The sequence below is a fragment of the Leptospira fletcheri genome, assembly GCF_004769195.1.
Classification (GTDB): Bacteria; Spirochaetota; Leptospiria; order Leptospirales; family Leptospiraceae; genus Leptospira_B; species Leptospira_B fletcheri.
The window spans coordinates 172,639-269,582 of sequence record NZ_RQET01000008.1 but is presented as its reverse complement, the minus strand read 5'-3'; the positions used below and the strand labels follow the sequence as shown (position 1 = coordinate 269,582).

Annotated in this window: 93 protein-coding genes (1 of these 93 running past the window's edge); 68 read left to right on the top strand and 25 right to left on the bottom strand. The window is 48.5% G+C overall.

Annotated features, from left to right (window positions below; translation table 11 throughout):
- Nucleotides 1-140: 140 nt before the first annotated feature.
- Nucleotides 141-977, bottom strand: coding sequence for a class I SAM-dependent methyltransferase (locus EHO60_RS12115; RefSeq protein WP_246028289.1), 837 nt, complete (start codon nt 975-977; stop codon nt 141-143).
- 716 nt (nt 978-1,693) lie between these two features.
- On the opposite strand from EHO60_RS12115, the gene EHO60_RS12110 reads away from it, so the two are divergent.
- The gene (locus tag EHO60_RS12110) at nt 1,694-2,800 is read left to right on the top strand and encodes an NHL repeat-containing protein (protein WP_246028288.1); all 1,107 of its coding nucleotides are present in this window, start codon (nt 1,694-1,696) and stop codon (nt 2,798-2,800) included.
- A 39-nt stretch (nt 2,801-2,839) separates the two neighbouring features.
- On the opposite strand, the gene EHO60_RS12105 is transcribed toward EHO60_RS12110, so the two are convergent.
- The gene (locus tag EHO60_RS12105; RefSeq protein ID WP_135768445.1) at nt 2,840-3,418 is read right to left on the bottom strand and encodes a class I SAM-dependent methyltransferase; all 579 of its coding nucleotides are present in this window, start codon (nt 3,416-3,418) and stop codon (nt 2,840-2,842) included.
- A gap of 58 nt (nt 3,419-3,476) precedes the next feature.
- On the opposite strand from EHO60_RS12105, the gene EHO60_RS12100 reads away from it, so the two are divergent.
- The 3 genes from EHO60_RS12100 to EHO60_RS12090 all read left to right on the top strand — a co-directional run bounded on the left by EHO60_RS12100 (nt 3,477) and on the right by EHO60_RS12090 (nt 6,591).
- On the top strand, nt 3,477-4,343 hold the full coding sequence (locus EHO60_RS12100; protein ID WP_135768444.1) for an alpha/beta hydrolase family protein: 867 nt from the start codon (nt 3,477-3,479) through the stop codon (nt 4,341-4,343).
- 197 nt (nt 4,344-4,540) lie between these two features.
- Nucleotides 4,541-5,017, top strand: a complete 477-nt coding sequence (locus EHO60_RS12095; RefSeq protein ID WP_135768443.1) for an SRPBCC family protein — start codon at nt 4,541-4,543, stop codon at nt 5,015-5,017.
- Nucleotides 5,018-5,172: 155 nt separating this feature from the next.
- Entirely contained in the window at nt 5,173-6,591 is a 1,419-nt protein-coding gene (locus EHO60_RS12090) for an SBBP repeat-containing protein (RefSeq protein WP_246028287.1), read from the top strand.
- Nucleotides 6,592-6,720: 129 nt separating this feature from the next.
- Here EHO60_RS12090 and EHO60_RS12085 read toward each other — a convergent pair whose 3' ends face one another.
- Nucleotides 6,721-7,137: a hypothetical protein gene (locus tag EHO60_RS12085; RefSeq protein ID WP_135768441.1), complete on the bottom strand. Its 417-nt coding sequence runs from the start codon at nt 7,135-7,137 to the stop codon at nt 6,721-6,723.
- Between the two features lie 360 nt (nt 7,138-7,497).
- On the opposite strand from EHO60_RS12085, the gene EHO60_RS12080 reads away from it, so the two are divergent.
- The 3 genes from EHO60_RS12080 (at nt 7,498) to EHO60_RS12070 (ending at nt 9,509) form a co-directional block, all read left to right on the top strand.
- Entirely contained in the window at nt 7,498-7,878 is a 381-nt protein-coding gene (locus tag EHO60_RS12080; RefSeq protein WP_135768440.1) for a TIGR04452 family lipoprotein, read from the top strand.
- Nucleotides 7,879-8,076: 198 nt separating this feature from the next.
- Entirely contained in the window at nt 8,077-8,307 is a 231-nt protein-coding gene (locus EHO60_RS12075) for a hypothetical protein (RefSeq protein WP_167880211.1), read from the top strand.
- Nucleotides 8,308-8,591: 284 nt separating this feature from the next.
- Complete coding sequence (locus EHO60_RS12070; RefSeq protein ID WP_135768438.1) at nt 8,592-9,509, top strand: hypothetical protein; 918 nt, start codon at nt 8,592-8,594, stop codon at nt 9,507-9,509.
- A 30-nt stretch (nt 9,510-9,539) separates the two neighbouring features.
- Here EHO60_RS12070 and EHO60_RS12065 read toward each other — a convergent pair whose 3' ends face one another.
- The 3 genes from EHO60_RS12065 to EHO60_RS12055 are packed head-to-tail and all read right to left on the bottom strand — an operon-like array spanning nt 9,540 to nt 12,345.
- On the bottom strand, nt 9,540-10,253 hold the full coding sequence (locus tag EHO60_RS12065; RefSeq protein WP_135768437.1) for an MgtC/SapB family protein: 714 nt from the start codon (nt 10,251-10,253) through the stop codon (nt 9,540-9,542).
- A 37-nt stretch (nt 10,254-10,290) separates the two neighbouring features.
- Nucleotides 10,291-11,661, bottom strand: a complete 1,371-nt coding sequence (locus EHO60_RS12060) for an ATP-binding protein (protein WP_135768436.1) — start codon at nt 11,659-11,661, stop codon at nt 10,291-10,293.
- Nucleotides 11,662-11,664: 3 nt separating this feature from the next.
- A complete protein-coding gene (locus EHO60_RS12055) occupies nt 11,665-12,345 on the bottom strand; it encodes a response regulator transcription factor (RefSeq protein ID WP_135768435.1) in 681 nt (226 codons plus the stop codon).
- 431 nt (nt 12,346-12,776) lie between these two features.
- Between EHO60_RS12055 and EHO60_RS12050 the strand changes: the two genes are divergently transcribed.
- The 6 genes from EHO60_RS12050 to EHO60_RS12025 all read left to right on the top strand — a co-directional run bounded on the left by EHO60_RS12050 (nt 12,777) and on the right by EHO60_RS12025 (nt 20,986).
- The gene (locus tag EHO60_RS12050; RefSeq protein ID WP_167880210.1) at nt 12,777-13,856 is read left to right on the top strand and encodes a hypothetical protein; all 1,080 of its coding nucleotides are present in this window, start codon (nt 12,777-12,779) and stop codon (nt 13,854-13,856) included.
- A gap of 8 nt (nt 13,857-13,864) precedes the next feature.
- Nucleotides 13,865-15,160, top strand: coding sequence for a TolC family protein (locus EHO60_RS12045; protein ID WP_135768433.1), 1,296 nt, complete (start codon nt 13,865-13,867; stop codon nt 15,158-15,160).
- Nucleotides 15,157-16,275, top strand: coding sequence for an efflux RND transporter periplasmic adaptor subunit (locus tag EHO60_RS12040; RefSeq protein ID WP_135768432.1), 1,119 nt, complete (start codon nt 15,157-15,159; stop codon nt 16,273-16,275). The genes EHO60_RS12045 and EHO60_RS12040 overlap by 4 nt, the downstream gene beginning before the upstream one ends.
- A 31-nt stretch (nt 16,276-16,306) precedes the next feature.
- A complete protein-coding gene (locus tag EHO60_RS12035) occupies nt 16,307-19,375 on the top strand; it encodes an efflux RND transporter permease subunit (RefSeq protein WP_135768431.1) in 3,069 nt (1,022 codons plus the stop codon).
- Between the two features lie 264 nt (nt 19,376-19,639).
- Nucleotides 19,640-20,140, top strand: a complete 501-nt coding sequence (locus tag EHO60_RS12030) for a tetratricopeptide repeat protein (protein ID WP_167880214.1) — start codon at nt 19,640-19,642, stop codon at nt 20,138-20,140.
- A 75-nt stretch (nt 20,141-20,215) separates the two neighbouring features.
- The gene (locus tag EHO60_RS12025) at nt 20,216-20,986 is read left to right on the top strand and encodes an enoyl-CoA hydratase/isomerase family protein (protein WP_246028286.1); all 771 of its coding nucleotides are present in this window, start codon (nt 20,216-20,218) and stop codon (nt 20,984-20,986) included.
- Nucleotides 20,987-20,988: 2 nt separating this feature from the next.
- Here the strand turns inward: EHO60_RS12025 and EHO60_RS12020 are convergent, their stop codons facing one another.
- Both EHO60_RS12020 and EHO60_RS12015 read right to left on the bottom strand, forming a co-directional pair.
- Entirely contained in the window at nt 20,989-21,441 is a 453-nt protein-coding gene (locus EHO60_RS12020) for a MarR family winged helix-turn-helix transcriptional regulator (RefSeq protein WP_135768429.1), read from the bottom strand.
- A gap of 43 nt (nt 21,442-21,484) precedes the next feature.
- On the bottom strand, nt 21,485-22,495 hold the full coding sequence (locus EHO60_RS12015; protein ID WP_135768428.1) for an MraY family glycosyltransferase: 1,011 nt from the start codon (nt 22,493-22,495) through the stop codon (nt 21,485-21,487).
- Between the two features lie 134 nt (nt 22,496-22,629).
- Between EHO60_RS12015 and dapA the strand changes: the two genes are divergently transcribed.
- The 22 genes from dapA (at nt 22,630) to EHO60_RS11905 (ending at nt 43,515) form a co-directional block, all read left to right on the top strand.
- Complete coding sequence (dapA, locus tag EHO60_RS12010) at nt 22,630-23,514, top strand: 4-hydroxy-tetrahydrodipicolinate synthase (RefSeq protein ID WP_135768427.1); 885 nt, start codon at nt 22,630-22,632, stop codon at nt 23,512-23,514.
- Nucleotides 23,515-23,524: 10 nt separating this feature from the next.
- Entirely contained in the window at nt 23,525-24,331 is an 807-nt protein-coding gene (dapB, locus tag EHO60_RS12005; protein WP_135768426.1) for a 4-hydroxy-tetrahydrodipicolinate reductase, read from the top strand.
- Between the two features lie 14 nt (nt 24,332-24,345).
- Nucleotides 24,346-25,170: a diadenylate cyclase CdaA gene (gene cdaA, locus EHO60_RS12000; RefSeq protein WP_135768425.1), complete on the top strand. Its 825-nt coding sequence runs from the start codon at nt 24,346-24,348 to the stop codon at nt 25,168-25,170.
- Nucleotides 25,166-26,212: a CdaR family protein gene (locus EHO60_RS11995; RefSeq protein WP_210409368.1), complete on the top strand. Its 1,047-nt coding sequence runs from the start codon at nt 25,166-25,168 to the stop codon at nt 26,210-26,212. Before cdaA ends, EHO60_RS11995 begins: the two co-directional genes overlap by 5 nt.
- On the top strand, nt 26,209-26,589 hold the full coding sequence (gene acpS, locus EHO60_RS11990; protein WP_135768423.1) for a holo-ACP synthase: 381 nt from the start codon (nt 26,209-26,211) through the stop codon (nt 26,587-26,589). The genes EHO60_RS11995 and acpS overlap by 4 nt, the downstream gene beginning before the upstream one ends.
- A gap of 4 nt (nt 26,590-26,593) precedes the next feature.
- On the top strand, nt 26,594-26,815 hold the full coding sequence (locus EHO60_RS11985) for a tetratricopeptide repeat protein (protein ID WP_135768422.1): 222 nt from the start codon (nt 26,594-26,596) through the stop codon (nt 26,813-26,815).
- A gap of 10 nt (nt 26,816-26,825) precedes the next feature.
- Complete coding sequence (locus EHO60_RS11980) at nt 26,826-27,209, top strand: bactofilin family protein (RefSeq protein WP_135768421.1); 384 nt, start codon at nt 26,826-26,828, stop codon at nt 27,207-27,209.
- A gap of 22 nt (nt 27,210-27,231) precedes the next feature.
- Complete coding sequence (locus EHO60_RS11975) at nt 27,232-27,492, top strand: hypothetical protein (protein ID WP_210409363.1); 261 nt, start codon at nt 27,232-27,234, stop codon at nt 27,490-27,492.
- A gap of 7 nt (nt 27,493-27,499) precedes the next feature.
- On the top strand, nt 27,500-28,405 hold the full coding sequence (gene rpsB, locus EHO60_RS11970) for a 30S ribosomal protein S2 (RefSeq protein WP_135768420.1): 906 nt from the start codon (nt 27,500-27,502) through the stop codon (nt 28,403-28,405).
- A gap of 13 nt (nt 28,406-28,418) precedes the next feature.
- Entirely contained in the window at nt 28,419-29,018 is a 600-nt protein-coding gene (tsf, locus tag EHO60_RS11965) for a translation elongation factor Ts (protein WP_135768419.1), read from the top strand.
- A gap of 3 nt (nt 29,019-29,021) precedes the next feature.
- Entirely contained in the window at nt 29,022-29,774 is a 753-nt protein-coding gene (gene pyrH / locus EHO60_RS11960; RefSeq protein ID WP_135768418.1) for a UMP kinase, read from the top strand.
- Nucleotides 29,764-30,318, top strand: coding sequence for a ribosome recycling factor (gene frr / locus EHO60_RS11955; protein WP_135768417.1), 555 nt, complete (start codon nt 29,764-29,766; stop codon nt 30,316-30,318). Before pyrH ends, frr begins: the two co-directional genes overlap by 11 nt.
- 1 nt (nt 30,319) lies before the next feature.
- The gene (locus tag EHO60_RS11950) at nt 30,320-31,045 is read left to right on the top strand and encodes an isoprenyl transferase (RefSeq protein WP_135768416.1); all 726 of its coding nucleotides are present in this window, start codon (nt 30,320-30,322) and stop codon (nt 31,043-31,045) included.
- A complete protein-coding gene (locus EHO60_RS11945) occupies nt 31,038-31,952 on the top strand; it encodes a phosphatidate cytidylyltransferase (RefSeq protein WP_135768415.1) in 915 nt (304 codons plus the stop codon). Before EHO60_RS11950 ends, EHO60_RS11945 begins: the two co-directional genes overlap by 8 nt.
- A gap of 7 nt (nt 31,953-31,959) precedes the next feature.
- The gene (dxr, locus tag EHO60_RS11940) at nt 31,960-33,129 is read left to right on the top strand and encodes a 1-deoxy-D-xylulose-5-phosphate reductoisomerase (RefSeq protein WP_135768414.1); all 1,170 of its coding nucleotides are present in this window, start codon (nt 31,960-31,962) and stop codon (nt 33,127-33,129) included.
- On the top strand, nt 33,123-34,808 hold the full coding sequence (locus EHO60_RS11935; RefSeq protein ID WP_135768413.1) for a site-2 protease family protein: 1,686 nt from the start codon (nt 33,123-33,125) through the stop codon (nt 34,806-34,808). Before dxr ends, EHO60_RS11935 begins: the two co-directional genes overlap by 7 nt.
- A 6-nt stretch (nt 34,809-34,814) precedes the next feature.
- Nucleotides 34,815-36,551: a proline--tRNA ligase gene (locus tag EHO60_RS11930; protein WP_135768412.1), complete on the top strand. Its 1,737-nt coding sequence runs from the start codon at nt 34,815-34,817 to the stop codon at nt 36,549-36,551.
- A gap of 20 nt (nt 36,552-36,571) precedes the next feature.
- Nucleotides 36,572-37,786, top strand: coding sequence for a tryptophan synthase subunit beta (gene trpB, locus EHO60_RS11925; protein ID WP_135768411.1), 1,215 nt, complete (start codon nt 36,572-36,574; stop codon nt 37,784-37,786).
- Nucleotides 37,783-38,595 carry a tryptophan synthase subunit alpha gene (trpA, locus tag EHO60_RS11920; protein ID WP_135768410.1) on the top strand — a complete coding sequence of 271 codons (813 nt, stop codon included), beginning with the start codon at nt 37,783-37,785 and terminating at the stop codon, nt 38,593-38,595. The genes trpB and trpA overlap by 4 nt, the downstream gene beginning before the upstream one ends.
- Before the next feature lie 139 nt (nt 38,596-38,734).
- Nucleotides 38,735-41,062: an adenylate/guanylate cyclase domain-containing protein gene (locus EHO60_RS11915; RefSeq protein ID WP_135768409.1), complete on the top strand. Its 2,328-nt coding sequence runs from the start codon at nt 38,735-38,737 to the stop codon at nt 41,060-41,062.
- Between the two features lie 22 nt (nt 41,063-41,084).
- Nucleotides 41,085-42,998: a 1-deoxy-D-xylulose-5-phosphate synthase gene (gene dxs, locus EHO60_RS11910; RefSeq protein ID WP_135768408.1), complete on the top strand. Its 1,914-nt coding sequence runs from the start codon at nt 41,085-41,087 to the stop codon at nt 42,996-42,998.
- 46 nt (nt 42,999-43,044) lie between these two features.
- A complete protein-coding gene (locus tag EHO60_RS11905) occupies nt 43,045-43,515 on the top strand; it encodes a tetratricopeptide repeat protein (protein ID WP_135768407.1) in 471 nt (156 codons plus the stop codon).
- Nucleotides 43,516-43,528: 13 nt separating this feature from the next.
- On the opposite strand, the gene EHO60_RS11900 is transcribed toward EHO60_RS11905, so the two are convergent.
- Nucleotides 43,529-44,023, bottom strand: a complete 495-nt coding sequence (locus EHO60_RS11900) for a hypothetical protein (RefSeq protein WP_135768406.1) — start codon at nt 44,021-44,023, stop codon at nt 43,529-43,531.
- Nucleotides 44,004-44,492, bottom strand: coding sequence for a hypothetical protein (locus tag EHO60_RS11895; RefSeq protein ID WP_135768405.1), 489 nt, complete (start codon nt 44,490-44,492; stop codon nt 44,004-44,006). The genes EHO60_RS11900 and EHO60_RS11895 overlap by 20 nt, the downstream gene beginning before the upstream one ends.
- 179 nt (nt 44,493-44,671) lie before the next feature.
- Here EHO60_RS11895 and EHO60_RS11890 point away from each other — a divergent pair, with 179 nt between their 5' ends.
- Complete coding sequence (locus EHO60_RS11890) at nt 44,672-45,358, top strand: Rossmann-fold NAD(P)-binding domain-containing protein (RefSeq protein ID WP_135768404.1); 687 nt, start codon at nt 44,672-44,674, stop codon at nt 45,356-45,358.
- A gap of 20 nt (nt 45,359-45,378) precedes the next feature.
- Here EHO60_RS11890 and EHO60_RS11885 read toward each other — a convergent pair whose 3' ends face one another.
- Nucleotides 45,379-47,904: a Crp/Fnr family transcriptional regulator gene (locus EHO60_RS11885; protein ID WP_135768403.1), complete on the bottom strand. Its 2,526-nt coding sequence runs from the start codon at nt 47,902-47,904 to the stop codon at nt 45,379-45,381.
- A gap of 201 nt (nt 47,905-48,105) precedes the next feature.
- Between EHO60_RS11885 and EHO60_RS11880 the strand changes: the two genes are divergently transcribed.
- Nucleotides 48,106-49,248 (top strand): DUF1343 domain-containing protein, encoded by a 1,143-nt coding sequence (locus EHO60_RS11880; RefSeq protein WP_135768471.1) that lies wholly within the window; start codon nt 48,106-48,108, stop codon nt 49,246-49,248.
- 4 nt (nt 49,249-49,252) lie between these two features.
- Here the strand turns inward: EHO60_RS11880 and EHO60_RS11875 are convergent, their stop codons facing one another.
- The 6 genes from EHO60_RS11875 to EHO60_RS11850 all read right to left on the bottom strand — a co-directional run bounded on the left by EHO60_RS11875 (nt 49,253) and on the right by EHO60_RS11850 (nt 55,361).
- Nucleotides 49,253-50,476, bottom strand: coding sequence for an RNA polymerase sigma factor (locus EHO60_RS11875; protein ID WP_135768402.1), 1,224 nt, complete (start codon nt 50,474-50,476; stop codon nt 49,253-49,255).
- Between the two features lie 31 nt (nt 50,477-50,507).
- Entirely contained in the window at nt 50,508-50,864 is a 357-nt protein-coding gene (locus tag EHO60_RS11870; RefSeq protein ID WP_135768401.1) for a YciI family protein, read from the bottom strand.
- Between the two features lie 15 nt (nt 50,865-50,879).
- The gene (locus tag EHO60_RS11865) at nt 50,880-51,836 is read right to left on the bottom strand and encodes an alpha/beta hydrolase (protein ID WP_135768400.1); all 957 of its coding nucleotides are present in this window, start codon (nt 51,834-51,836) and stop codon (nt 50,880-50,882) included.
- Nucleotides 51,837-52,156: 320 nt separating this feature from the next.
- The gene (locus EHO60_RS11860; RefSeq protein ID WP_135768399.1) at nt 52,157-52,753 is read right to left on the bottom strand and encodes a hypothetical protein; all 597 of its coding nucleotides are present in this window, start codon (nt 52,751-52,753) and stop codon (nt 52,157-52,159) included.
- Nucleotides 52,746-54,200, bottom strand: coding sequence for a bifunctional ADP-dependent NAD(P)H-hydrate dehydratase/NAD(P)H-hydrate epimerase (locus tag EHO60_RS11855; RefSeq protein WP_135768398.1), 1,455 nt, complete (start codon nt 54,198-54,200; stop codon nt 52,746-52,748). Before EHO60_RS11855 ends, EHO60_RS11860 begins: the two co-directional genes overlap by 8 nt.
- Nucleotides 54,201-54,206: 6 nt before the next feature.
- Entirely contained in the window at nt 54,207-55,361 is a 1,155-nt protein-coding gene (locus EHO60_RS11850; RefSeq protein ID WP_210409367.1) for an LIC_12708 family protein, read from the bottom strand.
- Between the two features lie 450 nt (nt 55,362-55,811).
- Here EHO60_RS11850 and rimP point away from each other — a divergent pair, with 450 nt between their 5' ends.
- From rimP to EHO60_RS11740, 22 genes are all read left to right on the top strand, one after another.
- Nucleotides 55,812-56,240 (top strand): ribosome maturation factor RimP, encoded by a 429-nt coding sequence (rimP, locus tag EHO60_RS11845; protein WP_246028295.1) that lies wholly within the window; start codon nt 55,812-55,814, stop codon nt 56,238-56,240.
- 2 nt (nt 56,241-56,242) lie between these two features.
- Entirely contained in the window at nt 56,243-57,604 is a 1,362-nt protein-coding gene (gene nusA / locus EHO60_RS11840) for a transcription termination factor NusA (protein WP_135768396.1), read from the top strand.
- 65 nt (nt 57,605-57,669) lie between these two features.
- Entirely contained in the window at nt 57,670-60,456 is a 2,787-nt protein-coding gene (infB, locus tag EHO60_RS11835) for a translation initiation factor IF-2 (protein WP_135768395.1), read from the top strand.
- 12 nt (nt 60,457-60,468) lie between these two features.
- Nucleotides 60,469-60,822: a 30S ribosome-binding factor RbfA gene (gene rbfA, locus EHO60_RS11830; RefSeq protein ID WP_135768394.1), complete on the top strand. Its 354-nt coding sequence runs from the start codon at nt 60,469-60,471 to the stop codon at nt 60,820-60,822.
- Entirely contained in the window at nt 60,779-61,705 is a 927-nt protein-coding gene (truB, locus tag EHO60_RS11825) for a tRNA pseudouridine(55) synthase TruB (RefSeq protein ID WP_135768393.1), read from the top strand. Before rbfA ends, truB begins: the two co-directional genes overlap by 44 nt.
- A 51-nt stretch (nt 61,706-61,756) precedes the next feature.
- On the top strand, nt 61,757-62,023 hold the full coding sequence (gene rpsO / locus EHO60_RS11820) for a 30S ribosomal protein S15 (protein ID WP_135768392.1): 267 nt from the start codon (nt 61,757-61,759) through the stop codon (nt 62,021-62,023).
- 11 nt (nt 62,024-62,034) lie between these two features.
- Entirely contained in the window at nt 62,035-64,122 is a 2,088-nt protein-coding gene (gene pnp / locus EHO60_RS11815) for a polyribonucleotide nucleotidyltransferase (protein WP_135768391.1), read from the top strand.
- A gap of 47 nt (nt 64,123-64,169) precedes the next feature.
- Complete coding sequence (locus EHO60_RS11810) at nt 64,170-65,465, top strand: M16 family metallopeptidase (protein ID WP_135768469.1); 1,296 nt, start codon at nt 64,170-64,172, stop codon at nt 65,463-65,465.
- Nucleotides 65,466-65,476: 11 nt separating this feature from the next.
- Nucleotides 65,477-65,911 carry a dUTP diphosphatase gene (gene dut, locus EHO60_RS11805; RefSeq protein WP_135768390.1) on the top strand — a complete coding sequence of 145 codons (435 nt, stop codon included), beginning with the start codon at nt 65,477-65,479 and terminating at the stop codon, nt 65,909-65,911.
- 320 nt (nt 65,912-66,231) lie between these two features.
- Nucleotides 66,232-69,072 carry a DNA translocase FtsK gene (locus tag EHO60_RS11800; RefSeq protein ID WP_135768389.1) on the top strand — a complete coding sequence of 947 codons (2,841 nt, stop codon included), beginning with the start codon at nt 66,232-66,234 and terminating at the stop codon, nt 69,070-69,072.
- A 107-nt stretch (nt 69,073-69,179) separates the two neighbouring features.
- A complete protein-coding gene (locus EHO60_RS11795) occupies nt 69,180-69,914 on the top strand; it encodes a LolA family protein (RefSeq protein WP_135768388.1) in 735 nt (244 codons plus the stop codon).
- A gap of 25 nt (nt 69,915-69,939) precedes the next feature.
- Nucleotides 69,940-71,076 (top strand): helix-turn-helix domain-containing protein, encoded by a 1,137-nt coding sequence (locus tag EHO60_RS11790; RefSeq protein WP_135768387.1) that lies wholly within the window; start codon nt 69,940-69,942, stop codon nt 71,074-71,076.
- A gap of 8 nt (nt 71,077-71,084) precedes the next feature.
- Nucleotides 71,085-72,410, top strand: a complete 1,326-nt coding sequence (rimO, locus tag EHO60_RS11785) for a 30S ribosomal protein S12 methylthiotransferase RimO (protein ID WP_135768386.1) — start codon at nt 71,085-71,087, stop codon at nt 72,408-72,410.
- Complete coding sequence (pgsA, locus tag EHO60_RS11780; RefSeq protein WP_135768385.1) at nt 72,407-73,141, top strand: CDP-diacylglycerol--glycerol-3-phosphate 3-phosphatidyltransferase; 735 nt, start codon at nt 72,407-72,409, stop codon at nt 73,139-73,141. Before rimO ends, pgsA begins: the two co-directional genes overlap by 4 nt.
- Nucleotides 73,131-74,141 (top strand): anthranilate phosphoribosyltransferase, encoded by a 1,011-nt coding sequence (gene trpD, locus EHO60_RS11775; protein WP_135768384.1) that lies wholly within the window; start codon nt 73,131-73,133, stop codon nt 74,139-74,141. The genes pgsA and trpD overlap by 11 nt, the downstream gene beginning before the upstream one ends.
- Nucleotides 74,142-74,199: 58 nt before the next feature.
- On the top strand, nt 74,200-74,550 hold the full coding sequence (yajC, locus tag EHO60_RS11770) for a preprotein translocase subunit YajC (protein WP_135768383.1): 351 nt from the start codon (nt 74,200-74,202) through the stop codon (nt 74,548-74,550).
- A 41-nt stretch (nt 74,551-74,591) separates the two neighbouring features.
- On the top strand, nt 74,592-75,287 hold the full coding sequence (locus EHO60_RS11765) for an SRP-less Sec system protein (protein ID WP_425460291.1): 696 nt from the start codon (nt 74,592-74,594) through the stop codon (nt 75,285-75,287).
- Nucleotides 75,288-75,296: 9 nt separating this feature from the next.
- The gene (secD, locus tag EHO60_RS11760) at nt 75,297-77,246 is read left to right on the top strand and encodes a protein translocase subunit SecD (protein ID WP_135768382.1); all 1,950 of its coding nucleotides are present in this window, start codon (nt 75,297-75,299) and stop codon (nt 77,244-77,246) included.
- Complete coding sequence (gene secF / locus EHO60_RS11755; protein WP_135768381.1) at nt 77,239-78,177, top strand: protein translocase subunit SecF; 939 nt, start codon at nt 77,239-77,241, stop codon at nt 78,175-78,177. Before secD ends, secF begins: the two co-directional genes overlap by 8 nt.
- The gene (locus EHO60_RS11750; RefSeq protein WP_135768380.1) at nt 78,174-79,439 is read left to right on the top strand and encodes a bifunctional diaminohydroxyphosphoribosylaminopyrimidine deaminase/5-amino-6-(5-phosphoribosylamino)uracil reductase RibD; all 1,266 of its coding nucleotides are present in this window, start codon (nt 78,174-78,176) and stop codon (nt 79,437-79,439) included. Before secF ends, EHO60_RS11750 begins: the two co-directional genes overlap by 4 nt.
- Nucleotides 79,424-80,041, top strand: coding sequence for a riboflavin synthase (locus EHO60_RS11745; protein ID WP_135768379.1), 618 nt, complete (start codon nt 79,424-79,426; stop codon nt 80,039-80,041). Before EHO60_RS11750 ends, EHO60_RS11745 begins: the two co-directional genes overlap by 16 nt.
- Before the next feature lie 155 nt (nt 80,042-80,196).
- Entirely contained in the window at nt 80,197-81,402 is a 1,206-nt protein-coding gene (locus EHO60_RS11740) for a bifunctional 3,4-dihydroxy-2-butanone-4-phosphate synthase/GTP cyclohydrolase II (protein WP_135768378.1), read from the top strand.
- Between the two features lie 5 nt (nt 81,403-81,407).
- Here the strand turns inward: EHO60_RS11740 and pdxH are convergent, their stop codons facing one another.
- Genes pdxH through EHO60_RS11725 form a run of 3 tightly spaced genes read right to left on the bottom strand, consistent with a single transcriptional unit; the run spans nt 81,408 to nt 84,045 of the window.
- The gene (pdxH, locus tag EHO60_RS11735) at nt 81,408-82,049 is read right to left on the bottom strand and encodes a pyridoxamine 5'-phosphate oxidase (RefSeq protein ID WP_135768377.1); all 642 of its coding nucleotides are present in this window, start codon (nt 82,047-82,049) and stop codon (nt 81,408-81,410) included.
- Between the two features lie 36 nt (nt 82,050-82,085).
- Nucleotides 82,086-82,919: a prepilin peptidase gene (locus EHO60_RS11730; RefSeq protein ID WP_246028283.1), complete on the bottom strand. Its 834-nt coding sequence runs from the start codon at nt 82,917-82,919 to the stop codon at nt 82,086-82,088.
- Nucleotides 82,920-82,926: 7 nt separating this feature from the next.
- Complete coding sequence (locus EHO60_RS11725; RefSeq protein WP_135768375.1) at nt 82,927-84,045, bottom strand: pyridoxal phosphate-dependent aminotransferase; 1,119 nt, start codon at nt 84,043-84,045, stop codon at nt 82,927-82,929.
- Between the two features lie 159 nt (nt 84,046-84,204).
- Between EHO60_RS11725 and EHO60_RS11720 the strand changes: the two genes are divergently transcribed.
- The 4 genes from EHO60_RS11720 to plsY are packed head-to-tail and all read left to right on the top strand — an operon-like array spanning nt 84,205 to nt 89,770.
- Entirely contained in the window at nt 84,205-87,237 is a 3,033-nt protein-coding gene (locus tag EHO60_RS11720; RefSeq protein WP_135768374.1) for an AAA family ATPase, read from the top strand.
- Nucleotides 87,238-87,273: 36 nt separating this feature from the next.
- Nucleotides 87,274-87,753: an SsrA-binding protein gene (gene smpB, locus EHO60_RS11715; protein ID WP_135768373.1), complete on the top strand. Its 480-nt coding sequence runs from the start codon at nt 87,274-87,276 to the stop codon at nt 87,751-87,753.
- A gap of 2 nt (nt 87,754-87,755) precedes the next feature.
- On the top strand, nt 87,756-89,135 hold the full coding sequence (gene der / locus EHO60_RS11710; RefSeq protein ID WP_135768372.1) for a ribosome biogenesis GTPase Der: 1,380 nt from the start codon (nt 87,756-87,758) through the stop codon (nt 89,133-89,135).
- A complete protein-coding gene (plsY, locus tag EHO60_RS11705; protein WP_135768371.1) occupies nt 89,132-89,770 on the top strand; it encodes a glycerol-3-phosphate 1-O-acyltransferase PlsY in 639 nt (212 codons plus the stop codon). The genes der and plsY overlap by 4 nt, the downstream gene beginning before the upstream one ends.
- Before the next feature lie 46 nt (nt 89,771-89,816).
- Here plsY and EHO60_RS11700 read toward each other — a convergent pair whose 3' ends face one another.
- Both EHO60_RS11700 and EHO60_RS11695 read right to left on the bottom strand, forming a co-directional pair.
- Nucleotides 89,817-90,233 carry an acyl-CoA thioesterase gene (locus tag EHO60_RS11700; protein WP_135768370.1) on the bottom strand — a complete coding sequence of 139 codons (417 nt, stop codon included), beginning with the start codon at nt 90,231-90,233 and terminating at the stop codon, nt 89,817-89,819.
- A 4-nt stretch (nt 90,234-90,237) separates the two neighbouring features.
- On the bottom strand, nt 90,238-90,843 hold the full coding sequence (locus EHO60_RS11695; protein ID WP_135768369.1) for a TetR/AcrR family transcriptional regulator: 606 nt from the start codon (nt 90,841-90,843) through the stop codon (nt 90,238-90,240).
- A gap of 115 nt (nt 90,844-90,958) precedes the next feature.
- Here EHO60_RS11695 and EHO60_RS11690 point away from each other — a divergent pair, with 115 nt between their 5' ends.
- From EHO60_RS11690 to EHO60_RS11670, 5 genes are all read left to right on the top strand, one after another.
- Entirely contained in the window at nt 90,959-91,651 is a 693-nt protein-coding gene (locus EHO60_RS11690) for a hypothetical protein (RefSeq protein ID WP_135768368.1), read from the top strand.
- Nucleotides 91,648-92,718, top strand: coding sequence for a bile acid:sodium symporter family protein (locus EHO60_RS11685; RefSeq protein ID WP_246028282.1), 1,071 nt, complete (start codon nt 91,648-91,650; stop codon nt 92,716-92,718). The genes EHO60_RS11690 and EHO60_RS11685 overlap by 4 nt, the downstream gene beginning before the upstream one ends.
- A gap of 56 nt (nt 92,719-92,774) precedes the next feature.
- Nucleotides 92,775-92,987, top strand: a complete 213-nt coding sequence (locus EHO60_RS11680) for a hypothetical protein (RefSeq protein ID WP_135768367.1) — start codon at nt 92,775-92,777, stop codon at nt 92,985-92,987.
- A 110-nt stretch (nt 92,988-93,097) separates the two neighbouring features.
- Nucleotides 93,098-93,790, top strand: a complete 693-nt coding sequence (locus tag EHO60_RS11675; protein WP_246028281.1) for a hypothetical protein — start codon at nt 93,098-93,100, stop codon at nt 93,788-93,790.
- Nucleotides 93,791-93,901: 111 nt separating this feature from the next.
- A complete protein-coding gene (locus EHO60_RS11670; RefSeq protein WP_135768366.1) occupies nt 93,902-94,810 on the top strand; it encodes a DMT family transporter in 909 nt (302 codons plus the stop codon).
- 20 nt (nt 94,811-94,830) lie between these two features.
- Here the strand turns inward: EHO60_RS11670 and EHO60_RS11665 are convergent, their stop codons facing one another.
- The 3 genes in view from EHO60_RS11665 to EHO60_RS11655 are tightly spaced (at most 1 nt apart) and all read right to left on the bottom strand, a layout consistent with a single transcriptional unit that may run on beyond the window.
- A complete protein-coding gene (locus tag EHO60_RS11665; RefSeq protein WP_135768365.1) occupies nt 94,831-95,052 on the bottom strand; it encodes a hypothetical protein in 222 nt (73 codons plus the stop codon).
- Nucleotides 95,052-96,098, bottom strand: a complete 1,047-nt coding sequence (locus EHO60_RS11660; RefSeq protein ID WP_135768364.1) for a serine/threonine protein kinase — start codon at nt 96,096-96,098, stop codon at nt 95,052-95,054. Before EHO60_RS11660 ends, EHO60_RS11665 begins: the two co-directional genes overlap by 1 nt.
- A 1-nt stretch (nt 96,099) precedes the next feature.
- A protein-coding gene (locus EHO60_RS11655) for a motility associated factor glycosyltransferase family protein (RefSeq protein WP_135768363.1) crosses the window boundary here: on the bottom strand, nt 96,100-96,944 show its 3' end. Its footprint extends 985 nt past the window's final position; 845 of the gene's 1,830 nt are visible here — the last part of the coding sequence; the start codon falls outside the window, past its right edge; the stop codon is at nt 96,100-96,102.

Here is a 96,944-nt window from a genome sequence, read left to right as displayed (position 1 = left end):
GAGCATTCGAATGGTACCTTAGCTCCTTAAGAATTCAGCGCAGTTGATTCCAGAGATTGCAGTTTTTTCGGACAGCGATCAGGGCAGGAGCTATATCTTGAGAAACCCGCGACTTCCACGGGATTTCTCTACAGACGTTTCTATTTCTTAACCTCGAATCGAGTACCGCCTTTCGATGCGACGGCGAATAGGGTAAGATTTATATTCCATTTTTTGAATGAAATGAAATGGACGAACCTGGACACGTAATAGATGCATTTCTTGGCGATCACGCCCAATTGGGACGGATTTCCTGAGACAAAGGAGATGGGCCTCAACATGGTAAAGGTGACATCGGAAAATCCGCAGTTTTTGGCCAAAAGGGTCAGTGTTTTTTCTTTGTAATTATTGATGTGATCCTTGGCTTCGAGGTAATGAGCTTTCGGATTCCTGCCTAAAAGAAAAACCTTCAACCTTGCTTTGATCAATTGTAACGGAAAATTCGGAGTTTCGATGAAAATGAACCCTCCGGGTTTGAGCAGAGAATGCAGATATTCTAGCAGACTTTGGGGGTTTGGAATGTGTTCGATAACATCCCAGAGTGTAATGATATCGAAACTTTCCTCGGGTAGGTCGCTTTCCTGGACCACACCGGAGAATACGTTCGTAAGATGGTTTTTTTCTCTGGCAAATCGAACCGCTTCTTCCGAAATTTCGTAGCCTACCGCTTTCCATCCGGGCCTTTCTTGTTCTATTTTACGGATAAAAAAGCCGAGACCGCAACCCACATCCAGGATTCTTCCGTTCGGAGAATGCAGGAATTGATCACAGAAGTCCTGGTATATTTCCCGGTGAGCGTTGTCCCACCAGCGCAAATCGTATTCTTTGCTGTCCCCTCCCCAGTATTCATCATAATGCTCCTTCTGGAGGTACGTGGAGTAAACATGCCCGCAATTGTGACACTCGACAATGGGGATGAGATTTTCTAGAAACACCATTTTTTTGCCGTCATTTCCGCACAAATAGCAATTAGAACGTAATCTAGATCCTGGATTTATTACAATTTCCGAAAGTGATTTCCTGTTGTCCCAAATCATAAAAGTTTTAACCGAGCTTCAGCTGTATTTTTTTAAGTGCTAACTTATTCAATCGAGAATAAGTTGCAACGGGAAAACCGGACAAAACTGACAAGACGTCGTGAATTTTGCGTTAAAATATAAGTGAAATATAAGTTATCTGAGCTGTCGGGATGAGAGCCGCATTCTTGCATCGTACGCAAATCGTACGTGCGTCGGAAAAAGTGGGAGGACAAGACGTTTCTCCCATTTTTTCCGCGAAAATTGTAAGCGAGTATATTACAATAGCTGAAACTAGATTCTTTTGTAGAGGAGTCTGGAGAAAAAAGAGGCTGGTAAGCCCATATTTTCCGAAAGTCTCGGGTAAAAACGACAAAAAGTAGCCGAAGTCCCCTGAGAGCTTCGAGTTTCACGGATTTTCAGTCTCAATTTTTAAATTTTACTCAATTTTTTTCCTTCCGATTGTTAAAATACAAAGGTGCTCCGTATCTGAAGGTATGAAGGAAATGATTTCTAATCTCAATTACGAAATTCTAAAGAGTTTCGGGAAAAAATGGCATAGATTTCGAGTTGTTATTTCGATTCTGCTGCTGCCTTTCCTCTTTTCATGCAATCGTGCCCTGCCTTTAAAAATGGATATGAGCCATGGAACTGGATTTTTGCTTTCCATTCTTCTGGAAAACAACCCGTCGTCCTCCGCTGCCTGCACCTCGAGTCCCACCCTTTCTTTGGGAGAAGGCGCGACCCGGGTGTTAGGACAATCGGATTTTGTGAGTAGCACCTCCGGCTCCGCTACAAATCGGCTTCATTCTGTGCAGGGGATCATTTCGGATTCCAGCGGAGGAATCTGGGTGGCAGATAGCTCCAATGCAAGAGTCTTACATTTTCCTGCGGGAGTCGCATCCGGCGGATCTGCGGATATTATTCTAGGAGGAACCGCTGGCACTGCATTGAATCAATTTCAAAGTCCTAGCGGTCTTGCGTTGGATTCCTCCGGCGGACTTTGGGTCGTGGATACTTCCAACGAAAGGGTACTTCATTTTCCGAAAGGAGTTTCGACAGGAGGAAGTGCGGACGCAATCATCGGCGTTACGGGAACTACCGGCACCACGAGTTCTCTTTTGTACACTCCGTCCGGCGTGGGCGTGGACAATGCAGGAGGGATTTGGGTGATCGATTACGCGAACTTTCGCGCTCTCCATTTTTCCGCTCCTTTCTCTAACGGGATGTCGGCAGATCTCGTACTGGGACAGCCCAACTTTACGACTGGTGCCACGGGAACCCCAAGCGCTTCGAATTTAGGAGGACCGAATGCCGTCAGAGTCGACTCGAGCGGAAATGTCTGGATTACGGATAATATTTCTTCTAGAGTGTTGCGCTATTCTCCCCCTTTCACCAACGGAATGAATGCGAATCTCGTAATCGGTGCGCCGAATTTCACTTCTACCATGAACGGTGTCACCGGCCAGAATACTCTTTGGGCTCCGAGCGGACTTTCCTTCGATTCCAAAGGGAATGTTTGGGTCACCGACAATTCCTACAGAAGAGTTACTCATTATTCCGCTCCCTTTAGCAACGGGATGAATGCGGACAATGTTTTGGGAGAACCTGACTATGCCTCTTTCAATGCGAATCTTACCGTCTCTGCATCCACATTCAACAACCCCTTCGATGTGACCGTTACGCCTTGTGGCCAGGTTTGGGTTGCCGACATCAACTTCAATCGCATCACGTATTTTCCATAAAAGATCGGGCGGATTTCTCTTTCGGTATTTCTACCGGAATCAAGCGCTTCTTTTGCGAGCTAGAATTCCGTAATGCCAAGGAGGAAGGCTCCTTACGGTCGGTTCCAGGATTTCGAATCCGCTTTCTTCCGCCCATAGTTTGATCTGATCCGGCTTGGGACGCATGTCCAGGCTCGGACCCCTGGGAGTTTTAGGATCGAAATTCCAATGAATGATTCCCGCTTTTCCTCCCGGCTTTAGGATTCGAAACGTTTCCGCAAGGATCTCTTCGGGAGACTCATGGTGAAGGATGTTAAACAGAGCCGTATAATCGACGGAGAGATCTACGAGGCCGGTTCCTTCGCTGATCAAATCGCGTCGTATGATTTCCACGTTGGTCAGACCGGCTTGCAGAACTCTCGATCCCGCCATGGAAATCATTTCAGGTTCGATGTCGAATGCGATGATCTTACCGGAAATCCGCTTCGCGACCGGGATCGTAAAGGTCCCGTAACCGGATCCGAATTCGACGAACGTCCCGATGTCGGAACCGATTTCCATTCTATCCAGTACCAACTCTACGTCGAATAAACTCTCCCAATAAGAGTATTCCGGCATCCCGCTGTCTCGAACCTTCATTCTCTTAGGAAAAGTTCTTGAACTCGAATGTCAATCGGATGTCAGATCCTAAAGTTGTATGGATCGTAATACGAAGACGTTTTTTATCGGCAGTGTGGAATTGAGGATCGAGGATCCGGAGCTAGGGATTTCCTTTCCCGTTTTAGTACAGTACCCCACGGAAACTCCCTCCGTTCCGACGTCCTTCGGTCCGTACATAATGGACGTCAGTTCGAATGCGGATCTTTCCGAGGGGCGATTCCCTTTGATCGTGATTTCGCACGGGAACGGAGGCTCTCATCTTCTGTACAGAACCATCAGCACCCATTTAGCGAAGAACGGTATGATCGTCGCGATGCTGGAACATTACGGAAATAATCGCAACAACAACGAATTGGAAAACACTCGAGCGAATTTGATCAATCGCCCCAAACACGTCAGCATGACGATAGACGGACTCCTTTCCTCGGAACGTTTCGGAAAAAGCGTTCGAACCGATCGCATTGCGATGATCGGACATTCTATGGGCGGATATACCGCCTTAGCCCTTGCCGGCGGAGTTCCTTGGACGAAAGAAGGGGAAAAAGTCGAAACTCCTACCGATTCCAGACTCCGGGCGATCGTGCTCATGGCTCCGGGAGCAGGTTGGTTTTTGAACTCTTTGAGTAAGGTGACGATCCCGATTCTTTTGTTTGCCGCGGAACACGATCCCATTACTCCCGGGTGGAATTCGGATATAGTATTGAACGGAGTTCCGGATCGATCCCAGGTTCTGCTCCGGACGGTTCCCAACGCAGGTCATTTTTCCTTTTTAAGTCCTTTCCCTCCCGCTTTAAAGAATCGTAATTTTCTACCCTCCGTAGATCCGGACGGATTCGATCGAGAAGAATTCCATCGCAGTTTACCGGGGGAAATTCTGAGATTCTTGGACGAAAAACTGACTTAATCCGACGAAGGATCGATTCTACTTTTCCCTTTCCGGTTCGGATGGCAGGAAAATCGTTTGCTTTATAGTTAAGTAAATACTTGACTATTGTTCCGTTTTAGAAAACTTAAGGCATTACTTAAGAATTTCGCAGGAGTCGGAACTCCTTGCGGATACGCCGCATCGCTGATGGACGCCGGACAAGAGGAGAACATAAAATGGATCCGCTAAAAATCGCGCACGAATCGTTCAGTATAGAAAAGATCTACAAGGCCGCTCCGAATTCGGTTTTTTCCGCCTGGGGCTCCCTTTCTTCGAAATCGAAATGGTTTATCGGACCGAAAGATTGGGTTCAGGTCAAAAGGGAACTGGATTTTCGAGTAGGGGGAAACGAAGTTCTGCAAGGTCGTTTTGGGGATCGCCTAAAAACGGTTTATACGGCGCGTTTTCACAGCATTCTTCCGGACCAAAGGATCGTATTCGTATACGATATGCATCTAAACGACGCGATCCATTCCGTTTCGCTTGCCTCGGTGGAAATCGAAGGTTTGTCCGGAGGAAGGACTCGTCTTACGTTTACCGAACAGGTCGCGTTTCTGGATGGAACTCCTGGGAATGAAGGAAACGTTTCCAGAAAGAACGGAACAGAAGCGCATTTGGATCGATTGGCTCTCTTCTTGGGAGAGGAAGAATGAAAACGCCTTACGTTGTACTATCTCTCTTTTCCGTCTGTCTTATCGTTTCTTGTGCTACTTTTGATGGACGCAATACGAAGGAAAATCCTTCCGATTTTCCGCTCTGAGATAAATTTAGGGCCATTTTTTGGAAAAAAATTGTTGGTTGTCGGTTAATGAAAAAAGAAAGTGCAAGATACAAATTTCCGATGAGAATTCCCAAATTTGCTTATTCCCTTTGTTTCCTATCGTTGGTTTTTCTGAACTGCTTGAAGACGGAATCCGGAAACTGCGACAATTCCGATGTCTTTACGGCTTCCTTTTTCCAAGGTCTCAATTCTCGGAGAGGTTCTTCCTTTTGCGGATATCTGAAATCTCCTCTGCCGACGACTCCTTGGACCCGCCTCTTGGGGGCAGCCGGCGCTTCCACCCAATCCGCAGGAGTGACTGCCGATAGTTCGGGAAACGTTTATGCTGCCGGAAATACGACGGGGAGTCTGGACGGAAACGCCCTGATCGGTTCTCAAGACGCGTTCGTAGTCAAATACGATACGAACGGAAACAAACAATGGACGAGAACGTTGGGGGTTGGGGGGTCCAGCTTGAGTATGAACGGAACCGCTTCCGATTCTCTCCAAAACGTGTACATTTTGGGTTCCACAAGTGTGAGCTTGGACGGGCAGGCTTTTTCGGGCACCACGGATTTGTTCCTTACGAAATACGATACGAACGGAAATAAACTTTGGACCCGTCTTTTAGGACCGTCCGGAAGCGCCGCGCTTCCAATGGGAATCACGACGGATCCCCTCAACTTTGTTTACGTGACGGGCTACACGAACGGGAACCTGGACGGAAACGTACTTGTCGGATTGTACGACTTATTTCTTACGAAATACGACCCGAACGGAGTCAGATTGTGGACACGCACCCTGGGAGTCTCGGGGGCACATACGCAATCGGATGCAATTACTTTAGATTCCTCTAATTCGGTTTACGTGACAGGTTATACGACCGGAAATTTGGACGGAAACGTCCTGGCCGGAGCTCAGGATCTGATCGTGGTCAAATACGATTCGAACGGGAACAAACAATGGACACGCCAATTGGGGTTATCGGCCGCTTCCGAAGTCGGAAACGGATTAACTACCGATATGTTTGGGAATATCTATGCGACGGGAAATACGAACGGAAACCTGGACGGTCAGACTCTTACCGGTACCTTCGCTTTCTTTGTCGTGAAATACGACAACCAAGGCACAAAACAATGGACGCGTCTTTTAGGTACCGGAGGAACTTTTACGTACGGATTGGGAATCACATACGATTCCTTTAACGACGTTTTCATAACAGGATATACGGGAGGAGGTTTGGACGGGAATACCCTGACCGGAACTCAGGATATCTACGTGACGAAATACGACTCGAATGGAGTAAAACAATCCACGCAACAAACGGGGGCCTCGGCTGCCAGCACCACCGCTTCGGGAATCGCTTCCGATTACTATGATAACATGTACAAGACGGGATACACCTCAGGCAGCCTGAACGGGCAGACCCTTGTCGGAACGAGCGCTTTATATATTATAAAAAATTAATTTATTTTTTCCGTACGGGATCGTGCCGGTCCCTTATCGAGCTAAAAACGGAGGATGTTGGATTCTTTTCGAAATTCGGTCGTTTCGCTTGGCAACCGCTCCGAATTCCGAAAGAACCGTTTTCCGGCTTTATGCCGTTTTTTTCATCCGGATTGCGCCGATAAGAAGCATTAGAATGGAGATGAACATTCCGAGAATTCCCGGAAGTCCTACTGGAGGAAAATTGACGGGGGCTCCCACTGCTCCTTTCGCAGCCAGACCCACCGGCAATAAGAGTCCCGCCACCGCCGCCCAAGATGCGATTGACTTCGCTCTATCCGAAAGAGCTACCTTATCGATCCAGAGTCCGACCAGCATATTATACATAGCGATCGGCATTCCGTGGGAGTGTCCCTCGCGGAGGTAAAAACGCACGATACTCAGTACGTGTTCTCCGTTTTTTACAGAATTGGCATCGAATGTGGCGCCAAGAGCGAATCCGCCCATTGCCGCCAAAAAAATCGCGGCCAAGCCTGCGACGAGGTTCGTTTTTCCATATCGAATCATGTGTTTCTCCATTCGGGTCTGTTGATTTTCAGGGGAGATATATGACATTTATACATTTGAATTCAAGAAATTTCGGACCCGATTCTGCATTTTTCTGCGGATGGACCGGGAAGATTCGAACGGGAGTTGATATACGATTAGATCCGCCTTTTCAGAGGCGCTCATCGTAATATATTCTGTATTAGAATATTTTAAATTTAGACGCGACCTCGGGGATTCTTTCAGGAGAAAGGAGGTCGTTCTTACATCTAATTTCGGTATACATATGTTTCGTCGATTGCGAGGATCTGAACGTAAAATTTTTTAATAAAATACTATTAAATGGTTGTATGTTAATTGGGGTGTTTTAGTTGCTAAATTATGGTGAAAAAAACAATATTCCCTCTGACGTTCCGCCTCTTCGCTTCGAACTGTACCGCATTGGACTCCACCGGCGCTACCAACTCCTACAAAGGATCCGTAGTGAAAAGCAAGATTCACGACGCAGCGTTCAGTTCCGATTTTCTTTATTATAATTCCGTTTTGTCCGACTCGTCGAGCGCGGCTGCAGTAGCGATGATAGATTCCTACTTGGCTGAAATTTTTGCGAATATAGACGATAGCAAATACTACGGTAAGACCTCGGTGGACAAATGCGTTCAGGATATACGGATCCTCGGGCTTTCGGTGATGAGCGCCTCCTTGACCGTCGCCACAAACAACGACTGCTCGAAATTGCAAGCGAATCCGGCCATATTATAAGCACCGAATTCGAACTAACCAACAATTGCTACGTTGCTTAAAGATAAGTATCAAAGATATCGAAGACGTTTCGGGGCTGAACGCCCCGTTTTTTTCGTCCTTTGAATATTATAAAAAATAAATGGAGTCGGATTGATTTTTATGGGTATTCGTATGAAGAAACAACAGAATTTGCGTTTCTCCGACAAGGAAATTGTAATGATTCAAAAAGTGGAAGAGTTCCGAAAACGGCACGAAAAATTGAGCGCGAGCGGAAGGATCAAACAGATCAAAGGGCTGTTTGCCAAATTGATTTCGTATCATAAAAAATTTGACCGGGTTTTTTCCGAAATGCAGAAGCTAGTCGAAGAGGTCGACGAGCTGGAGAGGAAGTTGAAAGCGGTGGGGGTTGGCGATCTATTGAGCAGATTGAAGAGCAAGAGGGTTTAACCTAGGTTTGGAGACCTTGGAGTTCGGATTTTCTACACTCGAGGAAGTGTGAAAGAATCGAACTACAGGGTTTTGTTTTTCGAATCCGAGCTCGTCGGGCAGAAACGAATCTCAGGGATTTTTTCTTTTTTCGTCCCGAAAGAAAACATGGCAGGAAAAGTCGGTTGACGCCAAAAAAACGCAGGAATTAAAAATTACTTTAGGCGTTCAAAGAAGGTGTCAGTTCGATGTCTGAATGGTTCCTTTTTCGATTCCGAATATTATTGATTTTTAGGTAGGCTGGAATGGGACTCATCATGTTCGGACTCATATTTGGGTCGGCGGTCTTTTTCTATAAATATTCCCATCGTACCAATTTAAGCAAAGCCTTTGCCTTGATGGCTTTCACCTTGTCCTTTTGGGGATTTTCCCTTTTTTGGAGTGATTACGATCTTTTTCCCGGATTCCGGTGGACGATGATCCAATGCATCACGGTTTTTCCTTTATTCGTACCTGTCTTACTTACCTATATCACTTACAATTATACCCGCCCGGTGGATCCGAAGAACCCTCCTTTGGTGCTTACGATCTTTCATACGATCGTCATCGTATATTTCCTTTGGCTGTCTTGGGAAGGGAGGCTTTCGCCTTTCATTGCCGAGAATGGGGAAAGCGTTTTCCGGGGAAATTTCCAGTATTACTTTCCCTATTGCGGATATATCATCGGAACGATTTTGGTTTCTCTTTTCGTGATGATCCGAAACATTCTTCGAGGGGAACATTTCGTCCGACTGCACTCGATTTATATGTTTACGGGCGTTTCTGTGGGGGGATTCGTTTCGGTCGTCTTTACTCTAGTTCTACCGTTATTGGGAATTCACTTAACGTTTTTTTCCATCTTCGGCCTCCTCATATTTCTCTGGGTCACCTGGATTCCGTTGGAAAAATATTCCCTGTTCAACGCGGACCTTCTGGATTTTAGAATAGAGATGAGACATCCGAAAATCTCGAGCGTGATTCTGGAAATAAACAGGTTTTTCTTAAGTAAACTGTACCCGAATCAGTTCGAAGTCGCGCGCAAGAAATTCGAAGATGAAATCGAAAAGGTGCTCCACAGTAGCGGATCGAAACTGGTTATCGATCATCGGAGGAATCCGGAAAATTTTCCCTCCTATCTGAAAGGTTATATTCAGGATATAAAAAAATCGTTTTTTAAATCCTAGAACTTTTCCGGACTTTCTTCACGGAACTTTTTACTCCATCGCGCTCGTCCAGAACGCTTGGGCGATGCTTTCCTGGGCAGAAAGATGTTCTATCAGCGAATCTAGCTCCTCGCTTTCGACGGAACTGGATACGAGCACGGCCTGGATTTCCACGGAATCGGACCCGAATGGGCGTATGATCAGATCGCGTATCGGAAAGCCTTTGGCCTCCAGAAGTTGTTCTAAAAATTCCAAGGCTTCCTTGTGTCTTTCCCGGACGGCGATGATCTTTACGATATTCGTCACTTCCACAAATCGTGTGTCCAGAGGTTGGCGGTTGATACGGTTTACGATCGGGCGCAATAAAGTGTTGGTCGCCAGAATGAATGCGGAACCTAAAAAAGCTTCCAGCAGAAGATCCGCTCCGGCGCAGGCGCCGACTGCAGCGGAGGTCCATAGAGTGGCGGCCGTATTCAATCCGCGCACGTTTCCTTCTCCCCTCATGATTACTCCGGCTCCCAAAAAGCCGATTCCCGAGACCACATAAGCGATGACGTGAATCGCTCCTTCGTGTCCGTGGAGACGATTCGCCGCGTCCACGAAGATGGCTGCTCCGACTGCTACAAGAACGTTCGTTCTCAGGCCGGCTGTGCGTTGTCGGTACTGTCTCTCTAATCCGATCAAGCCCCCCAATACGAAGGCGGCACCGAGACTTATGAGAGTATCTATCAAAGAAGCGAAATTGATTTTATGAAAGGCTTCCATTCTTATCTTCGATATCCTTTGTTCCGAATTTTATTTCTTATCTATGCGGAAGTTCCACGATAAAAGAAGAGCCCGAGCCTTCCTCGGATTTTACCGCGATCGTTCCTCCGTGCAATTGCACGATCCGACTCACTAAAGCCAATCCTATTCCGTTACCCGAAGCGAAATTGGAATTAAAGCCTCTATAAAACGAATCGAAGATTTTCGGAATCTCGGATTCTTTGATTCCGACCCCGTTGTCCGTAAAAGTAAGAATCGTTTTTTCCTTAAACCGGTTTATCGAAACCGTCGATTGTTTGTTTTCGGAGAATTTGCATCCGTTTTCCATTAGATTGGAAAAGGCCACTTTTAAAAGATACTCGTTTCCCAAAATGGATATGAAGTTCAGGTCGTCTCCGAAATCGCTCGCGAAATGTAGGTTCAAACTGTAATTGGCGTTTTGTTTGATCAATTCCTGTCGCGCGTCCAAGAGGATTTCGTCCAGGCGTAGGGATTTGAACCCGATTTCGGACGAATCGTAATTGGCCTTGGCCAAATCCAACAGTCCGTTGATTAAGCGAACGATCTTTTTGGCATCTTCCAGCGCCGAAGAGATCGTTTGCTTGTATTCTCTCACGCCTCTGTCCTTATTCTTGGATATTTCCAACTCGGTGATCAAAGCGGATAGCGGAGTCCTCAGCTCGTGCGATATATGAGAAACGAAATGTTTTTGCGATTCGAAGGATTTTTCCAATCGATCCAGCATCCTGTTCAATGTTCTTGCGAGTTTGGAAATCTCATCCTTTCCGTTTCCTTCGTTTACGCGGAGGTCCAAGTTTTTTGCGGTGATCTCTTCGGTTTTCGTGACTAGATCCGTAACCGGCCGAAGAGCCTGGATGGAGAATATCTTGCCCGCCAGGAAGGTGAGGGAGACGCAGATCAGGAATCCGAATGCGAGCTTGTATTTGAACTTTTTCAGGATGGCCAATCCGTATCCGTCCACCGCTGCTGCGGTGATTATATAGTCCGACCCGCTGTGATGGTATACGAATCCTACGGCCTGGATGGAATTCGTGTAAAAATGGATTTCCTTTTCCTTGAGAATCCGTTCGAACATTTCCTTGGACTCTTTGACTTTGTCGTTATCGGAAGAGTCGTGATAGAGAAGGTTGAAATCTTTGTCGTAGATCGCGACCTCGTCCTGAAAATAGGAGTTCGGAGCGCTCGCGTAGATCAACTGCAACGACTGCGGGTTGATCTTGGCCCCGATGAGCAGATCCGCCTTGGTCATTCCGAGTTGTTTTAGTCTTTTGTAAAATTCCTCCTCTCTATCTTCGGAATACGTGATATAGATGGAGACCGCGAAGCCGAGCAGAAGAACCGCCACTATGGAGGAGAAAATCAGGGTCAGTTTATTCCTAAGTTTCACGGATCAGCCTTCTTTGAAGATGAATCCCATTCCCGGTTTGGTATGTATGAGCTTCGCTTCAAAATCGTTATCTATCTTTTTTCTAAGATAGTTCACGTAAACGTCTATAAAATTCGTACCAGTATCGAAGGAGGTTTCCCAGACTTTTTCGGAAATTTCGGCTCGGGAAAGGACTCTATCCGGGTTCCTCATCAGAAATTCGAGAAATTTGAACTCCTTCGGGGTAAGATCTATCTCTTTGCCTCCCCGGCGGACGATTTTGGTTTTTAGGTCCATTTCCAGATCCGAATACTTCAATAGATCTCCCGGATATTTTAGGGGGGCTTGGTTTCTTTTTAGAAGCGCCTTGATTCTCGCCAGAAGTTCCCGAAAATCGAAGGGCTTTACCAGATAGTCATCCGCTCCGGCATCGAACCCTTCCACCTTGTCGTCCGTAGTTCCCAAAGCGGTGAGCATAATGATCGGAATCTCCGGCTTGGAATTTCGAATGATTTTGCATAACTCGATTCCGTTCATCTTCGGAAGTATGATGTCTGCGATGATCAGGTCGAAGTCGTTTTGTACGGCGATTTTGCTCGCCATCTCTCCGTCGTACGCCGTGGATATGGAGAAGCCTTCTTCTTCCAGTCCGCGTTTGATCAGTTCGGAGACTCGAACGTCGTCTTCTATTACCAATATATGCATTCGAATAACTCTAAGTTTTCCGCTTTTGCGACAAAATAAGATTACAGTAATACAATTTATCGACGTTGAAGAATCGTAAATTGAAATACTGTTTTTTGCGGGAGGTCCGTCGACTTCGAGCGATCGATTTTTCGATCCGTTTTTGATGGGATTTTCTCTAATAAAATTCTAAAGACCTTCTAAGGAAATTTTAATAGGCGTATTTCCAGGAAAACCCGAAAAGAAATCGCTCCGACGGCTCGACATATTTTGATGGCTTTGCGAGTAGCCGTTATCGGAAACCCAAGCATTAATATCTTATTTTAGCGGTCGAAATGTTTCTTCTTCGCAGATATCCGTCCTCGTTTTCCTTTTTTTACGCCTTCCAAAACTGCGGATCTTGCGTGCGGATTCTTCTTCCCGGATTTTTTCCGATTCCGAAGGCGTTTGCATTGTGTTTCGTACTGTGGGGGACGGTATGCATCTCTAGTCTACATGCGCAAGCCGCTCCGGACCAATCCCCCGCTTCGAAGTGGGACGATATGATCCAGGAATATACCTCGGAAAGTCTAGCGGACAAGCAGAAGAGAAAGGATATAGCCGAAGAAAAATACAGGACGAAATATTTTTCCGTCAATCTAGGGCTCGGTTTTTCTCACGCTACGGGTTCCGTTCGGCGCCACGATTATGTTGCGTTGCAGACCCAAGGTCATTATGTGAAACCGAATCTTTTTTTGGAGCTCAAGTCCAGGGATTTAGCCCTTTCCGAATACTTCGGCGTACAGCTTTTGAGTCATACGACCACGTTCAGTTTCGACAACCAGGAGATGGATTCGATTCCGGACAATGTGAGTACTACCAACTACGGTTTGGATAACTTCATCAATACCAGGCTCCAAAACCGGACCAGGCGAGAGGATGTAGGAACGAATGCGAACGGATATTATTCCATCCTGTTGCCTGCTTTTTTCTGGGGAAGGCCGAATTCGGACGGCTTTCGGTTCGGTGGAGGAGTGGGGGTCTCCGTAGTAAACGAAAGCGGGAACATGTACATCAAGAACCGGTACCAGCCTTTGATCGCGTCCGCATCGGCGGACCCAAACACGGGATTGAATTCTTCTGCATACATCAATACCTTGACCGCTTATAATATTTTGTCGGGGGTAGTGGACCTGCCCGTGCAGTCCGCCTTCCTTCTGAGTTCGCAAAAGTTGGACACGCCCACTATGGCGGCATTCCTGATGGCTCAGGGGTATTCCCCGCGAAAATCGGATTTGATCACCTACGAGAACCTGGTGAATTTTTGGGGAGTGGATCCGATGACTGCGCTCGTTCTGAGCGTCTATCCTAGAAAGAAGATCCATCAAAAAAACGCGATAGGGACAGGATTCATGCTTTTCTTCGAGACTCCCATGGTTTATGGGCTAAAGGGAAAGATGACTCTGGGGGTTCCGTCTTTTTCCGCTGACCACGGATTCAAGGCGGATATAGTTAACGTTTCTTTTACGTTGTATTATCCGATACAATTCTGAAGATAAAGATGAAAAAGAGCGCTTTTATCGGTTTCTCGTTATTTTTCCTCGGGACGTTTCCTTCCCCCTCTTTCGGGCAGGATCCTCTCGCCATCGGTTCCTCCAATCCGGAGATTCCTTTCGGGGATTATTTGAGCGATGTATTGAACAACAATTACGAGCTCGCATCCAGAAAATACGGGGTGAATATTTCCGAAGCGCAGATCGACGTCGCCAGAAAGTTTCCGAATCCGAACTTCGTGGTCGGGAACCAATCCGCGGACATTTCCAATAAGCATCTTCCCCAACAATGGTACGCGGGTTTCCAAGGTACCATAGAGCTCGGAGGAAAACGGTCCGCGAGGGTCAATTTGGCCACAAGCGTAGCGGACCAATCCCGGGCGTTGTTTGCGGACTTTCTGCTCCAGTTGCGTGCGGACGCCACGATCACTTACGCGAATTCCCTTTCCATCCTTTTGACCATACAAAGGAAAGAGGAGTCCCTTCGCAGCCTTCAGCAATTGGTGGATTCCACCGCCATCAAATTGAAATTCGGAGACGCTTCCGAAACGGACGTGACCCAGGCCGCGATCGAAGCGAACTTGATGAAGAACGATTTATTGACCTCCCAGTCGGACCTGAAGGCGGCTTTGTTGGCGATGAATCAATTGATGTGCAGAAAGGACAGGGGTTCTCTTCTCTATCCGAAAGGGAATTTGAATATTCAAGTTAAGAAATACGACATGGACGAATTGATCCGTTACGCTTTGGAAAAACGTCCGGATGTGATCGCAGCGAGATACAATAAGATCGTCGCAGGCAACAACCAAAAATTGACGGTCGCGGATCGGGTGCCGAACTTCAATTTCGAAGTTGCGAACAACTTTTATACGAGATCCACGAACGCTACGGGACCTTCTCCCGCCTACTACGCATTGACTTATTTTTTCGGAATCACGATGCCGATTTCGAACATGTATACTGGGGATTTGGAGGCGGCTAGGCATAGGATCAGCCAATCGGAAGTGGACCTCGAAGCCGCTAAGTTGAAGGCGGAAGTGGACGTCAAGCGGGCCTATCTCCAATACCAGCTCGCCAGCGAACAATTAAAAATTTATAATTCAAGCATATTAACCGACGCGGAAAAAGTGTATAAGGGAAGGTTGTACAGCTTTCAAAGAGGAAACGCCTCCTTATTCGACGTTCTAAACGCGCAGAGAATGCTGAACAGCGTATATTTCACGTATTACCAAGATCTAAAAAACTACGCCATCAAGGTGGTCGAACTCCAAAGAGCGGCGGGCATTTGGGAAATAGAACTATGAAAACTTTTATAAAACTCCTTCCCGTTCTTTTGATCGTGCTCGTCTCCTGCAAGAAGGCGAAAAAACAGGAGCCGTTTCCGGAGGACTTCATTGTAGACGGGAACAGGATTTCCCTGCCTGAAAATTCCACTCTTCGCGGAAGATTGTCCACAGGCCGGATCAAGTTGAAGGACTTCCGAAAGGAGGTCCAAGCCCCCGCTTCCGTCGAGGCCAACTCCACGAAGATGGCGAAGGTGACCCCTCCTTTGGTGGGACGAATCATCAATATATATGTCAAGCTTGGAGACTCGGTAAAACCCGGACAGGTTTTGTTTACGATAGACTCTCCGGAATTGGCTCAAGCGCAGAAGGACTACCTCAGTGCAAAGGCCGAGATCATACAGGCGGAGATCAATATGAATCGCCAAAAGGATCTTTTCGATAACGGCGTAGGGATGAAGAAGGACGTAGAGCAAACGAAGACGAACTTCGAAGTCGCAAAGAGCCAATTGAAACAAGCGGAGGCGCGACTAAAAATCTACAATATCGATCCTGAAAAAACCAGTCTGGGCGAACCTTTGAAGGTGTATTCTCCGATCCGGGGAAGGGTGATTTCCATGGGATTGGCTCCCGGGGAATATCATAATGATCCGAACCAAAACCTAATCACCATCGCCGACTTATCCAGCGTCTGGATCACTGCGAATGTGAGGGAAAAAGATATCCGCTTTCTCGCCGAGGGCGAGGACGGCATCGCCCGCATATCCGCTTATCCGGAGGATCGCTTCGAGGGAAAAGTACTGTACATAGACGATATTCTGGATGTGGAAACGAGAACCGTGAAAGTTCGGGTCGGATTCGACAATCCTCAGAGGAAAATGAAACCGGGCATGTTTGCCAGCGTGACCTTCCGGTCGAAAGTGGGCAAGGCGCTACTCATCCCGGCAAAATCCATCATTCAGGAAAACGATAAGAAATTCGTATTTCTGAAAATATCCGATGGGAATTTCGAAAAAAGGGAAATCGTAACGGACGATTCCGATTCTTTTCAGGACGAGATCGTGGTCACCGACGGAATTTCGGACGGGGACGAGATCATCACGGAAGGTACTTTTTATCTTCTGAAAATGAAATAGCTCCGCAAATTCCGGGAGAACGGTTGATAAAATGATCTTCAATTACTTAAACTCGACGATTTCCAAAAGAATCTTAATCATAGCGCTTTTTATTCTGCTTTGCGTTTTCGGATTCTATTCTTGGCAGCAACTTTCGGTCGAGGCTTATCCCGACATCGCGGACGTGACTTCTCAGGTGATCACGCAATTTCCCGGTCGGGCCGCGGAAGAAATCGAGGAGCAGATCACGATTCCGTTGGAGCGCGCACTGAACGGAACTCCCGGTCTGTCTGTGATGAGAAGCAAAAGTACGTTCGGGCTCTCGATCATCACTCTCGTGTTTCAGGAGGGAGTGGAAGACTATTGGTCCCGGCAAAGGATCAAGGAAAGGATAGAAGGGGTATCTCTCCCTTCCGGTGCAAAACCGGAATTGGATCCGCTCACTTCCCCCATCGGCGAGATTTTCAGATACACTTTGGAATCGAATTCCAAGGATGTCAGGGAATTGCGCGAGTTGCAGAAGTGGTTGGTCATTCCCAAGCTGAAGCAAGTGCCGGGAGTCGCGGACATCTCCAATTTCGGAGGGATTACCACTCAGTTCCAATTGGAGATCGACCCGAATCGTCTGACCCAATTCGGCGTCTCGCTCTCGCAGGTCATCGATACAGTACAAAAAAATAATACGAATTCCGGCGGTAGTCTTCTGAAAATGGGGGATCTCGGATACGTGGTCCGGGGTATCGGCCGTATCCGCTCTCTTTCGGATCTCGGAAATATCGTAGTGGAGTCGAACAAGGGAGTTCCCATTTATCTGAAGGATTTAGGGGAACTGAAATACGGTAACCTGGAGAGAAAGGGGATCGCGGGAAAAGATTCGAATCACGACGTGGTCTCCGGAATCGTACTCCTATTAAGATACCAAAACCCGAGCGTGGTGCTGAAGGGAATTCACGAAAAGGTGACGGAACTGAATAACGGCCTTCTTCCTAAGGACGTGAAGTTGGTTCCGTACATGGACCGGACCGATCTCGTAAAAACGACCTTGAATACGGTTTCCAAAACCTTACTGGAAGGGATCGCTTTGGTGATCATCGTACTCGTGGTTTTTTTGGGGAATGTGCGGGGAGCGGTACTTGTTGCGATCACGATTCCGGTTTCTCTCCTCATCGCTTTTATCCTGATGAACTTCACAAAAATTCCGGCAAATCTTCTTTCCATGGGAGCCATAGACTTCGGCATCATCGTAGACGGGGCCATCGTAATGATGGAAAGCGTTTTGAAAGCGAGGGAAGAGGATTCGGATCGGACGCTTACCGTCACGGACATCGCGACGGTGACTGCAGGAGTGGCGAAACCGATTTTCTTTGCGACGATCATCATTATCACCGCGTATTTTCCCTTGTTCGCGTTCGAAAGGATAGAAAAGAAATTGTTCACTCCTATGGCCTATACGGTCGGCTATGCGCTTGCAGGCGCGCTTTTGGTGGCATTGACTTTGATTCCCGGTTTGGCTTATATCATGTACCGAAAGCCTCAGAAACTCTACCATAACCGCTGGCTGGAAAGACTTTCCGAAAAGTATAAATCCGTAATAAAGTCCACTCTGGATTCCCCCAAAAAAGTTTTCCGTTATTTCGGAGGCGCATTGGTTCTGACGATCTTTTTCGGAATCTTTATCGGAAAGGACTTCCTTCCCGAATTGGACGAGGGATCGATCTGGCTGCAAGTACAGCTTCCTCCGGGAATTTCCATCGCGAAGGGTTCGGAAATGGCGGACGAGTTGCGTCATGAAACCTTGAAATTCGAGGAAGTCTCCCACATGGTGACTCAGCTCGGAAGGAACGACGACGGAACGGATTCTTGGACTCCTTCCCATATAGAGGCTTCCGTAGGACTGAAACCGTACGACACCTGGAAAAGCGGTAAGACCAAGCGCGAACTCATCGGCGAATTGAGAGCGAAATACGCGACCCTTCCCGGCTATATCGTCAGTTTTTCCCAGCCCATGATAGATAACGTCAATGATAAGATTGCCGGAGCTCATAGTGAGCTGGTTCTGAAAGTTTACGGCGAAGATTTTCGGGAAACCAGGGAACTGACGATGAAGGTGATGGGCCAACTGAGATCCACCCATGGAGCTTCGGACGTAGGGATAGATCAGGAACCTCCTTTGCCTCAAATCCAAGTGCGGATAGACAGGGAAATCGCTGCAAGATACAGTCTAAACGTTTCGGACGTATCCGACCTTGTGGAAGACGCGATCGGAGGGCAGGCGATCGGGGAACTTTTTATCGGGGAAAAAAGATATGATATCACCGTGCGTTATGCGGAACGTTTTCGGAATACTCCGGAGGCGATAGGAAACCTAACCTTAACCGCGCCTAATGGAGCCAAGATCCCGATATTCCAAGTAGCGGAAGTGAAATTGACCACGGGGGAAAGCACGATCACCCGGGAAGGAAACCGTAGGCACCTGACCGTGAAAGTGAATCTAAGCGGACGGGATCTTTCCTCTTTTGTCAAAGAGGCCAAAGAAAACATAGAGCAGAACGTCCGTTTCGACCCGGAAAAATACCAGATCGTCTGGGGAGGGCAGTTGGAAAATCAGGAAAGGGCCAATAAAAGACTCGCGATCATCGTTCCTTTGGTGATCTCCGTGATGTTCGTCCTTCTTTATGCCGCGTTCGGAAACTTCAGACACGCTACGCTCCTTCTTTTGATCGTTCCCGCCGCGTTATTAGGCGGACTCATTGCGCTCATATTGAGGGGAATGACCCTGAACGTCTCTAGTTCCGTAGGGTTTATCGCATTATTCGGGGTGGCGATCCAGAACGGAGTCATCATGGTTTCGCATCTAAACGAACTCAAAAGCAAAGGGCTTCCTCTAAAGGACTTGGTGATCCAAGGGGCTACGAGCAGATTAAGGCCGATCTTGATGACGGCAACGGTCGCCGCCCTGGGATTGCTACCCGCGTCCCTCGCGACAGGGATCGGAAGCGATGTGCAAAGACCTTTGGCTACGGTGATCGTGTACGGATTGTTTACCGCCACAGGAATGACTTTGTTCATCATCCCAGCCATCTATTACCGTTTAGAAACCATCTTTCAAGGCAGGAAGTGATCTTAAAGTCGGATAGAAGGGAAGGGTTTAAGCGGTTAACCCGCGAACCCATTTAGTTTGTTAAGAGTAGTAATATACTTGGAACGGAATGCCTTAAAATTCGAAGCTCGGTCGAAAAATACTGGTAAACATATGTCTTCTAACCTAGACTGCCCGGAACGGCGACCGAATGAATCCAAGTTCCTAGCCTTTTTTCCTTCATATATAAAAGTTCGCAAATGAATCCGAGCTTTGGACTCGTTCGGTAGAGGAGAAGGTTGAATGATCCACCCTATGTATTTACGGGCATTCGGAGAGAACGAGGACGCGAAGCAGTACTTTTTGGAAGGATACAAATTCCAAACGGAAGGGGACCTGAAGCGGGCTTCTTTTTACTATAGAAAAAGCCTTTCCCTCCGTCCTACCGCCGAGGCCTGGACGTTTCTGGGTTGGGTGTATTCCTTGGCTGGCAAAACGGAAAAGGCGATCGAATACTGCCACCGCGCCATAGATACGGATCCCAAGCTCGGAAATCCGTACAACGATATAGGCGTCTATCTGATGCAACAAAAGAAGTTTTTGGACGCGGTCCCCTGGTTACAAAAGGCCAAATCCGCACCTAGATACGAAGTTCGGATCTATCCGTATTTCAACGAAGGTTGCTGTTGGGAGAGCCTAGGGTACCTGGACCGGGCCAAAAAGGAGTTCGAAGCCGCATTGAAAATCGATCCGGATTACGAGCCTGCGCTGCTCGGGTTGAAAAAATTAATGGCAAGATATAACTGAAATCTAGCTGAGAAAATTCCTTTACAAGATTTTTTCGGTCCAAATAGTGAGATATCTAACTAAATGGGGGTGGCGATGGATTCCATTCGTTTTGCGGTCGAGGACGGCATAGGGAGAATCGGACTAAATACCGATGAAAGGAACAGCTTTACCTTAGCGGAGTTCCGTAAGTTGGAGGAAGTTCTGGACGGCGCGGCAAAATCGACGTTGAGCGCGCTCGTAATCGCTAGCGATAGGGAAGGGGTTTTTTCCCAAGGTTTGAACCTTTCGGAATTGAATTCCGAGGAGAGCCGAAAGGATCTGTCTCCTTTTCTAAATCATTTTTTCGGAATATTGGAAAAGATTTATTTTTTCCCTTCGCCCGTCATCGCCGAAGTCGGAGGACACGCGATCGGGTACGGCGCGATGATCGCGATTGCAAGCGATTTTCGCATGGGACTGGCGAATCTCAGGATGGGACTTCCCGAAGTCAAGATCGGAATCCGGGTTCCGGCCTCCGTCGCTCGGATGCTTGCGAATATCGTAGGCTGGAAAGAAACGGAACAACATATCATTTCCGGGGATATGTACAAGGGTTCGGAAGCGTTCGAGATCGGATTGCTGGACGAAGTCTACCAGACGTCTTCGGAGCTGAAAGTGGCGTCCTCTAAATTGGCCAAGAAAATCTCCAAAAATTCCCGGTCCGCGGTGAGAGCTTCCAAAGAAGGGATGAGGCATCTGAACCGGGAACTTGCGGAAATATTTAAATATGATAAGGAAAAAACCAAGGAAAGCCTGAGGACTTCAGATGCACACGAAGGAGTGGCGGCTTCCATAACAGGAAGAAGACCCGAATTCGAAAAATAAACCTAGATCTTACGGGAATTTCTGAGATGAGTATAAATTTTTTCTAATAAATCGAAGAGTTGTTCGGACTCTTGGAGATTTAAACCCCAAAGTTTCAGAGAGAGAACGCGCGATCCTATCTTGGACGCGGTTCTCTTCAGGGATTTCCCTTTTCTCGTGAGTTCTATATTCGTTTCCCGTTTATCCTCTTCCGAAGAATATCTTTTCACCAGACCTAACTCTTCCAATTTGCCGACTAGCACGGTAACGGTGGGTTTTTTCCTGTGGATCGCTGTGGCGATCAAGGACATATTCGTTTTCTGCTTTCGAAGTAAAAAGGTCAGAATTTCGAAATGAGAGGCGGAGAGACTTTGCAAATCCTCCACTTCCTTTAGGCTTTTCTCGATTTCGTTATTCAGAAATTCCGCGAGGCGAGGAAGATATTTGACGGATTGAAACCTTCCCGAGGACGACATGACTCCGAGAAGATTTCATTCCGCCCTAAGTTCGTCAAGTGATCTACGGATTCTTCTCGAAAACGGGCGTTCTGGATATGAATCTTCTGAAATACGAATACGCCAGAAAATACAAAACCAGAGAGACGAAAAAAGACCAGTATCTCGGAAGAAAAGCCCAGGCAAGAAGAGCGGGAAGGTTCGCGAGAGTAAATAGAAACGCAACGAATCCTTTGTGGTGGGTACGGACAGCGAAGAGTTGGTACAAGTGGATGCGATGGGCCTGGAAGATATTCTCCTTTTTTTTCAGCCGGACGAGGATCGTAAGCAGACCGTCCGTAAAAAATACGGGAGCTAAGAAGAACAAATCGGAAACTTCGAACGGCCTTTTGCCTTGGACGTAGAAAGGAAGTGCGCCGAGAGCGAAACCCAGAAATAGGGAACCGGAATCCCCCAGAAACAATTTCGCCTTGGGAAGGTTCCACGCCAAAAAGCCGAACAGCGCGGCGAAGATGGATAGATAAGAAAACGGTAAATCGTTACCGGTCAAAAGGATCGTTGCAAAAGCGGTAAATACGAGATTGGATGCCAGATACGTGTCCAAACCGTCCATAAAATTGCAGAGGTTCACGAAAAAGAGAAGGTAGAGGGAAATGAGCGCGATCTCTCCGTAACCTCCCGGCGAAACTCCAAGATCCATTCCGAACAAAGAGATCCGGAACGGAGCCAAGCCGATCCAAGCGATCAGGAATACGAACTCGGCCCCGAAACGCAAATACGGGCTTAAGCCCTTTACGTCGTCCCCAAATCCGACCAAAAAAAAGAAGAAGACTCCCGTCCACCAATGCAAAGGAAATTCCGAGCGGCCGAAATAACTCCATAGGACAAGAATCAGGCTGGAAGAAAAAAAGATCCAGATCCCTCCCGATTTTTTGGTCGCGGCCTGGTGCATGCTACGTTCGTTCGGGATGTCCGAAATCGAAATCCGTCTCGAACCTATATAGAGCCTGCATAGACCTAAGGAGAGTAAAAAAGTCGTGGAATAATAGACCAGAAGTTCCGTAGAAACGTGCATCGACAAACCCAGAATTGCGACGGACGGACTCCAGGCAACTCGGAATCCGGTTCGCGAACCGGGGAAGCACGCGGAAGGGAAATCCGAGGGTATTTTTATTGCCAAATCCTCCCCGGCTAAGGAATTTACAAATTATGTTTCAAGGCGTTTATACGGCCATCATCACTCCTTTTCGAAACGGAAAAATAGACTACGACGCTTATTTTTCGCTCTTAGAAAAGCAGATTCGGGGAGGCGTGAGCGGCGTGGTACCTTGTGGAACGACAGGGGAGTCTCCGACCCTTTCGCACGAAGAACATGCGGAACTCATTCGGGAGACGGTTCGGACCGTCAACGGAAGAATCCAGGTCGTGGCGGGAACCGGATCCAATTCCACGAGAGAGGCGGTGGAGCTGACGAAAGCCGCCTGCAAGGACGGGGTGGACGGAATCCTGCAAGTGAATCCCTATTATAACAAACCCACCCAGGAAGGGATGTTTCTTCATTTTAAGGAAGTCGCCGATCATTCTTCCGTACCGATCATGTTGTACAATATTCCGGGACGAACCGGTGTGAATCTTTTGCCCGAGACCGTTCTTAGGCTTTCGGAGCACCCGAGGATCCGGTCCATGAAAGAGGCAACGGGAGATTTGGGACAGATGTCCAAGTTGATCTCCCTTGTGGGGGAAAAAATGACCGTGCTTTCCGGAGACGATAACCTGACTCTTCCGCTTTTGGCGGTCGGCGGAGTGGGGGTGGTTTCCGTGATTTCGAACTTATTTCCCTCTAGTCTGGTTCAGTTGGTGGATTCCTTTCGCAAAGGAGACCTAACGACCGCTAGACGGATTCATTACGATTTTTTGGATTTGTTCGCGCTTGCATTTACGGAAACGAATCCGATTCCGATCAAAGCTGCCATGAGTTGGCAAGGTCATTGTAGCCCGGAGATTCGTCTTCCCCTGACTTCGTTGACCCAAAATGCTGCGGCGGAAAAATTGAAAAAGACCGTCGTCTCCCTGATCGAGAAAGGTTATAATTAAGGGGAAATTCTTGGCGGGAAAAAATCGAATCGCGGTAATCGGGGCCTCGGGCCGGATGGGGAAGGCCATCATTCAGGTGCTCTCCCAGTCGAAAGAATCCGAACTTTCGGCCGCAGTGGTCGGAAAAGAGTCGGTATGTCTCGGGTTGGATGCCGGTTTAAATTCCGGACTGAAGCCGAACGGGATCCTATTCACCAGCGATTTGGAAAGGGCAGTGTCGGAGGCGGATACGGTCATCGATTTTTCTCTTCGTGAAGTTTTACAGGAAGTCCTCCGCACCTGTGTTGCGGCGGGAAAGCCGGTGGTCGTCGGGACGACCGGAATCACCGCAGAACATAAGAAATTACTGATGGATGCCTCGTCGAAAATTCCGATCGTCTATTCCCCCAACATGTCCGTGGGAGTGAACCTTCTTTTTAAACTGACGGAAATCGCGGCCAGGGTCATGGGAGATTTGGCGGATATCGAAATCCAGGACATACACCACCGTCACAAGAAGGACTCTCCGTCGGGAACCGCCGAAAAGTTGAAGGCGATTCTATTGGAAACCTTGGGAAGATCCGAATCGGACGTGATCCACGGCAGACACGGAATTTTACCGGAAAGGGATCCGAAAGAGATCGCGATCCATTCTTTCCGGGCCGGGGAAGTGATCGGAGATCATACCGTCTTTTTCTTTACGCCGGAGGAAAGGATAGAGATTTCCCATAAGGCTCAGGACAGAAAGACTTTTGCGGTAGGTTCCGTAAGGGCGGCGGAGTTCCTAGTAGGAAGAAAAAACGGTCTATATGATATGTTCTCCGTGTTGGGGCTCTAAAGGAAAAGAGGACGATGGGGTTCTTTAAGAATATTACCCTTTTTCAAAACGATCGGTTCGGGATCAACGTCATCCTGGACATACTGATCGTAAGTTTCCTGATCTACCAATTTTATGCGACCATTCGCCGGACCAGAGGCGTCCAGTTATTGTTGGGAATCGGGCTCATCTGGCTCCTTGGAATCTTCGCCCAATACGCCGAGTTCGAACTTTTGGACTGGATCATCGATAATATACGTCCCGCGCTCGTATTCGCCATCATTGTTTTATTGCAACCGGAACTTCGTAAGATCACGGGAGATATGGCCCGGTTGAAGTTCTTCCGCCCCTTCCTTTTAAAAACGGTTACGGATCTGGACGAAATCGTAGAAGCGGCCAAAATCATGGCCAAGAACAAGACCGGGTCCATCATCGCGATCGTCCGTGAACACAGCCTTAAGGAAATCACGGAACAGTCTGTCCAGTTAGATGCGGTCCTTTCGACGAGTTTACTACTTACGATCTTTAAAAAGAATACTGCCCTTCACGACGGCGCGGTGATCATAGAGCAGAACAGGATCGCCTGCGCCGGAGCGTTTTTGCCCATGGCCCAGAATATGGACGATGCCAGAATGGGGGCAAGGCATAGGGCGGCGCTCGGAATCGCGGAGGAATCCGACGCAGTGGTCGTGGTGACTTCCGAGGAAACGGGAGAGATTTCCGTCTGTCACGACGGAGAAATGATCCATCCGGTCAAACCCATAGAATTGAAGAATCTATTGAATACGATTCTTCACGAAAAGAAATCCGGTCCGGAGAAAAAAGGGGAAGGGGACGAAAAGGAGGAACAAAGTGATTAAGGCCCTCCTGAATAACTGGCAAGCCAAGTTAGGCTCCCTGGTCCTCGCGATCGTATTTTATATCAATCTTCAGAATTCCAAGATCCTAGTGCGGGAAGTGAATATTAAGATCGATTATCCGAAACTCTCCGGAGGAATGGCGATCGCAAAGGGATCCGATACTACGTTTCCGGTCAAGGTGGAGGGGGTTCGAGACTACGTAAATTTCTATTCTCCATCACTAAAGGCTTATATTTCCGCCACGGATCTGCATCCGGGGGAGAACTTTGTGAATGTTGTCCGCATCGGAGGAGTTCCTGCCGGACTCCGAGTGACTCGCTTAAAGGACAAGGTCAAAATCCTAGTGGATTCCAGCATTACCAGAAACCTTCCTTTAGAAGTGAAATTCTCCGGTGATCCTCCCAAGGATTACGTTAAATCCTCGCATTTTATCTCTCCGACCAATCTCGCCGTGGTGGGAAGTCACGCCCATTTGGAAAAAATCGGGAGAATTTCCATCCCGTCCATTTCCCTGAAGGACAAAACCGAATCTTTTACGATAAAACAAAAACTTCCCGAACTTCCTTCCGGAGTCCGCTATCGGGATAACGTAAAGGAAGTCTCGGTCCGGGTAAACATCATCGCGATTTCCTCCACGCCGGGAGAAAGCATCGTACTCGGAGTTCCGATAAAATGCCAGACCTTGGATAAAAGTCTGGAGGCGGAATTTTCCGAGCAGGAAATTTCCGTAAAATTACAGTCAAAAACTCCGCTGAGGAGTATCCAGATCATCAAGGGCTTATCGGCTACGGTCGCCTGTACCCACAAATACGACCCGAAGGCGAAAAAACTTTTGCCCGATAGCAAGCCGGTAATGGCTAAAGTTCGTTTAACAAAAGCGCCTTCTCTGAAATCCGTGGACATACAAAGTTTCTTTCCGGACAGGATCTCCATTTTGTACCGGATCCGACCGGACCTGGACGGAGAGACCGGAGAGGAGCCGACGGAAGGCGAGACGGAACAGAATTCGGAAGAACCTCTGCCGGAGCCCGAGGAAGAATGAAAATATCGATCGGAAACGATATCGTGGAAAACGACCGCATCCGGGATCTTTTGGACAAGCACGGAGAGCGTTTTTTAAAAAGAGTTTTTTCGGAGACGGAGATCCAGTATTGCAACGGCCGAAAGGATCCGGTGCCTCATTTGAGCGGCCGCTTTTGCGTTAAGGAAGCCTTTATCAAGGCCATAGAAGCGGGGGATAAGGTCGCATTGGACATGCGTGAAATCGAGCTTTTCGGAAAGGAATTCGGAAAAAAAGAATTGGTACTTCACGGAAAATCGAAAGAATTGTTCCTCGAGAAAGGTTATAGCGGCGTCTCCGTTTCCATTAGCCATGCGGAGAACTATTCCACTGCCGTGGTAATCCTATATAAGGAGTGAACGTATGGTCTCCGAGTCTTTCAAGGAAACTCTTCGCCTCTATAACGAGGGTCTACAGCTATACAAGACCAGAAAGTTCACGGACGCCCTCGGGCTGTTCAAAAAAGCTCTGGAAATCACTCCTGGAGACGGACCGTCCAAAAAATACATAGGACGCTGCGAAGCGTTCATCGCGCAACCTCCTCCCGAGGATTGGGACGGAGTCTTCGAAATGAAAACGAAATAACCTCGGTATCATGACCAAAAAAATAGCAACCGCAACAAAACCCATTCGTACAGTCACCGAACACGGAGCCATATCTACCGTTTTGGGAAGGGAAACTGCATTTTCCGGGATTCTGAATTTCCGTAGACCATTGGAGATCCTAGGCGAATTCCATGGGGAAATCGAATCGGAAGGTTTCCTTTTGGTAAGCGAAGGGGCCAAAGTCCGGGCAAATATCAAGGCAGGCACCGTGGTTGTGGGTGGGGAAATCACCGGCAACGTGATCGCCACCCAGAGATTGGAAATGCTTCCTACCGGAAAAGTGAACGGAAATATCAAAACGGCCAAACTGCAGATCGCCGATGGAGTGGTATTCGACGGTAACTGCGAAATGATCCTTCCCAATAAGGATTGACCTCTAGGCCAATTCTGCAAAATTGGTATCTACCAGCCCGAAACGACCCATGGACGGCGCAAAAGCGGGAAAAATCGCCCTTGCCATTGTCCTAGGTTCCTTGGTGGGAGCCGTACTAGGCGTTCTAATCGATCGCTTGTTAGGGATTCATTTCCTTTCCGTCTACCTGCTCCAGGAAGCCGTTCGGCTGGAACTTTACGTAATCAAAGTCGAAGTTCAAGTTACCCCTGCGAGTCTCTTGGGACTTGTGGCGACATTGTTCTTCGTACTAAAAAAGGGGTAAACAACTCATGTCAGTAATTTCCATGAAAAACCTTCTGGAAACCGGAGTTCACTTCGGGCACCAGACCCGGAAATGGAATCCGAAAATGGCTCCCTACGTCTTCACTGCGAGGAACGGGATTCATATCATCGATCTTCAAAAGACCGTACAAAAAGCGAAGGAAGCATACGACGCGTTAAAGCGTCTGACCAGCGACGGGAAAAAAGTCCTATTTGTCGGAACCAAGAAGCAAGCGCGCGGTGCCATCGAAAGAGAAGCGATCCGCTCCAATATGTATTACATTAATAACCGTTGGCCGGGTGGTCTGTTGACGAACTGGAATACGGTTAAGAAATCCATTGCGAGATTGAAAAAATTGGAAGCGATGGAATCCGAAAACACTTTCGAAAAGGAAGTGAAAACCAAGAAAGAGATCCTTTCTCTCCGTCGGGAATCCGAAAAATTACGCAAAACCTTGGGCGGAATCAAGGACATGGTTTCCATTCCGGACATTCTATTCGTGATCGATCCTAAAAAAGAGGAAATCGCGGTCAAAGAAGCTCGCAAACTCGGTTTGAAAATATTCGCCGTTGTGGATACCAACTGTGATCCGGAACTGATCGATTATCCGATTCCCGGTAACGACGACGCGATTCGCGCCATTTCTCTCTTCCTGGAGACGATGTCCAACGCGGTGATCGAAGGGACCGGTGGAGTCGTTGAACAACCTAGATTCAGCGAAGACTTGGATTCCGAAGCTTTGGCTCTGGAATACCAGGGGGAATACGACGAGAGCGGTAAGTTCATCATGGACGAAGATCCCGAAAAAGGTAAAAAATCCGAGGAATCTTCTCCTGCTGCTGCGCCTGCGCCGGCTCCCGAATCTTCTTCCGCAGCGGCAGCTGCTACGATCGAAATCGACAAGAACGAATAAGGAGGAGTAGAAATTGTCAGCATCTACCACAGACCTGATCAAGGAACTCCGCGACCGCACCGGAGCGGGGCTCATGGACTGCAAGAAGGCCCTTGTAGAAAATAATAACGACTTGGATAAGTCCGCCGATTGGCTCCGGGAAAAAGGAATCGCGAAGGCCGCTAAAAAGGCCGGTCGCGTAACTAAGGAAGGCCGCACCGTTTCCTATATCCACGGAGATGGCAAGATCGGAGTTTTGCTCGAGCTCAACTCGGAAACGGACTTCGTCGCGAGAAACGAATCCTTCGAGGCTTTGGGCAAAGAGCTCTGCCTTCAGATTGCGGCCATGTCTCCCTTATATGTAAGCGAAGACCAGGTGCCTGCAGAGGAAATCGATCGTGAAAAGAAAATGATCGAAGCCCAACTCAAGGAAGAGGGGAAAAAGTCCGAGCAGATTGATAAAATCGTTCCGGGTAAGATTAAGAAATATTTTTCCGAAATCTGTCTTTTGAACCAAGCCTTTATCAAGGACAATTCCAAGACGGTCGACGACCTGGTGAAGGAGTCCATCGCGAAGTTCGGCGAAAACATCACCGTAGCCCGCTTTACCCGTTACCAGGTAGGCGGCCTGTAAATTTTGGCTCAGGAAACGGCAAAGTACAAACGTGTCCTGATCAAACTCTCCGGCGAGGCGCTTGCCGGAGAGGGTGAATTCGGAATCGACAGTAAAAAAACGCATTCTTTAGCCGAGGAAGTCAAGGAAATCCAATCCCTGGGCGTGGAAATCGCCATCGTTGTAGGGGGAGGCAACCTGATTCGGGGCGCGAATCTGGTAAAGGTCGGAGGAATCGACCGAGCCACCGCCGACTATATGGGAATGTTAGCTACCATCCAAAACGCGTTGGCTCTCCAAGATGCCTGTGAAAAAAAGGGACTCTACACGAGAGTACAATCCGCGATAGATATCCATTCCGTAGCCGAAAGTTATATTCGCAGGAGAGCGGTCCGTCACCTGGAAAAGAAACGGATCGTCATTTTTGCCGGGGGGATCGGAAATCCGTATTTCACTACGGATACCGCAGCTAGCCTTCGTGCGGTGGAAGTGGGATGCGAACTGATCCTAAAGGCCACAAAGGTGGATGGGGTATACGAGGCGGACCCGAAAAAAGACCCGACTGCAAAACGCTACAGTCGGGTTTCTTTTATGGAGTCGATCAAACGGCGCCTACAGGTGATGGATTCCACTGCGTTAAGTTTGTGTATGGAAAACAATATGCCCATTATCGTATTTGACATTTTCAAGCGGGGCAATTTAAAAGATCTGGTCGTCGGAAAGGAAATCGGTACCCTGATTTCCAACTCGGAGGATATACGGATCGATGGCGAATGACGAAATCTTAAACTCAATGAAGTCCAAAATGGACAAAACGGTGGAACTCCTCCGAAAGGATTTTGCCGGAATCCGCACGGGACGTGCAAATCCCGCGTTGATCGAGGACCTGAAAGTGGAGTACTACGGAACTCCTACGCCGATCAATCAGTTGGGAAACATCTCCGTTCCGGAACCCAGGCTTCTCGTGGTTTCCCCCTACGATAAGGGAATCATCAAGGATATAGAAAAAGGGATCCAAGCCTCCGGTTTGGGACTCCAGCCGACCAATGACGGAATGGTGATCCGGATCGTCATCCCTGAGTTGACGGGAGAAAGACGGAAGGAACTCGCGAAAGTGGTGAAATCCAAGTCCGAGGAAAAGAAGGTTGCCGTCCGGAACATCCGCCGGGATGCCCTTGAGGATCTAAAGCGTCATTCTGAAGGAATTTCCCAGGATGAGCTCAAGTCCTTCCAGGACCAAGTCCAGAAAGTCACCGATTCTTATATAGATAAGATCTCCGCTGTCACTGCAGATAAGGAGAAGGAAATCACTACGATTTAAAGTGGTTCCTGTACGGCCAAAACTTCCCCGCCACGTAGCGGTTATCATGGACGGAAACGGCAGGTGGGCGACCGCAAAGGGACTTCCCCGCTCCCAAGGACATAGGGCGGGCGCCGATGCGATCGACCGTCTCATGGACGCGAGCCTTTCCATCGGATTGGAAAACGTTTCCTTATACGCGTTTTCTACGGAAAACTGGAGGCGTCCGATCACTGAGATCCGATCCATCTTCGATCTTCTGGTGGAATACATCGAATCCCGCTTAGAACCGATCGCGGAAAAAGGAATCCGAATCCTGCATTCCGGTTCCAGAAAGAGACTTTCCGCAAAAGTGTTGTCCAAGATAGACAAGGCCATAGAAGTCACCCGGAAAAATCGTAACCTCACCGTAAACTTCTGCCTGAATTACGGCTCTCAGGAGGAATTACTTTCCGCGTTCGGAAAGCTCTTGGAGGACCGCCAGAAAAAAAGAATCGGCAGGGGGAAGCCGGTCTCCGCAAAGGAACTCGAAAAATATTTGTATACGTACTCCCTTCCCCCCGTAGATTTACTGATCAGAACCGCGGGAGAGCAGCGATTATCGAACTTTCTCCTATGGCAATCCGCGTATGCTGAACTCTTTTTTTGCGATACTCTTTGGCCGGAGTTCGATCGTAAAAGTTTGGAATCCGCTTTGGATTGGTTTGCGGGAAGAACTCGGAAATTTGGGGGTTTAGAAAATGAGTGAAACGCCGAAACGGATCCTTTCCGCCGCCGTACTGGTTGTTGTTTATCTTTTCATGATTTTCTACAGGGATTTTTACTATCTTCAAACCCTGTTCATTCTAGCGATCGCGGGCGTGATCGGTCTTACCGAATTTTACAGATTGTCCGATAGAGGGCAGGACGGAAGGCCTTTTAAGGGAACGGGGATCTTTTTCTTTTTACTCATCCTGCTTTTGTTCTATTTCAGATTTATGGCGGCTCAGAATAAATTCGAAGTTCCTTCCTTCTTCCAAAGGAATTTCAAATTCTTCGTACCGCCTTTCGACGCGGTCACTTTCTCCTTTATTCTACTTTTCTTATGTAGTTTTACCTTGCAGATCCTTCGCAGACCTTTGGACGGCGCCATTTTCTCGGTCAGTTCCACCGTGTTGGGAGTCTTTTACGCTTCGATTCCTCTGGGACACCTGCTTCTTTTGCTCGGGATGAACGAGGGAATTTATTATATTTTCCTGGTTTCCGTCGCGACGTTTTTGACGGACGTGGGAGGCTACTTCGGCGGACGCTGGTTCGGTCGGAATCCCGCAGGATTGGCGATTTCTCCTAAGAAAACCTGGGAAGGATACGCTTCCGGGATCGTAGTCGCCGCCGGCTCCGTATTCTTATTGAACTTCCTCTGGGAAAAGAATACCGGGAATTCTCCCCCGATCGGCGGTGCCGAGGTTCTTTTGGTTTCCCTCATCCTTTCCGTGGTCGGAGTCGTCGGAGATCTTTTGGAATCCGCGATGAAGCGGGACGCGAAAGTCAAGGATTCGGGCAATCTGATTCCGGGACACGGAGGCGTTCTGGACAGGGCGGACGCGTTACTTCTTACGGTTCCTATGCTCTATTTTTATCTTCAGATCAAAGGAGCATTAGGCTTCCCAGTCTAATTCCTATATGGCCAGGAACGTCTGTATCCTCGGGGCTTCCGGTTCCGTGGGAGAATCCACGCTTAAGGTGATCCGGACCTTTCCGGAAGAATTCCAACTTAGGTCCTGCAGCGTACATTCCAATCTGGGAAAAGCGGAAGCGATTTTGAAGGAGTTCCAACCTGAATTCCTATGCATTTCCTCGGATTCGGTCGATCGCAAGATTTTAGGGAACAGGCAGGATAGGACGGAAATTCTATACGGTTCGGATTCTCTTTGCCAGCTCGTCAGAGATCCTGAAGTGGAAACGGTGGTGACCGCCGTCGTAGGGGCGAGCGGTGTCGCTCCTACCGTAGAGGCGATCCGAGCCGGAAAAAAAATAGGAATCGCAAACAAGGAAACTCTCGTAACCTGCGGCCCGTATATTAACGAATTATTAAAAACTTCCGAAGCGTATCTCGTTCCCGTGGATTCCGAACACAACGCGTTGTTCCAGCTTCTTCGAAATACGAATCGGGACTCCGTGGAACGGATCGTCTTGACCGCTTCCGGCGGACCGTTCCGGAAACTCCCGATTTCGGAACTTCCGAACGTGACCGTAGAGCAGGCGCTCCGACATCCTACCTGGAACATGGGGCCGAAGATTACGATCGATTCTGCGGGAATGATCAACAAGGGCTTGGAAGTCATAGAGGCGCATTATCTATTCGGTTTTTCTTATGAAAAAATCGGAGTCGTGATCCACCCTCAAAGCGTCGCGCACGGAATCGTGGAAACCAAAGACGGGGCCAGTTTGGTCTATTCTTCCTATCCTGATATGGTTTTTCCGGTAGCGCATTCCCTCTTCTTTCCGGAAATCGTTCCTAAAACGCTTCGCCCTCATCCCAGTACTTCCTGGGGAAACTTGGAATTCTTGGAAGTGGATCCGGAACGCTATCCGGGACTTGCGCTCGCGTACGAAGCTGGAATCGCGGGCGGAACGGCTCCGTCGATTTTCAACGCGGCAAACGAGGTCTCGGTGGAATTGTTTTTAAAAGGTGAAATCCGATTCACTCAGATCCCCGAAAGGATCCGTGAAGCGCTGGAGAGCATTCCGATTTCCCATCCGACGGATTTGGAGGGCTTTCAGGAAGCGGATTCGAGGACCCGAAATTTTGTTTTGAATTCGCGAAAAGGAAAGGTATCGCAATCGTGCTGACTCTCATTTTTGGCGCAGTGTTTATGCTGGCGCTTTGCATCTTTATCCATGAACTCGGGCACTTAGTGATGGGATGGCTCGTGGGAGTGAAAGCAAGGGTATTTTCCATCGGCTACGGAAGAGGAATTTGGAAGAAGCAAATCGGAGAAACCACTTTCCAAATCACAGGGATTCCGATCGGAGGATACGTACTTTTCAAAGGGGACGAATACGGAAGCAACGTAAAGGGAGAAAAAGGGGAGTTCCTTTCCACTCCTCCGCTCAAGAGAATGATTCCGGTGATCGGGGGGCCGCTCTTCAATCTGATCCTGGGATTCCTGATCGTGTTCGGCCTATATCTCTACGGTCACAATCCTTCCGGAAATCGGATTTATCTCGAACCCGCTTATAACGAATTTTCCCCAGGGTACCAGGCAGGATTGAGATCGGGAGACCGGATTTTGGCCGTGAACGGAATCCCTACGGAAACGAAATACGAATTGGTTTCGGAACTCGGGCTCTCCAAAGGAAAGCAGGTATCTCTCTCCGTAGAAAGGGAAGGAAAGAAATTCGAAGTTACGGTTCCGGATTCCTATTTAGGAATCGAATTCGCAGGGGAACGCTGGGTCGAGGCGGAATTCGACGTAAGCGACCGTATGGTTCATTGGCTTTCCTCCAAATTGGATAAGAACAAGGAAGCGGAACGATACCAAAGGGAAAGGATGGAACGCATCGCCGTAGGGAACGAACTCCCCGCGGAACAAACCGCTCTGATGGAGGCAAAGGAACGCCAGAAAATCCTTCAGGCAAGAGCCCTGGACTATCTGAACGATGGGGACAGGATTCTTTCCGTGAACGGTATAGAAGTGCATACCGTTCCTCAATTGCAGGAGACCCTCGGCAAATTCCAGAAAGAAAAGGTCCGCTTGGAAATCGACCGCAAGAAATACCCTCTGCTCAATCCCTGGTCCCGGGAAAAAGTCCAAGTGGAAATGCCTGTCCTTCCCGCATTCGTGGTAGAGTTCAAGAATTTGAAGGATGCGAAGTATCCGGAACTCTCTCCCTCTTCTCGGAATCTATTGAGCTACGATCCGGAAGTGAAGTTGAAACTGCGGAACCTGAAATTGGACGGAAAAACCTTCGAGAATTTCGAGGATTTTCTGGATGAGGTTCGGACACGATCCGGAGAAAGAGTTCGGTTGCAGATCAAAGGAGAAGCCTGGGACGCTACTTTGAATTTAAGGAATATCGGCCTACTCGGTTTCCGTGCGACCATGTACGTCAGCGAAGAGCGAATGGACCGAAAGCTTTCCTTTACGGAAGCCTTCGTTCAATCCGGAAAGGACACCGTCAAAATGATCTCCGACAATCTGAGAGGTTTGGGGATGCTTTTCTCCGGCCTGATCAAGGTGAAGGACAGCCTCTCCGGTCCGGTGGGTCTCTTTAAGGCATCGCAGTATTTTATGGGCAATGGTCTCTTGGATTATTGGGAATTCGTAGCTAAGATTTCGATCGCTTTGATGATTATGAATTTACTTCCGATTCCCGTAGCCGACGGTGGACATATCGTTTTCTTCGCATACGAAGCGGTGGCCGGTAGACCCTTGCCCCAACGAGTGATGGAAGGGATTCTAAGGATCGGATTCTTCTTTCTCCTAGGTCTCGGGTTCTATGTCAGCTACTACGATTTCTTCCGTTAGGCCGGCATGAGAGCATCAAAATATATTTTACCTACAGAAAAAGAAAATCCATCGGACGCGGTCGTCGCTTCCCACCGACTGATGATTCGCGCGGGATTGGTCCGCAAATCCGGTTCGGGTTTCTACTTCTTCCTCCCTATGGGGCTTAGGGTGTTAAAGAAGATAGAGAATATCGTGCGCCAAGAAATGGACGCCACGGGTGCGCTGGAATTCGAACTTCCGATTCTGACTCCCTCCGAGTTCTGGGAACAATCGGGGCGTTGGTCCGCCATGGGACCCGAGATGTTCCGGGTCAAGGACAGGCACGACCAATGGTACGCCTTAGGGCCGACGCACGAGGAATCCTTTTCCTATCTACTCAAACCTTTATTAAAATCCTATAAGGATCTGCCTGTCAACGTCTACCAGATCCATACGAAATTCCGGGACGAGATCCGGCCTAGGTTCGGCGTGATACGTTCCCGAGAGTTTATTATGAAAGATGCATATTCTTTTCATTTGGACGACGCATCCTTGGATTCGACCTACCAGGATATGAGGACGGCATATCGGAAGATCTTCCAACGTTGCGGGTTGAAAACGATTCCCGTCCAAGCCGATTCCGGTTCTATGGGAGGCTCCGCTTCCGAGGAATTCATGGTGGTTTCTCCCATCGGAGAGGAAACTCTCCTACTCTGCGGAAACTGCGGTTATAATTCGAATAGCGAAAAAACTCCATTCGTTCTCCCCAAAGATTTCCATACCAAAGGACCCAAGGAGAAAAAGGAAGTCCCCACTCCGGGAAAGAAAAGCATCCAGGAAGTGGCGGAACTCCTATCAGTCAGCCCGGAGGATACGATCAAAACGGTGGCACTCAAGAACGGAAAGGAATCCGTACTGGTTTTTCTACGCGGAGATTTGGAGCTGAACGAAAACAAATTGAAGACAGCCTTGAAATGGGCGGACCTGGAAATGGTACCGGAAACCGAGCTTCGCGGAGCCGGATTGGTGCCCGGGTACATCGGGCCTTCCGATGCCAAGGCTCCGTTTCGCACGATTTTAGACGCTTCGATCCGGAAGGACGAAGCCTATGTAGTGGGCGCGGGAAAAGAGGATGCACATATCGTAGGTTACGTTCCGGAAAAGGAAATGGCTTCCGGTGCCGAAGTCCTGGACGTGGCCTTGACTCGAGAGGGAGATCCTTGCCCGGATTGCGGAACTCCTCTGAAGGCGGAAAAAGGAATCGAAGTCGGACATATCTTCAAACTCGGAGACAAATACGCCAAAGCCTTTCAAATCCAGGTTCTCGACCAACAAGGAAAAGCTCGGACGCTTACCATGGGTTGTTATGGGATCGGAGTGAACAGAACCATGGCGACGGTGATCGAGCAATGCAACGACGAAAAGGGGATCCATTGGCCGATCAGCATAGCCCCGTACGAAGTGGCGCTCGTGACCTTAGGAAAGGGTCCCGAGCAGGAAGCAAAGTCCAAGGAATTTTACGACGCGTTATGCGACGAAGGTTTCGAAGTGTTTTGGGACGATCGAGATCTAGGGCCGGGATTTAAGTTCAAGGATTCCGAATTGATCGGCTTTCCGATCCGGGTCACCGTAGGCAAAAAATTCTTCGAAACGGGAGAGATTTCCCTTTATGATCGAAAAAGGGACCGAGAGGAGATTTTCCCTTTTAGCGGTTTTGACGATTTGATTTCCCGAGTGGAACGTTTGCGCCAGGAATTGGTTCAGGATTTGTCGGGAGAGTGATCTCTTCCCAGGAAAGAAAGATGGCAAAAGATCGAGGCTTTACCGGAAAAGAAGGGTACTACGGAGAATTCGGGGGAAGATATGCTCCGGAGATTCTGACCCGTGCCTTGGACGAATTGGAAACCGCATACCGACGTCTTAAGAAGAGCAAAAAATTCGAAAAGGAATTGGAGTATTACCGTAGAAATTACATAGGAAGACCTTCTCCTCTTACCTATGCGGAAAATCTAACCAAGGCTTGGGGCGGAGCCAGGATCTGGCTCAAGCGGGAAGACCTGAATCATACGGGAGCTCACAAGATCAATAACGCGATCGGCCAGGGACTGATCGCGAAGTCCATGGGAAAAAGACGCGTGATTGCGGAAACGGGAGCCGGACAACACGGAGTAGCGACCGCCACGGTAGGAGCTTTGTTCGGCTTCGATACCGTGGTGTATATGGGGGAAGAGGATCTCAGGCGTCAAAAACTGAACGAAATCCGGATGCAGATGCTGGGCGCGAAAGTGGTCGGGGTCTCCGCAGGAACCGCGACGTTAAAGGATGCTACTTCCGAAGCCATGCGCGACTGGGCCTTAAATGTGGATCACACTCATTATATCGTGGGCTCCGCGATCGGCCCGCATCCGTTTCCGATGATCGTCCGCGATTTCCAGGCGATTATCGGAGTGGAATCCAAAAAACAATTCCGTAAGGCCGAAGACAAATTGCCGGATGCGGTCGTAGCCTGTGTCGGAGGCGGATCGAACGCGATCGGAATATTTTACGAATTCTTAAAGGACAAAAAAGTGAAGTTGTACGGCGTGGAAGCGGGGGGGAGGGGAACTTCTCCCGGAGAGCATTCCGCAACCATGCTTTTCGGTAAAACCGGATTCTTGCACGGAACCAAGACTCTCGTGATACAGGACGAGAACGGACAAGTTCTTCCCGCCCATTCCGTTTCCGCGGGATTGGATTATCCCGGAGTAGGGCCGGAGCACGCGTATCTTCACGAAACCGGCAGAGTATCCTATGAAAGCGTTTCCGACGAAAACGCGTTAGACGCCTTTCTGGAAGTCTGCAGAGTGGAGGGCATCATTCCCGCTCTGGAAACGGCCCACGCCTTCCGCTTCGCTAGAGATCTGGCAAAAGACCTCGGTAAGAAAAAGGACATTTTGATCTGTCTGTCCGGAAGAGGCGATAAAGACGTAGCGGAAGTCGCCCGCCTGACCGGAATCCTAAAAGGAGAGATCCTTTGAGCGCGATCCAAAGTGTATTTTCCGAAAAAGCCAGCGTATTCATCCCTTACATTTCTTTGGGAGATCCGGATTACGAATCTTGTGTGGATTGGGCGGATGCCTTGATCCGGGGCGGAGCAGGGATTTTGGAACTCGGCATTCCGTTTTCCGACCCTGTAGCGGATGGTCCCGTGATCCAAAAAGCGTTTCAGAGAGCATTGGCCCATCCGTTTTCGATGGACCAAATTCTGGATACGACCGCAAAAATCTATTCCAAGCACCCTCACGTGCCCCTCGTGTATTTAACGTACTTCAATCCGATTTATCGTTACGGCTTCGAAACCTTTGCCGAAAAAGCCAAAACCTCCGGAATCCAAGGCCTGATCATTCCGGATCTTCCGTACGACGCCATCGAATCCGAAGAATTGTTTCAATCCCTCAAAAAAAGGGGAATCGACCTGATCCATTTAGTGACTCCTGCAACGAAACCGGAGAGGATGAAAGGAATCCGGCATTTCGCTTCCGGCTTCGTTTATTACGTAACCTCTTACGGGGTAACGGGGGAAAGAAAATCGGTTTCCGAGGGGTTGGAAGAACGGATTCGTCTTACCAAAAAAACCTTCTCTCTTCCTGTCTGCGCGGGATTCGGAATCTCCACCTCCGAGCAGGCCGCCCGGATTTCGGAATATGCGGACGGAATCATCATCGGTTCCGCGGTCCAGAGGATCATCGAGGAAAACGGAAGAAATCGGGAAACCTGCGTGGAAAAATTACGCGAATTTTCCGCGTCCGTATCCTCCTCTTTGAGAGGGCGAGAAGCGGTTTCCTAAAATCGAGGAGTTATTTTTTCCCCGTTTTCTTTCGATCCGAACGGGACTTCGTCGATATTTTCTTTCCAAAGAACTGGAAGAAAATTGACGAATCAGGATCCGAGGTCAAAATCCTTCCAGTTTCCACTCGGAGGAAAGAATGAGCGAATCTAAGTCCCCCTTTAAACCGTCGATTTTGGATCTGGTATTCGGATCCTTGACGGCGATCGGGATTCTGGCCCATCTATATTACGCCTTCCTATCGAATTCCCCTTTTGCCCTCAATGTGCTTCTCGGGGGAGCGGCCCTTCTGTTTTCCTCCGCTTATTTCTTTTATAAGTTTCTGGAAAAAATCGTTAAAGATAAGCAAGCCATCGGGAGTCTCTGGCTAGCTCTTATCGTTTCGTTTTTGGTATTCGATCTATATGTGGTGTTTACTCCGTTTGCAGACTTGGAGGAATCCTCCGTTTCGTGGAGATTCAACCTGGCAAGAGGCGGAATTACGAAAAGCGAGAAGGAATCCGATGCGGGTACGATCGAATACATAAAATACCAACCCCCTCCCGGAGCTCGTCGCGACATCCAGATCATCGGAATCACGACCAATACTTTGGAGAAATTGGAAGGGGTTTGGCCTCTCCCTTGGAAGAATTACGCAAATATCATAGATAAATTCAAGAAAACCTCCAACTTGCTGATGTTCGATATTTTCTTCGTCGACTACAAGCCGGGACAGACGGAGGAGATGGCCAAGGCTTTAGACGGAAATCCTAGGGTGATGTTCGACTATCCTATGGAGACCAGCCTCGAGTCCAAAGAAGCGATCATCAATCTGGAAAAGAGGATCGAGGTTTTAAGCAAATTCAAGTTACAAAACGTAACCGATCCGGACGATGTCGGGCAACCCTGGCTGAAATTTCCCCAGCCTCCCATCGAACCGGTCGGATCCAGATCTGCCGGTTTAGGATTTGCGAATATTAAGAAAGATGAAAGCGGGTTGAACAGGCGCATGCCTCTGGTCGCCAAATTGGTCAACTCGGGTCCGTTTAAGGAAACGGAGTATTACCCTTCCATAGACCTGATCATCGCCTGTAAATACTATGGGGTCGACGTTCAGAAAGATACGGAAGTCGTGATGGGAAAATACATTAAGATTAAGAACATCCCGCAAAAGACCATCACGAACTTCGACTTTAAGACGATGAAGCGGGAAACGAATGACATCATGGCAAAACCGAATTCCACGCGGGAAGTGACGATTCCGATCGACGCATACGGTCAGATGGAAATCAACTTTGCGGGGGGCTTGTTCTCTTTCCGGAACACGGAGCTTTTCGAAGTGGTGCAGATGTGGGACGAAGAGGCCGCGGCACAGGTGGAGAACAATATATTCCTGGTCGCAATGTATTATGCGACCGGAAGGGGAGCCGCTAAAGATACCCACTTGTCTCCGTTCGGAGACATGTCGGGGATCGAACACCACGCACACGCGATCAATACGATCCTGAATCAGGATTTCCTACTGGAGATCCCCGAATGGGGAAGTTTCCTGATCTATTTCGGGATGGCATTGCTGGTCGGGCTGGTGCTTCCGAGACTCAGGACCTCGTGGGGATTTTTGTTCATCATCGCCTTGGCGTTGGTTTATAGCGTCATCGCTCTGGTGAATTTTACCGAATTCAATATCGTTCATATTTTTCCTTCGGTGATATTGGAGCAGTTGTTCATTTTCGTGGGGATTATAGGTTATAAGATCCTAACGGAGGAAGAGAACGTAAAATACATCCGGAGCACCTTCTCGAAATTCGTTTCCAAAGATGTGGTGGACGAACTCCTGAAAAATCCGGATAATCTGAATCTAGGCGGTTCGAAACGGGACATTACCATCTTCTTTTCCGATATTCGCGGATTCACCACTATGTCGGAAAAGATGGGTCCGGAAGAACTTGTTCAATTCTTGAACCAGTATTTGTCCGAAATGACGGAGATCATTATCGAATTCAAGGGAACGATTGATAAATACATGGGTGATGCGATTATGGCATTCTGGGGGGCTCCGGTTCCTTTAGAGGACCACGCGTACTACGCTTGTGCCGCTTCCATCGCTCAGATGCGTAGGTTGGCGGTCTTGAAGGAAGAGTGGAAAAGCCGGGATCTTCCCGTGATGGATATAGGGATCGGATTGAATTCCGGGCCGGCGGTCGTAGGAAATATGGGGAGTTCCCACCGTATGGACTATACCTGCATGGGGGATACGATCAATCTAGGTTCACGCCTGGAAGGGTCCAACAAGGAATACGCGACCAATATCATCATCTCAGAATATACATATGAAAAGGTCAAGGACCGTGTAATCGCCAGGGAGTTGGATTTGGTAAAGGTTAAGGGAAAAACGAAACCTGTACGGATCTACGAACTGATCGATCTGGTGAACGAAGAGGATCTCAAATTGTTACGCAGACCCCTTTCCGGAGCGGAGCAGTCCTGATGACCGTTAAACGACGGAATTCATGCAACAAGAACAATCCAATCTCGAAGGTATCCGTATTCCCGCGGACCTTAGAAAATTGCCTCCGGAGGAGTTGCCTCGACTTTGTGCCGAGGTTAGAAATTACATCATAGACACTTTGTCCGGAGTAGGCGGTCACTTTGCGAGCAATCTAGGCGTCGTGGAGCTGACCGTCGCATTGCATTACGTGTTCGATACCCCCACCGACCGGTTGATCTGGGACGTGGGTCACCAGACTTATCCTCATAAAATCCTTACCGGAAGAAAAGAGAAACTTTCCACGGTCCGTAAGTTCAAAGGACTTTCCGGGTTCCCGAAAAGAGAGGAATCGATTTACGATCTCTATAATACTGGGCACGCGGGAACGTCCATCTCCCAGGCGTTAGGGGAGGCCGTAGCACGGGACCTTACCGGAAAATCCTACAACGTGGTCGGGATTATCGGGGACGCTTCCATTGCGACCGGGATGGCGCTGGAAGCCATGAACCACGCGGGACATTTGAAAAAGGACCTGATCGTCGTTTTGAACGACAATTATATGTCCATCTCCAAGAACGTAGGATCCATTTCGAATTATCTGAACAATATCATCAGTTCGCATTTTTATCTGAATTGGAAAAGGATATTTTATACTTTTCTAAAATGGCTCCCCATCGTGGGGCCTGCAATGGAAAGTTTCTTTAGGCGCGTAGAAAAAGGTTTCAAGGACGTATTCACACCCGGAGGATTATTCGAGGATTTAGGATTCGTCTATATCGGCCCGGAAGACGGCCACGATGTGATCCGTCTTGTGACCATGCTTAAAAAGATCAAAAGCATGAAGGGCCCCATCCTATTTCACGTGATCACCCAAAAAGGAAAAGGCTACGTCCCTGCGGAAAAGGATCCGATCAAATACCACGGCGTCACCCCTTTCCGCAAGGAGGACGGCGCGATGGAATCGGGGGACGATTCCAAGATTTCCTACTCGAAGATCGTCGGAAAAGTTCTCACGCAACTTACCGAAAAGAATCCGAAAATCGCCGCGATCACTCCGGCCATGATCGAGGGATCCGGTCTAGGGGAATATGTGAATCGATTTCCGGACCATGTATTCGACGTAGGGATCGCGGAGCAACACTCCGTCGCTTTTGCCGGAGCGATGACGAACGGGGATATCGTTCCGTACATGTGCATTTATTCCACGTTTTTAACCAGGGCCATGGACCAACTCGTCGAGGACGTTTCCCTGATGAACCTTCCTGTGAGGTTTGTAATTGACCGCGCCGGTTGTGTGGGACCCGACGGAGAGACTCACCAAGGTCTTTTCGATCTTTCTTATCTGCTTTCCTTACCGAATATGGACGTATTCGTTCCTTCTTCCGGCCAGGATCTCGTGGATTCATTAAGGTTTATGGAAACCTACGACAAGTCGCCGATCGCGATCCGGTTTCCGAAAGCGAGCGTAGATACCTCAGATTTGAATTTTTCCTCTTCTGCGGATTTGAAGCCTGGAACCTTTCGGGTATTGCAGCGCGGAACGGATATCGCCCTATTGTCCGTAGGCTCCCTATTGGAGGAGGCCAAAAAAGCTGCGGCGATTTTGGAGGGAGAAGGGCTATCCGTTACTCTCATCGACTTGGTTTGGCTGAGACCTTTGGGCAAAGAAGCGCTGGACGAAGAACTATCTAAAGTAGGTCATTTTGCGATCTTGGACGAAAGTTATATCGACGGAGGGGCGTCGGGATACTTGTTGAATCGGATTTCTCCGGAATGTCTAGGACGATTCTTAAAAACCTTCGGCTTTCCCTCCGAGCCCATCCATCATGGAGAAAGAAAAGAGATCCTATTGCAATACGGATTGGACGGAAACGGAATTGCCCGCAGTCTGCTTCAGATCGTCGGGAAAGAGGCCGTCCACGGAAAACGCAATTAAGCTCCCGAGTCAGGCGTCCGAAAATAAAAGAAAAACGGGTAGATATTTGGAAAACCTGACGCCTAATGATGCGCTTGAAGCCGCAAAATTCTTTTACAAAGCCGGAGACATTGATCGGTCCGAATTCCTGTTAAAATCGTTTTTAGAACATAAGGAAGATCACGAGGCCTATTTCTTTTTAGGTTTGATCGAAAATCAAAGGGCTAACTGGCAGAGAGGTTTGTATTATTTTTACCGATCGGTGGAGATCAATTCGGAATACGGAAATCCTTGCAACGAGATCGGTATCCTTCTACTCAGAATGGGCAGGGAACGGGAATCGGTTTATTGGCTAAAGAAATCGTTGCGTTGTATTTTAAACGACGCTCCGCATATCTCTCTCTTTAACCTGGCGACTCTATACAAGATTTGGAATCGACCGGAGAGATCTCTCCAGTATCTCCATAAGGCTATCGTAATAAAACCGGATTTCGAGGAAGCGAAACGTCTTCGCGAAGAATTGAATACCGGAATTTAAGACTCGTCGACTCCTAACTCCTAAACTCGGGCGGAAGGGGAACTTCCGGACCTTCTTCCGTCTCGGGCAATTGGATGGTGGCGGTTTTCGTACGCAATACGAGACCCTGATCGGTCTCTTCCAAAAAACGGGACAAATCGGCGGCCACGTTTCTGGCGATCCTGTATTTTAAGAGTCTGTTTCCCTTTCTTTTCGCGATGAGCGTTCCTTCCCGATCCGCTATCAGATCCAATTCGGAGAGTTTCCATTCTTCTCCCGCGTCGCTGAAAAAAAGGAGTTCGCCGTTCTCTTCTCCCACTCGGATCAGATTCAGAGGGTAGCCTTCCAAAAGTAGATAACCGTTTTCGGATAAATCCCCGTAACGGTTGTCGATATACACTCCGTCGGGCCCTTCCTTTAGATTTTTTCGGAAGTACGCTAGAACTTCCCGGTGTTCTATTTTCATTCCTCGAAAAATCCAATCTCCGTTGGAAACTACTTTGATTTCGCTATCTAGACGTTTTGCCATCCCCGTCGGATTCCTTGTACCGAAACGCGATACCTTCCAATACTTTTGCGGATTGCGGAAGTTCCACTACGTTTGTGGAATAGCCTGCGGAGGTCCCGCTCATGAAAACCGTGGCAGGAACCGGAACCAATCCCTTTCCGGAATAAAACATCCCATCCATTCCCCTGTCGAAAAGCTCCTTTTTGATCTTGTCGAAATAGTATTTTTCCACTTTTCCGTCTCCGAAATTCCGAAGCAGGATACGACCGAACACCTCGTAACTTTTATTGCGGGGAGCTTGCTTTAATATTTCGATCTCTTGCCAGGACTGTTTGTGGGTCCGAATCAAATCTTCGCGATACGCGACATCCGGGACGAATTCGACGGATTGGCAGGAGGAAAGGACGCAGAATAAGAGTAGGAATCGTGCGAACCGAACTAACGTCGGTGTTCCGGAATATTCCCTTTTCCATTTTTCCGACGGTTTCATTCTTGTTTCCATTCAGAAAAGTGCCCCGTGGAGGACAAGCCTTTTTGGAGAGACCAAAAACTAGGCTTTTCAGGATCGTTTTTTTTAGTATACTGTCCATGAGCGGCCGGTAAATTATCGCAGAATTCGGAAGCATCCGTATTCTGGTTCCTCACGGCCGGTCTTGCCAGACAATTCGTATGGAAGATATTGAATTAAAAAAGCGTGCTAGAGAAAACGTCCTCAAAATCGGGTATTGCAACCTAGATGAACTTGAGGAGAAAGTGAAGGCGTTTCGCGTGATGAACCAAAACGCCGCCAAAAAAAGATACCTTATTACCCGAGAGCCGATTGCGGACTCCACGGGAAAGATCCTGGTACCTAAGGCCGCAGAGATAGACATCTCAACGGCAAAGTTACTGCGTCGCCATTTTAAGGGTTCGGTAGAATTCAAAACCTTCCAGCCTGACGAAGGGATCGTCATCATCTCGGATATGACTTCCGCGGAGGGGGTCTCCTTTACCATGGACATAGTGACCCAGATTATGAACCTAGGTGGAGGAGCTTACGAAGGATTTATTGATCGCGTGGACAGTTTCGGCGACTTTATCAATCTTTTGAAAAAATCCCTCTTTCCAAGATTGATCATCATCGGATACATTCCGGCGGACAAGGTACAGACGGAACTCCTGAATTTTGTCAGGGTGAAAAGGGTGGATAATTATTTGCGAGCGATGGAGCTTACCCATACCGCTTTTAAACCCACTCCTTACTTTTCCAAAATAAGACAAATCGAAATCTCCCCGGAGGATCCGAAATCCTGGGGGAGATTCGTGGTGGAGATCGTGAGGGAGTACACTCGCCCTTATCTATTGGAGGACGTGTAAAACGTCCTTTCCCGATTTATTTATACCCGGTAGAATTCCAGATTTTCGCGTAGGGGATCGGGCAAAGAACCGATCGCGTTGATGTACTTCTTGTACCTGTTTTCCAATTCCGTGAACTTTCTGGTCCGTATATTGATGAACCGGTTGTTGATCTCGCTGAATGCGGGCATCTTGGCGACCTTTTCCCGGATCGGTCTGGCAAACGGGATATGTCGATAAAAGATTCCTCTGACGACACGATTTAAACGTTGCACGCTTTCCGATTCGTACTTGATCCAAAGCTGGTAATCGTTCGCGAAAATATCCCTTTCGTTCCGGAATCGTTTGAATTCCGCTGCCAGTTTTTCTTTTACTTCGATGGAAAGGTCTTTGTTCTTCTTATAGAATTGAACGTAGTCCATATAATCGGCGGTAATGGACGGATTCCCGACGTTATTCCACTCCGGACCTAAGATCGTTTTGCATAGTTCCCAGCGGAAGGCGGCAAAAGCGTCGATGAGAAGAGATTTTAAATCCCCTTGAACGAAGATCGGGAGAACGATCCGTCCGCGACTCTCCTTGGACCCGGAACCCCGATGCACCGATAATTCCTGCCACATCATGACCTTGCTTCCGATGGATGGAACGATGATGAAATCCGGAACGATGGATCTTTGTACGAATTCCTTATTGATTCCGAGTTCCGGGTTATTGTAGATCACTTCTCTGCTGAAGACGGAAAAATCCACTCCTACGATCTCGTTGATCGCATCCGTAAGCATCTTTTTGGAGACGTAGGCTTTCCCCAGGGGGATTTGAGAGTGGTATTTGGTCAGAATGGGGAGGTAAGTCGCAAGAGATCCGGTTGTGAGTCGTACGTTGGATTCGTACATCGCAGCGAATTCGAATTTTAAACGCGCTTCGGGATTGTCTATGTCCGGAGGAAGATCGGATTCCTTTTTGAAACTCGCATTCCTGTTGTCCATTTTCACTTTATCAAAAAAGTTCTGACCTAATTCGTCCAACGAAGTGGGGGCCTCGCGCCTGTAGATTCTTTCCAGCCATTCCTGCCCATAATGGATAGGAATATCCGAAGGAGGGGAGATCGCATCCTTGAAGGTGGACATGAAAACCAACTGGGAATCGTCCAACAAGGTCTCGTCAAAGAAGCCGTACTTCAACATAAGATCCACAGGCTTAGGAACGTTCTTGTTGGAGTTGAGGTATTTTTGAAAACATCCGGCGTAAATGTCGAAATAGATCTTGGTAATCAATCTACGAAGCTTTCTAGTATCGTTGTCGGATTCCAAAGGATTCTTTAAGGATTTCAACTTCACCATTAAAGCGGAGAATTCCTTCACCGCCTCTCCGCCTAAGCCGGAATATTGGATGATCATGGAGGCGGAATTCTGAAGTTCCTTCCGGATCGCGGCTGCATCGGCGGAGCTATCGACTCCGATGGAACCGTTGGAGGAAGCGGCGGGGGAACTCCCTTCGTACTTCTTCGCTAGACCCGCCGTTTTTTCCAGGAAGGATTTGATATTCGGAGAGGGCGCCGGCATGGGCGATCCGAACAAGGCCTGGTGTCCCGCTAATGCCTTCTCTATTTTTTGAGAGATCGCCTGTAGCACAGGCACGATGAATTCGGGAGAAGATGACGCGTATCCGTTTGCGGTCATGTCCAGAATGAGATAGAATTTTTCGGTGAGGCTTTCTTCTCCCCCGATCAAAAATCGGAGCGCTTCCTCCAATTCTTCCAGGATTCCCTTTCCGTTTTCCGTGAGTTCGCTTTGTACTTTGCCTAACTTTTCGCAGACATAGGAAACCATGCTCGGATCGGGAGAAAATAATTGGGCCAAGAGGTTCGGATCCGCCAGGATCAGTTTCCGTAGAAAATTGAATTCCTGGTCCTGGAACTCCAACTCTTCCGGATAATATTTCAACAGTTGTTGGGAGTGCTCCTCGTCCAAATAGGTCGGGGTCGGCCTTTCCGGTAGGATTCCTCCGTTTTCGAAATAATTCTTCAGATTCTCCCGGGACAATCGCAGGATGGGATCCACGATATCCGAGCCCGGCTCGGCGATCGGCTGCCCCGGTTTGATATCCGGAAAAACCGCAGGATTGAATTGGTAGTAAAGTAAGGAAAGGTTATCGTTCGTTTTTGCCAGATCGGAAGTGATCTTGCGGAGTTGGTTCGTTCTCTTGAAAAGCTCGGTGATTTCGCGCAGCAGAGAACGACCGACCATGATTCCTAGGGAAGGACGTGCGGCCAGAGATTTGGACACCGTCGACGGTGACATAACATACGTGGACAAGACGCATTCCTGTTCCGCGAAGATGGAGTAAGGATATCTTCCTCCGGAAAATAGGGCCGAGGCCCCGGGAGTCAAATTCGCGCCGGCGAGTTTAAAGAGCTCCAATTTTCTCCCTTTCGGACCCTCGGCGACGTACCTCAATCCTCCGCTATGCAGAACGTTCAGAGAGTTTACCGGACTGCCCTCCGGAAAAAGGATGCTGCCAGCGGGGACGGTTACTTTTTGATTCGGAACACTTGTATCTATGGCCATAACTTCGTAAAAGAGAGCAAATTAAGAAGAAAACAATCCTTCGTCGATACGGGAAACTCTTTTTCTAGGATCGGATCTAAAATCCCCTGATCCTTCCGGATCCTGAATTTTGTCTCCTCCAAAACGGATTCTTCGGGTTCCTAGGGGAACACCCTCTACTGCTTGACTGATTTTGTACCTCCTCGAATGCTCCTTAGCGACATGAAGAAATTGGACGCACTCTTATCCGGATCTAAGATCGGAATGCTGACGAATCAAAGCGCATACGGATGGGAACACGACTATCATTTCCGAACGATCAAGGCCAAATACGGACTAAAAAAATTATTTTTACCCGAGCACGGACTGTTTGCGGAATTGCAAGACCAAGTCTCGGGGTCTTCTCTTTCCTATAATTTAGGGGACACTCGGATCTTGAACCTGTACGGCGACGCGGAAGAAAGTCTGGTCCCTTCTCCGGAATCTTTGGACGGATTGGATACGATCCTGATCGATATCCGGGACGTAGGCGCAAGATATTATACCTTTTTAACCTCTGCACTCTATTTACTGCAAACCGTGGACCGAAAAAATCGGGAAGGGGTGCATCGAATCAAGGTCGTGGTATTCGACTCGCCCAATCCTGCAGGGAACAAGGTGGAAGGGAGCCCGCTGGAGGAAAAATACTCCTCCTTCGTGGGGATTCCAGGTGTGCTCCACAGACACGGGTTGACCGCCGCCGGGCTTTTGGAATTTTATAAGGACAAGTTCGGGCTGGACTTCGAGTTTTATTCTTTCGGAAAGATGTACTCCAAAAATACCGATCCATTTCTTTGGGTTCCGCCCTCTCCGAATATTCCTTCGTTTACGACCTGCTTCGTATACGCGGGGTTGTGCCTATTGGAAGGAACGAATCTTTCGGAAGGGAGAGGAACGACTCGTCCTTTCGAAACTTTCGGAGCTCCGTACCTGAACGATTCGGACGAAAGACTGCGCAAAACTTTGGAAGAACCCCAAAAAGGCGTCTTTCATTTAAGGCCGCTCCGGTTGATTCCTACCTTCCACAAACACGCCGGAAAAGTATGCGGAGGATTTCAGATATTGCTGGAGAAGCCTTCCGAATTTCACAGTCTCTTGTTCGGACTACATTTGCTACGCACTCTAAAAGAATTTTATCCCGTCGATTTTTCGTATTTGAAAGGTCCTTACGAGTACCGTTCCGATCTTTCCGCGATAGAACTTCTGGTCGGGGACGACTTTTTGCTCGGTTATCTGGACGGGAAATCCTCCTATTTGGAAGTGGAAGAATATCTTTCCGAAAAGGAAAGACTTTGGAGAAAGGAAACCAAAGCGTATCGTAAATAAGGAACTAAAGGCGTTCCAATTTTTTTAACAGATTCGATTTTTCGATTTCCGTTCCCCCGAGCGAAATCGCTTTTCGAAGATTCAGTTTGGCTTTTTCCGAATCTATACCTGAATAAAGTTCGCCTAACAGAATATGATAATAGCGATTCTCTTTTAAGTCCAATTTTTCGGCTTCTTCGAGTGCTTCCCTTTTTCCTCTCGCTTTAGAAAGTGCGTATGTGCGATTTAGGGCCGCTGCGGGAGAATACTCGATCTGGAGAAGTTGGTTGTACAGCTGCAATATATTTTCCCATTTTTCGGGAATATCCGATTTCTGAGTGTGCCAGTACGCGATTCCCGCTTCGAGATGATATTTCGAAATCCGGGTGCCGGACGAAGCGCGATGCAGAAAATGACTTCCTTTTCGAATCCAATCCGAGTTCCAAAGAGAAGGATCCTGGTCCTCGTACAGGACTATTTCTCCGTTCCGGTTCGTTCTGGCTTCGAGTCTCGAGGAATGAAAGCACATGAGGGAAAGCAGCGCGTATACTTTCGGTTTGTCCGTGATTTCGTTCTCCGCCAGAATGCTGCAGAGGCGAAGCGCTTCGAAGCAAAGTTCCTTTTGTACGGTTCTTTCCGCACTCGAGGAATAGTAGCCCTCGTTGAACAGGAGGTAGATCGTCGCGAGGACAAAGTCCAATCTTTCCTCGATTTCGGATTCCGTCGGAAGTTCTATCCGGACTTTTTCCGCTCTAAGCTTTTCCTTGGCCCGAAATAATCTTTTTTGTATCGTTTCTTTGTTCGTTAAAAATGCGTTCGCGATCTCTTCGATTCCGAATCCGCAGAGGATTCGAAGGGAAAGTCCCACCTGCGCTGCCGGAGGGATGGTCGGATGGCAGATCGCGAACATCATCTGAAGTTGGCTATCGTTGATGTTCTGAGGGGATAAGTCGATTTCTTCTTCCGAATCCGGAGTCCGATCTACCATATTCGGAAGGACTTTCTTTCCGTAGATGGAGTTCCTGCGAAGGTGGTTTCTCGCTTTGTTTTTTGCTACCGAATAGAGCCAGGCTACGGGGTTCGGTGGAATTCCTCTGATCTTCCAAATCTCCGAGGCCGCCGCAAACGTATCGCCGGCTATGTCCTCCGCAATTTCGATTTCGTTGAAACCGAAGCGTTTGCACAGGACGGAGATGATCTTACGATATTCCGTCCTGAATAGATGAGGTATGAGCTCGTATTCGTTCATCTCATTCGCAAAGAAGATTTGGAGAAACGATTCAATTTCGGTCGTGCACCGCCGAAATCTCTCTGACCTCCACGCTATTCCCTTCCCCTTTTAAAATGGGGCATTTTTTAGCGATTTCTAATGCGGTTTCCAGATTTTCCGCGGAAATTACGATAAAGCCGGCCAAAGATTCCTTGATTTCCACGAACGGGCCGTCGATTACGATCCCTCCCGACTTTACCACCTTTCCTTCTTTGGAAAGACCGGTCCCGCCTCTGAATTTGTTCTGAACCGCGATGCCTCCGACCCAATCTTGGTATTGCTTCATATAAACCTGCATCTGTTCCGGGGAAGGCTGAGCTTCCTTGGTGAGTAAATCCAATCGCATCAATATCAAATATTCTTCCATTTTCGTTCTCCTCGATCAATTTCCGGACGGACTTTTTCTTTGCAGAAAATTGCGGACTCGGTTTCGGTACTCGTTAGGATTCTTTTCCCAGACGGATCCATGTTCTCCCTTTTCCAAGAGCCAAACCGTCTTCGGCCCTTTGTATAGGGTCGCCAATTCTTCCGTGTGACGGTAAGGCACTATTTTATCCTCCTTGCTGTGAATAAAGAAAACGGGAATTTTTCCCGGCATGCGTAAGGAATTCGCGGGGCTGGAGATTCCGTCGAATTTGCCTCGAACCATAGAGACTTCCAACAGAAATTTTTTAAACCATTCCGGAATGAATTTGGGAGCGGAGGAAGTTTCCAAGATCAGACGTCTAAAATCGAACATCGGATTTTCCGCGATCACTCCCGAGAGTTCGGGCATCTCCGGTAATGCGATTAGTATGGAGGAGGCTCCCACGGACGAACCGAGTGCATATACTTTGGAGTATTTGCGGGAAAGATAGAGATAGATCGAAACCACGTCCCTCGATTCCCTTTCACCATAAGTCAATCCGGGGATCACGCAAGGGGCTTGTCCGTGACAACCTAGATCTACCGATAGAACATCTAGGTGGATGTCGAGGAAAAAGCGAATGTATCGAGTCATTTCCCTCCGATCCGAACCGCCTCCGTGAACGAATAGGATGGCTCCTTGCGATTTTCCGCCTCCGTTTTCCTCGGTTCGAACCAACCATCCGGGGAGTTCGATTCCGTTTAAGGAAGGAACAGTTACTTCCTCGAATCGGAACTCCCGAGTCTGAAGAAGATTCCCGCACCTTTTTCCCCAATGGATTTCCGTTTCCGGATCACAGACGGACCAATTTTTAGAAGCGTTCCTCCAAGCCGGAAAAAGCAATTCGCTACTGGCCGACCATACCGAGGCGAGCATGCCTAGGCAGATAAGGGATAGAACGAGGGCCGAGATCCAAAATAAACGAAGTTTCATGATGGTCTGTCCTGGGAAGAGAACCGTAAAACTTTCATATTGTTACTCCTGTTTCAAAGAGGGCCGCTCGTGCCCGGGATCCTTCTTTGAGGGTTTTCCCGTATATCCACCGAAACTGGAGAAACTGGACATACAGAAGAAATTTTTTGGAAAAAAAAGAAAGGGGAATCGATCGGAATGGAGCTCCTATCTGCAGGAGCTCCAACAAGAAAGAACTCCGAAAATCGCTTTCCTAAATGGAAAATCAGTGATAGGCATTGGGCGTGGCGAGCAGGGGCGGGTACCACCGCACCGGCCCCCACCCAGAGCAGGGTGGGGCCTTAAACCTTCTCAATCCTCAGACGCAGAGTCCCTTCTTTCTTTCGGATCAGGAGTTCAAAGTCCCGCTCCTTCGCCTTTAAGAAGTTTTTCGTAATATTTGTCCAAAAGTTCGATTGGGGGATTTTGCAATCCGGCGGGAGATTCCGAACGAATGTTTCGTCTATCTCGTATCGAAAGAATTCCGTCTTTCCCGGCAGGATCGTTTTCTCTGGAATTTTCCATTCCTCTTCCAGGCAGGAAAGTCCCGAATTCGTAGAAATTTTACCGATGAATGCGGTTTGCGGATCCGGATATCTGATTTCTTTTCCGGAGGAATTGGTCATAAAGAGAAAAAAAACGGGGACTTCCTTTCTGCTGTCTCGGTCCGCGGAGACGAGAATGCGAATCTCCGAATCCTGTATCGATTTGGATTCCTTCCTTCCCGTAAAAGCGAGAGGGTTGATAACTCTGGCGACTACCGCAAAAATGAATAAAAGCAGGATCAAATCCAGGAATAAAATGAATTTCGTTCTGGATTTATCTTTTCCTTTTTTTTGGACCTGCTTCAAAAATTCCCGGAATTCTTCCGGAGAACGGGAATGATAGCCTTTAGCCATGGAAAAGTACCTTACGGATGTTTTTACGAATTCTGCCGGCAGTCGGATGCCCTTCCGAGAATTCCGCGGCGGAAGCGAATAGGCTTAAGGAAAGTCTGACCGCTTCCGGTATATCATGTCCTCTAGACAGGAAGAATGCAAGCATTCCAACAAGCAAATCCCCGGTTCCCATCACCGCCAATCTTCCGTCTCGGTGCGGCCAAAAATACGAATCCCCTTCCGGAGTGCAGAGTACGGAAACGTCGCTTTTTAAAAGTACATAGCAATTTCTTTCTCTCGTCCATTGCGTCGCTTCCTTCCATCCCTCCAGAACGTGAGAACAGGCTCTTCCGATAACTTTAGACCATTCGCCCAAGTGAGGAGTGAATAATACGTTCGGGCCCAATTTAGCGCCGGAATAGGATAGGATCGCTCCTGCATCCAAAATTACGGGGGTTTTTTCCGGAAGCGGATGGGTCGGACAATCTTCTAGAGAAAGTCCCGGACCCAGAGCGAACACTTTCGCTTTTCCGGCAAAGCTTCCGAGAAACGGATTCTCTTCTGCGGAAAAGGATTTTACCATCAGGGAAGAATCCTTTTTTAAAACTTTTTGAAGAGTGACTGGGGAAGGAGTTCGGATCAGGGAAATTCCCCCTCCCGCTTCATGAAACGTTAAGACGGAGGAGAGGATCGCTCCCGCCATCCCTTCCGAGCCTCCCAAAAAAACCGCCGAACCGTTGGAATATTTGTGGGAATCCTTTTTTCGTTCGGTTCGTTTTCTGAGCTCCTTCTTGCTCGCTCGGACCAATACTTTCTGCTTCGTCGAAAATTCCTTTCGGAGAAAGCCGATCGGATGAAAGGTTCTTTCTCTCCCCGGATCGTTCAGGAACAGATTGGTTAATTTCGGCACTCCTATCTCCGCGATTGCGTCGGAAGGAAAAGGTTCGGGACTTCCCGGGTAAAAGCCGGAGACCGTATCCATGCTGAGGATGAAACATTCCGAGGAGGCGTCCGCTTTCAACTTTCGGAGTTCTTCGACGACTCCCGCGATTTCTTCGGAAAGAGGAGGGTGAAAACCAGTGCCTAAAAGAGCGTCCACCACCACTTCGTTCCGATTCCAAACTTCGGCCCGAAATTCCTCTAAGGGAAATAATTTCGCTCCGGAGCCGGAACAGAGTTCCTTATAAAAAGCGGTCTCCTCGGAAAGGTTGCCGTTTTTATAATATACTCTACAAGGGATTCCTTCCGCGGATAAGAAGTGAGCAAGGGCGAAGCCGTCTCCGCCGTTGTTGCCGGAGCCGCAGAGTAGAAGGGCTCCGCCGGCTTTTTCGAATTTATTTTTCCAGGTTTGAAAGATCGAAATTGCCGCAAGACCCATCAGGAGTCGGGAAGCGGTCCCTCTTTCCGAAACGGAAAGCCTGTCCAATTCCTGACTTTCCTCTTCCGTAAATAGGGATTCGAATTTCATCCGTTCTTACTTCCATTTATGGATTTCTAAAAAGCCGGATCGGATTCTGACGGAATAGATCTCGTCGTTCGCGTCCATCCAAGTCTCTCTCCAGAGTCCTCTCGGAGGCGGGTAATTCAAACGTATATTGTTGACATGATTTCCGTCGTCGTCGTGAACCTGGAGCCTCACGGAATTTCCTTCCTCCGCTTCGGTTTCCCAAACGAAAAAGTTATCGTCGTTCAGAACCCAATAAAGGGTTTCCGACGGATCTTGGATGTCCTTGATCGGGAGGATTCTCTTCGTTTCCCAGTCGTAACGATAAATCTTTCTTCCCTTAAATCGACCGGATTTCGCTTCGTAAAAGCTGAAGGAAGCGAGCGCATAATCCCCTTCGGAATGAGACAGGATCGTGTCTATGTACCAGGTGCTTCCGTCCGAAGCGGAATGGACCATGTCTTTAAAATCGCTCGAATCCAGTCTTCGTTTCACCTTTCCGTTCTCGTCAAAGACGGAAAGTCTCATTTCTCCGTTCGAACGGTGAAAAACGAAGAGAAGATCGTTCTTTCCGGTTTCCATTCGCTCCACATATCCGAAAGGAACGGAACCTCCGACTCCGTCCGAATAAATCGTCTGTACGAGTTTTCCGGAATCGTTGATTTTTAATATGACGGAAGGGAGAACTTCTTCCGCGTCCGTCCGGAATTCTCCGGACTTCTTCGTGAATATATTCTCGGGCGCTTTGTCTTGCTTTACGTCTTCTTTGGAAATTCTGGATTGAATAAAAACGTCTTCGCTAGAAGAGACTGCGACCAGACCGATCCTTCCTAATTTCACGTTGTGAATTTTCAGCTTTTCGATGCCCTTCTCTTTGGGGTTACCGATCAGGAACTTGAGTTCCCCCTCCGTATTAAATACTTTCACCAAGGATTGTTCGAAGTCGGGGACGTACATCAAGCCGGAGGAGATCGCAATCTGATTCGGAATATTGGTCGGAACCCGATTGACTATATTCACTTGCAATTCCTTTAAATCCTTTCCGAGCTTGATCCTTCCGTAAAGATAAGGATTGTAATCGTCCACCCGGAACTTAGAGCAGGCGAATGCGCAAAAAAGGACGGAAATCGAAAGGAAGGAAAGAAAATATCGGTTCTGATTTTTGTTTTTGGGAAATTGGAGCATAATTTGAGGTTGGCGGTGCAATATCGATGGTCGGAGCATAGGTTATTCTAGATTCCAATTAAAAAAGGAAATTCTGTCTTTTTCGATTTTTTTTACGATCCTTTCGAAACCAAATTCAAAAACCGAACTTCAATTCCGGAAAGCCGGATTTCTCTCAAAATCACGACCTTTTTCGTTTCGAGAAAAACCGCTCCGCTTCCGGCGGTGTACCCCCTAAAATTTACTTTACACTAGGGCTTGGCCCAAATAATTTGAAAGGATATCGGGAACCAACCCAAAGTTTGGGTTATACAGATCGAAATTCGGCTTCAGAAAACCGGGCTTCGGTGGTAGACATTCCGCTTAGGGCGGGAGAGGCGGTTCAGAGACTCTCTGTAAGGCCGGCACTTGACAGTCAGTAAGGAAACGATCGGTTCGATCCTAGAAAGTATCCTGCATGCACCAGTTAAGTTGTACGCACTCATGGTTAGCCAAAGGCCCAACCATACGCTGATCGAGGTAGAGTTGGATCACCTCGAACACCCGTACGGTTCTGTCAGCCTTCTGGAATGTGAGCAAGTTTCCAGAAAACTGAATGAAGAGTTGGAACGGATCTCCCCGGATCTGAACTATACTTTGAAAGTTTCTTCCGCTGGTGCGGAAAGAATGCTGGAATTGCCCGGGGACTTGGACCGGTTTCGCGGAATTCCTGTTCGACTGGTATATCGGGCCGAAGGGGAACGGGGCGAGAAAGAGGGGATCTTTAAAATCCTGGATAGGCAAGGGGACCGATTGATTTTGGAACCGTTTTCCAAACGTAAAAAAGGAAGCGGGAAAAAAAGGGAAGCCTTCCTGGAATTGAAGGATATACTGAAAGGAAATTTGTACGTAAGTATTTGATTATGGCAGTAAAGAAGAAAGAATCCGAAGGCAACCTGTTGGAGGCGATCCAACAATTTTGCGCCGATAAGTCCCTGGACCGGGAAGCGGTTATGGGAGTCATACGGGACTCTTTGATTACGGCCTACAAAAAGAAGTCCGGACTGGATGGTTTGGATGATAGTGAAAACCCGATCAAGGTGGAATTTGCTTCCAATAACGACGGGGATAACGTAGTCATCGTGGTTCCCCGCAAAGTGGTCGATACTCTTCCGAAAGACGGTTTAGAAATTTCCGTCGACGACGCCAAATCCGCTCATCCGGATGCGGAAATCGGTCAAGTATTAGAATTTAAAGAAAAGCCGATGGAGCTTTCCAGGATCATTTCCAGCCAAGCCAAGCAGATGGTTTTCCAGCGCCTTAGGGACATGGAAAAGGAACTGCTTTACGAGGAATACAAAGCAAAGGAAGGGGAGCTGACCCACGGTTACTTCCAGCGCTGGAAAAAGGACGCTATGTCCGTAGACTTGGGGAAAGTCGAAGGGATTATGCCCAAAAGGGAGCAGAATCCGGGAGAAAAATATCATAGCGGGGATAGGCTGAAAGCGATCATCCAAAGGGTAGAACTGAGACCTCGGGAACCGATTCCCGTGATTACCCTTTCCAGAGCCTCGGCTGATTTTGTTAAGAAATTATTTGAAATGGAAATTCCTGAGATCTACGACGGGCTCGTCGAGATCGTGAATGTGGCCAGGCAGCCTTCCATCCGTACCAAGGTAGTGGTTCATGCGACTCGGGGGGACATCGATCCTGTCGGCGCATGCGTAGGGATGAAAGGGGTCCGGATCCAGTCCATAGTACGCGAACTAGGGAACGAAAGAATCGATATCGTCCAATATTCCAACGATCCTGCGGAATTCATCGCGAACGCGATTTCTCCTGCTAAGCCTTTCGATGTGAAAGTGGATACTCAAGGTAGAGAAGCCATGGTGATCGTTCCGGAGGAACAGCTTTCCTTGGCGATAGGAATCAACGGATCAAACGTAAAGTTGGCTTCGCAACTGACCGGATATAGGATCGACATCAAAACCATAGCGCAATACAACGAGGAGTTCTCGTCTCCCGAAGCCCGCGAACGACTGGAAAAATTGTTCAGTCCTCCTGTGGAAGAGGAAGAAGACGATGGCGCTACTCCGTTGGAGGATTTGCCGGGGCTGTCTGCCCGCTTGATCGAGCTCTTGCGGAGCGCAGGAATCAAGGACGTAGAGGCATTAATCGAGATCAGCCAGGATGATTTGGCAAAACTTCCTGGGATCGGTCCGACGACGGCGACTCAAATTCTCAAGATTTTGGCCGAATCAGTGGAGTGGGTGGAAGAGAGCTGATCTCTCTCCGATTGCCATAAGTCTGTAAGGAACCGTAGGGCACCTGTAGAAGGCCAGGAAATTATATGGAAGATAAGAATAAGACAATCAAGGAAAAGCTCCAGGGTTCTGGTGACGCCGGTAAGAAGAAGAAACTGGTGATCAAGAAGAAGCCAGAAGAAAAGACCTCTTCTCCCTCTCCGACCAGAAAGGAGACGGCGAGTGAATCTCCTGTGAACCAGAGACAATCCTCGAATCCGAACTCGGGTGCGACCTCGAATCCTCGCCAGCAGCACGTACAGGCATCCTCTCCGAAAGAGCCGCAACATTCGGAACCGAGGCAGGAACGACAGGATTATCCTTCGTCTAAAACTTCTTCTTCCCCAGGAGGAGATCACTCTGGCGGTAGATCTCCTTTCCAAAAAGAAGACAATAATATCATTGTTTCCCGTCCGAACCAAAGACAGACCTATACCGGCCCGAATAATCGGGATTCTTCCTCCGATCATTCTGGCGGTGGCTACCGTGGAGGATACCAAGGTGGCGGTGGTGGCCAAGGCGGACAGGGTGGCGGCTATCGCGGTCCTGGAGGCCAAGGTGGTCAAGGCGGTGGCTACCGTGGAGGATACCAAGGTGGCGGTGGCGGCCAAGGCGGACAGGGTGGTGGTTATCGCGGTCCCGGAGGCCAAGGCGGACAAGGTGGCGGTTATCGTGGCGGTCCCGGAGGCGGAGGCCAAGGTGGCGGCTATCGTGGTCCCGGAGGCGGACAAGGTGGTGGTTATCGTGGAGGTCCCGGAGGTGGAGGCCAAGGCGGCGGCTATCGTGGTCCCGGCGGCGGACAAGGTGGTGGTTATCGTGGAGGTCCCGGAGGTGGAGGCCAAGGCGGCGGCTATCGCGGTCCCGGTGGCGGTCAAGGTGGTCCCGGAGGCGGACCAGGTGCAGCCGGTCCTCCCGGAGGAGAAGGCAGAGGAGTCCTCGGCCCTTCCAATAAAAAACGCGGCGGTGGAGATAAGGAAAAGTCGGGAAGAGCGGAATCGTCTTTCGGCACGGAAAATTCCAAATTCTTCAAGCAAGCCTTTCGCAAGCAGAAGGGTGGAGGTCCGACCGGTGTTTCCGTTCCTAAGGAAATTACTATATTAGAAAATGTTCAAGTTGGCGAACTCGCCAAGAAAATGAACCTGAAGCCCGGAGACGTCATCGGAAAACTCATGAAAATGGGTATGATGGTCACGATCAATAATATCATCGATGCAGAGACGGCTTCTATTCTTGCGGACGAATACGGATGCAAAGTCAAAGTCGTTTCCCTCTACGAAGAAACTTTGATCGGAGAGGAAAAAGACAATCCGGAAGATTATATCCACAGACCTCCAGTCGTTACGATCATGGGGCACGTAGACCATGGTAAGACGAAACTGTTGGATACCATACGTAAGTCTTCCGTAATCGATACGGAATCGGGTGGAATCACACAGCATATCGGCGCGTATCAGGTGAAAACCGCGAGAGGCGAGGTCACTTTCTTGGATACTCCGGGTCACGAAGCCTTTACTTCAATGCGTGCCCGAGGCGCCAAAGTAACGGATATCGTAATCCTGGTCGTCGCTGCGGATGACGGAGTCATGCCCCAAACCTTGGAAGCTGTTTCCCATGCGAAGGACGCTAAGGTTCCGATCATCGTTGCCATCAACAAAGTGGATCTTCCGGCGGCCAATCCGGATAAAATCATGCAGGAATTGGCCAATCACGGTCTCCAAGCGGAAGATTGGGGCGGAGATACGATGTATTGCAAGATTTCCGCAAAGGAAAACATCGGGATCGACAAACTCCTGGAAGCGGTGCTTTTACAGGCGGAAGTATTGGATCTGAAGGCCAACCCGAAACGCAGAGCAAAGGGAACCATCGTGGAAGCGAAATTGGATCCGGGTAGGGGAGCCGTCGCCACGGTTTTGATCCAAAACGGAACCTTGCATATCGGAGATCCTTTCGTAGCGGGAGTCTTCTCCGGTCGCGTCCGTGCGATGTACGACGATTATGGCCATCTGATCAAGGAAGCCGGACCGGCTTTTCCGGTGCAGGTGACCGGCTTGGACGGAGTTCCGGATGCGGGAGCGCCCTTCGATGCGATGGAGGACGAAAAAGAAGCCAGAAATATTTCCCAACACAGAATCGAGTTCGAACGGATCGGAAACGCCGGTGCCGCCGGATCGAAAGTAACTTTGGAAAATATGAACGAGTTCATCAAGCAAGGCGCTTTGAAGGAACTCAAGGTGATCATCAAGGCCGACGTTCGAGGATCTGCGGAAGCGATCAAGGAAGCTTTGGAAAAACTCTCCACTCCGGACGTAAAACTGAACGTCATCCAATCCGGTGCCGGCGCGATCGTGGATATGGACGTAATGCTCGCTTCCGCTTCGAATGCGATCATCGTAGGTTTCCATGTCAGAGCGAATCCGAAGACCATCGCCTTGGCGGAAAAAGAAGGAGTGCAGATCAAATACTACAGCATCATTTATCAGGTTGTAGACGAGATCAAAATGGCCATGGAAGGGCTTCTCGAACCCGAAAAGATCGAGGAAGTCATCGGGACCGCCGAAATCCGGGAGATCTTCAAGGTTTCCAAAATCGGAAATATCGCCGGTTGTATGGTCACGACGGGAAAGATTACGAAAGCTTCGGGAATCCGCGTGATCAGCGACGGAGTCATCGTGTTCGACGGAAAGCTCAAATCCTTAAGACGATTCAAGGACGAGGTAAACGAAGTCGTGAACAATTTCGAATGCGGTATCCAAGTGGACGGCTTTAATGATTTTAAAGTCGGGGATACGATCGAAGCATACACGGTAACGGTGATCAAGCGGAAGCTAGACTAAGAGGCGGTACCTTTGAGTCCGATCCGTAAAAGAAAAATCGAAGCGGAGACGGTTCGGACCGTCGCCATGATGATTTTGACGGGTAAGGTAAAGGATCCTCGGGTTCATATGGTTTCCGTCCATCGTTCGGAACTTTCCGAAGACGCTAGGTTTCTGAACGTATACGTTACTTCTATCGTTACCGACAAGAAGAAGGAAAAATTACTCGCAGGCTTGAATAGCGCTGCGGGTAAATTTGCCGCCACTCTTTCTACGAAGTTGAATCTGAGGGTAACGCCTAAGATTCACTTCGTTTGGGATGAAGAATATATCCAGGGTTTAGATGAATCCCTTCGACTTACGAGAAAACCCACAAATCCGGACTGAAATCGGTTTTTTGCTGTTGGACAAGCCGGTAGGAATGACTTCCTCCGATTTGGTCATAAAAGCCAAAAAATCCTTGGGACTGAAAAAAGTCGGTCACACTGGTACCCTAGACAAGGCCGCCTCGGGTTTGATGGTTCTTCCCATCGGCTCCTCAACCAGCTTTTCCTCTCTCTTTCTGAACAAGGACAAGGAATATCTCGCCGAAGTCCAATTCGGCTTTTCCACAGATTCCGGGGATAGGGAAGGTCTTGTCTTAGAGGATTGGGAGGAGTCGAAAGTAAAGGAATGGTATTCGGAGAATCGCTCGAAACTGGAAGGAATCCTGTCCAGTGTCTCAAATTGGGAGGAGCAAATTGCTCCGGAGATCTCCGCTTTAAAAGTGCAAGGCAAGAGAAGGGCTCAATTGTTCCGGGAAGGCGTGGACGTACCTCCTAGCATTCGAAAAATCAAAATTTACGAGTTTGAGACCAAGGAATTGGGAGCGACAGGCATGTCCTTTCGGACGAAAGTTTCGGGCGGGACCTATATCCGAAAACTCGTGATGGACATCGGAAATGCCTGCGGTTTACCCATGAGCCTAAGATCTTTGGTCCGAACCAAAGTGGGAAAATTGACTTTGGAACAGGCGGACCATTTTCCCCGTCTGGAAGAAAAGACCGTCAAAATTCATCCGCCGGAGGAAATTTTGGACATTCCTACTTTGGAAATTCCCGGAACGGAGATTCGAGACGTATTTCATGGGAAAAAGATCAAACTGGAATGGATTCCTGCCCAAGAATTCCTGTTAACTTCTCCCGAAGGCGAGATCTTGGCCTGGTGCAAACGGGACGGCCTTCCTGGCAGTTTATCCTATAAATATTTAAAAGTCTTTCCTAAAAATTAGCTTGGACGCCCAGCCCTGGCATCTAAAAATTGGCAAAGGTACAATCAAGCTATGATAACTACGGAAGCCAAGAAGCAAATTATCTCCGCATTTGCGAAAGATAAGAACGATACCGGATCCACCGAAGTGCAGGTCGCTCTCCTAGACGCACGCATCAAAGGACTAAACGAGCATTTTAAAGGCCATAAGAAAGATTTTCATTCCAAAACCGGGCTGTTAAAGCTGGTGAGTAAGCGCAAAAAACTACTCGAATACCTGAAAAGAAACGACTTAGAGCGTTATAAAAAACTGATCGAAACTCTCGGACTCCGCAAGTAAAGGAGTTCATTATGGCAAAATCAATTTCCGGCCCGTTTGGCCGGGACACAATCACTCTCGAAACGGGAGACTGGGCCAAGCAGGCTCACGGGTCCGTAGTTTATAAAACCGGAAATCTTGTTCTACTCGCCACCGTTTGCGCCGCCGACGAACCGAAAGAAGGGCAGGATTTCTTTCCGCTTACCTGCGAATACTCCGAAAAAATCTATTCCGTGGGCCGCTTTCCGGGGGGGTATTTCAAGAGGGAGTCCAAACCGTACGAGCACGAGGTTTTGAATTCCCGCATCATCGATCGCCCGATCCGTCCGTTATTTCCGGAAGGATATTTTTGCGAAGTGCAACTGTTAGTTCAGGTTCTGTCTGCAGACAACGAAGTTTCCACAGCAGGTCATGCCTTGAACGCCGCGTCTGCAGCGTTATCTATTTCTAATATTCCTTTTAACGGACCGATCGCGGGAGCGCGGATCGGTAGAATCAACGGGGAATTGGTCATCAACCCTACGAACAAGGAAATCCCGAATTCCGATTTGGACCTGATCGTAGCGGGAACGAAAACCCATATCGTAATGATCGAAGGCGAAGCGAAGGAATTGTCCAACGAAGAGATGATCTCTGCGCTAAGATTCGCGCAATCCCACATTTCTAAATTCGTGGAATTGCAGGAAGCTTGGGTCAAGGAACTTGCCGTAGTCAAAAAGGAAGTCAAGCTCAAACAAAAAGACGAGGCGCTCCTGACCACGGTCCGAGAATATTCTTTCGATAAGCTTTCCGCAGCGAATCGGACTTCGGACAAACAATCCCGTTCCAAGGAAGTTGCGAACGTCAACAAAGAAGTTGTGGAATACTTTAAGACCACCGTGACCGATCCGGAAAAGATCAAGGACATCAAGAATTTCCTTCACGAATTGGAATACGAGATCGTTCGTGAGCAGGTGTTGCACGAAGGAGTCCGTTTTGACGGTCGCAAATTGGACGAGATCAGGAATATTTCCGTAGAGATGAGTCCTCTTCCCGGAGCGCACGGGTCCGCGGTCTTTACCAGGGGACAAACCCAATCCTTGGGAACGGTTACCCTCGGTACGGCTTCCGATAACCAAAGATATGAAACTTTAGAAGGGCAGAAGGAAAAGAACTTCATGCTCCATTATAATTTCCCGGCGTTTTCCGTAGGAGAGGTGAGACGTTCCTCCGGACCGGGAAGGAGAGAGATCGGTCACGGAAATTTGGCGGAAAGAGCTTTGAAATTGGTTCTTCCTAAGATGGATGATTTTCCCTACGTGATCCGGGTCGTTTCGGAAATATTAGAATCCAACGGTTCTTCTTCCATGGCTTCCGTTTGTTCCGGATCCTTGGCTCTGATGGCGGCAGGGGTTCCGATCCGTTCTTCCGTTTCCGGAATCGCGATGGGATTATTCTCCGATGATAAGGGTAGATTCGCCGTTCTGTCCGACATTGCAGGGTTGGAAGACCACTTCGGGGATATGGATTGCAAGATCGCGGGAACCCGCAAAGGGATCACCGCGTTCCAAATGGATTTGAAGGTTACCGGAGTTGCCTTCGAAGTTTTGGAATCGGTCTTTGCCCAGGCTCAAAAAGCCAGATTCCATATCTTGGACGTGATGGAAAAACATATCTCCAAGGCAGCAGAATCCGTTTCGAGAAAGGCGCCTAGAATCATCATCAAACATATTCCGAAAGATAGGATCGGAGAATTGATCGGTCCGGGCGGTAAGAATATCCGCGCGATCATCGAGGCTTCCGGTGCGGACATCAATATAGACGACGACGGAAGAGTGACCATTGCCGGATCCAGCATGGAATCCGCGGAAAAAGCGGCGGGAATGGTCGAAGGTTTCTTTGCGGAAGTAGAGGTCGGTAAGATTTACGAAGGCAAAGTGAAGAGGATTACCGATTTCGGGGCCTTTGTGGAGATTCTTCCCGGCAAAGAAGGTCTTTGCCATATCTCCAAGTTGGATTCGAAACGGGTAAATTCCGTAAAAGACGTGGTTCGCGAAGGGGAAATGATTCGGGTTCGGGTTTTGAATGTGGACAAAACCGGAAAAATAGATCTTTCCCGTAGAGACGCTCTCGAAGTTTAATTCATGGATGTTAGGTGTCGGCTCCGGTCGACACCTTCTTTCTAACATTGGCGTTAAAAGAAGAACAAACTCATAAAATTCGATTATCAAACGGTATCACCGTTCTGTTTCAACGCGCCCCCTATTCTGCCAGCGTTTCCGTAGGCGTTTATGTTCGCGTCGGGTCCCGGTCGGAAACCGGAACGGAGGCGGGATACTGCCATTTCCTAGAACATATGCTGTTCAAAGACACGGAAAAAAGATCCGCGAAACAGCAGGCTGAGGACTGGGAACGGGTCGGGGCCTATTCCAACGCGGCTACTTCCAGAGAATACACATATTTTCACGCGACTTTAGCAGCTTCCGACCTAGGACTCGGGCTGGAGTTATTATCCGAAATGATGTTTCTTCCGTTGTTCCGGGAGCGGGATATCCGAACGGAAGCCGAAGTCGTTCTGGAAGAAATGAAGGGTTACGAAGATTCTCCCGAGGACGCAGTTCACGATTTTTATTATAATAATTTCTTTCCCGACAATGCGCTTGGACGAGATATCATCGGCACCGAAGCGAGCATTAAGGCTGTGACTCCCTCTTCCTTGCGGGACTTCTACGAAAAATACTACCATTCGGAAAATATGATCATCTCCCTTTCCGGGGATTACGAGCCGGAGGTAGTTTTGCGAGAGGTGGAAAAATACTTTTCCCGAAAAACGAAAGCGGGAGCTTCCGCTTCGTTCGAGACTCCGAGGAAAGAGTTCGGCTTTTTTAGAAAAGGAAATAAGGAAACGGAACAAACCTATTTTATTCTGGGCGGGGAGGGTTGTCCCAGAGGATTTCACGATGCAACCCGTCTTTCCCTTCTCACCCATATCTTAGGGGGAGGAATGTCTTCCCGCCTCTTTCAGAAAATCCGGGAAGAGAAGGGACTATGCTATAATATTACGAGTTACCCTTCTTCGTATCGCGATATCGGGGTCACTTCCATCGTATGCTCCTCTTCCAAAGACAGATTTTTAGAATCCATTTCCCTGATCCTAGAGGAACTTCGGATATTTCTGGACAACGGCATCACCGCAAAGGAGCTCCAGGATGCAAAGACGAACCATGAAGGCAGTCTTTCCATAGGATACGAACATACGGAAAGTCGAATGAACAATGTCGCCTTTCAGGAAATCTATTACGGAAAATATTATACTCTCGAGGAAAGAATGCGCGAGATTCGATCCGTTACTTTAGAAGAATTGAATTCACTTTCCAGAAAGATCCTTGCTCTTCCTAAACTCCATTTGTCCGTTTTTGCAAAAATGAATTCCAAAGAGGAGGAAAAGGTCCGGAAGGTTTTCGAATCTTTTTCCTATCCTTAATAGAACTTTTCATGAAAATTCCAGTTAAAAAACTTCATCCGAGCGCAAAACTACCGGAAATCAAAACGAGCGGTTCCGCCGGATACGATCTGTATTCTTGTCTGGATTCCGTCTGGGAGCTTCCCGTCGGTGAAGTCAGGTTGGTACCGACCGGCCTCTCTTTTGCCATTCCGGAAGGATATCATTTTGAAATCAGGCCGAGATCCGGATTTTCCACGAAGCACAATCTGTTGCTTCCGAATTCGCCGGGAACAATCGACTCGGATTATCGTGGGGAGCTCCTCGTTCCGATATTGAATTTAGGAAAGTCTGCCTACCATTTGGAAAACGGAGTTCGGATCGCTCAACTTCTTCTCAGGAAGACTTGGCTCATGGATTGGGAGACCGTTGAAGAATTACCGGAGACCGAAAGGGGAGCCGGAGGATTCGGGAGTACGGGGCGATAGGCCCCACCCTACTCTGGGCGGGGGCCGGTGCGGTGGTACCCGCGACCCGCCGGCTTTGACCACATAGCAGAATTTCGGGCTTTTGGAAAGGGATTTTTCTTTCCCTTTCTTGTTGGAGCTCCAACAAGAAAGATTCCAAAAAATCTTGCTCCAGGGATGCTTTAGGGTCGGGGTTTGGCGGAAAGTTGTCCAAGAGCCCGGCCCCTTCGCTCGAACCTGGGGGGCCTCCTGTAAATCCCTGAGTACTGCAATCCTATTCCCCGCACTTTGGGTTCGAATTCTCTTTTCCTTTCTCGAAAAACTGCCGATTTTTAGTAGGTATGGAAGTAAAGTCAGGATTCGACCAGAACGCTTTGATTTGGGAAAGGGGGAAGGCTGCCCTTCCTTATCTGCTGCTTTTTATCGGAATTTTTCTGACCCTTTCCCTAGGGTCCTTCTCCATTGCCGAAAACGGCGTGCAGACGAATCTCTTCGGTCGGACAGGACATTATCTATCCTGGGGAATCCTGTATTTATTCGGAAACGCCGCCTATGTCCCCGGAATCATGTTGATTTTGACGGGCGGAACCTTATTGGTCAAACCGAACCAGGATGCCACGAGCAAATTGCTTACGATTCCTCTCTTTTTGCTCGCGGTCTCCGTAAGCCTTAACGTGTTCGGAAATCCTTCCGGTATTTCTTTCGCTTCGAACGGAGGAGTGCTGGGCCAGGCTTTGGCTGTGGCTCTCGAATACGTACTCGGAACGACCGGCAGACTTCTCATCCACTTCGTCATCTATTTCTACGGGATCCTGGTTTATTTGAACGAATCTCCCGTACATTTTTTAGGAAGAATCATGGCGCAAGGCGGCTTCTCCCTTTCGGATTGGAAGAACCAATGGCTGGCGGGTTACAATCAAAACCCTCGTCCTTCCGAAGCACAAACGTATGCCAGGCTCTTTCCTGAACGTACCAGAAGCTTCTCATTGGGGGATAATATTACGAAATTTTTAAGTACTCGGAAGGAGGATCCGGATTCGATGACCCAGGAATCTCCTCCTTGGTTTCGAAGAGAAGCCGCATCGGAAGTTTCGACTCGGACCTCGCAGGAAATCGTCCCTCCTCGCCAAAGTCCCTATGAAAAAAGGGATCTGGAATCCTTTATCCGTAATGAAAGAAGGAACTCCGAAACGAAGAATCTTCAGACTCGGATTCAATATAAGAATTCGGGAATGTTAGAGGGCTTTTTCGAAGAGGACCGAAAAATTTTCCAATTCAAAAGCGCCTCTTCGGATCTTTTGGAAAAAGTCTACGGAGTTCCGACTTCCGAAGAGAGGACGTTTGCAAAAGATCCCGGAAATTGGGAGATACTGGATTTTCGCAGCGGCGGAAAAGTCGCCTCTCCAGTGACCGAATTTCTCGATCCGAAAGAGATAGAGAACGATAAAGTCGTCGAAGAGAACGAGGAGAATTTTTCACCTCCGGGATCGGATCTCGCGGATTCTTTCCCAGAAGAGGAAAAAGAAGAAGCTCCCGAGCAGGAGGACATTTCTTCCGAGGCTAGGTTCGAAGAAGCGGAGGAGTCGGAAGAGGAAACCGCCCAGGAGAATGTTCTCTCCGTGATGGAATCTCCGATTTCTGAGATTTCTGCGCCGATCGAAGAAAGGATACCGGAAAGAACGGAAACTCACAAACGGGCGGTTCCGGTCGAGGACAAACCGAAACAGGCGGAACTCCCGTTTACCCCCGTTTCGATGGTTCCGATCTTTCGTTCCAAGCGATCCGTTTATCATATACCGTTAAATCGCCTTCATACGAATCCTACGAAAATACAGGACGCTCTCTTCCGAGTCGAATCGGAAAAGGTGGCCTTTGAAATCCAGAATGCCCTGAAAGTGTACGGTTATGAAACCAAAGTAGTGGCATGGGAGCGCGGACCGATCATCACCCGTTACGAGTTGACACCCCCTCCCGGAATCAAACTGGGGCGGATCACTTCTTTGACCGACGAATTAAGAATGTATCTGGCGGTCAAAAACGTACGTATCGTGGCGCCGATTCCCGGAAAATCCACGATCGGTATAGAAGTCCCGAACAAGCACAGAGAGGATGTGCTTCTCGGAGATATTCTTCGTTCTTCTTTAGCTCCGAAAGGGAAGAAGAAGGATCTGAATATAGTCATCGGAAAGGATATATCCGGTAAGTTGATTTCGATAGATCTGAACAAGCTTCCCCACTTGCTTGTCGCGGGCACGACCGGATCCGGTAAGTCCGTCTGTTTGAACTCCATGATCGCTTCTCTCGTACTAAACCTTTCTCCCGAGGAAGTCCGCTTTATCATGGTCGACCCCAAGATGGTGGAACTCACTCTCTTCGAGGATATACCTCATCTACTTATGCCTGTGATCAAGGACGCTAGAAAGGCGACCAAGGCTTTAGCATGGGTGATCCAGGAAATGGAAGCCCGTTACGATGCGGTCTCCCAACTGAAATGCCGAGATTTCCGTTCCTACAACGAGAAAGTAGAGGAGCACTATCACCAGGAAGGATATTCCAAGATGCCTTATATCGTCGTATTCATCGACGAGTTGGCCGACCTAATGATGGTGTCCGGAAAGGATCTGGAAGATGCGATCACTCGAATCAGCCAAAAATCCCGCGCGGTCGGAATCCATCTAGTGATGGCGACGCAAAGGCCGTCCGTAGACGTTATTACCGGTTTGATTAAAGCGAACTGTCCGGCTAGAATCGCGTTTCATGTGGCTCAGAAAACGGATTCGAAAATCATTCTGGATATGAACGGAGCCGAGTCCCTTTTGGGTAAAGGGGATATGCTCTACAAATCGCCCACATCGGCCGACTTGGCTCGGATCCAGGCTCCCTATATTTCCGAGGAGGAAATCGAAAAGATCGTGGAGGAAGCGAAGCGATACGGTTCTCCGTCGTACGTGGAACTCGATTTCGAGGAGGAATCGGAAACGGATTCCGCGGAGGAAATGGACGAGGAATTATTCGATAAAGCATGGGATATCGTTCGAACGGAAAGAAAGGCGAGCGCTAGCTATCTCCAGAGGAAATTGAAGATCGGTTATAACCGAGCCGCTCGGATTATGGAGCTGATGGAGGAACGGGGGTACGTGACTCCGATTCTAGGTTCGAAAGGACGGGAGATCCTAAGATAAATCGGCGTTGTCGCTGTCCGGGGATTTTTCGCCCGGAAAAAAGAAACCAAGTGACAGGCGGGCCGATACTCTCCATCCTGGAAAAAAAATCCCGGCTTTTTCTCAAAATGAAAGATCGTAAGAATTTCCGAGTCTCCAAGGTTTTAGTTTTCGGGCTTTTTGCCCTGTGTGCGGCCTTGGGCCTGGGAGCACAATCTTCCACAAAGCATGGTTGGAACTCTCCGTCCGAAGTGGTAAAGAAAGTGCGTAAGACCTTTTCGGAGATCAAATCCTATAAGGCGGATTTCGTCATCCAAACGGAGTCCAATAAAAAGACAAGATCCATGAAAGGGATCTGCTATTATAAAAAAGGCGGAAAGATTCGGTACGAATTTTCGGATCCCGCCGGAGACGAGATCGTATCCGACGGAAAGACTCTTTGGATTTTCATCAAGCGCCTGAACGCGGTGGGAAAACAGGATTTAACTTTAAATAAATCCAATAAGTCCGGGCCGATTTTTGCCGCAGCTACCGAGGAAGGACTTTCCCGCATTTTCCGGAAATATCATTACAAGTTCGATTCGATAGAACAACCTCAGATTTCCCCCAAGGATAACCGTAAGTATTTCGTACTGGCCTTGGAGCAAAGGGAAAAGATCGGAGGGTACGAAACCATGACTCTCTATGTGGACGAACAGAACTTTTTGATCAAAAGAGCGGTTGCAAGCGACGGTCGAGGCAAAACCACCACTGTGGAGTTTTCCGGCTGGGATCGAAACGCGGATGTTGAAGATGGGCTTTTTAATTTCCGCCCTGATGGAAATGCAAAAATCGTAAATAACCCCTTGGTATCGGAAGAATAATCTTCCCCTGAAAAGGAGAGCGGAATTGAATCAGAAGCGTGTAGGGCAGATCCTTAGGGAGGCTAGGGAAGAAAAAAAACTCACTGTAAAAGACGTGTCCAAGGACACCAATATTTCAGTGAAATATATCCTTGCGTTGGAAACGGAGGATTACGCGCAATTTCCCGGTGAAACGTTTACGATCGGTTTCTTAAAGAACTACGGAAGTTATCTCAAGCTGGATACGGGCATGTTGGTGAATCTCTACCGCGGAGAAAAGATAGAGGAATCCCAAGCGCCTCTCGAGGAGTTGACTCGTCCGACTTCCTCCTTTTATTACGACCTGAATATAGACAAAAACAAACTCATCACGGCCGTCGGAGCTTTATTGATCGTAATTCTTGGAATATTCGCTTTTCCTTATGTATTTGACGGATCCGGAAGCGGTGACGAAGTCTCCGAAGACGGGCGTCGGAAACTGGAGATCCCTGAAAATATCGATTTCGTAAACAGGTCCGTTCCTGAAACCAGACCGGAAAGTTTCATCCTGACTACGAACCAAGGGGTAAGTTTCAGCGTTTCCAACCAGCAGTGCAAATTGTTCATCACTGGAGTGGAGCAGGGTTCCGAGACCAACAAGGCCCTTCTGGCTTTTAACGTCTATCCTGAGTTGAACGTCTATAAATTCAAACTTTCGGAAGGGGAGGAAAAGGTTCTCAGTTATACCGTTCCAGAAATTTCCTCTTTGAGAAGAAGTATCCGGATCACCGCTCAGAGTGTTACCGCCAGTTCCGCGAAGGTCCTTGTTTCTCTGAACGAGGAAGAGCGCCCGGGAAATTCCAATGCGACCAAACAGGGAACCGAAGATTCGAATTCGACCAAGACCTTAGGAGATGTTCCCATCCAAGTCACACTTTTCTTTTCCAAACCCAGCTATGCCGAATTCATCATGGATGGACAGATGGGATTCAGGGGATTGGTGCAGAGCGGAGAAACCAGATCCTTGGAAGCCAAGGATCGACTGGAGTTGAAGGTAGGGGACGGTTCCGCCGTAGAAATGATCCAGAACGGAAAGACCAAGGTAGTCCTAGGCCGCCCCGGAAAATTAGTTAAGAAAGTCTTTATTAAAACGCCCAACCCTTACGATAGCACCCAGTTTATCATCAAGGAGCTGGGCGAGTAGAAGGTCTTTTGGAGAAGAAGTTTTATATCACCACCCTAGGATGTCCCAAGAATACAGTGGACTCCATGAGTATGCACCATTCCCTTTTGGAGGAAGGATTTTCTCCCGCGTCGACGCCCGAGGATTCCGACTTCCATCTGATCAATACCTGTACGTTTATCCGTTCCGCAACGGAAGAGACGATCCAAACCATTTTGGGAGCGACCCAAGCTAAAAAACGCGAAGGGCAGAAGGTGGTGGTGGTCGGCTGTTTTGCGGAACGCTATCCCAAAGATATTTCCTCGGAAATACCCGAAGTGGACCTGGTATTCGGAACAGGGAGATATTCCCAAGCAGGAAAAATTCTGCGGGAAGCTTTCCGACGCGATCTGGAAGGAAATCCCAAACCGGAATTCAACGCGGAACTGATAGAAAGGATGAAGCTTTCTCCCGGGATCGAAAATTATTCCAAACCCTATGCCTATGTGAAAGTTTCCGACGGTTGCAACCGCGGCTGTGCGTTCTGTATCATACCTTCTCTCCGAGGCAAGTTCCAGGATTCTCCTCTGGAAAACATACTTCAGGATACCGCAAGAGCGATCTCTGCCGGCGCCAAGGAAATTTGTCTCGTCTCTCAGGACACTGTGTACTACGGGAAGAACAGCGATCTTCTCTTGGACATGATCCGACGAGTCTCTGAGGTCCCGAGTCTGGAAATTCTGCGTCTTCTCTATCTATATCCGGATAAAAAAACGGAGAAAATCCTCGGACTCTTCCGTGAGATCCCTAAAATCGCTCCTTATCTGGAATCTCCTCTCCAGCACGTTTCCGAGAGAGTGCTAAAATCGATGAATCGTAGCGGGAGTTATTCCGCTTTCCGGGATTTGTATTCCCTAGCGAGGGAAACCCGCCCGGGGCTTGAGATCCGGACCTCTTTTATCTTGGGATTTCCCGGAGAAACGGGAAAGGACGTGGACGAGATCCTTCGATTCCTAGAGGAGACGAGGCCCGAAAAGGTGAATCTGTTTTCGTATTCTCCCCAGGACGGTACGACCGGAGCGAACCTGGAACAAACCGTTTCCGAAAAGGAAAAGGCTAAGCGAATTAATGTAATTCGAGAAACTCATTTGAAGATTCTGCAGGAAATCCACGAGTCTCGGATCGGGAAGGAATATCCGGCGATCGTAGACGGAATAGAGGAAGGTTCCGCGATCGTGAGACGCTTCCAAGATGCTCCGGAAATAGATGAGATCGTATATGTGGAAGATCCAGGTCTCAAGCCCGGAATGATCGGAAAAGTGAAAGTGGAATCTTTTTACGAGTACGATATGATGGGAACCTGGTCGAACGCTTGAACTCCAATATTAATATACCGAATACGCTTACGGTCCTCCGTGTGGCCTCCTTGCCATTCTTCATCTGGTTTTTGTATCAAAAAGAGCAGGCGTATCATATCGCTGCTCTGGTTCTGTTCGCGGCGGCGTCCGTCACCGATTTTATCGACGGATACTTGGCGAGAAAATGGAAGCAGGAGACCGAATTCGGAAAGTTTCTGGATCCTCTTGCGGACAAGATCATCGTGGTGGGTTGCTTCACGACCTTTATCTTTCTGCACGAACAGATAGAACTCTGGATGGTACTCTTGATCGTAGGCAGAGACATGATGATCACGACTCTGCGTTTTTTGGCGATTCGGCAAGGGAATTCCATACGGACCACCATGTTGGGAAAGGTCAAAACCGCATTTCAAATGGGTGCGATCATTCTCATATTGATCTTCTTCATTCTGGTCTCTTCCAAAAAACGGACCCTGATCAACGACGTATATCACAGCGGAAAGGAAGCGGGATTTCCCGTTTTTACCATCGCTTCCGGGAACGCGGAGGCTTTTTTCCGTTCCTGGAAAGAGGAAGGAATTCCGAGTTGGGGGGATTTGGTTTTCGAACTGGGAGGTTTTGTTCCGTATTTCGGAATGTTGCTTACGACTTTCATTACGGTCTTATCCGGCATCCGTTATCTAGTTTCGAACCGGGAAGTTCTGCAGCCGAGCGCGATCAGGAGGGTCTTTCGTAAAAATGGAAATTAGAAAAGCGATATTGAAAGTCTTGGACCGTAAGCCTTTGACGGTCGCGGAAGCGGAAGCCGTTATGAACGATATCATGAAAGGTTCCGTATCCGAGATCCTTCTCGCCTCCTTTCTCACCGCATTGCGATCCAAGGGAGAGACGGTGGACGAACTTTTGGGATTTTCCCTGGCGCTCCGTAGGAACGCTTTAAAACCTAAGACGGTTTTTCCCTTCGACATGCTGGATACCTGCGGCACGGGAGGAGACGGAAAAGGAACGGTGAATATATCCACTCTTTCCGCCATCACTCTGGCATCCTTAGGGTTGAAGGTAGCCAAGCACGGAAATCGTTCCGTCTCTTCTCACACGGGTTCCAGCGATATCTTAACCCGATTGGGCTATAATACCGAAAAGACTCAGGAAGAAGTGGAATCCCATTTGATCGAAAGCGGCTTCACCTTTCTTTTCGCGCCTATGTGGCATCCTTCCATGAAATTTGCGGGTCCGGTCAGGAAAGAGTTGGGTTTTCGCACGGCATTTAATATGATAGGACCGTTGAGCAATCCCTTTTCTCCTCAGTACCAGATCATCGGAGTGTACGAACCGGAACTGATGGAAACGTTGATCCGGGTTCTTCAGGGATTGGGTTTGAAAAAGGCCTTGGTTTGCCATTCCCGGGACGGTTTGGACGAATTCTCCATCTTTGAAACCACGGATTACACTCTATTGGAGGACGGCGTGATTTCTAGGAAGGACTTCGATCCCAAGACTCTCGGGCTCGGAACACAACCTCCCCAGGAAGTATTCACTTCCGGACCCGACCAGGCGGAAGAACTCGCTCGTCGAATTCTAGAAGGGGAAAAAATTGCCGGAGCACATGCGGTCGCATTGAATGCCGGGGCAGGGTTATTCGTCATGGGAAAGGTTCGCTCGATCGAGGAAGGTTACCGGATCGCGCTAGAACAATTGAGCAGCGGAAAAACGAAGCAGTTCTTTCAAAATTTAATTACCAAACGGTAGGTTGGGAAAATACTGGCTCCAAACCGAACCACACCGGAACCCATTTAGGACAAATAAGATGCAATTCGATTTAAATTCATTTCTTTTACTCGCGCAAGCCTCGGATGCGGGTGCTGCGGCTCCGTCTGCGGGAAATCCTCTCTCTCTATTGACTTCTCCCTACGGAATGATCGCGGTTATGTTCGTGATCATGTATTTCCTGGTGATCCGTCCCCAGAGAAACGAGGAAAAGAAACGCAAATCCATGATAGAAAGCCTCCAAAAAGGGGATACTGTCGTCACTTCCTCCGGAATTCATGGAAAAGTGGTGGAGTTCAAGGAAAACAACGATGTCGTTGTTTTGGCTATCGCTAAGGATACGAATGTGACGTTCAATACGAGCACGATCGTAAAGAAGAAGGAAGGGTAAAAACCGCAACCTTCCGATAGGTATAGTAGTGACCGGGTGAGATGATGAAAAAAATCCTATGCCTCTTTCTTTCCATAACTCTGACCCTTCCTGCCTTCGGCCAGGATGGGGAAGAAATCGATTTTTTGGACAAGGTTTCCGAGCCTAAAAAAGCGACCGCTCCGGCCGATAAAAAGGCCCAGAGCGCGAAGGCCGTCAAAAAGAAGAAATCTAGGAAAGGTTCCAAGAAAAAGAAATCTGCGACCGAGGCAAAGGAAAACGAAACCAAGAAAAAGGTGGAGCCGGAATCGGCAGTCGATCCCAAGAACGAATCCGGAACCGGTCCCGACGGACAATCCAAGAATACGGAAGAGTCCGTAGACAAGCCGGTCAAAAAGGAAGAGTTCGGGCGTCCTCAGAAGCCGTATTGGGTAAACGAAGAGACCGCGTTGAATCCGAAGAATCTTCCCGGATATTCGGACCCTTCCTCGAACGCTTCCAAATCGGAGAATTCCTTTCAGGAAAAACTAGGAAATATCCTGCAGATGGGTCAGGATAAAAAGAAGGAAGAAGAAAAACGTAAGGCCGCCGAGCATAAGGACCAAAACGCGATCGTCTCCTTCTTTTCGGAATATAAAAAACCCATCATCATTCTCGGACTGATCATCCTATTTGCCTTATACCGCCTTCGGGCGGGCGGGCCGCGTAGTATCAGCCGGCGCTCTCCGGTGACAATAAATAAAGTGAGAAGAGACTAGGAGTCGAAATTGAAATCCGCCCAATGGATCCTTGTACCCATACTCGTTGTAGCAGCTTCCTTAACGCTACTGTATCCTAACTTCGCAACCAGAGAGCTGGAGCTTGCGATTCGAAAGGAATTCCGGGATCTTCCGGAAGAAAAGAAAAAGGCCGCTCTGGAAAGTTTTTCTGAACGTTGGAAAAAGGAATACGATCCTAAGGGCGCCTGGAAGATCGAGCCTGATCCTGGAATCCTTCCCGACGCGGATTATTATTTGGTTACGGGAAGATTCATCACTTCCGCAAAAATCAATCAGCTTTCCCAGGAAAACCAGGAACTCATTCTGGAACCCAAGAATAAGCTGCGGCCTACTTGGGTGGAGAAATATTTCTTCGGGGAGAGACCTCTTACGATCAAGCTGGGATTGGACTTGCAAGGGGGAATGCGCGTCGTTCTGAAAGGGGACTTCGAAGATTACGCCTCCAAACTCAGGGACAGTTATGCGAAGGAAATCGAAAGCCTGAACAAGAAATCCGAGGATAAGAGTCTGGCCGAAAAGGAAAGACAAGAAGCAAAGGATCGTCTCGCGGAGATCGAAAGCTACTTCACTCTCAATCCCTCCAGAAAACTGATCGAGTTGGAAAAAGCGAAACTCATCATCGACAATCGTCTCACGAACCAGAATTTGACGGAACCCCAGGTTCGTATCCAGAAGGACCAGGATTCCATCGAAGTATCCCTTCCCGGGGTCAGCAATTCCTCCCAGATATTGGATATCATCCGGAACACCGAGACGGTCGAATATAGGTTGAAGGAACCCGCCAGGGATCCCAAAAGCCAAAACGACAGCCGTGGAACGTACCAAACCCTGATAGACACGGAAGAAAATCGCCTGGTCGCCGAGGACAAACGGGAACAGACCGATATAGTAAAATTTCAGAATATTATAAAACAAAAAATCGGAAAGGATGAACAGGATAAATTCCTCGTAACCCTGGAAAAGAAATACAATATTCCGGAAAAATACAAGTTATACGCACTATGGGCGAGGGGCGCCAACCCGAAAGCTCCACTCCTTCCCCGGGAATTCATCGTTTTGGAAAGAGCCATCGCGCTCGACGGAAAGGACATGAGGGACGCCAGACCTTCCTACGACAATAACCGTCTGGGATATTTCGTTTCCTTTACCCTGACCTCCGCGGGTGCGGAGAAATTCTTCGAAATCACGTCCAAAAACGTAGGTCGTCAATTGGCCATCGTCTGGGGAGATAAGGTGATTTCCGCTCCGGTGATCAAGGGACCGATCGCCGGGGGGAATGCGCAAATCGACGGAGACTTCAGCCGCGAGGAAGCGGTCGATCTTTCGAACGTGATCAGCGAAGGAGCTCTACCGATTCCGCTCAGTGTTCTTGAAATGAGGTTCATCGGTCCCACTCTCGGAATCGAATCGATTGAGGTCGGTTTGAAGGCCGTGCTTTTGGGATTCGTACTGGTAATCTTGTTTATGGTCGCGATCTATCGTCTTTCCGGTTTGGTGGCGGATATCGCCCTGCTCGTAAACGTGATCGTTCTCATGGCCTTGCTTTCTTTGATGGGATTCACTCTGACGCTGCCCGGTTTTGCGGGGATTATCCTTACGGTCGGTATGGCCGTGGATGCGAACGTGATCATTTACGAACGTATCAAAGAGGAACTTCGAGCCGGCAAGCATGTCACCGCGGCGGTTGCCCAAGGTTTCGATAACGCATTTTGGACCATCGTAGATAGTAACATTACGACTCTTATTTCCGGTATTCTGATGATCAAATTAGGAAACGGACCGATCAAAGGATTTGCGATCACTCTCTGCTGGGGGATCGTCACGTCCCTATTCACTTCTCTTTTCCTAAGCAGAATGATTATGGATCTGCTCGTAAATAAACTCGGGGTCACGAGACTCCAAATCGGATTCAAGAGGCTGGTGCCCAAAAATGTTTGATTTTATAAAATACAAATACCTTTCCATCACTCTTTCCACGCTCCTGATCGTCGTGGGTTTCGGAGTGACTTTCGGGAAATACAAGGGCTTTGCCACCTCTTTGGACTTTGACGGCGGACTCAGAACGGTCGTGGAATTCGACCATTCCGTCGATCGGAAAAGTTTGGAGGATTATTTTTCCTCCAAAGGGATCGAAGCCGTCCTTGTCCAAATGGACAAGGAGAAGAATCATTTCCAGATCGATATCGGATTGGGTTCTGCGGATCGGATCAAGGAATTGTATTTCCAAAAAAAGGGAAATCCCACTCCGGAAGCCAAACAGATTTCGGCGATCGACGCGCTGATCGGATTGCTGACCGACGATTTTAAACTCGACAAAAAGGCGATTCTTTCCGCCAACCAAGTCGGGTCCGTGGTGGGAGCGGAATTGACCTCTACAGGAGTCACTCTTCTCGGGATGACTCTTTTAATCATTCTGGGATATTTAAGTTTTCGTTTCCAATTCAAATTCGCGTTAGGCGCTATTCTCGCTCTTGTTCACGATTTGGTCATCACCTTGGCGTTTATCGGATTCTTCCAGATCAAACCCAGCGTTCCTATTATTGCCGCCCTTTTGACCCTGTTAGGATACTCCATCAACGATACGATCGTAGTGTTCGACAGGATCCGGGAAAATTCCGGAAACATGAAGGACGTGTTTTCCAACGTGATCAACATCTCCATCAACCAAACATTAAGTAGAACCATCAATACCTCTTTTGCCACCTTGATCTCCGTCGTAGCGATCATCATAGGAGGAGCGGTGGAATTGTATGACTTTGCGTATGTGCTCACGTTTGGAATCGTCTTAGGAACGTTTTCCTCCATATTCATCGCCGCTCCTTTGGTGGATATCTTCGACGACTTAGCGAATCGGTTTAGAAAATCTTGAAACACACCCTCCCGAAAGAAATTCGGGAGGAACTCCTTCGATCCTCCTTTTTGTCCTTAGGATTCTCCTCGCCGAATCCTCCGGTCGCTTGCGTGTTGGCCGATCCTTCCTCCGGAAGAATCCTGGCTTCCGGAAGGACCCAGGTAGTCGGAGGAAACCATGCGGAACGGGAGGCCTACCGCCGATTCCGAGAAAAGTTTCCGGAAGGTTTGCCTCCTCACGATACGTACGTGACGTTGGAACCTTGCTCCCATTTCGGTAGAACTCCGCCCTGTCTGGATTTGTTTTTAGAGGCAAAACCGAAAACTCTATATTACGGTTGGCGGGATCCGAATCCTCTCGTCAAAAAAAAAGACGGACTCGCGGAACTGAAGGATGCAGGGGTGAACGTGGTGCCCCATCCGGAACTCTCGGAAATCGCCTCCGTTTTTCTGTTCGGATTTTCGAGTGCGGTTCTGAGATCCAAGCCTTCCATCCTGTTGAAATCTTCTTTAAGCGCAGACGGATTCTATTCGAGCGATCGCGGACTCAAAGAAAAGATCTCCAGTACGGTTTCGGATTTTTTTCTCTCCGTTTTGCGGGCAAAAATGGACGCGATTTTGGTAGGTCCGAAGACCGTTCGGATCGATCTGCCTAAGTTGAACTTCAGAGCCCCCAAAAAGCAGATTCCCGTATTCAAAAAAATAGATATTCTAAAATCGGATACTGCCCCTTTGCCTGGCGGGTTTTCCGGTTTGATTTCCGAATTGTTCCGATTCGCTGGAAAGGAGGAAGTGATTTCGGAGCATGCGACTTACGAGAGGGATTACCAACCTCTTCGGGTTTTTTTTCTGCCCGAAGAATCGGAAGTTCCGGAAGATTTCTGGAAAACCCAGGAAGAATTAAACTCGAAATACGATTCGAAAAAGATCGCCTTTTTTCTTTCCGACGACATAAAATACGATACTGCATCTAGGAAACGGTTGGAGGATTTGTCCGAAGGAAGGGTGATTTCTTATCCGAAACATTCCTTCAAGGATTTGGTTCTGGAGAGATTGGCAGGCTGGGGAGTAAACATTGCCTTGGTAGAAGGCGGAAATTTTTTGTATTCCGAATTTTCCCGAGAGATGCAAATTGGCGACGCGTGTTTGCAGGTCCGATCCGGCGCGATCCACCTGGAACAAGGGAGACGTCCGGACTGGAAAACGGAATTGTGTCCTGATGAGAAATTCCGAGTCGATTCCGACGAGTGGGAGATTTTGAAAATATGTTCACCGGATTGATAGAAGCTATCGGAAAGATCGAAAGCGTTTCGGATACGGGAGAAGGCAAAGTATTTTCCGTACGCACAAAATGGAAGGATCCGGACCTAAAAAACGGGGATTCTATTTCCGTGAACGGAGCCTGTCATACGGTGATGTCGTTTCAAGGAAGTGGTAATGTATTCGAGTTTTATTCTTCCTACAGGACTCTGGAACTCACGAATTTCGGAACCTTTCGCGTTGGAACCACGGTGAATCTGGAGCGCTCGGTCCAGCCTCATACTAGAATGGGTGGTCATTTCGTCACCGGTCATGTGGACGCTACGGGAACGATAGGTTCCGTAGAAGAGAAGGATGACGGAAAGGTGCTCCGGATTCTCGTCCGCCACGATCCGGAATTTTCCAAGTATTTTGCGGTGCGCGGTAGTGTCACCGTGGACGGAATCTCGTTGACGATCGTGGATTCCCATCCTGGAGAATTCGAACTCGTATTGATTCCGGAAACTCTGGAAAAAACGAACGCAGGTGTCTCTTGGAAACCGGGAGCCAAGGTCAATCTGGAAATCGACCTTGTGGCGAGATACCTGGAGCATCTATTGAAATCCGGCAAGGGAGAAAACTAGGATTCCGGAAGGAGTCCCGGGAAATTCCCGCATTTCTCTCCGTTTCCGCCTCCTAAGTTCGTTGGGATTCCAAACGGCCGAAAGCGTTTTTCGGCTTGTTTCCTCGATTATGATTGGTAAAAATCAAGTCCAATAAATGAGGTGGAAATAGAATTATGATCGGACCCATCGAACAAGCCATCGAAGACATAAAAGCCGGAAAAATGATCATTCTAGTGGATTCCGAAGATCGTGAAAACGAAGGGGATCTCGTCTGCGCCGCCCAATTTACCGACAAAGAAAAGGTCAACTTTATGGCCACTTACGGAAGAGGCTTAATTTGCTTTCCTATGGAAGGGGAAAGACTGAGACAACTCGGCTTGAACCGAATGGTCGACGACCATACTTTAGGAGACAAACACGGGACCGCATTTACGGTTTCCGTTGACGCACGGGAAGGAACCACCACGGGGATTTCGGCCCAAGATCGAGCGACCACCATCCAAGTGTTGATCGATCCGAAAACGACTCCGAACGATCTCATGAAACCGGGACATCTCTTTCCGTTGCAGGCTGTGTCTGGAGGAGTTTTGAGAAGAGCGGGTCATACGGAGGCTTCTGTCGATCTTTGCAAGCTGGCGGACCTATATCCGGCGGGAGTCATTTGCGAGATCATGAACGACGACGGAACGATGGCGAGACTGCCCGATCTGGAAAAGTTCGCAACAAAACACGGATTGAATATCTATACGATAGAAGATCTGATCCGTTACAGAAGAAAAAAAGAGAACTTGATCCGCCTGGAAGTCGAGACGAAACTTCCCACCGAGTATGGCGATTTCCAAATCCGCGCTTATTCCACTTTGATAGACGACAAGGTTCACATTGCTTTGATCAAGGGAGAGGTCGACAAAAACGATCCGATCATGGTCAGGGTCCATTCCGAATGTCTAACCGGAGATATCTTCGGAAGCGGACGATGCGACTGCGGTCCCCAACTTCATTCCGCGCTTTCCATGATCGCACAGGAAGGGAAAGGTGTGCTCCTGTACATGCGCCAAGAGGGGAGAGGGATCGGGCTCATCAACAAACTGAAGGCCTATAATATGCAGGACGAAGGCCTGGATACCGTGGAAGCCAACGAAAAATTGGGTTTTGCTCCCGACTTGAGAGAATACGGAGTGGGAGCGCAGATCCTGAAAGATATCGGGATCGGGAAGATGAAATTACTGACCAACAACCCGCGGAAGATCGTCGGTTTGGAAGGCTACGGCCTGGAAGTAGTGGATCGGATCCCGATAGAAATCAAACCTACCGGAAACAACCACCATTATCTCTTTACCAAAAAGATGAAGATGGGTCACCTCCTCGGCCTGAACTGACTCACTTAGGGTTGGAGACGTTTTTTCTCCCAAGAGGATCCGTATTTCAGGAATTGGATTCTGTCGTGGAGTCTACTTCTTCTTCCCTGCCAAAACTCGAATTCGTACGGGGTAAGTTCGTATCCCCCCCAAGTTGGAGGTAGCGGGACAGTACTATTTTCATATTTCTTCGCGAGTTCCTCGAATCTGATTTCCAATTCCTTTCTGTTCGCCACCGTTTTGCTTTGGTCGGAAGCAAGGGCTCCGATCTGGCTGGAAACGGGACGGGAATGAAAATATTCTTCGGAAACTTCCCGTTGCACTTTTGCAATGCTCCCTCGTATACGGACCTGTCTTTCCAGTTCCGCCCAAAAGAACAGAAGGCAGGCGCTCGGGTGTTTTTCCAATTCCTGTCCTTTGGTACTGGCGTAGCTTGTAAAGAACCGCAGCTTCCCTTCCGAAATCGATTTGAGTAACACGATTCGTGCGTTCGGCATTCCAGACTCGCCGATCGTCGCTAGGGTCATCGCGTTCGGCTCCTTGATTTCGGAATGCAATGCCTCCTCGAACCAACGGGAAAAGAAGGAAAGGGGATCGTCTCCTACTTGGGATTCGTCCAGCGAGGCTTTTAGATATTCATTCCGAAGATCGGCGATATTCTGGGGCATTTGTTTTCTCCTCCGGGAAAAGGGTTTAGAATCCTCTTAGTAAAGCAACCCGGAGTTCCAGGCCGCTTTGGCCAAAAATGTCAATCCAAGACCGACGGAAAAATACACTCCCATCGGAATGGGGATCCCTCTTATGCTTTCTCCTTTTTTGCGGGTTCCCAGGGTGATCGCAAGAGCGATCGCGTAGGATGCATTCAGAAAGAAAATCCACCAGGGGTGTCCCGCTAAGAACGCGAAGCAAGGGGCAAAGACCGCGTCCGCAAATCCCATTCCGTGCGGGAATAGAAAATGAATCGCGAAGAAAGTGCATAAGAAACACCCGAAAACGATCCAATCTGATTTTCCCGGAATACTCGAATCCATCAAAAAATTTAAGAGTATTCCGAGGGCGAGAACGAAGGGAAGATTTTCATAATCCAAGGAAAATTTTTTCCAATCCGTAACGGAGGATACTAGGAGGTGGCCGCAAAGCGCAACGAATACCAAGGAAGCTAGGAACTTCCCCGAAAAGAAAAAGAAGATCGCAAAAAGAAAACCGAAAGACGCTTCGCAGAGGGAATAGAGAGGGTTGACCTCCGCTCCGCAATTCGCGCATTTTTTTTTCGAAAACCAATACCCTAAGACGGGTAAAAGTGCGAGTCCGGCGATCCTGGTACCGCAGGATTCGCAGGCCGACGGCTCGGTCAATAGACGAAGCAGTCGTGCCGAAAAGGATCCTGTTTTTCTCTCCGGGCCGTAAAAGAAGCGAAGAATACGAAACGCGAGAGTAGAGTAAAAACTTCCCAAGGAAACGGAAATCAGGAACCCTCCCGCCCATTGGAGAAGGACCGACACGGCGGATTGCGGGATGAATTCCAAACTAGGATCCAAACTCCGTTCAGGCTCCGGACAGATCCTTCAACGCGGCGATTCCTCTTTTCAAATTTTCCCATTCCGAAGCGAAACTGATTCTGATATGATTCGAGGAATCGGTGAAAATGTATCCCGGAACGAGTATCAAACCTTTTTCCTTGACCGCACGAACGATGAAATCCTCGTCTTTTTCCTTGATCTTTAAAAAGAAATAGAAGGCGCCTTGGCTTTTTTTGACCTCGTAGTGGTCCTTTAGGTTTTCATAAACAAAGTCGCGCTTTTCCCTATAATCGTCTATGTACGAACTCATATCCGTTTTGAGCGCTTCGATTCCCATCCACTGCGTTACCGAAGGGGCACAAACGATCGTATATTGTTGGAGGGTCGTGAGCGCGCGTATGATCGGCTCCGGAGCCAGGATCGAGGCCAATCTCAGTCCGGTCATGCTGTATGTTTTGGAAAATCCGGATAAGGTGATCGCTTTTTCGTAAAAGGAACCTACGGAACGGAACTGTTTGTCGTAATCGAATTTTTCGTAGATTTCGTCCGAAATCAGATAGGCTCCCGTTTTTTCCGCCAGGTCGGCCAATCCGGTCAACTGGTCTTTGCTCAATACGGTTCCGGTCGGATTGGAGGGAGAAGAGAAGATGATGATCTTCAGTTTTTTGTCCTTGAATTGCGCCAGATCGGGCGGCTCGAAATTCTCCGAGATCGTATGCATTTTGCCGCCGTAAATCTTGATGTATTCCGGATACATCAGAAAGTAAGGAGAGACGACCAGGCATTCATCCCCTTCGTTTAACAACGCATTGAAAAGTAACAAAAAAGCGGAACTGATTCCGGAAGTAACCAACACCCGTTCGGGAGTCGCGTAGGGAATGGAATTTTCGCGCTTGTATTTTAATGCCAGCGCCTCCCGTAATTCCGGAATTCCCGCCGTTAGGGTATATGCGGTCTTACCGTCTCTCAGCGCCTTGACTCCGGCCTCCACTATGTTTTCCGGACAAGGAAAATGAGGTTGTCCGATGGACAGATTGATCGGGTTCTTCAGAGTCCCCGCCAATTCGAAGGCTTTCCGAATGGCGGAAGAATTCAGGCCGCGAATCCTGTTTGCAAGGGCGTATTCGAGTGTTGACTGGCTCATAAGGGAAGGGTACCGGGCAACCGGTTCGGGTAACAAACGGAAATTCGTTCGGTGATCCGAATTTTTTTTGGGAGAAACGGTTGGGAATCCCAACCAACAACAGGGTCTTCTTCCGGGAATTCGGATTGCCTCCGAGTCCTAGTCTTTCATTTTGGAGACATGCAAACCGTAGAAATCGCAGGATTGAAAGTCCCAGTATCGAAAAGTGGAAACAACTCCGGAAGCCTAGGTTCCGATCTCGTTGAAACGGATTCCACGGTCCGCAATCTTCAGAACATCCTGTATCCTATGTTGGAAGGAAGACCCGTGCTTCTCATCGGAGACGCCGGCGTTGGGAAAAACGCCCTGATCTATTATATCAACCATAGACGGAATCATCCTACTTCCCGTTTCAGTTTTAACGAAGACACCCTTCCCGAAGATCTGATCGGATCTTACCGTCTCCTGCTGGATGGCAAAGGATTCGCTTGGGCGGACGGCCCGTTGACTTCCGCAGTTCGTTCCGGTGCGACTTTCGTGGCGGACGAGATGAACCTATGTCCTCCTCATGTGATCAAAAGATTTTCTACCGTTTACGAATCGAATTATCTGGAGTTGATAGAAGGGAACGGGGTTAGAATCGGGGCCGCAAACGGTTTCAATTTCATCGGAACCCAGAATCCGTCCGAAGGTTTCGAAGGACGAAAACCCTTGCCCTTCGATATCACTCGTTACTACTCCGTGGTGTACGTGGATCCTCATAGTCCCGACGAAATCCTCTTCATCTTAAACAAACTCTATCCGGAGATGGGAACCGAACTTCTCAAATCCTGCATTCGCATCTCTCTGGAAACCGAAACCAGGGTGGTCTCCGGAACGATCGGAAAAGGGGACCTGGAAAAATACCATTTCAATATCCGGAATCTAAAACGGCTCTGCGCCCGTATCATCGGCCTGAAAGCGAAAGAACCGGAGTTACTCTTTAGAGAATTATGGAATTTTTATATAGAACCTTTCCGGAAGACTGAGGATCGAATTTCCCAGAAGGAATTGATTCTGAAGGAGATGGGCTTGGGTTCCGTTCCGTCTCTTCCGGAGCCGAAATTCGAGATTCATAAAGGTTTTTTATACTGCAACGATAAGCAAATTCCTGTTTCGGACGAAACGAAGGCGAAGGAGATCCTGGCTCAGATTCCTATGCCTCTGAAACTAAGGGAGTTCGCCGAGAAAGTCTATACTGCCGTCGCTTTTCAGGAAAACGTCCTTATCGAATATTCCGAGGAACAGGATCCTCAACTGATCCTGCCGATGTTTACTGAAGCGAACGGGCTTCCGTTGGAGACGGTCCATCTTTGTAAAGGGATCCACACTTCGGATATCATCGGAGCGTTAAAACCTACGACCGGATCGGAAGTGGGTTGGGTGGACGGTCCCCTCACGAAAGGAATTCGCGAAGGAGGGAACATACTCATCACGAACCTCGAAGCGGCAGGTGCGGAGTTGGTCGAGAAATTGAACATGCTGACGGACGACGCGCGTTCCCTAGTATTGCCCCCGGAAAGCGGCGAAACTGCTCCGATAGCTCTAAAGGAAAATTCCAGAGTCTTCGCCATGAAACTCTTCCGAAAAACGAAATCCACTCCCACGATTTCCCGCGCGTTCCGGAACCGATTTACTTCCGTGTTGTTTCCCGATCTGGAGGATCCGGAAACGCTTCAGGAAATTCTAAACTTCTATCTCCCCGAAGGCGACCTGGTCGAGAAAATGTCCGATTTTCACGCGAAGATCAAGGATTTATCCAGGAAGAGAACCATCGGTTCCGCGAATCTCATGCCTTATACGTTCGGGCTGTCGAATCTTCTGCATTGGAAGGATCATATCCATCGCTATGCGGATCCTAAGGCCGGAACGGAAGGCTTAAAAGAAGTCGCGTTCCGAGGCGGGAAGATCGCCTACTCCAATCAGATCTCCGATCCTGCGGAACGTAAGGAGTTGGAAAGAATCCTGGAATTCCAACTTTCCGGAATCGAAATCGTCTCCGAGTTCTTCCAAGAGTTGGAAGAGAAGAAAAAAAAAACTCTAACTCCTTCTTCGGCGATCGAAAAGAGCCGCTGGTGGGATCCGGAACTCCATAAAAGGGAACCCCTTACCGGAAAAGCCAAATTGAAAAATTCCGGCGGAGAATTGCGGAAGGGATTGGAGATCAATACCCCCCCGACCGGAGGTTCTGTCAAGGAAGGAGCCGATGCGTGGTACGGACAGGAGACCCGCGGAAACATGGGCCAAGGAGAACCTGCGGGAGGAGGGGGTGCCTGGGGATTCCGGACCGAAGAATTGTACAAAGCATTTCTCGCAAAACGCAGGATTCTTTGGGAATATACCGTCCAGGCTTCCCTAAAGGAATTCAAGGAAGTGTTCGGCCGAAACCTGGAGGAGGTCGAGCTGAATCTGGAAAGACTCTTCGACCCGGAAATCGATATCAATCGGATGTACCGAAGCGAAGGCAATCGGATCGACACCCGCAAATACATCTCCTTCCTTTCCGGCAAGGGGGACTCCAAGGTATTCGATAAAACCACGATCGACAAGGACGAGGAGAAATTAAAAGGGGTGGAAGTGGCCTTTTTGGTGTCGAAAGCGAGGAGGATCTTCAATTTCGAGTACGCGGTGGCCACCTTGTCCGCTATGCTTTCTTCGGCCCATATCTTGGACGAGCATGATGTGAATTTTTCGGTGACTGCTTATTCCGACCGTTTGAATCGAAAGGACAGGATCGACCTGGTGGAAATCAAGAGGATAGACGAGCCGTACGACGCGAAAAAAGAGGAGGAAATGTTCGATTCTCTTCGAAGCGACTGGCAAGGGGATTCTATCGAAGAATACCAATTGCTGGAGAAAATCGAATCCTACTTTTCCCCGGAGGCCCAGACTAGGATCCTGGTCATGATCTCCGATTTTCGAGGACAAAGAGGAAAGGCGGAGATCGAGCACGAGATCCAATCCCGGGATAACCGGAGATTGAAAGCCGAGATCTTGAAACATTCGAATAAGAATTACGTCTTTCTCGGGGTAGGTCTCGGAAGACGTTACATAGCGGAGCATATTTTTCCGGATTCCATACAGATCACTTCGGAAAATTTTTACAATATGCCTAATTTGATAGGGGCGGAACTGGGAAGACTGATTCTTACTCACCATTCGTCCCGGAACTAACCGAAGGCGGCCTTTTAGGTCGCTTCACGATCGGAAATGGGAAAGAAAAAGGAAGAAACCGGACCCCAACCTCTGGTAAACAAAAAGGCCAGATTCAACTTCGAGCTGATCTCCTTCATCGAAGCGGGCATCGTTTTGTCCGGATCCGAGGTAAAAAGTCTTCGAGAAAAGAAGGCGAATTTGACGGACGCTTTCGCTAAGATCAAAGGCGGAGAGGTGTTTCTGGACAGTTTTTCCATCACTCCGTATAAGAACGGGGGTTATGCGAATCACCCGGAGATTCGTCCAAGAAAACTTCTGCTCAAAAAGAAAGAGATCGATAAATTGGACAGACAGATCAAGGAAAAGGGCCTGGTGCTGATCGCGACCAAAGTTTATTTCAAGGACAACCGCTGGGCGAAAGTCGAATTGGCTTTGGCAAAACCGAAAAAGCTCTACGATAAGCGGGAAGACCTGAAAAAAAGCGACGCGAAGATGGAGATCGCAAGAGCGATCAAGGCTAAGAATTACTCATAAACATGGCCGCTAAGAGAAATACCGTACCGGTCGTAAGTATAGTCGGAAGGCAAAATGTCGGAAAGTCGACTTTGTTCAACGCCCTTGTGAAAAAGAAACTGGCCATCACAGAGGATTATCCCGGAGTCACGAGAGACGTACTCCAAGCCAGAGTGCTGAACCGGGAAAAAGGAATGGACTTTCATCTCTGCGATACTCCCGGACTGGACATAGAAAAACCGGACGGTCTAGACGAGGCGATCCTAACCAACGCGTTCCGCCAGCTTTCCCGTTCGGACTTGGTGGTCTTTCTCTTGGATCTGCACGAGGTGACCGCCTACGATTCCAAGTTGATCGACAAGTTCCGGAAAGATCCGGAGTTGACCGAGATACCGATTTTATATTGCGTGAACAAAGTCGACAACCCGGAAGACGAGGAGGACCTGGACCAGTTTTATCGGTTGGGTTTGTCGGAGCTTCTGCCCATCTCGGCCATGGGAAGAAGAAACCTTTCTTTGTTACTGGAAAAGATCGCCTTCTTGCTACCGAACGCGAAGCGTCACGTGACGAAGACCGAGGAGAACGAGGGAGCCAAGGACGTTTCCTACGATTTTCGATTGGCCATCGTCGGAAAACCAAACTCGGGAAAATCCAGTCTTCTGAACGCTTTGTGCGGAACCGAGAGGGCAGTGGTGAGCGACGTGGCGGGAACGACCCGGGATTCCGTGGACACTACCTTGGCTTTCGGCGGGAAGCAAATACTCGTCACCGATACCGCAGGGATTCGCAAAAAATCCGACAAGGGAGAAGCCCTCGAATTCTATTCCTACCAGAGGACAAAACGTGCGTTAGAGAATTCGGACGTGGTAATCCATCTTTTGGATGCACTGAAAGGATTCGGGGAATTCGACAAAAAGATCGTCTCATTATTGCAAGAGGCCGGAAAACCCTTTTTGCTGGCGGTGAATAAATGGGATACGATCCAGGAAAAGGACGCGAAGTCCTTCGACGCATACAAGGAAAGATTGTATTCGAGGCTGCCTTTGTTAAAAGAAGTGCAGATCATTACCTTGAGCGCAAAGGAAAAACAGAGAATTCATAAACTGATGGAATTAACCGTGGACCTCGCCGAGAGAGCGAATCGTAAGATTTCCACTTCGGAGTTGAATCAGTCTCTTCGCGCTTGGATGACCGAGGCGGGAAGGTCTTTTTCCGCGGATCGTCCGCCTAAAATGCTTTATTCCACCCAAGTTTCGGTTTCGCCCTTTCACCTCGTACTTTTCGTGAACCATGTGGATTACTTTAAGCAGAATCTTCTGTCCTTTCTGAAAAAGAGACTTACGGAAAAATACTCCCTCCAAGGGATCCCGATCCGACTGGAACTGAGGTCCGATCGAAAATGAGTTTCGAATCCCTCGCGATGATCCCTGCCTCTTTCGTTTTAGGTTCCATACCTTTCGGGTTTCTGATGGCTAAATTCTTGGGCGGAATCGACATCCGAAAAGAGGGGAGCGGAAATATAGGCGCTACGAACGTAACAAGGCTCTTGGGTTGGAAAATCGGTTTCCCCGTCCTTCTACTCGACATAGCAAAGGGTGCGCTTCCGGTACTCCTCGCGAAATATCTCTTTCCGGATCGAACCGACATACTCCCTCTTCTGTGCGGAATCTCCGCGGTTCTGGGCCACATATTTTCCCCTTTTTTAAAGTTTAAAGGGGGAAAGGGGGTTGCTACCAGTTTCGGAGTCTTTGCCGTGCTTGCTCCGGGATCGATCATGATCACTCTGATCGTTTTCTTAAGCCTGAAAAAGATTTTCGGATTCGTTTCCCTCGGTTCCATCGGCGGAGCGATCGCTTTGCCGATTTCCTATTATTCGCTTTCTCTAATAGAAGGGAAAAACTTCAATACTCCGATTTTTTGGGCTACCGTATCCGTCAGTTTGACGATCCTCTTTTTACACAGAACCAACCTGATACGATTGGTTAAAGGAAAGGAATTTACCTCCGATAAAGAGAAATACCACCGGGACCAAGAATAAACTTTTCCTAAAATTTCCGAAAATCAATTTTCGGACCGGATTCGAACTAAGCCGCGGATAGAACTTCCAAAAATTTTGCCGGCCTCTTCCTCTTCAGATCCATTAAAGTCCATTCTGTGCTTGCCTGACAGGCGAGTTTCCCGTTCGACAAAAGAATTTTCTGTTCGAAGACTGCTCTCGTGGGGGAAGCGAGAATCAAATCCGATTCTATGGTAATCTCTTCCGGATACGATATCTCTTTTAGAAATTTCAGATTCAGATTTAGGATCACGGGGCCGAAACCCTTATCGGCGAATTCCTCCATGGGGGCTCCCCAGGCTCTCATTGCTCTCATCCTGGCCTCGTCCAGATAGCCTTGGTAGTTTTTATTGTTCACATGACGGTTCGAGTCCAGCTCGTCCCATCGTACGTTTAAGGAATATTTATGACCTTCCCTGATCTTTTGCGTCCGTACAGCTTCCATATCCTTATTCCTTGTAGTCCAAGAATTGTATTAGAAATTTATAAAAGTTCTCCACCGGCTCCAAGGATCCGGTAGCTCTTCCCACGAGCAGGGAGCCTCTCCAAGCGGTTTCTAAAAATAAGGCAAATTCCCGATTTGAGCCGGAGATATTCAGATTTTTGAATGCCCTTGCCTTTTGGATCGCCGAGGTCAGTTGATCCAGGGCGGAATCGAAATGGTCGTTTAGGGTTTTTTGGAGGAAAGTTTCCGAATGGCCTAATTCTTGGCCGAACACGTTTACGAGGCAGGATACGCCTTCTTTCAATAATTTCTTCTCTAATCGAATTCTTTCTCTGTACAAATTCAAAAGGGAAGAGATCGGATCATCCTCGGTTTTCCGGAGAATCCGTTCATTCCATAAAATCGCGTTTGCGGAATAATATTCCAAAGCCTCGGAAGCAAAGTCCTGCTTGGTCGGAAAATAATTATAAAAGGAAGCCTTAGGAATTTTGGCCTCGTCCGCAATTTCCTGAATTCCTGTGGCGGAATATCCGAATCTGCGAAATCGATCGATCCCCTTGAGGATGAGAGTATTTCTTTTCTTCTTGGCTGATTCGGCGCTGATTCTCATGTAAAATTAATATGACCAAATGGTCGTATTAATCAAGTCTTTTTTCTGAAATTTTGAACGCTTGTTTTACGGTTGAAATCGTTACGTTCCTTGTTAGAATCTGCCAGGATTACCGATGATTCATAAGGAAATCGACGAAAACAGAACCAGAGAAGAAAAAATTCTGAGCCTGAACCAGTTTTTGGAAGGACATCCCGAACTGGAGATCCAGGATTTTTATAAATGGTTGTACTTCGGGGAATTCGGAGAGATCGTATTACAGGAGTTCTTCGGGGAAAAGAAGAACGCACCTGCGCTTCATTCCATGCTGGAAGATCTAAACGCCGATGCCGACTTGGAAAAAGTTCCCGAGAGGGTTTGGGAACCGCTGGGTTTCAGTCAGAGATATCTGATGGTCTACCTGACTCCGTACGTCAAGCTGGAATATCCTCTGATGAGGATCGTCAATTTGATGCAGAGATCTTCCGCTTTCCAAGGCTATCGTATGAGGTTTAAGTTGGATTGGATTCTGTTAAAAGATGAGATCGTTTCTAGGAACACCGCCTTTTCCAAACAGGAATTTGTCAACTTCGAGGATAGGATCCAATTTCACCAGCTTCCCGAATTGGATTTTACGAATTTGTTCAAGGCCCGCTATCCGGCGGCCTATAGAATCGTCGCTTCCAAACTGTTTTTCGAATATTTTCCGGAATTCGCACAGGAACCCAAAGGATTCCGATTGATGGACGATATTCCTTTATCGGATCATAACGTAAAAAACGAGGACGAGGAAATGATCTATCCTCGTTGGGAAGGGGAGGCGCTTTGAGAGAACCCGGTAGTCAACGGATTCTGACTTTCTTAGAAAGTTTTTTTCACTTTCTCCATCGTCATTTTTTCTATTTCATCATCGCCTCCTACATTTTGGGCGGTTTTTTCCCGCGATTCGGATTGGCGATCCGGGATACGGATTTCGGTACTTTCCGTTTGTGGGGCGGGGAAGGGATTAAAGTTTCCTTATCTTTGCTCCTGCTCTCCCTCTTGCTTTTCAACGCGGGTTTGGGAATTCAGAAATCCGAACTTTTGAATCTGTTCAGAAATCCGAGGCTTTTGCTGGTCGGACTAACGGCAAACCTTTCCATACCGATCGCCTTTACGTTCGTGGTCTCCTACCTGATGGTGTTGTGGCACAATCCCGACGAGGTACAGAACATCCTTGTAGGATTGGCTTTGATCGCCTCCATGCCTATCGCGGCCTCCTCCACTGCTTGGGCGCAAAAATCCAACGGCAATCTGGCCTTGAGTCTAGGGTTAGTCGTCTTTTCCACGGTCTTAAGTCCGTTGACGACTCCGATCGGCCTGCATTCCGTAGGCTTTATCACCACCGGCGAATATTCGGAGCGTTTGCATGAAATTGCCGAAAACGGGATCGGTGCGTTTTTGTTTTTGTCGGTATTGCTGCCGACCTTGGTGGGGATCGGACTTCATTTCTTAATGAAGAGAAAATATATAGAAGGCGCCAAAAAACCGATCAAGGACGTAAATCTACTGAATCTTCTCGTTTTAAATTATTCGAATGCTTCCGTGGTTCTGCCCGGAGTGTTTTCCGAACCCGACTGGGATTTTTTAGTCGTCATCCTGATCATCACGGGAGGACTTTGTGCCTTCGCTTTTTTTACCGGTTTCGTTCTGGCCCGGATTTTGAAAAGCTCGGGGGAGGAGCGGTCGTCCTTGGTTTTCGGTTTGGGAATGAATAATAATGGGACCGGTTTGGTTTTGGCTTCTCTTAGCCTTGCCGGTTATCCGTCGGTAATGCTCCCGATCATTTTCTATAATCTAGTACAGCATATCGTCGCCGGTTATGTGGATCGGAAGTTGTCTCCGGATCGGTTTTAAGGCTTTACAATTCATTCTTAAAACGATATACTTCGAAAAAAAAGGAACTTCGCAGAATGTTACAGGAAATAAACGCATCCGGAAGCAACAACCGGGCCGCTAGACAGTTTTCACAGTCGGAATTCACGATCCGAAATATGCCGGACCGTCTTCATCCTCTCACCAATATGGACAATGTGGTCACCGGTCCTAAGAGTATCGCTCAGGTCGGGGTAAACACGGACGATCAGGCTCTCCGTAGAGGCTATCTGATCGATCTGAACGCTTAGCTTTTTCTCTAAAGACTCCCGGAACCTGTCGAGATTCCGGATTTAAAAAAGGGAATCGAAAATTTTTCCGCAAATTCTGAAAGCCCTATCGGTAGCTTATTCGGGTCTCCATGAAAAATCTTCTCTTCCTTTTTTTCGTTTTGCCGTTTTTGTCCGCGTGTCATTCTTTGAGGCCGTCGGCTTCTCCCGTTCCGATGACTCCGAACTCAGTCTTCCAATACGGACGTTTGGATTCCGATGTGTTCATCGCTATCAACGAGAACCTTACCGTTCTCGGAATCAATCGGGAGAATCTGAATTTTATCGTGGTCTTGGACGGAAAGATCCTGAATTTTCGCGACTTTCGCGGTCAATACGTGTTCAGCGCGGATGACAAGGCTACCCAATTCGTCTTTACCAAGAAGAGCGAATTCCTGACGGAAAAAGGGATGAAGCATTCGCCGAAGCTGGTCCTAGGATTCCATTATCTTTGGGAAAAGGAGTACCAGGAGAAGAACGGTCTGTTGTACCAGATCGACCCGTTTTACGTGGTCTTAAAAACTTCCGGAAAGGATTCGTTAATCCATAGGTTCGAAATCCCTCCGGATCTGCAGACGAACGGGGATAAATCCGTTTACGTTTCCCTAGCGGGTACCCTGGTCGAACAAGATACCGTTCTGACAGTCATCAATCCTGTATTGAAAATCAATAATTACAAAGATAGGGAGAGCAATCTTTCCCATACGTTAAATAGCCTACAGTTCCAAAAAGAGAAAGTGAATTTGGAGTCCTTGCGGAATTACATTCTTTCCAAAAATCTTTGAATCCGATCGCCGATCGGCTTTCCGCTTCGAAAGGCATCGTCATCCCCTCGGTCGAAATTGGATTTGAATCGTCCGGTCGCTTAGCCATTTTGGCGTAAGGAGTCTTACGATTTGAATCCTAACGCAACAGCCCCCGTCAGATTTTTCGTTTTGCTTGTGATCTCCATGGTTTCCTGGGGATTCGCTTGGCCGTCCGCAAAGGTTATCGTAGGAACCTTGCACCCGAACGTGATCATCTTCTGGCGTTTTTTGGCGACGGCTCTTTCCGTCGTTCCGGTCCTTCTTTGGAAAAAGGAATCTCTACGCTTGCCGGACAAGAGAACGACCCTGCTCGTATTCGTAGGGGCAATCTTGTATACGATCTACAACCAATTTTTCCTTCTCGGATTGAGTAGCGGTTTTGCCGGTGCGGGCGGCGTGCTCGTCACCACGATCAATCCGATTTTCACCTATCTTCTCGTCCACTTGGTGCAAAAGCAGATTCCTAACGGAAAGGACTTTTTCGGCCTAGCTCTGGGACTTGTCGGCGGGCTGGTGCTATTGCGTATATGGGAAAAATCCTCCGAGGGAATTTTACAATCCGGGAATATTTTCTTTTTATTATGCGCTTTCAGTTGGGCTTTTCTCAGCCTGAACAGTCATAGCGCCGGACAGAAAATATCGCCTTTAGTCTACAGCTTTTACGTTTTTGCGATAGGGGCGGTTTTCGACTTTCTTTTGGCCATACCGTACGGGATCGAACGCGCTTTTCTGAAAGGATGGGAGTTCTGGAGTCAGATCCTGTATCTTTCCGTCGTTTCCACCACGTTCGGAACGACGGTGTATTTCTATGCGGCAAGTCGACTCGGTTCCCGCATCGCGAGTTCCTTCATCTTTTTGGTTCCCGTAACCGCCGTTTTGGGCAGTTGGATATTTTTAGGCGAAATCCCGAATCTTGCCACTCTCACCGGCGGAACCCTGGCCATCTTGGCGGTACTGATTTTGAATCGGACAAAAAAGGAAAAGATCCTAACCGACTAACCTTACTCGAAGCAAATGACTTACCCCCATCTCGCACGGCAATATTGGCTTCCGATTTTTGCGATCTGAAATCCTTCCGAATATTCTACGATCATTCTGGATTCCTTAAGATCCTCCAGAATGGGTCGAAGTCTCCGTTCCGATTCCGAAACTTTCAGCTCTAGATCCCTCATGGTGAGAAATCCCCCGTACTGGGTGGAAGTAAAGATATCCTGAAGAATCTGTGTCGATAGCCCGTCCATCAGTTTAAATCCCAGAAAAAGTCTTTGTTGGTAAGTTCTTCGGGCTCCGAAGCTACATTTCGATCTCGGGGATTCGTTTTCTCTACATACAGTCCGTAGGCTAGGCGTTCCAAGTCGGTGGTTTCTCGTTCCCAATATTCCTCCGTTCCGAAATGAGGAAACGCGTTCGGAAAGGAAGGATCTTCCCACCGTTTCGCGATCCAAGCGGAGTAATGGATGAATCGGAGTCCTCGCAAGGGTTCCACCAAGGAAAACCACCGATCGGAAAATTCGCGGAACTCCCGATAGCCTGCCAGAAATAATTCCCGTTCGTAGTCCGCACGGGAATCACCGAAAGGTAAAAGCATCCAGAAATCCTGTACTGCGGGACCGGTCACGAAATCGTCGAAATCGATGAAGCAAAAGCCTTCTTCCGTACGGATCAGGTTTCCCTTGTGACAATCCCCATGGATCCGATGGAAGGGAACGTCCCGGGAATTTTCTGAAAAGGATAAGAAGACTTTCCTGGCCGCATCCTCGTATCGCTTTCGCAAAGGCCTAGGGAGGAACTCCTTTTCCAATAGGAACCGGAGCGGATCCTCGCCGAAGTTCCGGACCGTGAGTTCCAGTCTGTTTCTCGCTCCGGCAGAGGCTCCTATATTATGGATTCTTGCTACAAGTCTTCCTAATATAGGTAAGGAGGTCTCGTCCAATTCCTCGACTAAACGACCTCTCTGCGCCGGCCAGAGTGCGTAGTACATTCCCAAGGTTTCCCGTATCGTCGCGCCCCCTTCCAAGGCCATCGGTGCGATCACAGGAATTTCCGCGCGAGAGAGTTCCAGCAGAAAGGAATGTTCCTCCGAAATTTGCTCCATAGTCCAGCGGCCGGGGCGGTAGAATTTGACGATCAAATGACCGCCTTCCTCCAATCCCACGTCATAGACTCGGTTTTCCAAACTGTTTAAGGCTAGGCAGTGTCCGGAAACGGAATACCCGGCATCTTCCACTGCACTTAATACGGAGTCTATGCCTAACCGATTGTAAAATTCCGTTTCTCCTGCTTCCATCTTACTGGTCCGATCCGGCCAAAAGTTTTCTTTTAAGACCGGAGAATTCCTTCAGAATCGCACCGAGAAAAAGCTGCGATTTGCGGGATTCCTCCAGAGTGTCCTTGTGCCTAAGGATATAGACTTCCGTTTTCCGGATCAAGTATCGCAGATCTTCCCAGGTTCCTAGAGTTTCCCGGAAGAGAGCCGTCAGATTTTCGTAAGAGTCCTGTTTTCTCTCCGGAGAAGAAAACTTGGATCGTATCGATTCTATCGTGGTGAGCAATTCTTTCCGGAACTGCCCGGGGGAACCCAACAGATTTTCGTTCAGCGTTTCCGGTTTCCAGGCGGGAAACTCCTTCCAGAATTTTCCATGCACCGGAAATCCGGAAAGGATGGAATACGCTTCTTCCGGTCCAATATTCTTCACGTTTTCGATTTTAGCTCCCTGAGTATTCACGTTGTAAACAGGAAAATCCAGGGATTTGGCGGATTCTTCGAACCAATGGCGGTACAGATCCAGAACATAATCGGTCAGAACCTCTCCCCCGGTTACCGAGGGAACATATCTCGTATCCCGTTTGCGAACGACCGCCTCGTTGATCTTTTCCAGGCTGGTTTTACGATTCAATAGTGTGAGCCATTTTTCGTTGTGATGTGTTCCAGTGGAATGGATTTCCCTTCCGGAGTAGGCCAGATCTTGTCCGACCAAAAAGCAGGGTTTGCATCCCAGACCTCTCAGCAGGTCGAAGGCGGTGGTCGCCACGCTTCCCCCCGACTGCACGTCTCCGATCTGTCCCAGCAATGCTTCCGCGCTCCTGCTTCCTGCAGTAGCTTCCCTTTTGAGCTCTCCGGAGGCGTCCACGA

Excerpts from the sequence above, each read along its gene's own strand:
- EHO60_RS12115 (WP_246028289.1), bottom strand. The coding sequence starts at position 977 with ATGGTGTTTCTAGAAAATCTCATCCCCATTGTCGAGTGTCACAATTGC.
- EHO60_RS12110 (WP_246028288.1), top strand. The coding sequence starts at position 1,694 with ATGAGCCATGGAACTGGATTTTTGCTTTCCATTCTTCTGGAAAACAAC.
- EHO60_RS12105 (WP_135768445.1), bottom strand. The coding sequence starts at position 3,418 with ATGAAGGTTCGAGACAGCGGGATGCCGGAATACTCTTATTGGGAGAGT.
- EHO60_RS12100 (WP_135768444.1), top strand. The coding sequence starts at position 3,477 with ATGGATCGTAATACGAAGACGTTTTTTATCGGCAGTGTGGAATTGAGG.
- EHO60_RS12095 (WP_135768443.1), top strand. The coding sequence starts at position 4,541 with ATGGATCCGCTAAAAATCGCGCACGAATCGTTCAGTATAGAAAAGATC.
- EHO60_RS12090 (WP_246028287.1), top strand. The coding sequence starts at position 5,173 with ATGAAAAAAGAAAGTGCAAGATACAAATTTCCGATGAGAATTCCCAAA.
- EHO60_RS12085 (WP_135768441.1), bottom strand. The coding sequence starts at position 7,137 with ATGATTCGATATGGAAAAACGAACCTCGTCGCAGGCTTGGCCGCGATT.
- EHO60_RS12080 (WP_135768440.1), top strand. The coding sequence starts at position 7,498 with ATGGTGAAAAAAACAATATTCCCTCTGACGTTCCGCCTCTTCGCTTCG.
- EHO60_RS12075 (WP_167880211.1), top strand. The coding sequence starts at position 8,077 with ATGATTCAAAAAGTGGAAGAGTTCCGAAAACGGCACGAAAAATTGAGC.
- EHO60_RS12070 (WP_135768438.1), top strand. The coding sequence starts at position 8,592 with ATGGGACTCATCATGTTCGGACTCATATTTGGGTCGGCGGTCTTTTTC.
- EHO60_RS12065 (WP_135768437.1), bottom strand. The coding sequence starts at position 10,253 with ATGGAAGCCTTTCATAAAATCAATTTCGCTTCTTTGATAGATACTCTC.
- EHO60_RS12055 (WP_135768435.1), bottom strand. The coding sequence starts at position 12,345 with ATGCATATATTGGTAATAGAAGACGACGTTCGAGTCTCCGAACTGATC.
- EHO60_RS12045 (WP_135768433.1), top strand. The coding sequence starts at position 13,865 with ATGAAAAAGAGCGCTTTTATCGGTTTCTCGTTATTTTTCCTCGGGACG.
- EHO60_RS12040 (WP_135768432.1), top strand. The coding sequence starts at position 15,157 with ATGAAAACTTTTATAAAACTCCTTCCCGTTCTTTTGATCGTGCTCGTC.
- EHO60_RS12035 (WP_135768431.1), top strand. The coding sequence starts at position 16,307 with ATGATCTTCAATTACTTAAACTCGACGATTTCCAAAAGAATCTTAATC.
- EHO60_RS12025 (WP_246028286.1), top strand. The coding sequence starts at position 20,216 with ATGGATTCCATTCGTTTTGCGGTCGAGGACGGCATAGGGAGAATCGGA.
- EHO60_RS12020 (WP_135768429.1), bottom strand. The coding sequence starts at position 21,441 with ATGTCGTCCTCGGGAAGGTTTCAATCCGTCAAATATCTTCCTCGCCTC.
- EHO60_RS12015 (WP_135768428.1), bottom strand. The coding sequence starts at position 22,495 with ATGCACGTTTCTACGGAACTTCTGGTCTATTATTCCACGACTTTTTTA.
- dapA (WP_135768427.1), top strand. The coding sequence starts at position 22,630 with ATGTTTCAAGGCGTTTATACGGCCATCATCACTCCTTTTCGAAACGGA.
- cdaA (WP_135768425.1), top strand. The coding sequence starts at position 24,346 with ATGGGGTTCTTTAAGAATATTACCCTTTTTCAAAACGATCGGTTCGGG.
- acpS (WP_135768423.1), top strand. The coding sequence starts at position 26,209 with ATGAAAATATCGATCGGAAACGATATCGTGGAAAACGACCGCATCCGG.
- EHO60_RS11985 (WP_135768422.1), top strand. The coding sequence starts at position 26,594 with ATGGTCTCCGAGTCTTTCAAGGAAACTCTTCGCCTCTATAACGAGGGT.
- EHO60_RS11980 (WP_135768421.1), top strand. The coding sequence starts at position 26,826 with ATGACCAAAAAAATAGCAACCGCAACAAAACCCATTCGTACAGTCACC.
- rpsB (WP_135768420.1), top strand. The coding sequence starts at position 27,500 with ATGTCAGTAATTTCCATGAAAAACCTTCTGGAAACCGGAGTTCACTTC.
- frr (WP_135768417.1), top strand. The coding sequence starts at position 29,764 with ATGGCGAATGACGAAATCTTAAACTCAATGAAGTCCAAAATGGACAAA.
- EHO60_RS11945 (WP_135768415.1), top strand. The coding sequence starts at position 31,038 with ATGAGTGAAACGCCGAAACGGATCCTTTCCGCCGCCGTACTGGTTGTT.
- dxr (WP_135768414.1), top strand. The coding sequence starts at position 31,960 with ATGGCCAGGAACGTCTGTATCCTCGGGGCTTCCGGTTCCGTGGGAGAA.
- EHO60_RS11930 (WP_135768412.1), top strand. The coding sequence starts at position 34,815 with ATGAGAGCATCAAAATATATTTTACCTACAGAAAAAGAAAATCCATCG.
- trpB (WP_135768411.1), top strand. The coding sequence starts at position 36,572 with ATGGCAAAAGATCGAGGCTTTACCGGAAAAGAAGGGTACTACGGAGAA.
- EHO60_RS11915 (WP_135768409.1), top strand. The coding sequence starts at position 38,735 with ATGAGCGAATCTAAGTCCCCCTTTAAACCGTCGATTTTGGATCTGGTA.
- dxs (WP_135768408.1), top strand. The coding sequence starts at position 41,085 with ATGCAACAAGAACAATCCAATCTCGAAGGTATCCGTATTCCCGCGGAC.
- EHO60_RS11900 (WP_135768406.1), bottom strand. The coding sequence starts at position 44,023 with ATGGCAAAACGTCTAGATAGCGAAATCAAAGTAGTTTCCAACGGAGAT.
- EHO60_RS11895 (WP_135768405.1), bottom strand. The coding sequence starts at position 44,492 with ATGAAACCGTCGGAAAAATGGAAAAGGGAATATTCCGGAACACCGACG.
- EHO60_RS11890 (WP_135768404.1), top strand. The coding sequence starts at position 44,672 with ATGGAAGATATTGAATTAAAAAAGCGTGCTAGAGAAAACGTCCTCAAA.
- EHO60_RS11885 (WP_135768403.1), bottom strand. The coding sequence starts at position 47,904 with ATGGCCATAGATACAAGTGTTCCGAATCAAAAAGTAACCGTCCCCGCT.
- EHO60_RS11880 (WP_135768471.1), top strand. The coding sequence starts at position 48,106 with ATGAAGAAATTGGACGCACTCTTATCCGGATCTAAGATCGGAATGCTG.
- EHO60_RS11875 (WP_135768402.1), bottom strand. The coding sequence starts at position 50,476 with ATGAACGAATACGAGCTCATACCTCATCTATTCAGGACGGAATATCGT.
- EHO60_RS11870 (WP_135768401.1), bottom strand. The coding sequence starts at position 50,864 with ATGGAAGAATATTTGATATTGATGCGATTGGATTTACTCACCAAGGAA.
- EHO60_RS11865 (WP_135768400.1), bottom strand. The coding sequence starts at position 51,836 with ATGAAACTTCGTTTATTTTGGATCTCGGCCCTCGTTCTATCCCTTATC.
- EHO60_RS11860 (WP_135768399.1), bottom strand. The coding sequence starts at position 52,753 with ATGGCTAAAGGCTATCATTCCCGTTCTCCGGAAGAATTCCGGGAATTT.
- EHO60_RS11855 (WP_135768398.1), bottom strand. The coding sequence starts at position 54,200 with ATGAAATTCGAATCCCTATTTACGGAAGAGGAAAGTCAGGAATTGGAC.
- EHO60_RS11850 (WP_210409367.1), bottom strand. The coding sequence starts at position 55,361 with ATGCTCCAATTTCCCAAAAACAAAAATCAGAACCGATATTTTCTTTCC.
- nusA (WP_135768396.1), top strand. The coding sequence starts at position 56,243 with ATGGCAGTAAAGAAGAAAGAATCCGAAGGCAACCTGTTGGAGGCGATC.
- infB (WP_135768395.1), top strand. The coding sequence starts at position 57,670 with ATGGAAGATAAGAATAAGACAATCAAGGAAAAGCTCCAGGGTTCTGGT.
- truB (WP_135768393.1), top strand. The coding sequence starts at position 60,779 with ATGAATCCCTTCGACTTACGAGAAAACCCACAAATCCGGACTGAAATC.
- rpsO (WP_135768392.1), top strand. The coding sequence starts at position 61,757 with ATGATAACTACGGAAGCCAAGAAGCAAATTATCTCCGCATTTGCGAAA.
- pnp (WP_135768391.1), top strand. The coding sequence starts at position 62,035 with ATGGCAAAATCAATTTCCGGCCCGTTTGGCCGGGACACAATCACTCTC.
- dut (WP_135768390.1), top strand. The coding sequence starts at position 65,477 with ATGAAAATTCCAGTTAAAAAACTTCATCCGAGCGCAAAACTACCGGAA.
- EHO60_RS11800 (WP_135768389.1), top strand. The coding sequence starts at position 66,232 with ATGGAAGTAAAGTCAGGATTCGACCAGAACGCTTTGATTTGGGAAAGG.
- EHO60_RS11795 (WP_135768388.1), top strand. The coding sequence starts at position 69,180 with ATGAAAGATCGTAAGAATTTCCGAGTCTCCAAGGTTTTAGTTTTCGGG.
- trpD (WP_135768384.1), top strand. The coding sequence starts at position 73,131 with ATGGAAATTAGAAAAGCGATATTGAAAGTCTTGGACCGTAAGCCTTTG.
- yajC (WP_135768383.1), top strand. The coding sequence starts at position 74,200 with ATGCAATTCGATTTAAATTCATTTCTTTTACTCGCGCAAGCCTCGGAT.
- EHO60_RS11765 (WP_425460291.1), top strand. The coding sequence starts at position 74,592 with ATGATGAAAAAAATCCTATGCCTCTTTCTTTCCATAACTCTGACCCTT.
- secF (WP_135768381.1), top strand. The coding sequence starts at position 77,239 with ATGTTTGATTTTATAAAATACAAATACCTTTCCATCACTCTTTCCACG.
- EHO60_RS11745 (WP_135768379.1), top strand. The coding sequence starts at position 79,424 with ATGTTCACCGGATTGATAGAAGCTATCGGAAAGATCGAAAGCGTTTCG.
- EHO60_RS11740 (WP_135768378.1), top strand. The coding sequence starts at position 80,197 with ATGATCGGACCCATCGAACAAGCCATCGAAGACATAAAAGCCGGAAAA.
- pdxH (WP_135768377.1), bottom strand. The coding sequence starts at position 82,049 with ATGCCCCAGAATATCGCCGATCTTCGGAATGAATATCTAAAAGCCTCG.
- EHO60_RS11725 (WP_135768375.1), bottom strand. The coding sequence starts at position 84,045 with ATGAGCCAGTCAACACTCGAATACGCCCTTGCAAACAGGATTCGCGGC.
- EHO60_RS11720 (WP_135768374.1), top strand. The coding sequence starts at position 84,205 with ATGCAAACCGTAGAAATCGCAGGATTGAAAGTCCCAGTATCGAAAAGT.
- smpB (WP_135768373.1), top strand. The coding sequence starts at position 87,274 with ATGGGAAAGAAAAAGGAAGAAACCGGACCCCAACCTCTGGTAAACAAA.
- der (WP_135768372.1), top strand. The coding sequence starts at position 87,756 with ATGGCCGCTAAGAGAAATACCGTACCGGTCGTAAGTATAGTCGGAAGG.
- plsY (WP_135768371.1), top strand. The coding sequence starts at position 89,132 with ATGAGTTTCGAATCCCTCGCGATGATCCCTGCCTCTTTCGTTTTAGGT.
- EHO60_RS11700 (WP_135768370.1), bottom strand. The coding sequence starts at position 90,233 with ATGGAAGCTGTACGGACGCAAAAGATCAGGGAAGGTCATAAATATTCC.
- EHO60_RS11695 (WP_135768369.1), bottom strand. The coding sequence starts at position 90,843 with ATGAGAATCAGCGCCGAATCAGCCAAGAAGAAAAGAAATACTCTCATC.
- EHO60_RS11690 (WP_135768368.1), top strand. The coding sequence starts at position 90,959 with ATGATTCATAAGGAAATCGACGAAAACAGAACCAGAGAAGAAAAAATT.
- EHO60_RS11680 (WP_135768367.1), top strand. The coding sequence starts at position 92,775 with ATGTTACAGGAAATAAACGCATCCGGAAGCAACAACCGGGCCGCTAGA.
- EHO60_RS11675 (WP_246028281.1), top strand. The coding sequence starts at position 93,098 with ATGAAAAATCTTCTCTTCCTTTTTTTCGTTTTGCCGTTTTTGTCCGCG.
- EHO60_RS11665 (WP_135768365.1), bottom strand. The coding sequence starts at position 95,052 with ATGGACGGGCTATCGACACAGATTCTTCAGGATATCTTTACTTCCACC.
- EHO60_RS11660 (WP_135768364.1), bottom strand. The coding sequence starts at position 96,098 with ATGGAAGCAGGAGAAACGGAATTTTACAATCGGTTAGGCATAGACTCC.